Genomic DNA, 115,343 nt, shown 5'->3' with positions numbered 1-115,343 from the left:
GCCATTTTGTATCGCGGCAACCATCAATCGCGCCTGTTGGAAAAAATCCTCATGCAAAACCGCATTCCGTACAAAATTTCCGGCGGCACGTCGTTTTTCTCCCGCACGGAAATTAAAGACATGATGGCGTATTTGCGTTTGGTGGTGAATCAGGACGACGACGCGGCATTTTTGCGTATTGTAAACACGCCGAAGCGGGAAATCGGCACCGCGACGCTGGAAAAACTGGGTTCCTTGGCGCAGGAAAAACATATCAGTTTGTTTGAAGCGATTTTTGATTTTGAGCTGCTTCAACGGGTCACGCCGAAAGCGTATGACGCATTGCAAAAATTCGCCCGCTGGACTGTGGAACTGAATGACGAAATTCAGCGCTCCGAACCGGAACGGGCGGTGCGTTCCATGCTTTCCTCGTTGCACTATGAAGAATATTTGTACGAATACGCCACCAGCCCGAAAGCGGCGGAAATGCAGAGTAAAAACGTGGCGATGCTGTTCGATTGGGTCGCCGGCATGTTGAAAGGCGACGAGTTTAACGAGCCCATGAACCTCAATCAAATTGTCACCCGCTTGACCTTACGGGATATGCTGGAGCGCGGCGAAGAGGAAAATGATGGCGACCAGGTGCAATTGATGACGCTACACGCCTCCAAAGGGCTGGAATTTCCCCATGTGTTTTTAATTGGCATGGAAGAAGGTATTTTGCCGCACCAAACCAGCATTGACGAAGACAATGTGGAAGAAGAGCGTCGTTTGACGTATGTGGGGATTACCCGTGCGCAACAGAATCTGTGGTTTTCCTTGTGTAAGGAACGACGTCAATTCGGCGAGTTAATCCGTCCCGAACCGAGTCGCTTTTTGTTGGAACTGCCGGAAAACGATTTGCAATGGGAGCGGGATAAACCGCCGTTAAGCGCCGAACAGCAACAGGCAAAAACACAAAGCCATATCGCCAATTTACGGGCAATTTTACGCGGAAAATAAAGGACAAAAACCCCGTTCGGATTTGTTGAGAAATCGCTCAACCAAGTTGATTTCAGGCACTTTTCGGAAAAAATAATTTGACTTATTGTCATAAACCCGTATCATACCGCCCACAAATCGATTGTGGTGAGATGGCCGAGCAGGCTGAAGGCGCTCCCCTGCTAAGGGAGTATGGGGTCAAAAACTCCATCGAGGGTTCGAATCCCTCTCTCACCGCCATTTGTTTAATTTGTCTCGCACCCGTAGCTCAGCTGGATAGAGTACTCGGCTACGAACCGAGCGGTCAGAGGTTCGAATCCTCTCGGGTGCGCCATTTTAAGTCGACTCTATGGTTTAAAATGGTTTGAGCGAGTTAAACATTCACTACGCACCCGTAGCTCAGCTGGATAGAGTACTCGGCTACGAACCGAGCGGTCAAAGGTTCGAATCCTTTCGGGTGCGCCATTTCACATTCCAACAATTTCTCATTTATCTTACTCAAACGCCAAGAAGTGCGGTGGTTTTTCCATGCGTTTTTAACTTACCCGCGCCAGCACATGCGGCTGATCCAATACCAAACCATATACGTTCGCCAGGAAATATGTCTGTTCCTCTTCCGGAATATCTAACGGAATCAGTTCCAACACATTTTGGTGAATCTGCAAAACTTGCGGAAAAACCACCGCACTTTTCATTTCCAACAGCAATTCCGCATACAACGGCGAAACGCAATGTCCGCGTTTAATGCGCCCCAACGCGCTGGCAATATGCACCAACATCATTTTCACCTGTTCCGTTTCCACGTCCACCTGCCATTGGCGTTGCAAATGCCGGCGCACATTGAGTACGGTCTCGACGATATGATCGTCAATGAGCTCCCGCGTTTGAAAAATCCACAGCCGTTGTTGAATATCCATTTACCTGCTCTCACCTAAAGCTGACTAAGTATAACCGCATACCGCCGAAATTAAACGATGCACGGATCATAAATTTATTGCACAATAGCTATCTTATTTGTTGTAACTAAGACAATCCGGAAGGCAATATGTTAGATAATGATGTAATAAACCAATATGACGGTTTAATTTTTGACATGGATGGCACGGTTATCGACACCATGCCAAGTCACGCCAAGGCGTGGGAAATGGTGGGTCAACATTTTGGCTATCCGTTTGACGGCAATTTATTATATGAACTAGGCGGTGCGCCGGTAAAAACCATCGCGCAGGAAATGATGAAACGCCATGCCATGCCGTTAGAAAGATTGGATGATGTCATCCATTTGAAACGCAAATACGGCAAACAGCTGATTATGCAACACGCCACGCTATTGCCCGCCGCCAGTGTCGTGCGTTCTTTTTACAGCAAAAAACCGTTGGCGTTAGGCACGGGTTCCCATCGTGCCATGACAGAAATTCTATTGGATAAATTTGATTTTGAAAAATACTTTTCCGCCATTGTCACCGCCGAAGATATTCAACATCATAAACCTGCGCCGGACACGTTTTTACGTTGTGCCGAACTGATTAAGGTGAAACCACAACGCTGTTTAGTCTTTGAAGACGGTGATTTGGGCATTCAGGCGGGATTAAGTGCCGGGATGGATGTATTTGATGTGCGCGTAAATAAATTATTGAGAGAAAACTGATGCTGAGCGAAAAAGAGAAAATGCTGCGTGGTCTCGCCCATCAGCCTTACACCGATGAGCTGGTAGCAATGCGTCTGCGTGCCAAAGAGTTACTGTACCAATTCAATATTCTGACCCGTCCGAGCAATAAAGCGGAAAAAGTGCGGTTGATTTTAGCCTTGTTTGGCAAAGCCGACGCGACAACGCATGTCAATGCGCCCTTTTATTGTGACTACGGCAGCAATATTAAGGTGGGAAAAAACTTTTTCGCCAATTATCACTGCACCATTTTAGATAACGCACCGGTGACCATCGGCAACGATGTGATGTTTGCGCCCAATGTGAGTTTATATACGGTGGGACACCCGCTCGATCCCGAATTGCGCCTTGCCGGCTGGGAGCAGGCGCTTCCGATTACCATCGGCAATAATGTGTGGCTTGGCGGCAATGTTGTGGTTCTGGGCGGTGTGACAATTGGTGATAATGTGGTAATTGCTGCGGGTTCCGTAGTCACTAAAGATATTCCCGCAAACACCGTCGCCGTGGGGTCTCCTTGTCGGGTAGTGCGACAAGTGAATGTGGCAGATCGTGAAAATTATCTGCGTACCTACCGGCCGCAAATCTAACGATGTTAGACCTCTTCAGCTGGGATTGGTGGCAATCCTTATTCGGCGAACATCGGCTTTGGATTATGTTCGCCAGCGCCTTTCTCAGTTCCACCGTGCTGCCCGGCAATTCGGAAATTATTTTTCTTACCATCGCCGCACCGCTTTTATGGTCGGGTTACCATCATTTTTCCATCGAAGTTCAAAGTTTGTTATGGGTTGCGGTTATCGGTAATACACTTGGAAGTCTGACCACTTATGTTTTAGGGCGTTGGTTGCCTGCTTTCAATAAACCGCCGCAGAATGCCGAACTGGCTTGGACATTGGAAAAAACACAACGTTACGGCAGTTTGGTGTTATTTTTCAGCTGGTTGCCAATCATCGGGGATGTATTTTGTGCGGTGGCGGGTTGGTTGCGGTTGAACTGGTTGGCGTGCCTGGTTTTTATCGCGCTGGGCAAAATAGTGCGGTATGTTTTTTTGTTGTTTTTAGGTGTGGCTTTTCTGTAAAGCCTGCGATTTTCCTGTAAAATACATAAAAAAAATGCCTCTCACGAAGAGAGGCAAATAACCTAAGGAACCAATTTTATTAAAACAACTGCAAGTTGCTCGTAATTTATGACAATAGTATAACGGAAAAAGTTCGCAAGAATTTACAAAAACTTATAAATAATTTACGAACGCTTAATTTTTAATCAAAAAAGCTAAAATTGAGGAAAAAATATGCCATTACTTGATAGTTTTAAAGTGGATCACACCCGAATGAAGGCGCCTGCCGTACGTATTGCGAAGATCATGCGCACTCCAAAAGGAGACAATATCACCGTTTTTGATCTTCGTTTCACGATACCTAACAAAGAAAACTTGCCACCGAAAGGTATTCACACCCTTGAACATTTATTTGCCGGTTTTATGCGAGATCACTTAAATGGCAAGGATGTGGAAATTATCGATATTTCCCCGATGGGCTGTCGCACCGGTTTTTATATGTCCTTAATCGGCACTCCAAATGAAACCCAAATCGCACAGGCGTGGGCAGCTTCGATGCAGGATATTCTGAATGTAAAGAAACAAAGCGAAATTCCTGAACTAAATGAGTACCAATGCGGCACTTACACCGAGCATTCTTTGGAAGAAGCACATCAAATCGCACAAAATGTGTTGGATCGCGGTATCGGCGTAAATAAAAATGAAGATTTAACCTTAGACGAAAGCTTATTAAAACAATAAGGAGACGTTTATGACCACCATCGGTACATAACCTGAAAGCATTCGTCATTTTTTAGTGGCAGAAGGATTCGGATTGCCGGTTCTAATCGCCAACTTCATCAGCCTGTCCCCTTCCGGCCCGCCATCATGAAAGGCAAATCTCAAAAGATCGGAATGATAAGGACAATAATTGAAAAAGAAAAATATTTGGCAATACAATAAAGACAACCAAAGCAATGAACCCGTTTCATTGCTTTTTATCGCCTCGGAAAAGAAAAGTGCGGTCGGAATTTTAGGTGTTTCACATCGAAAAAACACAGGAAAAATCCACCGCACTTTTTAAAACCCGACCAGTGTGGTGAATTCCATGGTTTCGCCGGTGATCGGGTGCCGGATTTGCAGGCTTTCGGCGTGCAGGCATAAGCGGGGCGAGAGGGCTTTGGCTTGTGGGTGGGCGTAGAATTTATCGCCTAAAATCGGGTGTCCGAGCGCCAGCATGTGCAGGCGTAATTGATGGGAGCGACCGGTAATCGGCGTGAGTTTTATGCGGGTGGTGTTATTTGGATAACGCTGCAAAACGTCGTAAAAAGTGACCGCTCTTTTTCCCCGTTCGAAGCAAATTTTCTGGCGTGGGCGGTTTTCCCAATCGCAAATGAGCGGTAATTCCACCATACCTTGCTCTTGTTCCAAATGCCCCCAAACCAGCGCCTGATAATATTTTTTCGGTTCGCGTTCGCGAAATTGACGTTTTAATTCGCGATCCGCCGATTTGCTTAAGGCAAACAGCAGAATGCCACTGGTTGCCATGTCCAGCCGGTGTGCCGGTTCGCAAAAACCGTATTTTTCTTTCACCCGCGACATGGCGCTGTCATAATATTGCGGCTGATTGCCCGGCACCGAAAGCAAGCCGCTCGGTTTATTCACCACGGCGATGTAATCATCTCGATACACCAAATCCAGCCAAGGTTCCTGCGGTGGGTTATATTCAATCAGAGCCATATTTATTCCTTATTGGTGACGATCACGCACAGGCAATCGAATTGCCTAGCCTATTGTAACAGCGATAAGGCCTACTCACGTTACGCTTGCAGGGTGCTGATTTCTTCGGCGCGAATGTTGTTTTATGCCGCCGGAAAATCAGTTGTCGATTTTCAATCAGGATAATCCTAGGCGCAAAAGTCGTGATGTTCTCTCTGTTCGTCAAAAATGCGCTATTTTAGCGGTGTTATCAAGAAAAATAAACTTTTCACGGATATTTTGTGACTACACGAATTGATCTGAATTTTGTGATCCGCCCCACAAAAACGTAGCACATCCTTTACATTCTAAAAAATACTTTCTAAGATGACCGCACTTTATACGTCATAAGCGAGGTTATTATGAACCCAGAGCAACTCCTACAAAAAGCCAAACAGGAACTCTTTTCCGGCTGGAAACCCTTTGAGGTTTTCTGGTTATTACTTTTCATCGCGGCGCAAATTATTGCATTTGTGTTGGATCCGCAATCGCCTCTCGCCATGATTTCCGGCATTGCCGGCGTAATTTGCGTGGTGTTTGTCAGTAAAGGAAAAATCAGTAACTATTTGTTCGGCCTTATCTTTGCTTACACTTATTTCTATGTCGCGTGGAAGGCGAATTTCATCGGCGAAATGAACACCGTGCTATACGTTTACCTTCCGGCGCAATTTATCGGCTATTTCACGTGGAAAGCCCATATGCAACAAGAAAAAAGCGGTAGCGAAAGTGTGATTGCTAAATCGCTGACTTTGCAGGGCTGGATTGTGCTCGCTGCTACTGTTAGTGTCGGCACGCTATTATTCGTGCAGGCACTAAAAGCCGCAGGCGGGAGTTCTACCGGCTTAGACGGCTTAACCACCATCATCACCGTCGCTGCACAGTTATTGATGATTTTGCGTTACCGCGAACAATGGCTGTTGTGGATTTTGCTGAACATTATCTCCATTTTGTTATGGGCAGAAACACCGGCAATATACCTCATGTACAGCGCCTATTTGCTTAACTCTTTGTATGGTTATTATAACTGGACGAAGTTGGCAAAACAGGGCTGATAAGATAAATTCATCGAAAAAAATGACCGCACTTTGGCTACTCCATAAAAGTGCGGTCGTCTTTTTCAGCGTTTTCAAAACTTCAAATAAAATTCCCGCGTCAACGCCACAAAATCATCATGGTAGCGATGATGCGCATCATAAATAATCAGTCGGCTATGTTGCAGAGGTTGTGGTTGCATGGCGAAGGTTAATAACATCCGCTGCGGCATTTTTCCCTGTTTGGTCGTCACATCACAACGCTCAACGCAATAAAGTGCGGTGGTTTTTAACAGCGTTTCGCCCGCCTCCAAAGGCAATACAAAACTGATCTTACCTTTCGACGCCAAGCAAGACGCGGCGGTTTCCAACCAATGCAAATGGCTTTGGGAAGCCAAATAACGGGCGGTATTGCGCGCCTCATTACGGCAATCCACGCCTGTTTGAAAATAGGGTGGGTTGGCGACAATCAAGTCAAAAGCGTGCTTACTTTGCGCACAGAAAGTTTCTATATTCTGTTGATACACCTGAATTTTATCTTTCCAAGGCGATGCCGATACGTTTTCCTGCGCCTGTTGTGCGGCGGCAGGATCGATTTCCACGGCGCAAATTCGACTTTCCGCCGAACTCCGCTGCGCCAACATCAAGGCGATCAGCCCACTACCGCAGCCCAAATCCAAAATCTGTTTTGCCTGCGTCACATTCGCCCAAGCGCCTAATAAAATGCCGTCCGTGCCCACTTTCATGGCGCAACGATCATGATTTACGCGAAATTGCTTAAATTGAAATCCCATATTGTTCATCAAAAAACATCACTAAAAACAACCGCACTTTAATAGCAAAGTGCGGTATAATTCGGCGCAATTTTAATGCTAATGAACGAAAAATACCAATGACAAACCTCATCCAATTTGCAGATTTTGATCTCGCGCCCGAATTACTCAACGCCCTTCAGAAAAAAGGTTATCAGCGCCCCACCGCGATCCAGCAGGAAACCATTCCGGCGGCGATGGAAGGCGGTGACGTATTGGGTTCCGCGCCCACCGGCACCGGTAAAACGGCGGCGTTTCTGTTGCCGGCGATTCAGCATTTGCTGGATTACCCACGTCGTAAACCGGGTGCGCCGCGCGTGTTGGTGTTAACGCCGACCCGTGAACTTGCCATGCAGGTAGCGGAACAGGCGAAGGAGCTTGCCTGCTTCACCAAACTCAGTATCGCGACTATTACGGGCGGTGTGGCGTATCAAAATCACGGGGAAATTTTCAATAAAAATCAAGATATTGTAGTTGCCACGCCGGGACGGTTGTTGCAATACATTAAAGAAGAAAATTTTGATTGCCGCACGGTGGAGATTCTTATTTTCGATGAAGCGGACAGAATGTTGCAAATGGGGTTCGGGCAGGATGCGGAAAAAATTGCGGCGGAAACCCGCTGGCGCAAGCAAACCTTGTTGTTCTCCGCAACTCTTGAAGGCGATTTGCTGGAGGATTTTGCCGCACGTACTTTAAACGAACCGGTGAAAATTGAGGCGGAACCGAGCCGCCGTGAACGCAAGAAAATTCAGCAATGGTATTACCACGCCGACAGCCATGAGCATAAATTCAAATTGCTGGCACGCTTCATTGAACAGGAGCAGGTGAGCAAAGGCATTGTGTTCGTGCGTCGCCGCGAAGAAGTGCGCGAACTGGCGGAAAATTTGCGTAAGCGTGGTATTCGCAGCGCCTATCTGGAAGGCGAAATGGCACAAACCCAGCGCAATAATGCCATCGACAAGCTGAAAAACGGCGTGGTAAAAGTGCTGGTTTCCACGGATGTCTCCGCACGTGGCATTGATATTGATGATGTCAGCCACATTATGAATTTCGATTTACCATACAGCGCCGACACGTATTTGCACCGCATCGGGCGCACCGCACGCGCCGGCAAAAAAGGCACCGCGGTGTCTTTTGTGGAAGCTCACGATTACCGCCTGCTCGGCAAAATCAAACGTTATACCGGCGAAATCTTAAAAGCACGCGTCATTGAGGGCTTGGAACCACGCACCAAAGCACCGAAAGACGGCGAAATCAAAACCGTCAGCAAGAAACAAAAAGCGAAGAAACTCGAAAAACGTGAAGCGCGGAAAAAAGCGGATAAGAAAGTCAAACAGCGCCATCAAGATCGTAAAAACATTGGTAAGCGCCGCAAACCGAGCGCTTCAACCACGGCAGCAGCCGTTAAATAATCATGTCAGCCGAGTGGCATTAAGTTGCAGGAACGCTCGTCCTATTATCAAGATGCGCAACACTACAACCTCGCAGGCAACTTCGCCGCTGGTCTGGCAGAGGTCACCGATACGTGGTAGAACGCTAATTGGCACATTTTGAGCAAGTCAACATAGAATTGGCAAACGCCATTCGCGCAAAACTCGCCTAATTCAAATTTAACTCAAGGACCGGCCGCACTTTTGTCTCAAAAGTGCGGTCACAAAAAATTCCGTTTTTTGAACGTTGGCTATGCCAACGGCCCCGAAGGGGTGAATAAATCACTTCAGTGATTTATGAATATTTTTTTAGATGAATTTCACTTTCCTTAGAAAAAATGTGTAAAATTACATTTTTTCGTTGGAAAAAGTGTATCTAATTGACATTTTTTCCTTAGAAAAAATGTAAAGTCTGCGTTAGAATAGCGAGAAATCCAATAAGAGGATCAACGATGAAACGCTATATTTTAGACTTATTACAAAAGTGGAAAACCAAGCCCAATCGTAAGCCATTAATTATTCAAGGTGCTCGACAAGTGGGCAAAACCTGGGCAATGAAACATTTTGGCGAACAGGCTTTTGAACAAGTCGCCTACATTAACTTCGATAATAATCCGCGCATGAAAACCCTCTTCGCAGGCGATTACAATATCGATCGTTTAATCCTCGGGTTAAAAATCGAAAGTGGCGTGGATATTCAAGCGGACAACTCGCTAATCATTTTTGATGAAATCCAAGAAGTGCCACAAGCCCTCTCCTCCCTCAAATATTTTTATGAAAACGCACCGCACTTTTACATTGTCACCGCCGGCTCGTTGCTTGGCGTTTCGCTCCACCATCAAGCCTCTTTTCCTGTGGGGAAAGTGGACTTTCAGCCTATTTACCCCATGGATTTTCGTGAATTTCTACTTGCCATGAGCAAGCCGGATCTCGTGCAATTACTGGAAATGCAGGATTGGGCATTAATTAGCGCAATGAAATCCACATACATTGACTTACTGCGCCAATATTATTTTGTGGGCGGTATGCCGGAAGCGGTCAAAACCTTTGTGGAAACGCAGAATTTGAATGAGGTTCGGCAAATCCAACGCAATTTGTTGATGGCATACGAACAGGATTTTTCCAAACACATTAGCGACGGGCAAACGGTGCAGCGGGTACGTGCATTATGGAACAGCATTCCGGAACAGCTGGCAAAAGAAAACAAAAAATTCGTCTATTCCCAACTGCAAAAAGGAGCGCGCAGTAAAGATTATGAAATCGCCCTGCAATGGTTAAAAGACAGCGGCTTAGTCCATGTCGTGCCACGTATTAAAAAGCCGCATTTACCGCTGAGCGCCTATCAAGACAACGCCTTTAAATTATTCAGCCTTGATGTGGGCTTGCTCGGCGCACAAAGCTATTTAGACTCGACAGTGCTTTTGGAAGGCAACCGCCTATTCACCGAATTCAAAGGCGCACTGACGGAACAATATGTCCTGCAACAACTTTTGGTGCTGCAAGACAATCCCGTTTTCTACTGGGCAACGGAAAAAGGCACGGCAGAAGTGGATTTTGTGCTACAACAAGGACAAAACATCACCCCAATTGAAGTGAAAGCGGAAGAAAATTTAAAGGCAAAGAGTTTAAAAGTCTACGTAGATCAATTCCAACCCAAACGCGCTTTACGGTTTTCAATGGCAGATTATAAGGAACAGGATTGGGTGGTGAATGTGCCGTTGTATGGGGTGACGAGTTTATTTAAAAGCACTTGAAATAATCTCTATTTCACTATACTTTTAGAATTCTAAAAAATAACTTTTGAGTAAAAACATGAATAAAAAACAATTGATAAAAGAATTAGTTAACGAGTTATCTGCAAATAACCTAGCCATCTTCGCTGGTGCAGGGTTATCTGTTTCAGCTGGTTTTGTAGATTGGAAGATATTGCTTCGTGATTTAGCAGATGAGATGAATTTAGATATAGACAAAGAAGAAAGCAATCTAGTCTCTTTGGCTCAGTATTATGTCAATAGTAAATGTGGTAAACGTTCAAAAATCAACCAACTCATTTTAGATGAGTTTTCCCAGAGTGCTACATTGACAGAAAATCATAAAATATTAGCTAGACTTCCCATAGATACTTTCTGGACAACCAATTATGACTCTATGATAGAAACAGCATTAAAAGAAGCTGGGAAAGTTGTGGATGTAAAGCACTGCGTAGAACAACTTCCAATATCAATTCATAAAAGAGATGTTGTTGTATATAAAATGCATGGCGATGCTTCTCTGCCAAATCAAACTGTTCTTATCAAGGACGATTATGAGAAATTTCATTTAACAAGAAATGACTTTTTTAATGCTTTGCGTGGAGATCTATTAACAAAAAGATTTTTATTTTTAGGGTTTAGCTTTTCTGATCCTAATATTGATTATATTCTGAGTCGGATTAGAGCGTCATATAGTGAAAATCAAAAAGAGCATTTTTGTATTTTAAGAAAAGTCCAAAAGAATGAGAATGAACCACAAGATGAATTTGAATACAGACAACGGAAGCAACAATTTTTTATTTCAGATTTAGAGCGAGTAGGAATTAGTGCGTTATTAATTGATGATTATTCAGAAATTACAGAAATATTGATGGAAATAGAACAAGCTCAAAAACGTAAAACTATTTTTATCTCAGGGGCAGCAGAAAATTATTCTCCTTATTCTCAGCAAGAAGTTGAACAATTTGTTTCTTCTCTTTCTCAAGAGATTTTAAAACTAGGGTATCGTATTGTTACAGGTTTTGGATTAGGAATAGGTAGCTCAGTTATTTCAGGCGCAATAAAACATCTTACGGAACAAAATTTAAAAATAGATGAGGACTATTTGATAATTCGCCCATTCCCTCAGAATAAAGAAGGGAAAGAATTGTGGTCTGCTTGGCGTGAAGATATGATTTCTTATGCTGGTATCTCTATATTTCTATTCGGAAATAAATTACAGAATGGAAATTTGATTTTATCAAATGGTATGCAGGAGGAATTTGATATTTCCAAAAGGAATGGAAATGTTTTAATCCCTGTTGCTGCTACTGGATATATGGCAAAACAACTCTGGGATAATGAGATGAATAAAGAGTCTGCTAAGGAGGTTGAAAATGAAATGCAAGCACTATCTAAAGAAAATATTTCGCTAGATGAATTAAGATCTAATATTTTGTCAATTTTAAAAAAGGTTAAATAATTATGAAGAGAAATGTATTTTATAGTTTTCATTATGAAAAAGATGTTTTCCGTGTTCAACAAGTAAGAAACATTGGAAAGCTAGAAGGCAATCCACCAGCGACACCTAATACCTGGGAAGAAATAAAAAGGAAAGGAGATAAAGAAATACAAAAATGGATTGATGAAAATTTATCTGGTAAAAGCTGTCTGGTTGTTCTGATTGGAGAAGATACATCTAAACGAAAATGGGTTAAGTATGAAATTCAAAAAGCTTGGAATGATGGAAAAGGCGTATTGGGTATCTATATTCATAACCTGAAAGATCCAAAAAGTGGTGAATGTAGAAAAGGCGACAATCCATTTGAACAATTTACGTTCGAAAATGGTTCTAAATTATCTAGCATAGTCAAATGTTATAATCCTAAATCTTCGGATGCCTATAATGATATTGCAGATAATATAGAAAAATGGATTGAAGAGGCTATTTCCATTCGTAAAAAATAATAATCAAATACTCTAAGGAAACCTATCATGGGAAATAAAATTTTTATTTCGTATAAATATTCTGACAATGCTGTTAAACAACTTAAAGAACCCAATAATTTGTTTTCATTCTATAGTCAATATAAAACAACTGCTCGTGATTATGTTGATATTATTCAAAATAAATTTGAGCGTGATGATATTCATATCAATAAAGGGGAAAATGATAATGAAAGTCTTGCCGGCTTTAAAACGGAGACTATTCGTTCAAAATTAGCAGAAAAGATTTTTGATAGTTCCGTTACCATTGTTCTTATCTCCCCCAATATAAAAAATTCTTGGAAATCAGAGAAAGATCAATGGATACCTTGGGAAATTGCTTATTCACTAAGAAGTGAGCGACGTCCAGATAACCGAAGCAAGCGTAATGCAATTTTATTGGTCGTTCTACCTGATAGATATGGTTATTATGATTACGTAAATTCATATGGCTTTTATTTTGATATTATTCAAAGAAACTTGAATAACCTGCATACACCATATACTACATATAAACTAAGGAATAGTTGTTCTAATTCATATATGCTTCAATGTAACTGGGATAAGTTTATCTCTAATCCGAATGCTTGGATTGAAGCTGCAATAGAAATTAGAGATAAAGGAAATAATTATAATATTGTAATAAGACCATAAACTTCCCTCTCTAGTCGACACTATCAAAAAACAATTTAAAATCCCACCGCACTTTCCCCAAAAGTGCGGTGTTTTTTTCCAACGTTTTTACGGCGATAATCTCACATTTTTCCATTCCCCGTTTTCCAGCAAATAACAAATGCGGTCGTGCAGGCGGCTGGGTCTGCCTTGCCAGAATTCGATGCGGTCGGGGGTGACGAGGTAGCCGCCCCAGGATTCCGGGCGAGGGACGTTGAGGGGGTGTTGGGCGGCGATGAGGGCGGCTTTGGCGAGTAAAGATTTGTAGCCGGAAATGACCGCACTTTGTTCGCTTGCCCAGGCGCCGATGCGGCTGGTGTATGGGCGGCTGGCGAAATAAGCGTCCGATTGCTCGGCAGAGATTTTTTCCGCTTTGCCTTCGATGCGTACGGAGCGTTCCAGTTCCGGCCAGAAGAAGGTTAAGGCGACGTAGGGCTGTTGTTCAATGGCGCGTCCTTTGCGGCTGTGGTAGTTGGTGAAAAACACAAACCCCTGCACATTTACTTCTTTTAATAGCACCATGCGGCTGCTCGGTCGTCCGTTTTCATTGACGGTGGCGAGGTTCATGGCAGTGGGTTCATTCACTTGTGCGTTGATGGCGTCGTCCAGCCAGTGTTCAAATTGCGTGATGGGATTGGCGTGGCATTCCAGTTGCGACAGCACTTTTTTGCGGTATTCTGCGCGAATGTTGTGTAAATCCATTGTCTCTCCTTTTTATTTGCTGTTAGCGTGTTCTCACTATAACAAAATCCGTCGCTTCGGGAGTAAAGGATTTTGCTATCTGTGACAAATGTCACTTTTTGAACATTTGTTTTGTACTATACTGGTCAATATGGGTTTTGTTACTTAAATCACAAAATAAGGAGAAAGCAATGGGTATTTTTAGTGTCCAGCCGGATTTGCCGGTGACCAAAAGCAAGGAAGAAATTGACAAAACGTACCGTTATTGGCGTATGCACCTGATGATTACCAGCTACATCGGCTATGCTGTATTTTATTTTACGCGGAAAAGTTTTAATTTTGTGATGCCGGCGATGTTAACAGATTTGGGCTTACAAAAAACGGATATTGGGATCATGGGCACTGCGTTTTACTTGACCTACGGCGTATCAAAATTTTTGTCTGGTGTGTTAGGTGACCGTTCAAACCCGCGCTATTTTATGGGCATCGGGTTGATGATGACCGGGGTGGTTAACATTTTCTTCGGCTTGAGCTCTTCAGTGTTTATGTTTATTACCCTTTGGATGATTAATGCGTTTTTCCAAGGCTGGGGCTGGCCGCCTTGTTCTAAGATTTTGAACACTTGGTATTCGCGCAATGAACGCGGTTTGTGGTGGGCAATTTGGAATACCTCGCACAACCTCGGCGGTGCGCTGATTCCGTTGCTCGCCGGTGCGGTAACGCTCTATTGGGGCTGGCGTTACGGCATGATTGTACCGGGGATTATTGCCTGTGTCGTCGGTTTTGCCATATGCTTCTTGTTGCGTGATCGCCCGACCTCCATGGGTTTGCCGACCGTGGGGGAATGGCGCAATGATGTGGCGGAAAAAGAACATGAAAGCGAAGGTGTGGGTTTATCCGACTGGGAAATTTTAAAAACCTATGTGTTCAAAAACACGATTATTTGGGCGCTCGCATTCTCTTGGTGTTTCATTTATATGGTTCGCACCGGGATTAACGACTGGGGCAATTTGTATTTAACGGAAACCCATGGCTACGACTTGTTAAAAGCCAATTCGGCGGTGTCCTTCTTTGAAATCGGCGGTTTCTTGGGTGCGTTATTTGCCGGTTGGGGATCTGATAAATTCTTCCACGGCAACCGCACTCAAATGAATATTATTTATGTGTTGGGCATTATTGCTGTGTCCCTCGCGCTATGGTTTATTCCGAGCGATAATTATTTCGTAATGAGCACCTTGTTCTTCTTAATGGGCTTCTTTATTTTCGGGCCACAATTCCTTATCGCCATGGCGGCAGCGGAAAACTCCCACAAATACGCCTCCGGTTCCGCCACCGGCTTTGTGAGCTTATTCGCATATATCGGTGCCGCTGCTGCCGGTGTACCGTTGGCGTGGATTATTAAATCCTTACACTGGAATGGCTTCTTCGGCAGCCTGTTTATTGTATCCTTGGGCTGTGCGTTATTACTGGTGTTGGTGTATTTCTTACAACGCCGTAAAAATGAAATGAAAGCATAGGCAAAAAAAGTGCGGTGGAAAATCCAAATGTTTTTTCAACCGCACTTTTTTATGTTGCTTTACAAGTTAAATGTGTTGATAGCGTTAAACCATTTCATCAAAATGAGAAATCTTTTCTTATTTTCTCTTTTTTCTCCTTCTTCCTGCTGAAATAATCGACCAAAAGAATGTAATGATAACAAGGATAATCGCCGCACTAAACATGATTACAATCACGTCGTGAAAGAAAAATTGTTCCAGCACGGGCTGAGTAAAGATCCCTTTGGCGTATTTGATGATAAACGCAATACTGTAAATCCATAATCCCCAAGTGAGGAGATCCAAAATAAAGTTTTTCACTAACATTTTGAAAGATAAACGATCACTTTTATCAATCACCATGAGTTTTTGCAGTTCATCTGACGACGACATCGTTATACTCCTCTATCCGGGCTGGTCCATACGGCAAATTTTGATTTGTTTCGGAAAATCGCCTTAGGAATACCAACCAATAACGTCACGGTATTTAATAGCCAATAGACATAAGGATACCAAATACAAGATAAACCATAACGTAGTAAGTTGCGTTCATATCGTGAATCAATATACAAACTTAACAGACATTGTAAAAAGAAAGCGAAGAACATAATGGAAATGTTAGTTTCAAACAGCCCCATATTTTCAATACTGATGTCAAATATATATTTTTGAATTAAGGCAATAACAGCAAGTAACACCCAAAGAAATGCCCAAATAACGGTAGCAAAATACTCAATATACATTGGCCACAAGCGACGATTCCGCCAATGCCATATTTTCGAAAAATACTTCATGATAGTTTCCGCACCGCCTTGTGCCCAACGCAAACGCTGTTTATAAAGCCCTTTTATGCTTTCCGGCATAAGCACCCAGCAGAGTGCGCGTGGTTCGTACATGATGTTGTAACCGGCAATTTGAATTTTCCAGCTAATATCAATGTCTTCGGTGATCATGTTAGTACTCCATCCACCGATTTCTTCCATGACATCTTTACGGAATAAACAACACACGCCGGAAACGGTAAAGATTGTGCCCATTAGACCTTGTGCCCGCTTAATTAGACCGATGATGGAGCTGAACTCGGATACCTGTAAACGCCCCAAAATAGTACTACGGTTACGTACACGCGGATTACCTGTGGTAGCAGCATATTTCGGATCTTGCTCTAAGGCTTGAACCATGTAGTCCAGCGCGTAGTAATCCAATACCGCATCACCGTCGATACAGGCAACGTATTTTCCCTTGGCAACCGTTAAACCATGATTCAATGCACTGGCTTTGCCTTGATTTTCTTGGTGCAATGCAGTGATTCGAGGTTCTTTCGCCGCCCAGCGATCAATGACTTCAGCAGTGTTATCCTTACTGCCGTCATTAATAAAAATGAGTTCGTAATTCGGGTATCTCAGCTGAAGCAAGTGCGGTATGGATTCATCAAGATTATTGCCCTCGTTATAACAAGGCACCATGAGGCTAATCATAGGCACCTGCTCACCCGGTAAATAACGGGAAATCGGCTCGTTTAGCTTGCCTTCCTTAAATAAATAGTAACAGGCACCTGCCATGAACCAGTAAATCGCCATACCGGCAGGATAGACAAAGACGAAAATACTTAATATTTCGAATACACTCATACCAATCCCTATGGTTTACCTGCTTGAGTATTCAGAGACATATAACGTCTCATTTTTTGCATATTCGGCTGATCGGCAACAAAATTATCCGGATAGTAGCCGTAACTATAGATACCGTTGCGTTGCAACAATTCAATCCAGCTAATCAATTCTGTTTCAGGAATTGGCTGTTTGGTTTTCAAATTCACCGACTGGAATTCAAATAACACTTTATTTAACGGTGCCTGTGCTTTGACCCGCTGAATCAGGGCAGCAAACCATTTTTCCGCTTGTTTGGCGGAAATTGTCTGATGATGTTCCATGTAAGGCATCGCCATAATTGCCGTAGTATCATAGTGTTTAGTTAAGGTAGTCAGATTTTGTGCAAACCATTCTTCCGCTTTCGGATTGGTAATCACCGACGCATGCAAGCTACGCACGGTTTTTAGGGCGGGCGTACTACTTAGGAAATAAGGTTTCAGCGCGTTCGTCAGCTCATCAGTCACACCAATTAAATCTAACGTTTTTTGTTTTGCAGCGGCAGTCACGCCATCACCTTCACTATGGCTTTCTACGCCTTCAAAATCCGTTAAAAACGCATCATCATGGAATAAAATTCCGTCAAATTTTGCATAGAATGATAAATCATTATAAATAGACTTAATCATCTCCACATTCTTTCGGTCATACGGCGAAAGGCGTAAGTATTTATCTTTTGCCGGTTGGTTTGTGCGGTGATCTACCACATAGGTTGCCTCTTTAACATGATTGCGCAAGTCAAACGCCAAAACCGGCATCCACGCATATACCTTCACGTTGGCACGGGTTCTGAGCTGCCAGGCAATTTGACTGAAAATATCGTCCCGCACCGGTAAATAACGATTCGGGAAATACAACGCATCGGCAACGCCATCGCCGTCCGGATCGGAAAACGCTTTCAGATAAACCGTAGTAATACCATAACGATACATACGCTCAATTAATTTATCAAAATTCTTTGCCTGTTGTTTTTTATCGGCGTCATAAAGAGAGTCGAGATCAATATGGACTATGCGCATCAATTTACTTTCATCATCCACACCATCAAGGAAATTTTTAATGGTGGAGAAACCGGTTTCCGTGTCAATTAATAAACGACCGACGTATCTATCACCAATTTTATTAATAATTTTCTGCCCTAAAGCAAAGTGATGCGTCATTCCCGATTGCTTTGCCGCGTCTATGGCAACGTCATTAAATTGCCCGTAAGGCCATACCATAATACGCGGTTTCTTACCGATTTGACGTTGAATGCTTTTTGATGAGCGGGAAAAATCCTGAACTAAACGATTTTTATACTCCGTTTTGCTCTCGTATCGATTATTTTTATATTCCGGTGCTACCACCGCCGGAAGTTGGCTGCCCGCCGGATTGGCACGCACACCATGGTGTAAATTATCCGTGTGGGAGGCGATTTCCACCAAGCCACTTTGTTCCATTTCACGCACCTGCTCCCAAGTAACAAAAACGTTACGTGGAAGTTTGATGTTGGCATAAGGAATTAATTGGTTTACCGGCGTATCCAACCAACTGCTTACCGGGGCAAACACAGCGGGATAATTATAGGCCTTTAGAATCGGATAAATCACGTTATACATGGTGGCATAGCCATCATCAAAAGAAAGCACCACCGCTTTTTCCGGCAAAGTACTTTTGCCGTTTTCCGCATCAATAATCTGCTGCCAGCTCACCACGTTATAACCGTTATCTTTTAACCAGTTAAAATGGCTAATTAACAAATTGGCGGAAATGGTTTGCGGGAAATACTGTTTTTCTTCTTTTGCGGCCGTATCATCCACTACTGAGTGATACGCCAGCACGCCGTATCTATCCTGAGCAGATGCTACACCGGTGATAAACACAAATGAAACGACAATAATTTGTAATAATTTTTGTAAAATTTTCATAATAGCTACCGAGTACTAATAATAAAGTGAGAAAGAGAGGTTACCAAAGTTATTAAATTCGGGATTACCGTCATAAATATTCTTTTTACGTCCGATTTCATATAAAAAGCCATATTGTTTACCAATACGCCATTCATGCCCGTAACTCACTGACCAGGTTTTACTACGCTGTTGTGCCTGCTGTTTATAAGCACCAAAGTTGCCTTTCAAGTGATGGGTCAGAATCAGCGCATAATCAAACGGCTGGTAATAACTCAAATCACCGCCCACTTCGTAACTGACTGCTTTTATCGGGTTGTAATAATCCGCGGATTGAACGGTTTTATTTCGCGTATAATCCACACGGAAATTGTTGGTTAGCGCCCAGCGATCATGCTTAAAGGTTTTTGTATTCAGCCATAAATTAGCATCATGTCTTAAATTACTGTCACTAAAGCGGGAAAAATAAACACCACCGCCTAATTGGAACAGATCAGAATAAGTGTAAACTACAGACGCGCCGCCACCTTTGGTATAAACATTTTGCGCAGCTGCTCTTGACGGAACATCGGTGCCGTTAATATGTCCGCGCAAATTAAATGCCCAACGCTGATTTAACTCATAACTTAAATCGGATGTCACATAACCGCGTTTGCTGAGTTTAATGCCTTTACCGGCTTCTATACGCACATTAAGCGGATAGAAATTCAGTTCGGTACCCGCACCAATAAATTGTGCATTGAGTGAATTGCCATCCACCGGTACGCGGCTTTCCGTATAACTCACATAAAGATCGTGCCCCTCTGCGGTTTTTGGTGTGTAAATCGCGTAATCTTGAGTGGATTCATTATGTTGTTTTGTCGGTGCAGAAGTGCGGTGCTGTAGATTAACACTTCCTACAATACGCCCTTTATGCGCCAATTCATAACGCTCCATCAAGGGTTTGACTGAATCCATTTCTTCAGGGCTCATTTCCTGAATCAAACGTTTCGCCGTCGGTAAATCATTTTGACGTAATGCGATTTCAATTAAAGCATGACGAACATATTTTTGGTCGGATTCAATAAAGAAAACGCCCGCTTTATGCGCCCATTCTTTAGCCTCATCAAAATTATAACGATTACGTTCCAACTCGGCTTTTTGCAATAGTACCCAACCATCCCCAGGGGTTTTATCCAATGCACGTTCATCAATCATTTTCTGCGCTAAACCTGCATTGCCACGCCATAATGCCAAGCGTGCCAAACCGAAATAACGCTCATCATATGACGGATTCGGAACGCGTGATGTATGAGTGTAATCATTTACATAAGGTGAGCTGTTAATCTGTTCTAAATAGTGCTGTGCCAAAGCGAATTCACCTGCGTCACTGGCGGCAGAAAACATTTTTAACAAAAGCTCATCACTTACCGGTGCTTTCTTATCTAAAGCGGACTGTGCAAGAGATTGATATGTTGCCAAGGCTTTATGTGGTGACGCATGTGCCAGTTCATAATCAGCAAAAGCTTCACGTAAATAAGCCGACGGGGTCGGTAACGCTTTTAAAGTGGCATAATCATCACGAACGGCATCAAATTCATGTAATTGCACACCTAATATAAATCGATCCATTAATGTTTGTTGATAAAGCGGATGTGCCGGATCAATTTTCCGTAAAAGTGCGGTCAATCCTGCGAATGAATTTTTTAAATGCTTTCGATTATTTTTGGCATTTTTTGCTGATGCGATGATTTTATCATGCTCGTACCAAAGCAAATCTTTTTCACTAAACAAATCCGGATATTCCGATTGTAATTTTTTCTGCAACGGATGAATGTTGTATTTTGAGGCAAGCCGATAAAGATTACCGGCAAGATGAGTATTTTTCGGATTTCTTGACAATTCACGTTGCCAACGACCCAATTTTGCCATATCGGATTGGGTAAAATCCAATAAATAACTGTTGGCATCCCAATAAGCTGTATTTTCACCAAAACGTTTTTTGTAGTTAATGAGAGCGTCTTTTGCCACCGTATAATTTTTTAATTCGGTTGCCACTAAGACTTTGCCTAATAACCCATTGGGATTTTGCGGATATTTTTTTGCTAACTGTGAATACAGTTCAAAAGAACGTTGGAATTGTTTTTCATTACGGGCAGCTTTTCCCAGATTTTCCAACTCACTTTCGGAAAATTGCGTTGGTGTGCAGGATTCGCATACCTTTAAGGCGTGTATAGATTGATTATTACGCAAATAAAGGGCGATTAAGTCATCACGGACTTTGAGATCTTTAGTGCGTTCAAAGAGTTTTTCTAATTGGGGAATAGCTTGTTTTAATTCGCTATCTCCCTGTCTGGAAAAGATAATAATTTTTTCCCGTTCAAGATCAATTGGAGATTGATTGGCGTGTGCAAATGGTATTGTTGAGAGCGAAATTCCACTCATAAATACCATCTTAAATAGATAAGACGGTCGCTTCATTTTTTAGTTTATTCCATGGATTTATTATAAATTGTAGAATATTGTTTAAAAATTCTACTGATTAGTCAGGAAGACAATAACTTTATAAATTAGTTCAGTCACAATTTATATAAATGATAAAAAAATGGTAGAAAATATAACATTTTTATTACCAATAATTAACATTTTCATAAATAAAATCGTAGCAAATACAAAAATTAAGTCTTTGCTACGAAACATCGAAATTTTTGACCGCACTTTCACGTTCAAAAAATAATTAAATAAAATTATGCTTCTTTGTCGTCAATTAATATGGCTTCTAATGCGATTTTAATCATTTCATTAAAGGTTAATTGACGTTCTTCCGCACTGGTTTGTTCGTGTGTACGAATATGGTCGGAAACGGTGCAGATAGTTAATGCACGGGCGCCGTATTCTGCCGCTACGCCATAAATACCCGCCGCTTCCATTTCCACGCCGAGAATACCGTATTTTTCCATCACGTCGAACATTGCCACATCCGGGGTATAGAATAAATCGGCGGAGAATAAATTGCCGACACGTGCTTTTACGCCCAACGTTTTTACCGCTTGCACAGCCGCCTGAGTTAAACCGAAATCGGCGATAGCAGCGAAGTCATTGTCTTTAAAACGGATACGATTCACTTTGGAATCGGTACAGGCGCCGACGCCGATAACCACGTCACGCACTTTAACATCCATACGTACGGCACCACAGGAACCCACACGGATGAGTTTTTTTACGCCGTACTCAGTGATCAGCTCTTTCGCATAAATGGAGCAAGACGGAATTCCCATACCGTGCGCCATGACGGAAATGCGACGGCCTTTATAAGTGCCTGTGAATCCCAACATATTGCGTACATTAGTCACTTCTTTCACATCGTCTAAAAAGGTTTCAGCGATATATTTTGCACGGAGCGGGTCGCCCGGCATTAATACGGCATCGGCAAATGCACCGGCAGGTGCGTTAATATGTGGAGTCATAGTGTTTTCCTTTTATTACATTACGTTGAACAAAATTCTAAGCAAACGTTTTCGCTACCTATAAACGACAACACCACGAACGCGTCGTGGTGTCGTCAAAAAACGTCGTTAAATCATACTGCACTTTATAGCACGGCACCACTTAAACCAATAAATAAACCGGCAATGGTTGCGCTCATTAAGTTGGATAATGAACCGGCAACCACTGCTTTTAAACCTAAGCGGGCAACATCACTACGGCGATTTGGTGCCATTCCGCCCAAGCCACCGATTAAAATCGCGATGGAGCTGAAGTTGGCGAAACCACAAAGGGCGAAGGTGATAATCGCTTTGGTTTTATCGCTTAATACTATTGCCGCATCAGGTTGCAAATATTTAGTGAATTCCAGGTAGCCGACGAATTCATTGACCGCTAATTTCAGACCGATCATTTGACCTGCTACAGCTGATTCATTCCAAGGAATCCCGATTAAATAGGCCAGAGGTTTAAAGATCCATCCTAAAATCACTTGTAAGGTTAAATCCGGTTCGCCAAAGAATCCACCAAAACTGCTTAAAATCCAGTTAATTAAGGCGATAACAGAAACGAAAGCAATCAGCATTGCGCCCACATTCATTGCTAAATGCATGCCATCACGTGCACCGTTTGCCAAGGCCTCAATGGCGTTGGACGGTTTTTCCACATTTGCATCTTCTTTTAATGCGTCGTCGCTTTTTTCCGTTTGTGGAAACATGATTTTGGCAAACAATAAACCACCCGGTGCTGCCATGAAGGATGCTGCGATCAAGTAAGTCAGCGGCACGCCCATACCTGCATAGCCTGCCATAACGGAACCTGCAATAGACGCCACACCGCCGACCATAACTGTGAATAATTCGGATTGCGTCATGCGACCAATGAATGGCTTGACGATTAATGGTGCTTCTGTTTGACCGACGAAAATATTTGCTGCGGCAGACATGGACTCAGCTTTTGAGGTACCTAATAATTTTTGTAATCCACCACCGATAAGCTTAATAATCCATTGCATGATGCCGATATAGTAAAGGAGTGAAATTAATGCGGAGAAGAAGATAATGACAGGTAGCACTTTCACGGCGAAGATAAAGCCAAAACTTTGGCTCGGATCGGTCAGACCACCGAACACAAAACTAATCCCCTCATTCCCGAATCCAATGATTTTCCCGATAAAATCGGAAGCAGCTTTTAACGCTTCACGTCCTTTATCCACATAAAGCACGAAAGCACCAATAGCAATTTGGATTGCCAGTGCACCGAAAACAGTACGCAAATTTATCGCCTTACGGTTATTAGAGAATAAAACAGCAATCCCTAACAGCACAAAAATACCGATAATGCTAATTAAAATTTCCATAAGAACCTCAAAGTAGATTAAAATTCTGCCTATTCTATTGTTTCCCATAAAAAAATGGGAACGAATTTTATTGGTAGGTTAAAGCATCTAACTTCATCGTGGTTAAAATATCCCAGAACCGGCGTGATGTGAAAATTCTCACACTGAATGAAGTAAATGGGTGAATCATTTTACGAAATGAAACAGGCAAACGCAATTTACGCATGTCTAAGATACGTGATCTCCGTCACAGTTTTTGCTTCAAGTTTTATCATCGGAACGAAAAGTGCGGTCATTTCTCACGTTAAATTTTTACTTACCAAACACCCGATTGAGTACCAAAGCAATGCCGCCTTCGTTATTATTGGCGGTGACTTCTTTTGCTGCTTGTTTGACGGCGTCGGGGGCGTTGCCCATGGCGACGCTTAAACCGGCGTATTGCAACATATCCAAATCGTTGAAATTATCGCCGAACGCTATGACCTGATCCGCCGTGATGCCGAGATACTGTTCCATAAATTGAATTGCTTTGGCTTTGGTAGCGGCGGCGTTCATGATTTCCAAATATTCGTTTTTGGAACGGTGAATACTTAAATTTGGCAGTGCCTGTTTCAGCACGGGTTCCACCGCTTGGATTTCGTCGGCGTCGCCCATGATTAAGAGTTTATGCACTTCCGTAAGGTTGTCCGGCATCGCTGCCGCGGTTAAGCCGGTGATGGCGCTTTCCTGTTTAATCCAATCATTGTTGACATCATTACAGAACCAATCCAACCCGGCGTAGTAACTGATGGAAAGGTGGGCGAAATCCGCCAGCAGTTCGTTCAGTTTTTGCAGATCCTGCGGTTCGAGAATCACGCTATAAAGTGCGGTCAGATTTTTATCTAAAATTAACGCGCCGCTGTAACAAATCATGCCGTGTTGTGCGCCAAGCTGTTCCGTATAAGGCGTAATGGCGTAAGGCGAGCGTGCGGAAACGGGAATAAACGGAATGCCCCGTTTGAGCATGTTTTTGATAGCATCTTCCGTTTTCAGGGTGATTTGGTGTTGGTTGTTGAGTAGCGTACCGTCGATGTCGCTGAATACGGCTTTGTATTGCGGTGTGGTCTGTTCGGCATTTTCCGCCAAGGTAGTGTCAGCAAACTTGAGCAGACGATGGAGTTCCTTTTTGCCTTTTTCCGATAACACTTTGTTATCTTTTAAAATTTGTGTGGCGCGGGCGTGAATGAAACGCACATAATCCAAATTCTTCGTTTGCGGAAATTGTTTTTCGGCAAATTGCATTTCGGCGAAATCTTTATTGGCTTGCCCGATAAGCATTTTCTGGCCGATGAGGACGATAAGCGCCACCGCAAGGGCAATCACCGCGCCGTAGCCGTTGGTGGGGTAGTAAAGCACGCCCGCCAGAATAAAAAGTGCGGTCACTAAATTCGATGAATTTTTGATGTAGCCCTCGGCGGGCGGCGCTTTGATGAGGTCTTTGAGTTTCATTCGGAATCCATTGATTGGTAGGGTTGTTTATAGATAGTGCGCGTCTTTCGAACACTTGTGGTCGGGAGACGCGCGCCATCATTATTGCCATTGTAATGCTTATGTTGAATTACGCTAACACACCGAAATGGTAGCCGATGATACCCACGCCAAACAGCGCGAAGATGATATACATGGCGTTGATTTTTTTGCGTAGCAAATACATACACAAGAAAGTGAGCAACAATGCCGCCAAGCCCGGGAGCAAGTCGTTTAATACGCTTTGTACGGTAGTGACCACTTCATCGCCCATTTGGTTTCTATAGCGTGACAGTTCCAGCGGAATGTTAATGCTGGTCCATTTCGACACCAACGAGCCCATGACAAAGAGACCTAGGATCGACGCCCCCTGCGTCAGTTTTTGTAAGCGACCGCCGCCCATATCGTTCACGATTTCCGTTCCTTTTTCGTAACCGTATTTGAAGCCGTACCAACGGGTTAACGCACGACACAGATTAATGCCGATGAAGAACAATAGCGGTCCTAACCGGCTGCCGGTAATCGCCAACCCTGCGCCGAGGGCGGCAAGCACAGGACGTAATGTCCCCCAGAAAATCGGATCGCCCACACCAGCGAGCGGACCCATAAGACCTACTTTCACCCCGCTGATTGCCGCATCGTCAATGTCTTTTGCCCCATTGGCGCGTTCTTGTTCCATGGCGGCGGTAACCCCGATGATGGAAGAGGCAACCCAAGGTTGGGTGTTGAAGAATTCTAAGTGGCGTTTTAACGCCGCCGCTTGATCTTCTTTTTTGCTGTACAGGCGTTTGATCGCAGGAATCATGGAAACACAGAAGCCCATCGCCTGCATCCGTTCAAAGTTAAAGGAACCCAATAAGAAGGTTGAGCGCCAGTAAGTGCTACGAATATCTTTTTTCGTTAAAGCGAGTTTATTTTGTTCAGTCATGATCTGTTCCTTCTTAAAGTCCTTCAAGTTCATCATCGGCTAATTCGCGTTTTGCGCTGCTTGGTAGCAATGCCACCTGATTGAAACGCGGATTTAATTGAATGTAGAGAATTGCCAAACAGGTACCTAAAATACCCAAGCCCACCAGGTTGTAACCGGAGAAGGAGGCAATGACGAAGCCAAGGAAGAAGAACGGCATTAACGCACCGGCGCGCATCATGTTGATCACCATGGCGTAACCGACCACCACAATGAAGCCCCCGGCGATTTGTAACCCGCGGGTGACCACTTCCGGAATGGAGTTCAACGCGTGAGTAACGGTGTCGGTGCCGGCAACTAAGGCAACGAAGAAGGTCGGAATGGCAACGCGCAAGGCTTGTAAGGAAAGCCCGGCGAAGTGACAGAATTCAATGCCGCGGAAGTTAGCTTGTGTCGCGTAATCGTCCGCTTTGTGTTGCAGGAATATGGTGAGCGTACGCACGAAAATGGTTAACACCTGACCGGCTGCCGCCACAGGAATGGCGATAGCTAATGCGCTGCCTTTGTCCTGACCGCCTTTGATCACCAAAATCGCTGCGATCACACTGGCAAGCGCCGCATCAGGCGCCATTGCCGCGCCCACGTTCATCCAGCCGAGGGCGACCAATTCTAACGTACCACCCACGATAATACCGGTTTGTAAATCACCGAGCACCAGTCCGATCAGGGTACAGGCGACTAACGGACGGTGGGTTTGACGTTCGTCCAACACACTTCCCATACCGCAAATGGCGGCGACCAGTGTGACTAAAATAATTTCCATTGTTGTCATGGTAAATAATCCTCTAATTAGAATTTAACGGCATCAAGTTCTTTATGGGTCAACATCACTTTCGGATTGGCGGCCACTTGTTGCAGGCTCAGTTCAACGCCTTTATCCAACAATTGTTTGAAGGCTTCCACGTCGGTCGGGTTAACGGCAACCGCTTGGGAAAGCAATTTGTTGCCCTCGCGGTACGTCATACCGCCCACGTTGACTTTCTCCACTTTCACACCGCCGTCAATTAAACGCACGATGTCGGAAGGATTGGTCACCAACCAAAGAATATTTTTGCCCGCGTATTTCGGGTTGTGATACACCTTAATGGCTTTTTCCACCGGAATTACATAGGCTTTCAAGTGTGGCGGTGCAACCTGTAGCAGTAAATCACGACGCAGCGGATCGTTCGCCACATCATCATTTACCGCAAAAATCGCTTCGCATTTCACCGCTTTTGCCCAAGAGGTTGCCACTTGACCGTGAATCAAACGGCTGTCGATACGCAGTAAAGAAATGTTCATATTGCCGGAAAGTGCGGTCGGTTTTTCCGCTTCGGCAGGTTTGGCGGCTTGCGCCGGTGGGGTGGCAGGGTTTGCGTCTTCTTTCGGCTGACGGAAGGATTTCACCGCCGCCACGCCCACTTCCTTGGCGGTTTCCACCAATTCCGGCAGGCTTGCGCCGTTTTTCGCATCCAACACTTCCAGTAACATCGGCAAGCTAATACCGGTCACAATATCCGTATTTTCCCGTCCGGTCGCTACCCGCGCCGCCGCGTTATACGGGCTGCCGCCGAATAAATCCACCAAAAACAGCACCGGCTCGTTTTCCGGCAAGGTGGCGATAATGGCATTATATTTTTCAACCAAATGCTCACCGCCTTCACCCGGCAGGAAAGTAACAACATGGCAGTTTTCATCTTCGCCAAACACCATCGCGGCGGAATTGACGATTTCTTCCGAAAACTTACCGTGCGTTGCAACGATAATGTGGGTCATTCAAAACCTCCTTTAAGTTATTAAAAATTAGACGTTTGAATCGTTTCAGCGAAAAATTCAAAACGGTCGCAAACGTTTGCATGATGGCTAAGTGTATTCATTTGATGAAAGTCGTCAAATAGAGAGTTCAAAAATCGTGATCACGATCAACAAGTACGATGAGTTGATAGCATTAAAAACAACATCTTGGCGCTGAAATGTTATTTTATGTGGGGGAAATTTAAGAATTTGTTATGAAAATCTTGGTGAAAGAGGTTGCGTTTACAGCGTCGCCTATTAAACCCGTTTATGCCGCCTGATACAACCGATAGCTCACCCGCCCGCTGTCTTTTTCTTTCAATAACGCCCAAGTTGCGGGTACTTGAAGATCTTTGCCTTTTTCCGTTTCCACATAAACCAAGGCTTGCGGACGCAGCCAATGATGTTGCGCCAACAGCGCAATGGCTTGTTCCGCCAAATCAAAATGGAAGGGCGGATCGAGAAAAACCACATCAAAGTGCGGTTGATTTTGCGGGTGATTTAAAAACTGCAAACTGTTTTGATTTACCACTTGCGCGCGGTCGGCACATTTCAGGGTTTGAATATTTTTCGTTAACTGGTGCGCCACCGCTTTTTCCAATTCGAGAAAGGTCACTTTCGACGCTTGGCGGGAAAGGGCTTCAAAGCCGAGGGAACCGCTGCCCGCGAAACAATCCAAACATTCACTGCCGGCAATGTAAGGCATCAGCCAGTTAAACAAGGTTTCTTTCACGCGATCGCCAGTGGGGCGTAGCCCTTGGTAAGACAGCACCGGCAATTTTCGCCCGCGCCATAACCCGGCGATAATGCGCACCTCGCCTTTCGTGCCTTGTGGAATTGTTGGTTTTTTCATATAAATCGGAATTTATGCTTAGTTTATCGGGGCTTGTTTGTTAGAATAGCCGGCATTTTATCAAGTTTAAGCGAGAGTGGGCAATTTATGCCGGATGAAAAGAAAAAAGGCGGTTTTTGGTCTTGGTTCGGATTAGGTAAAAATAAACAGGAAGAATCCGAAGAACCGAAGGAACAAGCATCACAAGAAAAAACGAGTCATTACGTTCAAGAATCACAACCTGAAGCGCAAGAAACAGCGGAAAAAAACACCGCACTTCCGGAGGAAGCAGAGACCGAAAATACATTAACGGAAGATACATCGATGGTGCACGCTTCACAGCCTGTGCCATCAGATGAAACGCCAGTTGACGTTGGTGTTGAATCTAATCCGGTCATTGAAGAAACGATTGCAAATTCGACCGCACTTTTAGACGACGAAACGGAAGCACAAGCCGAAAGTGCGGTGGAAATTTCCAATGAATCTCACGAAGAAGACAGCGCCGTTGCCGACATGGTGGAAACGCAGGAAAAACCAAGTGAAGGCGGCTTTTTCAGTCGCTTATTAAAAGGCTTGGTGAAAACCAAACAAAATATCGGTGCGGGCTTCCGTAGCTTTTTCTTAGGCAAAAAAATCGACGACGACTTGTTCGAGGAATTGGAAGAACAGTTACTTATCGCCGACATCGGCGTGCCGACCACCACCAAAATTATCAATAATCTGACCCAACACGCTACCCGCCAACAGTTGCAAAATGCGGATTCACTGTATCAACAGCTAAAATTGGAAATGGGCGAAATCCTGAAACCGGTGGCGCAACCGTTGCACATCGACGGCAGCAAAAAGTCTTATGTGATTTTGATGGTGGGCGTAAACGGCGTGGGCAAAACCACCACCATCGGCAAGTTGGCGCGCAAATTCCAAATGGAAGGCAAATCCGTCATGTTGGCGGCGGGCGATACCTTCCGCGCGGCGGCAGTGGAGCAGTTGCAGGTGTGGGGCGAACGCAATCACATTCCGGTGGTGGCGCAAAGCACCGGCTCCGATTCCGCCTCGGTGATTTTTGATGCCATGCAATCGGCGGCGGCGCGTAATATCGACATTCTGATCGCCGACACCGCAGGGCGTCTGCAAAATAAAAATAACCTGATGGACGAGTTGAAAAAAATTGTCCGCGTCATGAAAAAATACGACGAAAGCGCCCCGCACGAAATTATGCTCACATTGGATGCAGGCACCGGTCAAAACGCCATCAGCCAAGCCAAATTGTTCAATGAAGCGGTGGGCTTAACCGGCATCAGCCTGACCAAACTGGACGGTACCGCCAAAGGCGGCGTGATTTTCGCCATCGCCGACCAATTCAACCTGCCGATCCGCTACATTGGCGTCGGCGAAAAAATTGAAGATTTACGCGAATTCAACGCAGAAGAATTTATTGAGGCTTTATTTGCTCATGAGGAGGAAGATTAGGCTTGTCACTTTTTTTATCTGCCTAATCAACCACTTTCTTTCCCCTGTGAATGGAAAAAAGCAAAATATTTTTGAAATATCAATGTATTAAAATGTTTCGAACAACTGAGGTTGAGAAACGCGCGCCATCGCGAGTTATCAATAACAAGATTTAAAAAAATTAAGGATGTAAAAATGAGCAAACCTATCGTGTTCAGCGGTGTACAGCCATCGGGTGAATTGACTATCGGTAACTACCTCGGTGCGTTACGTCAGTGGGTAAAAATGCAGGATGATTACGAATGCCTGTTTTGTATCGTGGATCAGCACGCCATCACCGTGCGCCAGGATCCGGCGGCATTACGCAAAGCGACCTTAGACGTGTTGGCGCTCTATTTAGCCTGCGGCATCGACCCGGCGAAATCCACCATTTTCATTCAATCCCATGTGCCGGAACACGCGCAACTGGCTTGGGTGTTAAATTGCTACACCTATTTCGGCGAAATGAGCCGCATGACCCAATTTAAAGATAAATCCACCCGTTATGCGGAAAATGTCAACGTGGGTTTGTTCACTTATCCGGTGTTAATGGCGGCGGATATTTTGCTTTACCAAGCCAATCAAGTGCCGGTGGGCGAAGACCAAAAACAACATTTGGAAATCACCCGCGACATCGCCCAACGTTTTAACGCCTTATACGGACCGCACTTTGCCGTGCCGGAAGTGTTTATCCCGAAAGCGGGCGCGCGCGTGATGTCATTGTTGGAACCGGAAAAGAAAATGTCCAAATCCGACGAAAACCGCAACAACGTCATCGGCTTATTGGAAGACCCGAAAGCGGTCGCCAAGAAAATCAAACGCGCAGTGACCGACTCCGACGAGCCGCCGGTGATTCGTTATGATGTGAAAAACAAAGCAGGCGTGTCAAATTTGCTGGATATTCTGTCCGGTGTCAGCGGCAAAACTATCGCAGAACTTGAACAGGAATTTGAAGGCAAAATGTATGGTCACTTAAAAGGCGCGGTGGCAGAAGAAGTCTCCGCCATGTTGACCACCCTGCAGGAACGCTACCACCATTTCCGCAACAATGAGGTATTACTGCACCAAATCGCCAAAGAAGGCGCAAAAAAAGCTCAAGCCCGCGCGCGAGCAACACTGGCGAAAGTGTATGAAACCGTCGGGTTTATTGCGGCGAAGTGATTAATCTTAAACAGAAGTAAAAAAGTGCGGTTAAAATCCATCGTGAATTTTAACCGCACTTTAGTTTAGATTTTTAGCAAAGCCGTTTAGCAGTGATATTTCTGACGGTATGTAATCAAGTCTTCAATAGTCACAATCGCATAACCCTGTTGTTTCACGAATTCCACCAGTTCCGGCGCTCTTGCCATGGTGCCGTCGTCGTTGGTGATTTCGCAGATCACGCCCGCTTCTTTATAGCCTGCTAAACGTGCCAAATCCACCGCCGCTTCTGTGTGACCGTTGCGTTGTAGTACACCGTTCGGGGCGGCACGTAATGGGAAAACGTGTCCCGGGCGGTGTAAATCGCTCGGTTTGGCGCCGTCGGCAATGGCGGCTTTAATGGTGGTCACGCGGTCGGCGGCGGACACCCCGGTGGAAACCCCTTCGGCAGCTTCAATGGTGACGGTAAAGGCAGTTTTATTCACGCTGGTGTTGTGGTTTACCATCGGAGGTAAATCCAGTTGTTTGCACAATTCGTCGGTGATACATAAACACACGATGCCGCTGCCGTAGCGGATAAGTTTTGCCATTTGGGCGGCGGTAATGGTTTCGGCGGGGAAGATTAAATCGCCTTCGTTTTCGCGATTCTCATCGTCTAACACAAGGACGCCGTCGCCTTGTTTGAAGGCGTCGATGGCGGCTTTGACACGTTCTTCAGCGGTGCCGAACGGGGATAATAATGACTGATTCATAGTAAATGCCTTTTTAATAAGATGAATTTATACCAGAATCAGGGCGGACGATAAAAAGGACGAACACAGGTTTGAACAAACCTGTGCTGCTTTTTTATTCTCTTTCATCCAGACTGTCACTGTCGGCTTTGGATTCGCACCAAATCTGCTGACTTTATCGAAAAAACGCCGTCAAAAACGACCGCACTTTTGTCGATAAACGCTCGTGGGCTTGCATTGAAACATTCCTTCATGCTTACCACCGGTAGGGACTTTCACCCTGCCCTGAGAATGCGCGCCTAGTATAGCGCAAAGGGACTGGTGTTAAAATCGGTTTTGGGCACACAAGGACAATTTAACGCGTCTAATACGAGTTAATCGGCATAACTCTACTCAGCCCTAAAAAAATTTCCAAAAGCTATTTCAAATAGCCCAATGAGAGAATGAAGTACGAACAAGAGTTGTTGGTAGCCTAACGTTAATTCGCAAAAGTTAATTCAAATTTTCAATCATGGAAAATTTTAGGGAAAATCCACCAAAATGAACCAAAAGAAATACCTTTAACCCTATATTACCAGGCTAGGCATGTTATTTTACTGCAAGTTAAAATTCAGTTTCAGGTTTTGTGCAACTGCTACAGAATATTGGGTGAATTTAAAAAACGCCGAAGAAAGTGACCGCACTTTTTTGCTAATTAGGATTAGCGTTTTCTGCTTTGTTTGTATAAGGCAACCGCTTCAGGCATTAAGCGTACTAAGTTCTCTTGGCGATCTTTGTCGCTTGGGTGAGTTGAACTTAATTTGTCTAAGATACCTTGAGAGCCGGTTGAGGCTTTTTGCATTTTGTCCCACAATTTCGGTGCCGCTTCAGGGTTGTAACCGGATTTTGCCATTAATATTAAACCGACTTCATCGGCTTCGGTTTCCGCGCTACGGGAATACGGTTTATCCAAGCCCCAGTCTTTGGCTAAGCCCACTACCATTGAACTGCTGTCAGCGCCGATTTTCGTGGCTAACGCTTCTTGTGCAACACTGGCGACAACATCGGTGAATTGACCGATATTGGCTTTTTTCTTACCATGTTCTTTTAAGGCATGTGCCATTTCATGTCCCATTACGGTGGCGATTTCATCATCGGTTAAACGTAAGTTATCTACTAAACCGGTGTAAAACGCCATTTTCCCGCCGGGCATCGCCCAAGCGTTAAGTTCTTTGGACTTGATGACAGAAATTTGCCAGTCAAAGGCTTGTCCTGTTTTGTTTTCGGCATTGGCATACGGCACCATCTTGTTAAAGATTTTGCGTACACGCTGTGCAGTTTTTGATTTGTTATCCACTTGCCCGTGTGCTTGCGCCTGGCTGATCATTTGTGCGTAGCCCGTAGCCGCTTCTTGGTTAATGGAAGCAGAATCCGCACAAGCGGTTAAGATGCCGATAGTTGAAACTAATACGAGCATTTTGCCTAATCTAGACATAGATTTTCCTCAATAAGGTTGATTGTGTGTAAAAAACCGCCCTTCTGAAAAAGGGCGGTGGTAAAAAGATTTCAATTATTTTTTTGCACGTTCAAATGAATCAAGGATTTCATGACGGGCGGCTTCAACGCCTTCCCAGCCTTCCACTTTCACCCATTTACCTGTTTCTAAAGCTTTATAGCTTTCGAAGAAGTGCTGGATTTGTGCTTTTAACAATGCAGGTAAATCGCCTACATCTTGAATGTGATCATATTCTTTGCTCAATTTGGTGTGCGGTACGGCAACCACTTTCGCATCGCCGCCGGCTTCATCGGTCATCTTTAACACACCTACAGGACGGCAACGAATGACCGAACCCGGTTGTAACGGATACGGAGTCGGCACTAAAACGTCAACCGGGTCGCCGTCGGAAGAAAGGGTGTTGTTCACATAACCATAGTTGGCAGGATAGAACATTGCCGTTGCCATGAAACGGTCCACAAATAATGTGCCGGTTTCTTTGTCAACTTCGTATTTAATCGGATCTGAGTTTGCAGGGATTTCGATGACAACATAAATATCATCAGGTAATGCTTTACCTGCCGGTACTCTTTCTAAGCCCATTTGCTATTCCTTCTGTTGAGTGTCAATAAAGCTGACCAATTATAGCGGGAATCGGCTTCCTTTGTCGAGTTACACGACATGAATCGACAAATTAAAATCTATTGTCTTTTCTATTTGCACTATTATAATAGTTCAAATTTTCTTATAAAAGGAACAGCATTATGACGACTGCAAAACGCCCTTCGTTACTTGGCGGCGCGATGATTATCACCGGTACGGCGATCGGTGCGGGAATGCTCGCCAATCCCACCTCCACCGCCGGCATTTGGTTTGCCGGTTCCATCGTCATCTTAATTTACACCTGGTTCTGCATGACCACATCAGGCTTGATGATTTTAGAAGCTAACTTACATTATCCCACCGGCGCCAGTTTCGACACTATCGTCACCGATTTGTTGGGTAGAGGCTGGAATGTCATTAACGGTTTGTCCGTGGCATTCGTACTGTATATTTTAACGTATGCCTATATCACCTCAGGTGGCAGCATTACAGAAAGTTTCCTCAATCAATTGGGTGAAAACGTAGAAGTCGGGCGCAGCGCAGGTTCGCTGATTTTCTGCATTGTTTTGGCAGCGTTTGTATGGTTCTCCACAAAAGCCGTTGATCGCTTCAGTACCGTGCTTATCGCCGGCATGGTGATTTCCTTTTTTCTGTCCACCGCCGGATTATTAAGCTCTGTGAAAATCGACGTTTTATTTAACACCGTCGCACAAGGCGAACAGCAATATTTACCTTATATTTTGACCGCACTTCCCGTGTGTTTGGTGTCTTTCGGCTTCCACGGCAACGTGCCGAGCCTGGTGAAATATTACGATCGTGACGGCAACCGCGTGATGAAATCCATTTTCCTCGGCACCGGTTTGGGGCTTGTCGTTTACATTTTGTGGCAACTTGCCATTCAAGGTAACTTACCGCGCGCCGAGTTCGCCCCGGTCATCGCCAAGGGCGGTGACGTCGCGGCGTTACTGGAAGCGTTGAGCAAATACATTCAAACGGATTACATCGGTATTATTCTGAATTTCTTCGCCTATATGGCAATCGCCAGTTCCTTCCTCGGCGTCACCTTAGGCTTGTTCGATTACATCGCCGATCTATGTAAATTCGATGACAGCCGTTTAGGACGCACCAAAACCACATTGGTTACCTTCCTGCCACCTCTATTGCTGAGCTTGCAATTTCCTTTCGGTTTCGTGCTTGCCATCGGTTACGCTGGTTTGGCAGCCACCATTTGGGCGGCAATTGTGCCCGCGTTATTGGCAAAAGCCAGCCGCAAAAAATTCCCGAACGCGACATATCGCGTGCATGGCGGCAACTTCATGATTTATTTCGTGATCCTGTTCGGGTTATTGAATATCTTCGTGCAAGTGGCATTGCAATTCGGCTGGCTCTCGGATTTCAAAGGATAATATGCCGGAAAAGCAAAACGTGTATGATAAAGTGGTTTTTTTGTGCTTTATCAAAAACTGTGCGGTAACTCCTGCAGTCTGAATGAAACCGTAGTTACAGGGCAAGTCTTAGATTTAGGCTGTGGTTGTGGTGAGCGTCTTAAACTGTATTTGGAACCGAGGGAACTAAACAATTTGAGTCTGTGCAGTACAGAGCCCAATATTTTCTCTGTCCAAGTTGTAGGAGGGCACTTTTGAGATGAAAGTGCGGTTATTTTTGCAGGCGTTTTGGAGGTTAAATGTTATCGAAAGCACGTTTAGAGCAAATCACCGAAATGGAAGCCATTTTGAGCGAATCCAATGATTTTCTTGCTGAAGCGGAAACGTTTTTTGAAAAATGGCAGGCGTTTTTACCAAAAATGGAAGCCTTAGAACGTTATTATTTTGACGGCGATTGGCGCGAGGATTATGAAGCCTATGGGCGTGGCGATATTCCGAAAGAGTTGCCTTGCGGCGTATTGGGTGAAGATCCGATTTTTAATGCGAGTGTGACACAACGGGATTTAGCGGTACGGTGGCTGAAATTAATCAGCCGGATTTTAGACAACAATAAGTAATTTGTTAAAAAACACTGTGTTCATTTTCAATTTACCATAAATGAGTACATTTGTTTTGTCCCCAAAATTTATGTTTTTTTAGAGAAATTAACCTTTTATGCAATAGGTAATACGTCTGGACAGCGCTATGGTACATTATTGTTCGTGTGGTTGACCTTATGAGCGTTGTTTTAGCAGTTGACATTTGGAATTCTCCGTTTTGCTGAAAACAACATTGATAGAGACGGATTAGGCGTTGAACGCTTCTACGTCCCGGGTCGCAACTCTGCCGCTTCTATCGAAATCTGCTTCTAACCGAGGCTGAAATTCATCGTAAAAAAACGACCGCACTTTGAGGGGGCTCCTTCAAAGTGCGGCTATCTTTTTATGTGTTTTTAAAAACTAGTAGCTTGAGTTAATTAACACTTCTTCGCCGTAGCCACCGAGGGTTGGCATCGGTTGATATGTGGAGTTGGCGGCGCGCATGAGGCGGATGCCACGAACGCCGGCTTCTTTGGCGGCAAGAATGTCATCGTCGCTGTCGCCGTAGTGAATGGTGACTTTGTGTTCGATAATGCCCGGGGTTTTGTTGTATTTGGTGGTGCGATCACGTCCGCCCATGAATTCAACCGGATGCATGTTTTTGATACTAAAGGCTTTTTGTAACACCGGGGTCACGCCGTCTTTGTCCCCGGCGGTACGACCGGTGATGAAATAAATTTGGTCGCCGCGCTCTTGGTGCATATTGATTAAATCCACCGCAATTTGTTTCGGAATGGAATATTGGTCACAACCGGCGTTTACTTCGTTCCAGAAATCCTGATTTTTCAAATAATCCTGTTTACCCGGTGAGTATTTTTGTTGTCCGTGATAAAAACACGGGCTGCTGAATAATACGGTGTCGTCAATATCAAAGCTCACATTCATCGGTGCTTTGCCTTCCAATTCTTTTTTCAATTGGTCAACGGAAATCCAGTGAATCGGTTGTTCTACCAACATTTCTCGGGCGTTGGTGCCTTGGTGGGTATAGGGTTCACTTTTTGCCGCCATTGCCGGAAGGGTTGCGGCTGTTAGCATGGCGATGAGGGATAATTTAACGAGGTTTTTCATGGTAACTCCTGAGTGCGTTGTTAATTGACGGTAGTTATCGTACCTGTTCTATTCCATTGTGCAATTTAAGCAATCGTTTGCTATGTAAAATTCTGATCATGGTCACACTTTGTCGGGATAATTGGCGGAGAAATAATCAGTGATCTTTTCTCTTGAATTCTGTGAATTCACCACAATATAGCCCACATCTTTTCTTAGTAAAAAAGGACAAATGATGACAACGATTGTAAGTGTACGTCGCAACGGTAAAGTGGTTGTCGGCGGGGATGGACAGGTTTCTCTGGGCAATACGGTGATGAAGGGTAACGCGCGCAAGGTGCGTCGTTTGTATAACGGTAAAGTGTTGGCGGGATTTGCCGGCGGCACGGCGGATGCCTTTACGCTATTTGAATTATTTGAACGTAAACTGGAAATGCACCAAGGGCACTTGCTGAAAAGTGCGGTGGAATTGGCGAAAGATTGGCGCACCGACCGCGCATTGCGGAAGTTGGAAGCCATGCTGATTGTGGCAGATGAAAAAGAAAGTCTGATTATCACCGGTATCGGCGATGTGGTGCAACCGGAAGAAGATCAGATTCTTGCCATCGGTTCCGGCGGTAACTACGCTTTATCCGCCGCTCGTGCGTTGGTGGAAAACACCGATTTATCCGCTCGCGAAATTGTGGAAAAATCACTGAAAATTGCCGGTGAGATTTGCGTGTTCACCAACACTAATTTCACCATTGAAGAATTACCGAATTAAGAAATCATAAGGAATAAACTATGTCTGAAATGACTCCGCGTGAAATAGTCTCTGAATTAGATCAACATATTATCGGGCAGAGCGAAGCGAAAAGAGCGGTGGCGATCGCCTTGAGAAATCGCTGGCGCAGAATGCAGTTGCAGGAGCCGATGCGTTATGAAGTGACACCGAAAAATATTTTAATGATTGGTCCGACCGGGGTGGGAAAAACCGAAATCGCCCGTCGCTTGGCAAAGTTAGCCAATGCTCCGTTCATTAAAGTGGAAGCCACCAAATTTACCGAAGTAGGCTATGTGGGGAAAGAAGTGGATTCCATTATCCGCGACTTAACCGACAGCGCTATGAAACTGGTGCGTCAGACGGAAATTGAAAAAAATCGCGTGAAAGCGGAAGAAGCGGCGGAAGAACGTATTTTAGACGCCTTATTGCCGGCGGCGAAAAACCAATGGGGCGAAATGGAAAACCGCGATGCGCAAAATAATACGCGCCAGATTTTCCGTAAGAAATTACGTGAAGGTGAGCTTGATGATAAAGAAGTGGAGATTGATGTCGCCGGTGTGCCGATGGGCGTGGAAATTATGGCGCCTCCGGGCATGGAAGACATGACCAGCCAGCTGCAGTCCATGTTCCAGAATCTGTCCAGCGGGCAAACCAAAAAGCGCAAAATGAAAATTAAGGATGCGTTAAAAACCTTAGTTGATGACGAGGCGGCGAAATTGGTGAATCCGAAAGAGCTGAAACAAAAAGCTATTGATGCGGTGGAACAAAACGGTATCGTGTTTATTGATGAAATTGATAAAATCTGTAAAAAAGGCGAATATAGCGGGGCGGATGTGTCCCGTGAAGGTGTGCAGCGCGACTTGCTACCACTGGTGGAAGGTTCTACCGTTAACACCAAGCACGGCATGGTGAAAACCGATCATATTCTGTTTATTGCCTCCGGCGCATTCCAAGTGGCGCGCCCGTCCGATTTGATCCCGGAATTACAGGGGCGTTTGCCGATTCGCGTGGAATTGTCGGCACTCACCGCCGGTGATTTTGAGCGCATTCTGACCGAACCGAATGCCTCTTTAACGGAGCAATACAAAGCATTAATGGCGACGGAAGGCGTGAACATTGAATTCACCCAAGATGCCATTAAGAAAATCGCCGAGGCGGCATTCCGCGTGAATGAGAAAACCGAGAACATCGGCGCCCGCCGGTTGCATACGGTGATGGAACGTTTGATGGATAAAATTTCCTTCAACGCCAGCGATATGGACGGACAAACTGTCAGCATTGACGCGGCGTATGTTAGCGAAGCGCTCGGCGATGTCATCGAAAACGAAGATTTAAGCCGCTTTATTCTTTAATCTTTCTCTTTTGATTTTAGGCATGATAGTTGTATCATGCCTTTTGTTTATAGATGGAGAGATTCATGAAAAAAATAACTTTAATTCTGACCGCACTTTTCACCGCCTTGCCAAGCTGGGCGAATATGCAAAACAACGAATTGGATTACGCCAGCACGAAAGATATTCGTGATATTAATCCGCATTTGTATAGCGGTGAAATGACAGCGCAGAATATGGTGTTTGAGCCCTTGGTGCTGAATACGGAATTCGGTCCACAGCCGTATTTGGCGGAAAGTTGGAGTATCTCGCCGGATGGCAAAACCTATATTTTCAAATTACGCAAAGATGTCAAATTCAGCGACGGCGAACCATTCAATGCTCAGGCGGTGAAGCTGAACATCGATGCCGTACTGGATAATTATACCCGTCATGCATGGTTGGAGCTGGTGCAACAAATCGACAGCGTGCGCGTTATTGACGATTACACCATTGAACTGAAACTCAAAAACGCCTATTACCCGACCCTCACCGAACTGAGCTTAACCCGCCCGTTTCGTTTTATTTCACCGAAATCGTTCATTGACGGCAAAACCAAAGACGGCGTGAAAGAATACGCCGGCACCGGTCCTTGGATGTTGGCGGCGCATGAAGAAAATCAATACGCCCGTTTTACCGTAAACCCGCATTATTGGGGCAAAAAGCCACAATTAAATGCTGTAGTGTGGAATGTCATATCTGATCGCCAAGCCATGTTGGCGGCATTGGAAAACGGCGATATTCAGTTAATTTTCGGTTCCGACGGCGACATGGTTAACATGGATGCCTTTGATAAGCTGAAATCCTCTAAAACGCTTTCCACTCTGTTAAGCGAACCCACCGCCACCCGTTTCATCATACTAAACAGCGGACGGGAAATTACCGGTGAATTGCCGGTGCGTGAAGCGTTGGAACACGCCGTCAACAAGCAAGGTATTGCGCAAACGGTGTTTGCCAATTCGGAAAGTGTGGCGCAGACGCTGATGTCAAAAAATGTCCCTTACAGTGATGTGGAAGTGAAAACCTTCGATTACGATATAGCTAAAGCTCGCCAACTATTGGATTTTGCAGGCTGGAAATTGCCGGCAGGGAAATCCGTGCGAGAAAAGCAAGATAAAGTCTTGTCATTGTTGTTTTCTTATAACGCCGATAATGCGGCGGAAAAAGAAATTGCCGAACTTATCCAGACGGATTTAAAAAACATCGGTGTGGATTTACGCATTGTTGGCGAAGAAAAAACGGCATATCTGGAACGGCAAAAAACCGGCGACTTTGATGTGCAATATTCCCTTTCCTGGGGCAAGCCTTATGAACCCGCGTCTTACATTTCTTCTTTCCGCAGCCCCGCCCATGCCGATTATCAGGCACAAAAAGGGCTGAAAAACAAACCGGAAATAAACCTAATTATCGGCGAATTATTGATCACGCCCGATGAAACGCTACGCAAGAAACTTTATGTGAATTTATGGAGGACACTGGCGGATCAGGCGGTTTATCTGCCGTTGACCTATGCCCGCACCAAAGCGGTATTCGCTAATGAATTAAAAGGTGTAGGGTTTAATCAGTCGCAATATGAAATCCCTTTTGAGCGAATGTATTTTTCGTCCGCACAAGCCCCCGCGACCAAATAATCGGGCGGCATAAAGTGCGGTCTGTTTTCCAAAAATTTTTGTAGTTAACAGGCAAGTTGTTTACAATGAAGCCATTTTTAATTAAACAGAGTGTCATTATGAAAACACAGAAACTTTTAGCCGCCTTATTGCTCGGTTCCGTCGTGCTGGCCGGCTGTTCATCCACCATCGATCCGGAAACCGGTGAACGCAAAGATGCGTTAGAAGGGTTTAACCGTAAAATGTGGGATTTCAACTATAATGTTGCCGATCCCTATGTGTTAAAGCCACTTGCCAAAGGCTGGAAAGAATATGTGCCAAGCCCGGTGCGCACCGGTGTGATTAATGTAGCGGATAATCTGGATGAACCGGCAAGTTTCGCCAACCGTTTGGTGCAGGGTGAATTCAAGCAAGCGCTGATTCACTTCAACCGTTTCTGGATTAATACGATTTTCGGTTTGGGCGGTTTAATTGACGTGGCAAGTTATAGCGATCCGCTGAAAAAACAAGGCGATAACCGTTTCGGCGATACCTTGGGCAGCTACGGCGTCGGCACCGGACCTTATGTGATGTTACCGTTATACGGACCGGCAACGCCACGCCAAGACATAGGCAACCTGGCGGATACCACTTACCCGATGCTTTCCCTGCTTGGTCCTTGGGGCTTTTTAAAAGCGGGTCTGCAAAGTATTGATACACGTGCTAAACTGATAGACAAAGAAGCCTTATTGGATCAGGCACAAGATCCGTATGTCGCTTTTCGTGAGGCTTATTTCCAAAATTTAGACCAGCGTATTAATGAGAGCAAAGGAAAACAAGCAGATTCAGAGTTATCACAAGATATACTCAATCAAATCAATTAATAAATGGGAGAATGATTATGGAAATGTCAACTACTCAACGTTTGATTTTAGCTAATCAATATAAGTTAATGAGCCTACTCGATTGTGATAATGCCGCTAAATATCAACGTTTGGAAACCATTGTAAAAGGCGGCTTTGCTTTAGAGTTAAACACTTTGGAAAATGATTTCACCAACATTTCGGAACGCGAATGTCAAATAGTGTTAGATACTTTGGAAATGTATAAAGCACTTCAAATTTCTTACAACAATTTAGAGAACAAATCCGAATTAAGCGAACATCGTTTACAGTTCGTCGGTTATTGCGCCATTCGTGAGAAGAAATACCTAAGCTACCTGCGTTTCATCACCGGCGTAGAAGGGAAATATCAGGAATTTATGCGTTGCGAACACGGCTGCGATTCCCAAACCCCTATGTGGGACAAATATTCCCGTATGCTCGAAGTCTGGCGCGCTTGTCCGCATGAATATCATTTAAGCATGGTGGAAATTCAAAATATTCTGAATGCTTAAATCGGGTTTAAAAAACACCGAAAAAAACAACCGCACTTTACCCTCATAAAGTGCGGTTGTTTTCTATGGCGAATTTATATCTGATTACAAATAGAATTTCTCAACCACTTTCAGATTATCATCTAATTTGTAAACCAACGGCTGACCGGTCGGGATTTCTAAATCCATAATGTCTGCGTCGGAAATGCCTTCAATGTGTTTTGCCAATGCACGTAAAGAGTTACCGTGAGCAACCACTAAAACGCGCTTACCGCTTAAGAGGGCAAGGGCGATTTGGTCATCCCAGAACGGAAGCACGCGCGCTAACGTGACTTTCAGGTTCTCGCCGTCCGGAATCACATCATCCGGTAAATGGGCGTAGCGACGGTCGTTGTGAGCGGAATTTGGATCTTTCGGATCAAGTAATGGTGGTAATGTGTCGTAGGAACGGCGCCAGATGTGAACTTGTTCGTCACCATATTTTTCGGCGGTGGCTTTTTTGTCTAAGCCTTGTAATTCGCCGTAGTGACGTTCGTTTAAGCGCCAGTTTTTCACTTGCGGGATCCATAATTGGTGGGATTCTTCCAAGACGATGTTACAGGTTTTAATGGCACGGGTCAGGACGGAAGTGAAGGCGATGTCGAATTCAAAACCGGCGTCTAATAACTTTTTTCCTGCCGCTTTGGCTTCTTCCACACCACGTTCGGTTAAATTCACATCACGCCAACCGGTAAATAAGTTTTTTGCATTCCATTCACTGAAGCCGTGACGAATAAAAACTAATTCCATAATAAGTCTCCTAAGATTAATTGAAAAAACTGCGTCAGTTATAGCAAAAAAACGCTTTTTTTGAAAGGAAAAACGCCGAAAATTTTTACCGCACTTTAGGCGTCAAAAGAGTGATTAATTTGATTTTTTTATCGGATTTTGACGTAATAAAATTTGTATGAAAACCATGTAATCGATTGCCTTACGTCGAATCTGTGAAATAGATCAAAGTGTCGCAAATTAATCGGAAATAATCATTTTACTTTTCGTGGTTTTTCGATAGGCTAGGGGAAGATTTGTACATTGACTTTAGGGAAGGAGAGAGTATGTCAGTACTTTTTGATACCGCACAAAATTGGTTAAACCAAGATCCGGATGTGGAAACACACGCAGAATTGACCGCACTTTTAAGTGCTGCGAAAGGCGGTGATGCTAAGGCACAAGCCGAACTCGCCGAACGCTTTAGCGGGCGCTTACAATTCGGCACCGCAGGTTTACGTGGTCGCCTGCAAGCAGGTTCCATGGGCATGAACCGCGTGTTGGTGGCGCAAGCCGCCGGAGGTTTGGCATTATTCTTAAAAGAATACGACAAGCAACCTTCGATCGTGATTGGTTATGACGGACGTAAAAATTCCGATGTATTTGCGCGTGATACCGCCGAAATCATGGCAGGCGCGGGCATTAAAGCCTATTTATTACCGCGCAAATTGCCAACGCCGGTGTTGGCCTATGCCATTCAATATTTCGACACCACCGCCGGCGTGATGGTCACCGCCAGCCATAACCCGCCGGAAGATAACGGTTATAAAGTGTATTTAGGCAAAGCCAACGGCGGTGGACAAATCGTTTCCCCGGCAGATAAACAAATCGCCGCACTTATTGATAAAGTCGCTGCCGGCAGTATTAAGGATTTACCGCGCAGTCAGGATTATGCGGTGTTAGACGACACCGTGGTGGATGCCTATATCGCCAAAACCGCTTCACTTGCCAAAGAACCGCAAACGGATATTAACTATGTTTATACCGCGATGCACGGTGTGGGTTATGAAGTGTTGAGCAAAACCTTGACAAAAGCGGGTTTGCCTCAACCGCATATTGTCGCCGAACAAGTGTGGCCGGACGGCACATTTCCGACTGTTAATTTCCCGAATCCGGAAGAAAAAGGTGCATTGGATTTGGCAATTAAGGTGGCGAAAGAAAACAACGCCGAATTTATTATCGCCAATGACCCCGACGCCGACCGTTTAGCCGTGGCAATCCCTGACGCCGAAGGCAACTGGAAACCGCTGCACGGCAACGTAGTAGGTTGTTTCCTTGGCTGGTATTTGGCGAAACAATATCAAGCTCAAGGCAAAAAAGGCGTATTGGCGTGTTCTCTCGTGTCTTCGCCGGCGTTGGCGGAAATCGCTAAGCGCTATGGTTTCGGATCGGAAGAAACCCTCACCGGCTTCAAATATATCGGCAAAGTACAGGGCTTATTATTTGGCTTTGAAGAAGCCCTTGGCTACTTGGTTGACCCGGATAAAGTGCGCGACAAAGACGGTATCTCCGCCGCCATTGTGTTCTTGGATTTAGTGCGCCATCTGAAAAAACAAGGCAAGACTTTGGCGGATTATGCGGCAGAATTCATCAGTGAATTCGGTGCGTATGTGAGCGGGCAAATTTCCATTCGCGTCAGTGATCTTTCCGAAATCGGCAAATTAATGACCGCACTTCGCAACAATCCGCCAAGCCAAATCGGTGGTTTCAATGTGGCGCAATTTATCGACCACACCAAAACCGACCGCCAAAGTGACATTCTGGTCTTTGTACTTGAAAACGGCAGCCGTTTAATTGCCCGTCCGTCCGGTACCGAACCGAAAATCAAGTTCTACCTCGACGCCCGCGGCACTGACCCGAAAAATGCCGACCAAGTCCTAGCCGACTTCGACGCCGCCGTCCGCGCTATTTTGCGCCAAGAGGCTTATGGGAAACAGGATTGTTGATTTTCCCCATTAACTAAAAATGAAAAACGGTATTCTTTGAGGAATACCGTTTTCTTTTAAATAAGCAGGCGCGTATTTCGGAGTGCACGGGCAGCTCAGTCAACGGGAATTTGAGGCAAAGTGCGGTCGGTTTTTCAAACGTTTTTGTGGGATAATCTGCCTTATTAATGGTATATTTAGCGCGGTTTATGAAAAGGGAAGGCAGGTTATGTGGCAATTATATGAGATAAAACGTAGGAGGAAATTCCTTGTGGGCAGAGTACGTATAAAAACACTTGGAATTTTCACCGCACTTTTATGTGCCGCGCCTTCCGTTTTTGCCGCGCAGCAGGATTTGTCGAAAATCCACCAGCAGATTAAGCAACAGGAACAAAAAATTGCTTCGCAGAAAGCCGAGCAACAAAAGTTGCAATCCACTCTGAAAACACAAGAAAACCAAATCAATAACGTGATCGGGCAGTTGCGTCAAACGGAATCGGATTTGAAAGCAATCCGTAAAAATATTAGCGATACCGATAAGCAAATCAGGCAATTACAAAAGCAGGAAAAAGAACAAAAAGCGAAACTGGCGAAGCAGTTGGATGCTGCTTATCGTTCCGGCGTCAATCCTTCCGTGGCGGAGCGGATATTGTCCGATAAGGGGCAAAATGCGGAGCGTATGAAAGCGTATTACGCCCATTTGAATCGGGCGCGCATGAAGCTCATTGCAGAGTTACAGGATACCCGGGCGCAGTTGGCGAAACAAAAAGAAGCTATCGCCGAGCAACAGAAAACCCAACAATCGCAGCTTGCGGATCAGAAAAAGCAACAGCAGGCATTGCAGAAAGTTCAGCAGGAGCGCCAATCGACTTTGAGTCAGCTCAATCATAATCTGACCCGTGACGAAAGCAAGCTGGAAGCACTGAAAGCCAATGAAAACGCTTTGCGTCAGGAAATTCAACGGGCGGAACAGGCGGTGAAACAACAAGAGCAACGTGAGCGCGAAGCGTTGGCGCAAAAACAACGGGCGGAGGAGACCAAAACCCATAAACCGTACAAGCCGACGGAGCAGGAAAAACGTTTGTTAAGCAGCACGTCGGGCTTAGGCGCACCGCAGAAACAATATGGTTTTCCGGTGGCGGGCAAAGTTGTCAACCGCTTTGGTTCGACCCAAATGGGCGAACTCCGCTGGAAAGGCATCGTCATTGCCGCCGGCAGCGGCACGCCGGTAAAAGCCATTGCCGACGGGCGGGTGATTTTAGCCAACTGGTTGCAGGGCTATGGCTTGATGGTGATTGTGAAACATGGCGACAGCGATTTAAGTTTGTATGGGTATAATCAATCCCTGGCGGTGAAAGAAGGGCAGTTGGTGAAAGCCGGACAAAAAATCGGCGAAGTGGGGAGCAGTGGCGGGCAGTCAAAAACTGCACTGTATTTTGAAATTCGTCGCAAGGGCGTTGCGGTCAATCCGGTAGGTTGGTTACGATGAAATTGATGAGCGTAAAAACGCTGATTTTTCTTACCGCACTTCTATGGTTGCCGGTTGCTTATTCTGCCAAACTTGCCATTGTGATTGATGATTTGGGCTATCACCCGAAAGAAGATGCACAAATTCTTGCTTTGCCGAAAGCGGTTTCCGTAGCAATTATTCCCGCTGCGCCTTATGCCAAACAGCGCAACCAACAGGCACACCAGCAGGGGCGCGACATTTTGATTCACATGCCTATGGAAACTGTCAGCAAAATGAAAATTGAAGACGGCGGTTTGCATTTAGGCATGAACCAGGAGGAAGTGAATCATCGTGTACAAACGGCAAAAAAGATTGTATCTCACGCCATTGGTATGAATAACCACATGGGTAGCGCCGCCACGGCGGATGTGCCGTTAATGACCAAATTAATGACCGCACTTCGAGAGCGTCATTTATTTTTTCTGGACAGCCGTACCATCGGGCGCAGTGTGGCGGGTAAAATTGCCAAAGCGCAGGGCGTGCTGGCGTTGGATAGACATATTTTTTTAGATGACAGCAATGATCTCGCCGACGTGCAACGTCAGTTTCGCGCCGCCGTACAATACGCGCAAAAGCACGGCACTGCCATTGCTATCGGGCATCCGCGTAAGAATACCATTGCCGTCTTGCAAGCCGGCATTATAAACCTGCCGTCGGATGTGCAGTTGGTCTCTATGGGCAGTTTATGGCGTAATGAAAAGGTTATTCCGCCGAAACCGTTTATTTTCTTATTTAGTGAAGCCGCTGCACCGACTTCCGTCCCACCTTATGAAAATGTGCCCTTACTGCGTGGTGTGCCTTAAAATTTTGCGCATTACGCCGAGTTTTTCGCCAATTTTTGCAACAACCTGTCCATTGCCCGATAACCCAGAGCTTCGGCCAGATGGCACTGGTTGATGTGTTGTTCTCCATCTAAATCGGCAATGGTGCGGGACACTTTCAGTATGCGGTGGTACGCTCGTACGGAAAGCCCCAGTTTAGTCAGGGCATTTTCCAGGAACTGTGCGTCTTTGTCGGTTAGTTTGCAGTCCCGTTCGATTTCTTTGCTATTTAAATGGGCATTAATTTTGCCGGCGCGCTGAAGTTGAATGGCACGGGTTTTCAGGACTTTTTCTCGCACCGTTGCGCTGGATTCGCCACGATCGCCGCTATTTTGTAAGCTGCCTTGTGGTAATAAGGGCACTTCAATGGATAAATCGAAGCGATCTAAAAAAGGGCCGGATAACCGATTCAGATAACGCATAACTTGTTGTGGTGAGGTGCGATTATGCGTGCCTTGATAATGCCCTGTCGGGCTGGGATTCATCGCGGCAATCAGTTGAAATTTTGCCGGAAATTGAATCTTGGCGTTGGCGCGGGAAATAATAATTTCGCCACTTTCCAATGGTTGACGCAGCGCGTCCAGCACTTTGCGTTCAAATTCGGGCAACTCATCTAAGAAAAGCACGCCATTGTGAGCGAGGGAAATTTCGCCCGGTTTGGGGATCGTGCCGCTGTCAAAGTTACAAATAAGTGGCATAATCGGCAAAACTTAGAACGATAGAATAAGGCTTTAGCCTATTTTTTTACCCTTAGAAGATACTATTTAATGGCACAAAAGCTACAAATAGCTGTCAAAATATATTAAAAGATACCAATAAAGGTCAAATTATTCATGAAAACAGAACCCATTTTCCAACAGGTTCGTAAGATCAAACCAACACGCCTTAGCGTATCAGGTTTACTCCCTTTTAAAGATGGAGTAAGCATTCCTTACGAATCTACGCTTGAGCGAGATCTCTTGCTTTATTTTACTTATATGCCTGCGGTAGAGGAAATCATTTCTCAACCTGTTCGCATTCTGTTTGTGAAAAATAGAATGACTTATCCTTACACGCCTGATTTCTTTATTCGCTTCAATGATGGACGACCATCGCTTTTGATTGAAGTAAAACCGAAATCAAAATGGCAGGAACATTGGCGTGATTGGAAAGAAAAATGGAAAGCGGCAATGGCATTCAGCAAAAAGAACAAGTGCATCTTCCATATTTATGATGAAGATAGAATTCGTCACCTTGCGTTATTCAACATTAACGCGGTTCAACGTTACAAACGATTACAGTGCGATCCTGAAGATATTGGAGCGATACTTACTCAAGTTAAGTTACACGGTGGTACCACGATAGATTTTCTGCTCTCTCGCCTTTTTACAGGTTCACTTTATCGAACCAAAGGGTTACAGATTATATATCACTTATTAGCAACCAAGCAGCTTACTTGCAACTGGTTTGAACCATTATCTGAATTTACCGAAGTTTGGGGGTATTCAAATGACTAAAGGATTTATTCATCCTCGCTATCACGGTCGATTAGAGCGTGGTCGTCTCATTTTGCAAAAAGGCAACGTTTATGTAAATCGTGAAGATGGCGAACAATATGAACTGATTGAGTATTTAGATGAAGATGCACAAGTGATGATCCGAAATCTTCATACTCGCCAAAGTAAAATTTCCAGTATTCATCAGCTTGAGAATTTAAAAGTGAATGAACGCGAAGATGTTTCTGTTGATTTAAGCGCAATCAGCGATGAATACTGGGAAAAAGCGTTAGAAAAATACGAAATGATTAAGCCGTTGCTTAATTATGAACAACATTGCCCTGCTTCTGTAAAAGAACGAGCAAAAGAAGTTGGAGTGAGTGATCGAAGTTTATATCGTTGGATTCAAGCTTACAACTCTCTCGGCTCTATCGCTGGTTTAGTCAGTCGTAAGCGTGGCTGGGCGGAAGGTAATTCGCGTTTAAGCAAAGAACAAGATGAGTTGGTGACAGCGGTTATCAATGAGTTTTATCTACATAAACAACGCCCAACGATTGAGCAGACGATCCGTGAAGTGCAGCGTGTCGCCAGTCAAAAAGGGCTTGATAGCCCAAGCCGTCGCACAATCCGACAACGTATTTTGCGTATTTCAGAAGAAGAAAGATTGCGTAAACGCGGGCAGAAAGAGAAAGCGAAAAATAAATTTACGCCGAAGCCAAACAGTTTCCCTAACGTAGATTTTCCTTTAAGTGTTATTCAAATCGACCATACGCCTGTTGATTTAATTATTGTAGATAACCAGTATCGTAAGCCGATTGGCAGACCTTACCTAACGTTGGCAATGGATGTATATAGCCGAATGATTACTGGGTACTATCTATCACTTGATGCACCGTCGGTAACATCGGTTGCAATGTGTAACGATTGATGGTTTACGTTACTACGATGTGGCACTCAATATGTACATCAATGATTCCGATGAAAACGGTAAGAGCAAGGAATTTTTATTCCGTCGAGATCCTCGTAATATCGGCAAGATTTGGTTCTATGATCCGAAGTTGAAACATTATTTCCCGATTCCGTTTGCCGACCAGTCTTTACCTGATATGAGCATTTGGGAATACAAACAAGTTCGTCATTTCTTGAAAGATAAAGATGAAAAACTCATTCACTCGCAGCAGATCCACGATGCATTAACTGAAATGCGTGAATTGGTTGAACAGTCTGCACAGCGGACGAAGAAAGCTCGGAGACAGGCTCAACGGCAGAAAGTCCACGCGAAAAGTAAGGTAGTGATCCCAACAAGTTTACCCGAAAGCAAACCAACAGAAACAGTCAAAACACCTGCTTCTAACTTGCTTTTAGATAATGATTTCACGTTTGGAGATATTGAATAATGGAAAAACAATATGAGTATGTTCACGAAAAATTCCGTCATTTAGTGATTGCAAGCAATCAGGAACGGATTGAGTTTTTAGATGAACCACGTTGGGTAGGTTATGCCGTTGCAAATAAGATCATTGATAATTTGGTTTCCTTAATGAATAAGCCGAAACGCCCTCGCATGTTCAATTTGTTGGTAGTCGGTGATTCTAACAATGGTAAAACGACGCTTAAACTATATAACACAACGGAAACTAGCTCCATTTGTTCTTTTTCAGTTAAATAAGCTTGTTTATAGAGTTCAATTAATCGCTGAGAACAATGTTTTTTAAGCTGTTTAGCTCTAATTTGCTGAATCAGTTTACGGTCGATTTCAAGCTCTCGGTGGTACTCCGATTTTAAATGATTGATAAAGCCTGTTATAGCTGCCGTTTGACCTGATTTTTCCACAAGATACTGGTTTAGTTGGTCTTGTGTTGGGTAGTCCGTAATCTCGTTAGTACTGATTAAGTCTATCGCAGGCTGCAAGGCTAATCGTACTGATTTAAGTGAGGTTTTACCCTCATCACATCGCCGTTGTAATTTCTGATAATAGCTTGCGATACAAGGTATAGATTCTTTAAGTTTGTTAAAAAGAGCCTGTATGCGTTCTAATTCCGCTAAATCATCTTTTAGCGTTTTATCAACGGCAACTTGATTCGTATCAAGCAACCAGCGTAATACAGTTAAATTGGCACGTAACCCATTTGGTTTAAAGTGTGTTACCAATTCCGCATAATCAGGAATTTTCTGCCAAATATCATCACAATCAATGAAGAAGCGCATAAAATCTGAGCCTTTACGCAAAGCAACGCCGATACCACACTTTCGCATATACCAGAAAATGAATTTCTTATAGGCGGTTTTTATTGCTTTATTGCGAAAGATATGAATATTCAACCGAATCATTTTGAATAACAGGGTTCGTCTTGCACAATCGGGGCAAACATTGCCATAGCCTGATGGCATTTCACCTTTGCATTTCGGGCAAGTTGAAAGTAACTGTTCGTCACATTTCTTGCACAACTGTTTCTCTTGGTTATGAACCTTACGATAACGACGACAATTCTTACAAGTTGCAAAAGTATATCGACGATAGCACTGCAAACAGACCGATTCATTCGTCACGGGTGAACGGTATCTATCGCGTGTCATTTTACCACATTCTGAGCATTCTATTTCCTCTCGAAAATAACGAGTGCAAGAACAACATACCGCACCGTAACGACTTATCATACCGATTTCAAATGTACCAGCTTCTTTACCACAGCGTACACAATCCGTTAATTTTTCGCATTCAAGACAAAGTTTGCCATCACGGTGAATACGTTTGAGTTGTCCGCATCGCTTACAAGTTTTTTGTTTAAACCATTGTGCGTAGCAATTCGCGCAATAATATTCTTTTTGGAACTTGCGTGTTACTTGAGCTTTGCCACAAATAGAGCAACTATTTCTCTTTTGAGAACGGATCTTGGTGATTTTCATGCTGTGATTTTTAGCCGTCGTTTTAAGCGCTCCCATTGACGGTTTAGACTTAAAACAGAATCGGTCTTAGGTTTATTGGTTACTGTTTTACGGCTTACAGTTTTGCCTTCAGGTGCATATTTAAAGAGTATATCAAGCTCCATAGGATACTTTTCAAAGTCGAACGCCTTTTGTGTTATACCGCTTTGTTGAATAGCTTGAATAAAATCCTTACTTGGTAATTTTAGAATTTTAATCGCGTTTACCAATAGATTCTTGCGCTCTTCAACAGGAAGCTGCTCAAATGCAAGGGCGGTTTTGGTTTGGCATATTTCCGCTTGAGAAATACCACATTCTTCCACAAATTTTGCAAAAGCGTGAGTAGATTTTACGACCGTAGCACGCCGAATAAGATTGATGAAGTAACGCAATATAGCAAAGTACACTTGTGCATTCACACGTTTCCTGAAACATTCACCTGAGTTAGTCATAAATACGTTATTAAGTGTTTCCATTGTTGCAATTTCTACTTCATTAAGCGGTGTTGTAACAACCTGTAATTTCTCACCACATTGATGACAGTAATTTAAGTGTCGTTTTTCTGCGGAAAGCAAATGAGGTTGATACAGTTCGCCACAACAAGGGCATTTAGATTCAAGTAAAACTTGATGTTTCGAACAACCAAAATGCCACGCAAAACGCCATTCATTACGCAAATAAGGTGTTTCCCCTAAACAACAAGGACAATAAGATTGACCGACACGAAAAGTGCGATTACGCGAACCTCTTGAAATCACCCACTTCGCTTGACCTTTAATAAGGGTGCTTTCGCCATTAATCGGTCTCAATACGGAATAAAGCGAATGGTTGACTAAGTTTACCTGTTGATTAAACGATAACGCCCTAATATCTTCATAAATCTGCGGTGCAATCGGTTCAAACCCTCTATCTAAATCATATATCCATAGTCGCCACTTATCCCAATAAAATCCAGTAAATGTAATCGGCTCTGTACCACAATCTAAGGCGGCACGAATGAGCCACGAACTGATGCTTTCATTGAGGTAAAGCGGTGTTCGAATAATCCTTGATTTTATCCGATAATTTTTCGTAAGCCCTGCGTTGGTTGTACCCATGAATTATGCTCGATAATATCTAATGTAATTTGCTCTGTTCCTGTTGTAATCGCTTCAATGGCGCACGCGGTTAATAAACGATGTACATTCCCTAAATTACCCCCTGAAATCGTATGAATTTTTGTCGCTAACTCTGGCGATTGTAGATTAGAGCATTTTTTCAATGGCAAAATACCTTGAAATTGGAAGAGTAATTTTTGAAAATCCTTATCTAATTTCCATGTTGGCAACTCTGCTACATCAAAACGACTGGCGTGTTGCGGATCGGTGTGTAAAACACGAATTGCATCTTTTGTGCCTACGCCTACAATCGGAATCTGCAACTCATTACATAGCATCTTAATCGCATTCATCACTTGGCGTTGCAAACGCGGTGTCCCCACAAGCAACGAATGGAATTCGTCAATAATCAGCATTTTCACCTTGTACTCACGGAATAAGTGAATCGTCTGATAACGCAATTTAGCTACGCTATCCGTTGGTCGATATGGAACATAAAAACGCTCCAGTAACGAGATATAAAGCTCTTTTTCATTTGCACTCGGCGGTGCTTCTGCCAAAATAATGGGGCGTATACCGTCCGACTGGCTGTCCACGAAAGGTATGCCGTACAAATCATAAAAGTGTCGAATACACAACATTACAATTAAAACGCCAAAACGAAAGAACATCATCAAAATTGATCAAGTTGCCTATTATCGTTACGAAAATAGGGATTATTTTTTACCACAGGACATTTATAAGCATATAACCTAGAGTTTTTGACTTGAAAAATATCATTTTTGCGATCTGAATCACAAAATTACTTCCTAAACCTATATAGAGAGAAAATTACCGATAAGCTAATCTCTATTATTAGCACATAAATAGAGGTTTATTATGCAAAAATTACAGTTATCGCTTAAAGAACAGTTCAGATTATGGCTTGAAACAGAGCAGGAAATAGATGAAATACTAGCTATAGTAAAGATACCTTGTATTTTATCTAAGTTAGATAGTAACTTGGCTGTTGTGTGTGGGAATAGGCTAGAAAAACGTTACTTATATAAATGGATTAAGTATTTTCGTATAGACCGTGTAATTGGAAACGTTTTTTAAGATCTGCTAAATTATTATATTATTATTTTTAATTTCTAATTGAAAAGGCTTTTTCAAGGTTGTTTAAATTTTTAGTTTCTGTTTTAGAATGAAATAAGTGACTTTATTTTGATAGGGAACTCTCGTTCCCTACTTCTATAGCTTATTTAATAAATTCGAAATAATTAGTTTCATCATATCTATATCAATATATTGCTTTCCTGAACCAGATATTTGCCAAACATATTTTCGAATATGTGCAGAGAGATACATTAATTTTATAAGGTAAATACCGTTGGGGAACCTTTCATTTCTTAACCACGCTTTTACTGTTCTTTCGCATACACCTAATTTCTTCGATAACTCAAGTGTTGACCAGAACTTTTCATGCATTTCTTGCCGAAGTTCGATGATAAAATCTTCTCTGAAATTTTTGGGTAAAATCTTACCCGTTGTGTGCAACATAAGGTTCTCCTTTTCCGTTATAGTGACTGTGGAGGTGAAATATGGAATATAAAAATCTTGCTGTTGCTTATATCCGTATGTCTACGGAGCATCAGGAATTTTCACCGGATATACAACGTCGCTTCATTCAAAAATATGCTAAGGAACAAGGGCTTATACTCACTAGGGAATACCTAGATGAGGGAAGGAGTGGATTAAGCGCAGAAAAACGTCCTCAGTTTTTATCACTCATTAATTTTGTACAATCCGGTAATGCTGATTTTTCACATATTCTTGTTTATGACATTAGCCGATGGGGGCGCTTTCTAAATATTGATGAATCTGCACATTATGAACAAATTTGTTCAAAAATGGGGATTAAAGTGCATTACTGTGCAGAACCTTTTAAGGGAAACGACATTGGTTCTCAAATTTTTAAAGCGGTAAAACGTTGGTCTGCCGGAGAATACTGTCGTGAGCTAGGTGAAAAAGTTTTTAATGGGCAGAAGAATTTGATTGAGCGCGGATTTCGTCAAGGTGGACCAGCTGGATTTGGGTTAAGACGCCTATTATTAAGTGCTGATGGTTCGCCAAAATTTGAACTAAAAACGGGTGACAGGAAGAGTTTGCAGTCGGATCGTGTCATTCTTATTGCGGGTCCTGAATTTGAACAGAAAATTATTTTACAAATCTATCACGATTTTATTTACAGACATAAAACGGAACGACAAATTGCAGATAGTTTAAATGCCCAAGGTATTTTAACAGATAGAAATACACGGTGGACTAAAGGTGTAGTCCATCAGATTCTAATTAATGAAAAATATGTAGGGCACAATGTTTGGAATAAATCTTGTACATCAAAGACGGGGAAGTTACGTGGTAAAAATCCAGAGTCTCAATGGGTAAGAGTTGAAAATGCTTTTGAAGCAATTATCCCACAACCCTTATTTAATGCAGCACAAGCCATTATTCACCAACGCTCAATAAAACTGACTGATGAGGAGATGTTGGACAAACTTCGAACATTGCTGAAAGTAAAGGGAAAGTTATCTGGTTTAATTATTGATGAAGCAGAAGATTGTCCATCAAGTAGCGCATATAGTAGTCGATTCGGTAGTCTGATCCGAACTTACGCAATGATTCACTATGAACCGGAGCGTGATTACCACTATGTTGAAATTAATCGATTAATGCGTCAACAATATAAGAAAATAGTTCAACAGGTACTTAATGAAATTATTGCATTAGGTGGACGTGTATCTATCGCTCCTAATGATCTTCTAAAAATCAATGAAGAATTTACCGCCTCTCTGGTTGTAAGCCCTTGCCGACCAACTACAAGGGGTAATAAACGCTGGATGATTCGTTTTGATACCGGGCTTGAACCTGATTTAACTATTGCAGTTCGTCTTGACGAAGATGCAGAAAACATTATTGATTATTATTTATTTCCAATGAAGGGGAGAGAAAGTAATAAATTGAGATTGGCGGAAAGCAACCCGGCTGAACTTGATATTTATCGATTTTCTAACTTGGATCGTTTCTTCATTATGGTAGAACGTATCTTATTAGGAGTTCATTATGGATATTCAAACTATTCCGATAGAAGATATTCGGATTATCAATCCAAGAACGCGTAATCGAAAAATCTTCGCAGATCTTGTAGAAAATATTGCGTCTGTTGGTTTAAAACGACCAATTACAGTCTCAAAGACGTCTGATGGTTATAACTTACTATGTGGTCAGGGGCGTTTAGAAGCCTGCAAACATCTGGGCGAAAAAGTTATTCCCTGTCGAGTTATTGAAGTGAGTCAAGAAGAAAGTTATCTCATTAGTCTGGCAGAAAATATTGCAAGGCGCAAACATACTAATATGGAATTACTTTCTGGAATTCGTATTTTAAGTGAACGTGGGTATCGAACATCTGACATAGCAAGGAAAGTTGGCTTTGATACGACTTATATAAGCGGAATTATTCATCTTCTTAAGGTAGGTGAAGAAAGATTGATTAATGGCGTAGAAAAAAGGTTACTTGCCTATTACTGTGGCTATCTCTATTGCACGAGCGGATGATAAGGAGACTCAGAAACAACTTACGGAATTATATGAAAACGGTACATTAAAGCAGTCAGATATTACGAAAATTCGTAATATTATGCATCGTCGGAAATTAATAGGTAAAAGAGCAAATACTGCTATAAAAAACTCAGTTTATAGCCAGAAAAGTATCATAAATATTTATAAAGAGGAGACTGACCGACAACAGAGAATGATTAAGCAAGCTGAGTTCGATGAAAGCCAATTATTTGTCTTAATTTCCTGTCTTAAAAAGTTATTTAATGATAAGGTTTTTCTGCTTCTCCTGAAATCTGAAAAACTTAATGATATACCAAAAGATTTGAGTGAGCGTTTAAGGGGGAACTATGCCTAAAAATATTACTTACGCTTTTCATAATGAATTAGTGATGTTACCACTCGATGTTATTATTTCTTCTCACCCTATAGATAATAAACTTGAGAAAAGTGTTAAGTTTCAGAGTATTTTTTCTTCTATTCAGGAAATTGGTATTATTGAGCCACTTGTTGTTTATCCTGACAACGGACAGTACCTATTACTTGATGGACATTCTCGACTTCATGCATTAAAAATGTTAGGTATGACGGAAACATTATGTATGCTTGCTACTGATGATGAAGGTTTCACCTATAACAAGCAAATTAATCGACTTACCGCGATTCAAGAACATAATATGATAATGAAAGCTATTGAGCGTGGTGTATCTGATGAAGCAATTTCAAGAACACTTAATATAGATATAAAAATTCTTCGTCAGAAAATGGCAATGTTGAAAGGGATTACTCAAGAAGTCTCCGAGAAGCTTGCTAATAAACCCGTTGGTAAAGAAATTTTCCGAATTTTACGAAAAATGAAACCAGAACGGCAAATTGAGGTAGCTGATATGATGTTAGCTAGTAATAAATTTACTGTAACGTATGCTAATATGATGTTACTCAGCTCTCGTAAAGAAGAATTGGTTGAATCACACAAGCCTAAAGCTACATCAGAACTTGCTGACATAGCCATTATGCAGAAGGAAATGGAGCGCCTAAAGGAAAACTATAAAATTTCTGAGGAAAAATTAGCTGATCTAAAACTTAGTCTAATTGTAGCCAAAGGCTATGTAAACAGACTTCTTAACAATGTCGTTATCTCAGAATTTCTTGAGAATGATAAGAATGATATTTATCTTGCTCTGAAAGAAGTTTGTGAGAAATAAGGCAGCCATGGTAAAAGAGTCTGTTTTTTACTAGGCCTTTTACTATGGCTGGGATGTACTTTAAAATAGTGATTTATCAACTAGTTGGTGTCTATTGACGTTAACTTATGTTTCTTTTCTAAGAAAAAATACTCTTCAAAAAATTATTAATCTCTGAAGTCGTTAAGTGAGAAATAAATTCAATATCTATATTTTTATCATCCCCCATGATTTGAACAAGTCCTGTAGAATCAAACAACATCATTATCCCACCTCCTGAGTCTTTTAAGCAAGAAAAGTCGTATCCATCTAAAAATACGCCTTCATCGATCAAACAAACCACGATACCTTTATCTAAAGGAGACGAGTTTTTCCAATAAACAAGATCACTAAGAATTATATTTTTATGGGTAGCATGTTTCATGAGAATACCTTTTTAGTTTACAAATGGCTCAACGGGCACCATTGCAGGAGTTCATTGATGTGGTTTTTAATACATACTTTTGTTTAATCCAAAAACATTTACAATTTGGATAAAGCGCTTGATTTGACTCAATTTAAATATATTATGGTGAGAACCATATACTCCATGCTTTGTTTTATCATCAGGAATAACATCAAGAGGACGATATCCTATTGTTTTAGGAGGAACTATTTGTACACTCCATATATTGTAGAAATCTACCATCTATGATCCCTACACAGAATTTGCAGTAATCTGCAAATCAACTTCTTAGCTTAACGGTTTTGAAGATTTTGTTTATCCTGAAGATAAGTGAGTTGATTAACTTAGTAGGAACCTTCGACAACCTAGTTATTAACTTAATTAATAGGAAATAATATTATTCTTTATTTAATAAAAATACTCTAAAGAATTCACCACCAAAACCATCATCAGATTTAGAATAAACAATCTTAAATGTATCGATATATCCAAGTTGTTCTAAGGAATTTTTTAGCCATAACATCTGATCTAAATTTACTTGCGGTTTTTCCTCAAATTTTTCTTTATATTTTGTTTTTGAAATACATATATTTGGTATGTTAAAACCATATAAGTCAGATAATTCTAAATCAGGATATGTTATACAGAAAAAAAGATCTTTCCTTTCTTCCTCACTTAACACCTTTCTCGCCATCAGCTTGATATTATTAAGATAAAACAAAGCCACATTTAAAAAGAAAACATCAAAATCCTTTTTAGAGAAAGTCTCTAGAAAAATATCTTCTCTTCCCTTTTGGGTAATAATTGGTATTTCCTCAAATTCAACAGGATATTTTAAAAAATCTATAATATTCTTTTCTTGATAAGATTTTTCAAGTTTTGCTAATTTATTTAATAATGTTAAGCTCTGCATCTTTTATACTCCTTTCCAGCCGTAACAAAATAGAAAATCTTTATCATCTTTAGAGAATGGTGGCATTCCACGATGTTTATCATGTACCGTTCCATCTACATTAAGTGCTGCATCATTGTAAGCATGGGCATGATATTGGGAGCCAGGAACTGATTCTTCAGGTCTATCAATTCTTTTTATCCCCTTAGGTCCTCTACGATTAATATTAACTATATTTCTAGCCTGAGCTGGTGTTCCAGTCCCCCACTTCTTACAACGTCTTTTGCGTTCTTTTTCACATTTAGACGCTTCAATTTCTGCGGCAGATTGAGCCTGAGCCTTATCATACTCTTCCTTAGCATCCATTATACCTACGCCAATAAGAATGCCCGCCATAGCTGTACCGGCATAGGCTAATCCTTCCAAAATCCAAGGTGCCGCAAGTACTGGTGCAAATAATCCCAGTGGATCGGTTTGATTCTGTACCGCGCCCTCAAACCTATATAGGTTATTCCCTCCGGCAAGCCCAATCGGATCCTGCTGTGTAAAACGCCCAATATACGGGTCATAGTAGCGGAAGAAGTTGTAATGTAAGCCGGTTTCTTCATCAGCATACTGGTTTTGTAGGCGGAACGGTTGGACGTTTCTCGCTTTCCCGCTCAATCAGGTTATGCGCCGGGTCAAAGGCGAAGACTTCATTGCCGGTCATGGTCAGTTGACCGAGTTTGTCGTAATAGTAATCCTGATTGCCCATGCGTAAATCACGGCTTTGTATTAGGTTGCCCACCTCGTTATAACGATAAGTTCGATTGACAAGGGCTTGTTGGGTTGTTTGCTGCTCCAGCGTCGCTAACTGTTCTTCTAATCTGCCGATAGCGTCCAATTTGACCAGTTTGCCTTGTGTACGCGAGACTTCACGGTGCAGTTTATCTCGGGTGATGTCGCTGATTAAGCGGTCGTTGAATTTGATTGTGGATAAGTGCCCGCTACCATAGTAGTGATAATCAATCTGTTCACCATTCGGCAATTTGGTTTTCAATCGGTTGCCGTTAGCGTCATAGGTATAACGCATCACTTGGCTGTGGTCGTTTTTATCTGATAAATGATGTTCAATGACTCTGCCTACATTGTCGTAAGTAAAGTGTATTGTCGTTTGCTCATCCTCTAACTGACTTAGTCTGCCGAGTTGGTCATAGTGATAGCTCGTTTGTTGGGTTTGACCGTCAAACTGTTGAATCTGTTCGGCAATGACTCGACCCAGTTTATCTCGTTTAAATTCGGTGGTACGCAACACCTGTTTATGGTTATCCGTACCGAATTCCTGTTGGGTGGCCAGTTCACCTTTTTCGTTGTAATGATAAACGGTTTTGCGGTTGTCAAAGCCGATTTCGGCGGTTAAACGGTTCATCGGGTCATAATCGAAGCGATAGGTGACAAGGTTTTCATTGGTGAGTTGAACTAAGCGTCTGGCGTTGTCGTAGGTGTAAGCAAACGTGTGACCCAAGGCATTTTTACGGCTAACCGGTAAATCATCGACGCTATACTCATATTCGGTTTGGTTACCTTTGCCGTCGGTATAGGTGATTAAACGTCCTGCGGTATCATAAGTAAACTGTTCTTGGCTACCGTCTGCATAGGTTGTTTGAATGAGCTGATGATTATTGTTATAGATGTAGTGTGTTTTTTGACCCAATGCGTCAATGACGGTGGTGAGTAAACCATCATCGTTGTATTCCAATTGAGTTATATTGCCGGAGCAGTCAACACGGCTTGCTAACTGATTGTCGGCGTTATAGTTAAAGGTGGTACGGTTGCCTAATGGGTCAATCATGGCTGTGCGTAAGCCCTTATTGCTATATTCGAACTTGACGCTCTCACCTAACGCATTGGTTGCTATAGTGAGGTTCCCGATACTATCATAGACATAATGACTTTGATTGCCCATGACATCTGTTTGGGCAACTAAGCGACCGTTATTATCGTATTGATATTGCTGTGCCAATTGGTCTGGGCGTGTGATTTTTATCACTTGTCCCTGTTCATTGTAGACATAGCTTGTTGTTTTGCCAGCACTATCGGTTTGACTTAATAAGCGTCCGAGATTATCTCTTTCCATGATAGCTTGGGAGCCGTCAGCAAACACTCGTTTCACGATTTCTTGGTTATTGTCAAAATGATACTGTTCAATCCGCCCCAGGCTGTCAGTGATTTGTGTATAAGTCGGATGATATTCAAACTGCCAGCTTTCATCCAAGTTGGTTGTATTGCGTAAAACTTTGCCTTTAGGGCCGTATACATCATATTTATAGTAAGATTCTAAACCTGACGCATTACGGTGTGACACCATGATATGGTTATGATAACCGAATGTACGGACAATGGTCTTTTGTGAGTCTAATACTTCAACCAAATCGCCTTCTGTATTATAGCGATAATGTACCAATGGGATTCGTTGCTGGTCTTTTTGATGCTCAATAGAGACTAAACGCCATAGTGGACTCGTGTCAGTTTTGTCTTGAGTGAGATTTTCAAATGCAAAATAAAATTCTCGTCCGTTACCGTCAGTAACCTTTTGGAGTAGTCCCGTTTGAGTATCATAATCAAAGCGCTGTTGATTACCGAAGGCATCTTGAATTGCGGATAATACATAAGCTTGATATGTTTCGGATAATGAACGGAATACAAGAGATAGACGTTTATCTAAAGAGGCGATAATAATTTCGCCTGATTCATTGTATTGAATCCAAATTTGTTCAGCCTGATGATAAATTTCTTGGCTTCCTGCGGTTAGTGCAGGAAGTAACAGTTCGCGACCTTGTTCATCAATATAAACCAAGCCGCGTGTTTGTCGTTCAATACGCTGACAGCCCGGTACTGACCAACCTTGTCCTAGCCAACCTGTGCCCATTTGGTCGGAATAATAACTACGAGACCAAACTAATGGCATTAATCCCGCAAAGGCGAAATCCACTTCATTAGTAAGTAATTTTAATCCAAGAATAGGGTTGACCGGTCGACCCACTGCGGTAGCTGCTTTACAAGGAATGGATTCGTTTGTATTGGCCGAACCATTTGCTCCGGCTCCAGCAAAAGCTCCAACTCCTCCGTTAAAGCCACTATCATCTGTGTTATTGTCAGAATTCTCAGTCTCAGCACCACTAGAATCGTTACCACCAGAAGCGCCACCACCGCCACCTCCAGAACCGCCACCAGCACCACCGCCACGAGCACCTCCGTCGCCACCGTCATCCGAAGCCGGCGCAGAATCAGCTTCAGCACTCGATGTCGCCGCCCCACCCGGATTCAAGTCAATGAGCTTACCATTAATACACACCGACTTCCCTTCCAGTTGAATATTCCCGTTCTTAAATAGGGTAAGACGTGCACCGGCGGTCTCAAATATCACATTATCCGCCTTGGATGTCATTGACACCGGACCGTTATTGGCGATTAACTGATAATCCTTGCCTACAGTAATGATTTGCGCCTCGTCAATGGTTTGGGTTTCCTCTCCCGCCACTTCTTTATAACGGGCTTTGCCGACACTAACTTTCTGTTCGCCTTTGACGGTTTCTTTGTGATTCCCGCCCACATTAGTGGCACGGTCATTGAGCACTAAGGTATTCATATCCCGCTGAGCCTGGAAGTCCAAGCGTTGTTTACCCTGCTCATCTTCCATCATCATCCCATTATAACCACCGCCCTTATAGGTCTGTGACATCAGATGCATCTGGGTTTTGTTTTGTGGTAATTTGGCCGGCAACGGCATATTCGCATGGTAGGTTCGCCCGGTGACTATCGGCTGGTCGGGGTCGCCTTCTAAAAAGTCTACCATCACCTCATGACCGACCCGAGGAATCGCCACCATCCCCCAGCCTTTACCCGCCCAAGGTTGGGTTACCCGCACCCAACAAGAACTGTGGTCATCATACTTGCCTTCCCTGTCCCATAAGAATTGTAACCGCACCCGTCCAAAGTTATCGGTATAAATCTCCTCCCCCTTCGGACCGGTCACAATAGCCGGCTGCGGTCCTTCTACCAACGGCTTGGTGCGTTGTAAGGGACGCCAGGTCTGGTGGCGTGGTAAGCATTCAAAGGCGGCGGTTAAATGGGTGCCGCGTTCACCGGCTTCCCCCTGAGCCCCCTGCGCCTGTTCGGCATGATAGTGCACCTGGCTTAATTGCCATAAGGTATTAAAGGCGGCATTAGGATGACTCTGTAAGTTAATTAAACCACCCGCCATTAACAACGGACTGTTACTCTCCCCGCGTCCGCTATGGGCATCACGACGTAAGCTCTCCAACCGATAACGGCTATATTGTTTACCCCGTCCGTCTTTAAAGCGCCCCGGAAAGTCATAATGCTCATACATGGCACGTTGCGCCTCAAGGTCTTTGGCTTCTTCCGTGAAAGTGGCTTCCCACAGAGGCTTTTTAAAGGTGTAGTCTTTTAACACCGCCTGAGACACCCGCACCCGTTCACTGTGGGCAAAGCGACTAAGCGTGTTTTCTTGTAGTTGGGCGTTTTTATTGGGGTTGTAGTTTAAGGTGATGGCTTTTTCGTTGTTTAATGTGGAGGCATCATCACTGATAACCAACCGGCTTTGTTCATCAAAGTAATAGAACAGCCCTTCTTCCGCCGCCAAGCGTTCAAAGAAGGCTAAGTCGGTTTCACGGTATTGCACACAGAACTCGCGCTCGGGGTGGGAGTCACGTAGCATAAAGCGATAGTCGGTGACTTTATTTTCATCAAGCAGGGTAGCGAGAATGGTTTGCAGGTCTTTTTGTTGGAAGATGCGGGAATTTGAACGCAGTCCCAAACGCCAAAGGGTAGGGCGCAGTTGCAAACGATAGAAGGTGTTATGAAAACCGCTGTCACCTTGTTCAAATTGGTTGACAATACCGGTGAGGCGTCTTACCTGTTCGCCATCTTGCCAGAACGTGAGATAAGCCTCATTGTCCAACACGGCGACAAAGGGAATGGCATCATTCTTACTGCTGAGTTCAAGATGTAGCGTAAAAGGCTCGCTGTAACCATCCCATAAATCAAAACCTAATACTTCAAAGCTGTCAGACGATACGCCCGCCGAGTGAAAAGTGAATTGCAGACCGCTTGGAGAACGCCCAAGTAAAGCTGATAAGGCATCCTGAACGGACGGTGTACCACCGACTTCACCGCCGATACCGACGAGTGGCGGCTTTTTGCCCCATTGTTGAACCCGTTGAATCACCTCTTTGCCAATCGCCACACCCTGTTGTACCTGAGCCACCCGTTCCTGAACCCGTGCCGCTCGTTTTGTCAGTTTCTTATCACCGGTAATTGCCGCCACCGGCTTGATTTTACCGGCAAGGGAGGCAACATCATTAAGCGTAGGAATGGAAATGCCGGAAGAGGATTTAGCTGTTTTTTCAACCGCACTTTTGGTGCTTCCTGATGAGGCAACAAGTGTTTTGGAATCCGAGCGTAATGTCATGGGGTTATCCTTATGAGGCCATTAAATTTTTGTTGGCTAGTATGATTTATATGTGAATATGAAACAAGTTTTATACTCTAAAATCTAGATTTATTTGAAGGTGGTGGTTCAAAATCCTACAACGCCGTAAAAACACATTTAATGTGATAAGCATATTTTTTCGCTTCAAACATCATTAGTGACAAATTCCCTAGCACCGAATGAGCCCCTAAATATTTGACATCATCTTCAATTATGGAGATAATTATTTTAATTGGTAGACGGAGGGAATATGACATATCCAGGTGGAAAAGGTAAATGTTTCCAAAAAATCATTAATTTAATGCCTCCGCATGACGTATATATTGAAACTCATCTTGGTAGTGGTGCAGTACTACGAAATAAAAAACCAGCACTAAAAAATATTGGAATAGATCTAGATTTTGATGTTATTCAATCATGGATTGGTTATTCTCCTGAAAATCATAAGTTTTTTAATAATGATGCATTGGCGTTTCTAACTAAGTACCTGTTTACTGGGAAAGAGTTAGTATATTGTGATCCTCCATATGTTCTTTCAACTAGAAGAAGACAAAAAATATATAAATATGAATACACTGATGAGCAGCATGGGGAGTTATTGGATTTATTATGCAAAATTCCTTGCATGGTTATGATTTCTGGATATGAAAATGAGTTATATGATGAGAAATTATCGCTTTGGAGAAAAGAAAAATTTTTTTCTAAAACTCACAATGGAGTGAGAGAGGAATGTGTGTGGCTTAATTTCCCCCCTGCTGACAAACTACATGATGCTTCTTTTTTAGGAGCTAATTTTCGAGAAAGATATACTATCAAAAAACGCCTTAATCGTTTGATTCAAAAATTTGAGTTAATGGATCCGATTGAGCGAGATTATATTTTGGAAATACTTAATAAAAAATATATCTAAAGTAGGTTTATAAAAATGAAACAAATAGCAGCTGTTTTTTCAGATAGTTCTTGTATGCAGTTATTATCCCTCCCCGCCCCAGAGAATGAGGTTCTTCCAGGTGTAGTTTGGGGGAAAATTGAACAATTTCCTTCTCCAGCCTATTGGTATTACCGAGTATTATCTAACCGAGAATTAAATAACACTCCCAAATACCGGCTGGGAGAATCATTTATTGAAGAAGTATGCGCTTGTCTTTTAGGTGGGTATGGTATACCTGCATATGTTGGTTTGGCTGCGTTTCACTACCTCAAATCTCAGAATGTATTTTCTGATATGCCAACAGATAAAGAAGTTATTTTTAACTTGCTGTCTAAACCATTACAAATTAATGGAAAAAAAGTTAAATATCGTTTTGCAAAACAAAAATCATATTATCTCGCTGAAGCTCTAAAATTTCTGAAAGAAACCAACCCACCATTTGGTAATGGTAAACAATTAAGAAATTGGTTATTACAAATACAAGGAATTGGTTATAAAACGGCGTCTTGGATAGCAAGAAATTGGCTTGATGCTGATGATGTTGCTATCTTAGATGTCCATATATTAAGAGCGGGAAGGGTAGCGAAGTTTTTTGATACTAATTTAACAGTTGAAAAAAATTATTTAAAGTTAGAGGAGCAGTTTTTAGAATTTGCCCAAGCACTTGGGGTGCGTACTTCAGAATTGGATGCTACTATTTGGTATGATATGATGCTGACAACAAATATATTTAGAAAAAGAAAGAGTACTCAGGCACTATCATGGGACAGTATTTCTACCGAAAATAGCAACTCCCACTCCAAACAAATTAGATTGTTCTGATAGTTTGCTTACCCATGGCTCGCCAGTAATTCCTAAGGGGCAGAATGACATGTTTAGGTATGTAGCAGCCATATGTAATCCACATAGTAGGATGCCTGAATCTCTCCAGATTAGACTATCTGGGTTGTCATATTTCGCAGCTGTTTTCCCGTATTCAGCTCCCAGTAATACTATTGTTCCATCTTGAACATCCACTATGGTATTTACCTCGTTTCTTATCGTATTTATATTAATTTCTGATTGAACAGCATTCAGGGTAAAGCTAAAAGGGTCAAATCTTAACAAATTTTTGTGAAGATGCGATATTAAGAAGATATGAATAGGATGTATCGCTCCTGCTGATGGAATAGGCCTTTTGGATAATAAAAAACCATATTCACTGTTAGATAAAGATTTCACGATATTGGTTAGGTATAAAATATTAGCAATATCTCTAAGTTGTATCTCTGAAAAAGTATAATTAGAACATCTACTAAGAATTACTTGTTGAAAGTCAATTTTTTCTTCAATTTGCACATATTGATAGAGTGAATATGCAGTTTCCTCATCCCAAGTAATTGGCATATACGGGATAATGCTTTTTTTGGGAGTGGGTATGCCTAAATCAGTCCATTTTTTCATAAATATGACTCCATACCTCAAAATATTTATTACATCCTCTACACTTACCGCAAGCTATATTAGACTTATGACAGCTATGTGCCCATGAGAGAAATGATTTCGGGACCCCCGATGTTATTATTAATTCCTCCGTTGTCAAATGAATGGCTGGAGCTTTTATTCTTATGTATCCTTCTTGCATACTTACAAGATGATCCATTGCATCTATAAATTTGGGACTACCATCAATGTGGTAACTATCAGATTTCACACTGCCTATCCATAACTCATCTATATTTAATGAGATGGCCTTCATCGCTGCTAATGTTATTAACATCTGATTCCTATATGGCCACCAATCGGTAGACGGAGCATTTACATTTTGCTGTATCCCTAATAAATCTCCTGAACCTAGAGCAGAGAGATCAACATTAATAATATGGTGCTCAATTTTTAATTCTTCACATATTTTCTTTGATACGGCTATTTCTGTTTTTGCTGCACGTTGCCCATAATCTATTGTGAACGCTACATTTGGCCTTTTCCACCAAGCTAGACTAAGGGAGTCCATTCCTCCGGATAATAAGATCGCGGACTTCATTTTATTTTTCCTTAGAAATTAGTTAATCTTTTTTACTATAATTTTTGGCTTTCCCATAGGGTGCGGTAAATAGCACTTACATAGTCTTTAATAACTATACAATCTGTCCCTTCCATCATCTTTAAGTCTTCTGATTTTTCATTTTCATTATAGACAATAACAGGTTTATTCTTTGCTGTAGCGTATCCTATTTCAAAAATAGTCCCAGAATCTTTTCCATCAAAGATGGCAAATATAATATCTGAATTATTTATTCCATCTATATCTTTAGGTACGACCATTATAGCATCTCCAGTTCCAATTTCATGATATGGTGAAAATACTATCAGTCCCATCTCACTCAATAACCTTCTAGTTTCATTAATAAGCCATATCTGTGAAAGAGTAAAAAAAGGACCAGCTAAATATACAGTTACTTTTTTCTCAGAATGTCTATGTGTTATGGGTTGTACTCGATTTTTCCAGTTAGTAAATTCCTCAAAGCTTGGATATCCTCTTGTTTCACAGTAATAGGCTGTAGCTTTAGAAGCTAACTCTGCAGCTTCAGTAGGTGTTTTCCCTTCATATATCCATTGATATGCAAAATGGGCAGAGAAACAATCACCAGAACCGATTTTCCATACGTTTTTTGTAAAATAACAAGGAACACTATCCTTCTTAATATATCTATCATTTAGTTTTTGATAAATATTAACTCCTCTAACTCCTTGCTTGATTATGACTACTTTAGCCTTGTTTTTAATTAATTCATAAGCAATTTCATCTAGGGATAAATTTCTATTTTTTATTAATTTATATGCCTCATTTGTATTTAAAACAATAGCAAGTTCGTTTGCAGTTGAACCATTTTCAGAGAAGTCCTTGGGAGAAATCGGATTTTGAGGGTCATAAACAACTTTGTTCCCAGAAATAGTAGGATTACCTTCAAGCATTCCAAATACAAGAATATTGTCTTCTATAATTTCATTTTGTTGAGCAAATTCAGTTGTTATTGCGCTAATTTGAGGAGTGGATAGCCCGTGTAAATAGTGAAATTTTATCGGGCGATAACTTTCTTTTAAAGAAGAGCATATTTCGAAGGAAGTTTTATAGATTCCAGCTCTCGCTTGTAAAATGTTAGCACTATCTTTATTTAAACAAGAATATAGCTTTGTAGCACAGCCTAGGGACTGTAAGACTGATAGAGCCCTTCCTCCAGAACCGTATAATTCATCCCAATGTGGCCAAGCGCACCGCTCAATATATACACCACCAATAACAGTAATACATTTATTATTTGACATAATTAAGACTCAGATATGTTTGATAGATACTTGAACTTGTCCTTCAATAATACTTTCTACAATAGCTATATATTTATGACCGTTCTCCATGCAAGTGAGGAGTTGTGGAAGTACAATCCCTCCCGCTCTATCATCATTTTTGTATGCTTCAATAGATGTAAATCCTTCTTGTTTGTTTATCTGTAAAGTTAAACGATCTCCAATAAGTAAGCTTTCTATAGTTTTGGGTTGTGGTGATATTAATTGAGTGCTTTTTTGTAGTAATTCACATGATGACGCACTATTACCTCCTTCAAAGCCTCCTATACCATTATTAAAGATCGGGTTATTTGAAAAATCACTATTACCGCTGCCAGACATATGTATTCTCCCTGTAAGATAATTATTTAAAATATTTGTACTACTAGACTTTATTTATTTTTATTGATAGTAAATATCAACCTTAAAATATTGTGATGTGAATCACATTTTAAATTGATTTTCACTTCTCCAACATTATGGAATAATCCTATTTTCTTTCTTTTTTAGCCAAAATATAAAATGGTTAAAAAGATAACGTAAGATTTTTTATTCATTACTCTCTTGTATTAGAGCAATTTAATGATACCGTTCCAAACCCAATTATTATTTGTCTTTTTAGCCTCCTTATGTCTAAATAACGACATTTTCCCGTCTTTAGAATCAACGTAATCGCTATTTACGCCCCCGCTTGATACGATTTCAATAAATAACTTAAATAGATTATCATTTCGGCTATAAACGTCACCTTCGCTTGACAAGAATTGTTGAATATTTTGAGTTTCGTAAACAACACTACTAAAACCTGAGTTCTCTTTTTCATTTCGAGCAGGGAAACTTAGTACAAAAAATGTTCTTTGTTGCACATCTACTCGCAATATTAACGCTGCGGCTGGATAGTATTGTTCCAGAGAATCAAGGATTTCGTCTAATGAAACTAACGTAAACTTATCGCTTTCGTTAAACCCTAGTTTAGGTGTGTACCAATAGACCTTCGCACCTTGTTCGTTGCGTAGGCGTTTAGCGTGTTCCCAAACGGTATTGAGGCGTGATTTACCTTCAATTTCTTGATTACTAGGAATATCATAGAAGCAGTTAGCCATACCTGTATTACCTGTTTTCCCTTGTTTCTCACCTACACCGTAATTTTCTGGTTCATCATAATTTAAGAATTTAACTTTGCCACCTTTTTCAGCTTCTTGAACAAGCTGAATACGGTTAATTGTTCGCTCTTCACCAAGTAATTTCAGATGTTCAATAACATCAGCCGTTACAAGGTTATTCACGTTATCTAATGCAATATCGAGCTTTTCAAGTTCATGTTCTCGCTCTTGTTTTCGCGTTCTGTATTGAGGTTCTCCGTCTTTTTGTCCTTTACCACCTTTATTTGTTTTTATTGCAGAATGGTAATAAAGGTTAATTGGCTCGCCTTGTGGTTGGCTAATCCCTGTAATTTGGCAGCAAAGCACTGAATTTCCTAACTCAATACCATAGAATGAAAGCATAATTGGTTTGTCGTGCCAGCAAGGAATGAGGTAATTCGGTTTTTCTTTACCTTTGGAAAGAATAACGTCAGCCATTACACTTTTCACCACCTTTTTCGTATAAGCATCATATTTCAAGTGATAAAGAAATACCGCATCTTTCGTGGAAAGGTTATTTGGTACGAATACACCCTTTTCTTTGAAAAACTCATTCAGACGTAACTTCTTCTCAACCTTGCTCCAGTTATCCGTAATCAATATACGTTTTAACTCGCTAGAATAGCCGTAGTGAGCCATAAAGAAATGTAGTGGATGAACGATATAAGACTTACTATCACCTTCAGGCTTAATAACAAGTAACCGATTTCCGTCCCCTTTAAATGTTCTCAAATAAGACGAATGAACATATTTATCCGCTTCAAATGGATGTGGTGATTCCTTATCCGTCCAAAGCGCCTTATAAGCCAATCCTTTGCTCTTTGAAAAGGTAACTTTAAACTCTTTAAGTTTGAACTTACATTCTGATTCACCGTTTTTCCAGATGCTGCCGAATGGAACTTTATGCAGGTAATTGATAGGCAAAGCAATCCGAAAGAAACTTTGACATTCTTCACCTGTTTTCTTGTTTATATAGGTAGGATTGGTTAAATTGATAAAAGTGACTTCAACGAGTGTTTTAGATTTATCTAGAGAAAGACGATTTTCATACCAAGTGGCAACATACTCATGCTCTTTATTGTAAAAACCGCGAAGAGGTTTTTCAAAATACTTTTCTAAATTAAGCGAACAACGCCAGCGAACTTTCTCTAATTTATTTTCGTTGAAATATGACATAATCCACTTCCTTTTCAGCCACTTAAATAGGTAAGTAGATTATAAATGATTTGGGTTATAAGGCGACAATTATTTGTATCGTTTGACAGTTATTTGTAATTTTAACAGCCGCCGCCGACCAATGCCGGCGTGGAAGCACTGTGATGGGGCGCACGGAAAGGACGTTGTTTCCAGTTATGAAAATTCAGTTCGTTTTGTACCAAACTTGCTACGGACGCGGTTTCAATGGCTTCCTGGTCGGTCATTTCCGGTAATAATCCGGTTAAACGGCTGGCAAGCATGGTTTTCCCGGTGCCGGGCGGACCGAGAAATAACAGATTGTGTTGCCCGGCGGCTGCGATCATGAGAGCACGTTTGGCGTGTTGTTGACCGATAATATCGGTGAGATCTTTCGGATTTTCATGGCAAAAATCCACCGCACTTTGTTGTGGTATTTCACCGGCAAGCGGTAATTCGTCCTGATTATTGAGAAATTGCACTACTTCCAATAAAGAATAGGCGTAATAAGTTTCCTGATCGGAAACCAGTGAAGCTTCATTAGCATTCCCTTGCGCGACAATGCATTTTCGTTTCGCCTGTTTTGCCGCCAGAATGGCGGGGATGACGCCGTGCACTGCGCGTAATTGCCCGGTGAGGGCAAGCTCGCCGATAAATTCAAATTGTTTCAGTTTTTCCGTATCAATATAACCGGAAGCGGCAAGCATGCCGATGGCAATGGGCAAATCGAAGCGTCCTCCTTCTTTGGGTAAATCGGCGGGGGCGAGATTGACGGTAACGCGTTTGGCGGGGTATCTGAATTCGGCGTTGAGTAAGGCGCTACGCCCCCGATCTTGGGCTTCTTTGACGGTTTTTTCCGGCAAGCCGACGAGAGTGAAACCGGGTTTACCGTTACTTAAATGCACTTCAATGGTGACCAACGGCGCCTGAACGCCCATGGATGCGCGGCTGTAAACGATGGCTAAAGACATGTTTGGCTCCGTAATACTGAACAGGGAATGCGGAGCGACAACATAAAAAAAGTGTGAAATGAAAGAAATTCATACCGCACTTTTTTGCGATCGGGATCGCAGAAATCGTCTTTTTTAGGCAAAAACCGGTGCAAACCACCCGTCTAATGTTGCCGCCAGACGATCGATACCGGTTCGTTTTAACGCAGAAAAGGCTTCTACCTGAATGTCGCCCCGGAACGGTAAAATCGCTTCACGCACCATTTTCATCTGTTTACTGCGTTCGCTTTGGCTTAATTTGTCCGCTTTGGTTAATAGCAATAACACCGGCAATTGAGATGCCACTGCCCATTCAATCATTTGCTGATCCAAATCTTTAAGCGGATGACGAATATCCATCAAAATCACGATACCGGCAAGGCATTCGCGTTTTTGTAAGTACTCGCCCAGTGCCTGCTGCCATTGCAATTTCATTTGCTCCGGTACGGCGGCATAACCATAGCCCGGCAAATCCACCAATTTACATTGCGGTTCCACTTCAAATAAATTAATGAGCTGGGTGCGTCCCGGCGTTTTAGAGGTGCGGGCAAGGTTTTTTTGATTGGTTAAGGCGTTCAGCGCTGTGGATTTCCCCGCGTTGGAGCGACCGGCAAAGGCGATTTCAATGCCGGTGTCTTCCGGCAAACTTTTCAGATTAGGCGAACTGGTTAAAAAATGGGTTTTGTGATAATTCAGTTTAATATACGACATGGTTTTCTCGTGTTCAACAATGATAATTTGGCGGCTAGAATACTTTATCGACACGAAAAAAACGATAAAAAAATGCAAAAAAGAAGGGATTATGCGAAAATACGCCAATTTTTTATTCTGTAAAAACTAAACATGACCGAACAACGTCCTTATCAATGGCCTGATCCGTTTTTGTTATATCCGGATCAAGGTAAAAAATCTTATCGTATGAAGCGTTTTCGCTATCATTTACGTTCGCTGTTACACTGGCAAACTATTAAAAAATTTGAGCGTTTTGTAAACCAAAATCCGTTGTTGGTGATGTTGCTCAATGCGCGCCCGGGTTTTAGTTACCCCTTGGTTCATCGCTTTTTGGATAAGCGTTTTAACTCACGGCAGCGTTTTGAAGAAATGTGCGCCAACCTGACATTTTTACCGGAAAAACTAACCGCACTTCACCTCCCACCTTTATGGCAACAGCCGATTTGTTTCGGCGAAGTGATTCCCGATTTTGAATTATATTTAACGATAAACGATTATCAGGCGATGGAAGGTTATTGGGCGTTGGAGTTGCGCTATAAGCCGACGCAGGAATTGGTTTATTTGCTGACCTTCGGGCGGGTACAAAAAGCCTTACTGATCGCCGTGATTCAAGGTCCGAACTTTGAAGGTTCAAAGGAAATGGTGAAATCACTGACCAAAAAATGTCACGGTTTACGTCCGGCCTATTTGATGGTGGAAGCCATGAAAGCCTTCACTCATGTTCTGGGCTATACCGCTTTGTGGGGAATTCCGCATAAATATCAAAACAAATCCCGTATCGTGCAAAGCAAACGTTATGTGGTGGATTATGATGCGATTTTTGCCGAATCTGCAGGAACGTTAAAAGAATATTGGGAATTGCCGTTACATTTTGAAACCAAGAATATGAATGATATTCCGAGCAACAAACGCTCGATGTATCGCAAGCGTTACGCCATGTTGGCACAATTGCAGGAAAATATGGCGGAAGCACTGAAAGTGCAGTAGGCATTTGAGTTAAAAAACATCGTAAAAAAACACCGCACTTTTAAAGACATTTAAGCCCATCACAGGATGGGCTTTTTGCTATCAGTTTAAATGTGTTATCGGTTTATATTCACCGCGCCCTCATAACCCAGCTGGCGCCAGGCTTCGTACACGGTGACGGCAACGGAGTTGGAGAGATTCATGCTGCGACTGTTGGCTGTCATGGGGATGCGGATTTTTTGTTCCGGCGGCATACTGTTTAAAATGTCCATTGGAATGCCACGGGTTTCGGGGCCAAATAGTAAATAATCACCCAGTGAGAATTTCACTTCGCTGTGCGCCGGTGTGCCTTTGGTGGTGAGTGCAAACAGGCGTTTGGGTTGTTCGCTTTGTAAAAATGCTTCAAACGTTTTGTGCTTTTTGATTTCCGCGAATTCGTGATAATCCAAGCCGGAACGGCGTAGTCTCTTGTCGTCCCAGGTGAAGCCCAAGGGCTCGATTAAATGTAACCGAAATCCGGTGTTGGCGCATAAACGAATGATATTTCCTGTGTTTTGCGGAATTTCCGGTTCGTATAAAACAATATCTAACATGATGTTCTCGGTGGAATAAAAATAAACGGCTAATTATAAGCATAAACCTTGCCGGCTAAAAGCGCTCATAAAAAATCCTCAGCACAACGCGAGGATTTGATGGCTGATTTTGGGCGGATTAAACGTTATACCAGCCCACCAAATAGGCTTCAGCCAAAATATGCCCCTGCATGGCGTAATGTAAGTCATTGAAGCGAAAGCCCTGTGGTAGGTTCAGTTTGGTATCAAGTGCATACACATATAGTTCATACCGATGATTGGAATTTGGCGGCGCCATGCCGCCGTAGGCGGAGGCTTCTTTAATGTCGAATTTGCCTAGCACGCTTGCCCAGCTGTTTGCCCCTTGTACAAAATCCGTGGCGGTTTGGCTTTCATTTTCCCGCACGGAAGTGCGTGCTAAATCGGCAATTAACCAGTGGATCCAGACAAAGCCTGAAGCCGTGATGGCATCTTTGTCTTCCAGCACCACGGCGAAGGATTTCGTGTCGGCGGGCGCATCGGTGATTTCAAAAGGAATGGAGTAGGTAGGCATACCGTTTGGGCTGAATTGACTGCCCCGTTTTCCGTATTTGTCGGCGAAATGCCCGTTTTCAATGGCTAAACTGGTGACTTTCATCTTAATTTTCTCCTTAAAAAACACTCAAAAGAATAACCGCACTTTTTGCCCTGATGGGCTGAAAAGTGCGGGCATATTTTACGGTGTTTTTCGCGGGGCTTCAAATTACCAGCCTTTTACCACGCCGTCTTTAAAGTGTTTTTTCGCTTCTTGTTCCACTTCCGGGGTTTGGTAGGCTTTCACGAAAGCCTGTACGGCTTTGCTGTCTTTGTTATCGGTCCGTGCCACGATAATATTTACATACGGTGAATCTTTATCTTCCACAAATACGCCGTGATCTTGCGCATTTAAGCCTACTTGACCGGCGTAGTTGTTATTCACTACCGCCAAATCAACGTCATCTAAGGCACGTGCCGCAACGGAGGTATCCACTTCTTTGATTTGTAAATTTTTCGGATTTTCAATGATATCTATAGAAGTGGAGAACAGGTTGGTCGGATCTTTTAATTTAATTAACCCTTGTTTTTCCAATAGAATCAACGCACGGGCAAGATTACTCGGATCATTTGGTACTGCAACTACAGCGCTGTCTTGTAAATCATTTACATTTTTGATTTTTTTTGAATAGCCGGCTAACGGGTAAACGAAGGTATTACCCACGATCACTAAGTTGTTCAATCCTTTCGCTTGGGAATCTTTGTCTAAATACGGTTTATGTTGCATTGCGTTAACGTCTAAATCACCTTTAGACACTGCAGTGTTTGGCAAGGCGTAGTCATTGAATAAAACGTATTCTACGTCTAAGTTGTATTTTTCTTTTGCCACTTTCGCTGCGATTTCAGCCACTTGGTGTTCCGGTCCTGCCATCACGCCCACTTTGATTGTTGCCGGGGCTTCTGCCGCCGGTTTGTCTGCCGGTGCGGCTTCCGGTTTTTTCTCTTCATTACAAGCCGTTAAGGCGAATACGGAGGCTAATGTTGCGACGCCTAATAATTTTTTCAAGTTCATAAAAGATCCCCTTTTTATGTCAGTGTGAAGTTAACTAACGATGATCGACACGTTTTGCCAAGTCATCGCCAAGTTTTTGTGAAATCATGACGAATACCACAATAATAATGGTGGCGACCCATTTTACATAGGTCATATTGCGATATTCACCGTAGTTAATGGCAAGGCTGCCTAAGCCACCGCCGCCGACGATACCTGCCATGGCGGAATAGCCCACAAGGGTGACCAGCGTCAGGGTGATGCCGTTAATGAGTGTTGGCAAAGCTTCCGGCAAATAGAATTTACGGATAATCTGCCAATTGGTGGCGCCCATGGCTTTTGCTGCTTCCGTTAAGCCTTTTGGAATTTCAACCAAGGCGTTGGCGGTTAAACGCGCCACAAACGGCATGGCACAAATACTCAGCGGAATAATGGCGGCAGTGGTGCCGAGGGTGGTGTTCAACACAAAACGGGTAAATGGCAACAAAATAATTAACAGAATAATGAATGGAATTGAACGTCCGATATTAATCACGATGTTGAGTATCAGATTTAAGCGGGCATTTTGTAAAATTTCGCCTTTGCCGGTCAGGAATGTCAGCACACCGAAGGGTAAACCGACGATCACCGCCAGAAACGTGGAAGCAAAGCTGATATACACGGTTTCATAAGTGGAAACCCACACTGTTTGCCACATTTGGGGCGTAAGTTGCGTTAAAAAATCATTCCACATAGCCTAGCACCTCAACGCGTACGTTATTTTCCATTAAATAGATTTTTGCTTGGGTAATGGCGTCTTCATCACCTTCCACTTCCGCCACGGTAAAACCGAATTTCACCCCGCCGGCATATTCAATTTGTGATGTTAAAATGCTTAATTCCACCCCGAATTTTTTTGAGGTCTGCGATAACAAAGGCGCATCTACGGAGCGGCCGGTAAATTCAAATTTAATAATCGGGTAGGATTTTGCGTGTTTTGGCGTTTGTAACAGATTATCTAGATACTCGTCAGGTAAATTGACGTTGAAGGTAGAACGAATAAATTGTTGTGCCAGTTCGGTTTTCGGATTGGAGAAAATATCACTGACGGAACCTTGTTCCACTAATTTTCCTTGATCGATAATCGCCACCGAATCGCAAATGCGTTTGACCACATCCATTTCGTGCGTGATTAACAGGATTGTGATACCTAAAGTGCGGTTGATTTCTTTTAACAATTTTAAAATGGATTGTGTGGTTGCCGGATCCAGCGCGCTGGTAGCTTCGTCGCACAATAACACTTTCGGATTACTGGCGAGTGCGCGGGCAATGGCGACGCGTTGCTTTTGACCGCCGGATAAATTCGACGGATAAACATTTCTTTTATCACTTAAGCCGACTAAAGAAAGTAATTCGTTGACTTTGCTTTCAATATTTTCTTTTGGCGTATTTTCTAATTCTAAAGGCAGGGCGACATTGCCGAAGACGGTACGGGAGCTTAATAAATTAAAATGTTGAAAGATCATGCCGATATTACGGCGTTCTAACACGAGTTCCGCATCGCTGAGTTGGGTGAGATCGTTGCCGTCAATGATCACGGCTCCCATGGTCGGTTTTTCCAACAGGTTAACGCAACGAATTAAGGTGCTCTTGCCGGCACCGGATGCGCCGATAACACCACAGATATATCCTTTCGGAATATCTAAAGAAACGTTATCAAGTGCGGTCAGTTTTTTGCCTGAAACGTCGAAAATTTTACTTACATTCTGTAGCTTAATCATATAAGCCCTTTTTGGTGTTTAATTTTTTATCGAAAGGAGCTTTGTATTCTAGACGTCTAGAATGCTATGTCAACATTTATCAGCTATATTCTTATAATTATTTGTTTCCATTTTAGGACAAAATGGCAGAAGGTTTGCACGACATAAAAATAAAGCAGATAATCAGCAAAATAATTTATGGACAGGATGAATAAAAATGAAAAAAGCGGTTTTTTTGGATCGTGACGGTACGCTCAATATTGACTATGGTTATGTGCACGAAATTAATCATTTTCGTTTTATTGACGGCAGTATTGAAGCATTAAAAAAATTAAAAAACATGGGTTATTTATTGGTGTTGGTCACAAATCAATCGGGAATTGCCCGAGGCTATTTTACGGAGCAACAATTTTTGCAACTGACGGAATGGATGGATTGGTCGTTGGCTGATCGTGGTGTCGATTTAGATGGAATTTATTACTGCCCGCATCATCCTGAGGCAAAAATTACTGAATTTAAGCAAGATTGTGATTGTCGTAAACCAAAATCAGGCATGTTATTGCAAGGGATTAAAGAACTGAATATTGATCCGAGCAGATCTATTATGATCGGCGATAAAACAGAAGATCTTTTGGCGGGGAAAGGGGCGAAAATAGGTACGACTATCTTAGTACGTACGGGTAAAGAGGTCACGTCGGAGGGAGAAAAGGAAGCCGATTATGTGCTGGATTCTATCGCGGATCTGCCCAGGCTAATTTCTGCACAAAAGATCTAAAAAATAACCAGTTGAAAATATTTTTAAATTTTTAGTAAAAAAGTACTTGCAAGGTAAGGATAAAAGCCTATAATACGCGGGCACAACGACGCGCCGTTGTAGGGTTTTATAGACAGCGCGTCGTTTTTTGTTCTTTAACAATCAATCATACAAACTGTGTGGGCACTTATAGATTCGTTTTAAATAATTTTAAGATTGAACTTAATAGGTGCCGGAAGATTCGTTTATTTATATTATTTATAATAGATTAATTAAGTCAGCTATTGAGGGATTAAGCTTTTTGAATTGAAGAGTTTGATCATGGCTCAGATTGAACGCTGGCGGCAGGCTTAACACATGCAAGTCGGACGGTAGCAGGAGAAAGCTTGCTTTCTTGCTGACGAGTGGCGGACGGGTGAGTAATGCTTGGGAATCTGTCTTATGGAGGGGGATAACGACGGGAAACTGTCGCTAATACCGCGTAGAGTCGGGAGACGAAAGTGCGGGACTTTATGGCCGCATGCCATGAGATGAGCCCAAGTGTGATTAGGTAGTTGGTGGGGTAAAGGCCTACCAAGCCGACGATCGCTAGCTGGTCTGAGAGGATGGCCAGCCACACCGGGACTGAGACACGGCCCGGACTCCTACGGGAGGCAGCAGTGGGGAATATTGCGCAATGGGGGCAACCCTGACGCAGCCATGCCGCGTGAATGAAGAAGGCCTTCGGGTTGTAAAGTTCTTTCGGTATTGAGGAAGGTTGGTGTGTTAATAGCATGCCAAATTGACGTTAAATACAGAAGAAGCACCGGCTAACTCCGTGCCAGCAGCCGCGGTAATACGGGGGGTGCGAGCGTTAATCGGAATAACTGGGCGTAAAGGGCACGTAGGCGGACCTTTAAGTGAGGTGTGAAATCCCCGGGCTTAACCTGGGAATTGCATTTCATACTGGGGGTCTGGAGTACTTTAGGGAGGGGTAGAATTCCACGTGTAGCGGTGAAATGCGTAGAGATGTGGAGGAATACCGAAGGCGAAGGCAGCCCCTTGGGGATGTACTGACGCTGATGTGCGAAAGCGTGGGGAGCAAACAGGATTAGATACCCTGGTAGTCCACGCTGTAAACGGTGTCGATTTGGGGATTGGGGTTTAGCCCTGGTGCCCGAAGCTAACGTGATAAATCGACCGCCTGGGGAGTACGGCCGCAAGGTTAAAACTCAAATGAATTGACGGGGGCCCGCACAAGCGGTGGAGCATGTGGTTTAATTCGATGCAACGCGAAGAACCTTACCTACTCTTGACATCCGAAGAAGAACTCAGAGATGGGTTTGTGCCTTAGGGAGCTTTGAGACAGGTGCTGCATGGCTGTCGTCAGCTCGTGTTGTGAAATGTTGGGTTAAGTCCCGCAACGAGCGCAACCCTTATCCTTTGTTGCCAGCGACGTGGTCGGGAACTCAAAGGAGACTGCCGGTGATAAACCGGAGGAAGGTGGGGATGACGTCAAGTCATCATGGCCCTTACGAGTAGGGCTACACACGTGCTACAATGGCGTATACAGAGGGTAACCAACCAGCGATGGGGAGTGAATCTCAGAAAGTGCGTCTAAGTTCGGATTGGAGTCTGCAACTCGACTCCATGAAGTCGGAATCGCTAGTAATCGCGAATCAGAATGTTGCGGTGAATACGTTCCCGGGCCTTGTACACACCGCCCGTCACACCATGGGAGTGGGTTGTACCAGAAGTGGATAGCTGAACCGAGAGGGTGGCGTTTACCACGGTATGATTCATGACTGGGGTGAAGTCGTAACAAGGTAACCGTAGGGGAACCTGCGGTTGGATCACCTCCTTACGTACGAACGACTTTAAGTGTTCACACAGTTTGTTTGATGGTTGTAGGCAATGGAAGAACGACATCGAAGACAAAATCCTGTTGGGTCTGTAGCTCAGGTGGTTAGAGCGCACCCCTGATAAGGGTGAGGTCGGTGGTTCAAGTCCACTCAGACCCACCACTTATACATCAAGAGCACTGAGTATGAGTGAAAGCCAAAGGATATGATTGGGGATATAGCTCAGCTGGGAGAGCGCCTGCCTTGCACGCAGGAGGTCAGCGGTTCGATCCCGCTTATCTCCACCAACATCGTCATAGTTAAGTTTATTTAAGGTATCTTTTAATTTCGATGAATGAATTTAACTATGATGATAGTGAGTCTATAGACTTACATTATTCTTATCTGTTCTTTAAAAATCCGGAAACAAGCTGAAAACGAGACTTTCAAGGAAGTCTGAGCGAGTGATTGAGAAAAGGCGATTACTCGACTTTAATTTAAAACTGTTATTAATCGCAGCGCGGGTATGCCACTTATGGTGAATATACTAATATCCTATGAGAGGGCAAGAATACTTGAGGTTGTATGGTTAAGAGACAAAGCGTACAAGGTGGATGCCTTGGCAATCAGAGGCGAAGAAGGACGTGCTAATCTGCGAAAAGCTCGGATGAGTCGATAAGAGGCGTTTAATCCGAGATATCCGAATGGGGAAACCCAGTGGGTGAAGAACCCACTATCATTACCTGAATCCATAGGGTAATGAGGCGAACCGGGAGAACTGAAACATCTAAGTACCCCGAGGAAAAGAAATCAACCGAGATTTTGTGAGTAGCGGCGAGCGAAAGCGAAAGAGCCTGTTAGTGATAGCGACAGAGACAGAGGAATGTGCTGGGAAGCACAGCGAGACAGGGTGATAGCCCCGTACTCGAAGTCTGGGTCGTGGTACTAAGCTAACGAGAAGTAGGGCGGGACACGTGATATCCTGTTTGAAGAAGGGGGGCCCATCCTCCAAGGCTAAATACTCCTGATTGACCGATAGTGAAGCAGTACTGTGAAGGAAAGGCGAAAAGAACCGGGGTGACCGGAGTGAAATAGAACCTGAAACCTTGTACGTACAAGCAGTGGGAGCCCGAAAGGGTGACTGCGTACCTTTTGTATAATGGGTCAGCGAGTTATATTTTGTAGCGAGGTTAACCGGATAGGGGAGCCGAAGGGAAACCGAGTCTTAACTGGGCGCTTAGTTGCAAGGTATAGACCCGAAACCCGGTGATCTAGCCATGGGCAGGTTGAAGGTTGGGTAACACTAACTGGAGGACCGAACCGACTAATGTTGAAAAATTAGCGGATGACTTGTGGCTGGGGGTGAAAGGCCAATCAAACCGGGAGATAGCTGGTTCTCCCCGAAATCTATTTAGGTAGAGCCTTGAGCGGACACCTTTGGGGGTAGAGCACTGTTTCGGCTAGGGGGCCATCCCGGCTTACCAACCCGATGCAAACTACGAATACCGAAGAGTGATACTCAGGAGACACACGGCGGGTGCTAACGTCCGTCGTGGAGAGGGAAACAACCCAGACCGCCAGCTAAGGTCCCAAAGTACTAATTAAGTGGGAAACGAAGTGGGAAGGCTTAGACAGCTAGGATGTTGGCTTAGAAGCAGCCATCATTTAAAGAAAGCGTAATAGCTCACTAGTCGAGTCGGCCTGCGCGGAAGATATAACGGGGCTAAAATTAGTCACCGAAGCTGCGGCATCAGGCGTATCACTAATACGCCTTACGATTAACAACTTGCGAAACGAAGAGAAGCAAGTTGGTCAAGCGCCAAACACGTTGAGACGGAAGTCATGACGGGAAGTGCGGTTGGGAATTGAGGAATATTAGTGATACGCCTGTTGGGTAGGGGAGCGTTGTGTAAGCGGAAGAAGGTGTATTGAGAAGTATGCTGGACGTATCACAAGTGCGAATGCTGACATAAGTAACGATAAAACGGGTGAAAAACCCGTTCGCCGGAAGACCAAGGGTTCCTGTCCAACGTTAATCGGGGCAGGGTGAGTCGGCCCCTAAGGCGAGGCTGAAAAGCGTAGTCGATGGGAAACGGGTTAATATTCCCGTACTTGGTAAAGCTGCGATGTGGGGACGGAGCAGGTTAGGTTAGCGTACTGTTGGATATGTACGTTTAAGTTGGTAGGTGGGGAGCTTAGGCAAATCCGGGCTCCTGTTAACACTGAGAGATGATGACGAGACTCTACGGAGTTGAAGTAACCGATACCACACTTCCAGGAAAAGCCACTAAGCGAAAGGCTTTACTAAACCGTACTGAAAACCGACACAGGTGGTCAGGTAGAGAATACTCAGGCGCTTGAGAGAACTCGGGTGAAGGAACTAGGCAAAATAGCACCGTAACTTCGGGAGAAGGTGCGCCGGCGTAGATTGTAAGGGCTTGCCCCTGAAGGTTGAACCGGTCGAAGATACCAGCTGGCTGCAACTGTTTACTAAAAACACAGCACTCTGCAAACACGAAAGTGGAGGTATAGGGTGTGATGCCTGCCCGGTGCTGGAAGGTTAATTGATGGTGTAATCGAAAGAGAAGCTCCTGATCGAAGCCCCAGTAAACGGCGGCCGTAACTATAACGGTCCTAAGGTAGCGAAATTCCTTGTCGGGTAAGTTCCGACCTGCACGAATGGCATAATGATGGCCAGGCTGTCTCCACCCGAGACTCAGTGAAATTGAAATCGCCGTGAAGATGCGGTGTACCCGCGGCTAGACGGAAAGACCCCGTGAACCTTTACTATAGCTTGACACTGAACATTGAATTTTGATGTGTAGGATAGGTGGGAGACTATGAAGTAGTGACGCCAGTCATTATGGAGTCGACGTTGAAATACCACCCTTTAACGTTTGATGTTCTAACGAGACATCGATTACAGGTGTTCGGACAGTGTCTGGTGGGTAGTTTGACTGGGGCGGTCTCCTCCCAAAGCGTAACGGAGGAGCACGAAGGTTTGCTAATCACGGTCGGACATCGTGAGGTTAGTGCAATGGTATAAGCAAGCTTAACTGCGAGACGGACAGGTCGGGCAGGTACGAAAGTAGGTCATAGTGATCCGGTGGTTCTGCATGGAAGGGCCATCGCTCAACGGATAAAAGGTACTCCGGGGATAACAGGCTGATACCGCCCAAGAGTTCATATCGACGGCGGTGTTTGGCACCTCGATGTCGGCTCATCACATCCTGGGGCTGAAGTAGGTCCCAAGGGTATGGCTGTTCGCCATTTAAAGTGGTACGCGAGCTGGGTTTAGAACGTCGTGAGACAGTTCGGTCCCTATCTGCCGTGGGCGTAGGAGAATTGGTTGGGGCTGCTCCTAGTACGAGAGGACCGGAGTGGACGCACCGCTGGTGTTCCGGTTGTGTCGCCAGACGCATAGCCGGGTAGCTAAGTGCGGGAGAGATAAGTGCTGAAAGCATCTAAGCACGAAACTTGCCAAGAGATGAGTTCTCCCAGACTTTAGGTCTGTAAGGGTTGTTAAAGACTATGACGTAGATAGGCGTGGTGTGTAAGCGTAGTGATATGTTGAGCTAACACGTACTAATTGCCCGAGGGGCTTAGCCATACAACGCTCAAGTGTTTTTGCGGGGGGCAGGAGCGCAGGGGATGTATTGATAAGAATAACGGTATTAGATTAAATTAAAGAGAAAGATAAAGAGAAAGAGAAGAAAAAGGATTGTAGCTCAGGAGAGGGAGTTGAGGGAAGGAAGTTGGTTTGAGGCTTGTTTTTGGAGAGGACGCGTATAGCGTGCAGGAAAGGAAGTAAGAAGGGAAAGAACGAGAGAAGCGAAGAGCGGAATAAGAAAGCGAAAGCGCGGAAAGGAGAGAGGATAGTCATCAAAGAATATTGGCGGCGATAGTGCGGTGGTACCACCTGAAACCATACCGAACTCAGAAGTGAAAGGCCGTAATGCCGATGGTAGTGTGGGGCATCCCCATGTGAGAGTAGGTCACCGCCAAGCCTGATAGGGAGCCCTGATGTGAGAGCATCGGGGCTTTTTGTTTTTATAGCGTAGAAATTCCATTGAAAAGACGCTACAATGTCGCACGTATTTCAAATCTCAAGAGAAATTATGACAGCTTTAAATGTACTTATTTACCCGGAAGAGCACCTTAAAGTGGTTTGCGATCCGGTCGTGGAAGTCAATGACAACACGCGTAAGATTATTGATAATATGTTTGATACCATGTATCAGGAAGGCGGTATCGGCCTAGCGGCACCGCAGGTGGATATTTTACAGCGTATTATCACTATTGATATTGAGGGTGACAAACAAAACCAGTTAGTGTTGATTAACCCTGAAATTTTGGAATCGGAAGGTGAAACCGGAATTGAAGAGGGTTGTTTGTCGATTCCCGGATTTCGTGCGTTAGTGCCACGTAAAGAGAAAGTGACTGTAAAAGCGCTGGATCGTCATGGCAAAGAATTCACCTTAAAAGCCGATGGTCTGTTGGCAATTTGTATTCAGCATGAAATTGATCATTTAAACGGTATTCTTTTTGTGGATTATCTCTCTCCATTGAAACGTCAGCGGATTAAAGAAAAGCTGATTAAAATGAAAAAGCAGATGGAAAAGCAAAAATAATTCTGAACTTCTAAAAAGTGCGGTAATTTTTCACCGCACTTTTATTTATCTATACGCAGAACATGATGAAACCACTCAATATTATCTTTGCCGGTACGCCGGACTTCGCTGCACGGCATTTACAAGCCTTACTCAATTCTTCCCATAACGTGATTGCGGTTTATACTCAACCGGACAAACCCGCCGGTCGGGGAAAGAAATTGCAATCCAGCCCGGTGAAACAGTTAGCCGAGCAACATCAAATTCCCGTCTATCAACCGAAATCTTTACGTAAAGCGGAAACACAAGCAGAATTGACCGCACTTCAGGCGGATGTCATGGTCGTTGTGGCGTACGGTTTGATTTTGCCACAAGTGGTGCTGGATGCACCGAAGTATGGCTGTCTCAATGTGCACGGTTCTCTGTTGCCGCGTTGGCGCGGTGCGGCGCCGATTCAGCGGGCGATTTGGGCCGGTGATGCACAAACCGGAGTAACCACTATGCAAATGGATGCAGGCTTGGATACAGGCGATATGTTGCACAAAGTTTATTGTGACATTACTTTGCAGGAAACTTCCGCCGGTCTATATGCCAAGCTGGCAGAAATTGCTCCCGCTGCGCTGGTTGAGGTGTTGGATCATTTAACCGACGGCACTTTTACCGCCGAACGCCAGGATGACGCGCAAAGTAGTTATGCCGAAAAATTATCAAAAGAGGAAGCAAAACTGAATTGGCAATTATCGGCGGCACAACTGGAACGCAATATCCGCGCCTTTAACCCTTGGCCTATTGCCTATCTGGAATTAACCGACGGGGCAGGCAATCCGCAAACCCTGAAGGTTTATCAAGCCGCTGTGCTGCCGCATACCAATAAAGCCCCCGGAACGATTTTATCGGCGGATAAGCACGGCATTCAAATTGCGACGGTTGACGGCGTATTGAATTTGTTACAGTTACAACCGTCAGGCAAGAAACCTATGTCCGCACAGGATTTGTTAAACGGGCGTGCCGACTGGTTTCAGGTCGGCAAGGCATTGCCATAATGAAAACGAGCAAAGCAAAAACGTCGGCGGAAACCACCGCACTTTCCGCCCGCACGGCAGCGGTACAAATTCTTTTTCATGTGCTGGAACAGGGGAAATCACTTTCATCCCTGTTGCCTGATGCTCAGGTGGTCATCAAAGCGCAGGATCTGCCGTTGTTACAGGAAATTTGCTTTGGCGTATGCCGTGTGTTGCCCCGTTTGGAACAGATTATTGCACAATTGGTTGATAAACCATTGTGCGGTAAAAAGCGTATTGTGCATTGCTTGCTGTTGGTCGGTTTGTATCAGATTTTATACACCCGTATTCCCGTTTATGCCGCCGTGGATGAAATAGTGAACACCGCTAAAAATCTGCAATTACAAAGTTTTCAGGGCTTGGTGAACGCCGTGTTACGTCGTTTTTTGCGTGAACAAGAAAGCATGCTGGCAAAAGTTGATAAACATTGGCAAACGCTACATCCCGACTGGTTGGTAAATAAGCTGAAAAAAGTGTACCCGAATTGGCGTGAGATTATCGAAGCTAATAACCAAAAACCGCCTATGTGGTTGCGGGTCAACACACAAAAAAACAGCCTGGAAACGTACTGCACTTTATTGACGGCACAGCAAATGGACGCGCAGATCACGTCCCATCCGCAGGCACTGGGATTAACGCAGCCGACTTCCGTGCAGTATTTGCCGTTATTTGCCGAAGGCGGCGTGACGGTGCAGGATCTCCATGCCCAATGGGCGGCGTTGTTGTTACAGCCGCAAAACGGTGAACTGATTTTAGACGCCTGTGCGGCACCGGGCGGCAAAACCACCCATATTTTGGAACTGGCACCGCAGGCGGAAGTCGTGGCTTTGGATGTGGAAGAAAACCGTTTACAGCGGGTAAAAGAAAATCTGGCGCGTATGCAGCAGCAGGCGACCATCGTATGCGGTGATGCGGCAAATCCGCGGGCATGGTTGACGAAATTGGGGAAAAGTGCGGTGCGTTTTGACCGCATTTTATTAGACGCACCTTGTTCCGCCACCGGTGTGATTCGTCGTCATCCGGATATTAAATGGCTGCGTAAAGAAGCGGATATCGAACCGTTGGTTGAACTACAAGAGCAAATTTTGCAGGCATTATGGCCGTATTTGAAACCGAGCGGGGTTTTGTTATACGCCACCTGTTCCGTGCTGGCAGAGGAAAACGCCCGGCAAATTGAACGATTTTTACAACACACACCGGACGCGCAACCTACGGCATTGAATTTGCCGGAAGAGGTGTTGGCGCGCAACCAAAGTGCGGTCGGTTTTCAGTTTATTCCACAAACGGATGGCGGCGACGGTTTTTATTACGCGAAATTGGTTAAACGCGAAAGCTAACGCGTGGCCATGGAGGGAATTGAATGAAAATAATTATTTTAGGCGCCGGGCAAGTGGGTTCCACCCTGGCGGCGAATTTGGTCAGCGAAGATAATGATATTACGTTAATTGATGATGAATCTATGCGTTTGGAGCATTTGCAGGACAAGCATGATTTGCGCGTGATGCAAGGCTTGGCATCATCTCCGAAAGTGTTGCGCGAGGCAGGTGCGCCTGATGCGGATTTATTGATTGCGGTCACCGGTTCCGATGAAATTAACATGGTGGCTTGCCAAATTGCTTATACGCTATTTAATACGCCCACTAAAATCGCGCGTATTCGTAACGGCGAATATTTGAAAGAAAAAGAGAAATTATTTAATCCTGACGTACTTCCTATTGATCATATTATTTCGCCGGAGAATCTGGTCACCAAGGATATTGTGCGTTTGATAGAATATCCCGGCGCGTTGCAGGTGGCGCATTTAGCCAAAGACAAAATCAGTTTGGTCGTGGTGAAGGCGTATTACGGCGGACCTTTGGTGGGCTATCCGATTTCCACGTTGAAGGAACATATTCCTCATGTGGATTGTCGCGTAGTGTCCATTTTACGGCAGGATAAAGCCATTCGTCCGCAAGGTTCAACCATTATTGAAGCGGGCGATGAAGTGACGTTTATTTGCGCGACGGCGTACATCAAAGCAGTCATGAGCGAATTGCAACGCCTGGAAAAACCTTACAAACGCATTATGATTGTGGGCGGCGGTAATGTCGGCACCGGCGTGGCGAAGCAATTGGAAGATCACTGCACGGTGAAACTCATCGAACGCAATACCGAGCGTGCTGCGGTGTTAGCGGAGAAATTATCGAAAACCCTGGTGTTTAACGGTGACGCCTCCGACCAATCCTTGCTGTTTGAAGAACATATTGAAAATATTGATGTTTTTCTTTCCCTTTCCAGTGATGATGAAGCCAATATTATGTCCGCGCTGTTGGCAAAACGGCTCGGTGCGAAGAAAGCCATGGTGTTGATTCAGCGTATGGCATACATCAGTTTGATTCAAGGCGGCACTATTGATATTGCCATTTCGCCTCAACAAGCGACGATTTCCGCCTTGCTCGGACATGTGCGTAAAGGCGATGTGGCAAATGTAGTTTCTCTGCGTCACGGCTTGGCGGAAGCCTTGGAAATCATTGTACATGGCGATGAAACTACCTCTAATGTTATTGGTCGTCTTATCGGCGACTTAAAATTACCCACCGGTGCAATTATCGGCGCAATTCTGCGCGGGAATGAAGTCATTATCGGCAATAATCAACTTGTTATTCAGGAAGAGGATCATGTGGTCGTGTATTTAAGCGATAAGAAATATATTTCCGACCTGGAAAAATTATTCCAGCCAAGTGCATTTTTTATCTAAATACGCGGAAAAAATTGTGCTTCTTAAATAAACTATCTATAATATACAGCCTTTTTAATCGGTAGTGTGCGTATCACATTTTATTTTTAACAAGTCTTAGGAGAGCATTATGAGTTTCATTAAAGAATTTCGTGAATTTGCCATGCGTGGCAATGTTGTTGATATGGCAGTCGGTGTAATCATCGGTGGCGCTTTCGGTAAAATTGTCAGTTCATTGGTGGCTGATGTTTTTATGCCGGTATTAGGTATTTTAACCGGTGGCATGGACTTTAAAGATTTGAAATTCGTCTTGGAACCGGCAAACGGTGATATTCCTGCCGTGACGTTAAACTATGGCGTATTTATTCAAAACGTATTTGATTTTGTTATTATTGCGTTTGCCATTTTCATGATGATTAAGGCGCTAAACAAACTGAAAAAACCGGAAGTGGTGGAAGAAGCGCCGGCAGAGCCTTCAACGGAAGAAAAATTATTAACTGAGATTCGTGATCTCCTCAAAAAATGATTTTTAGCCAAGAAAAATCTTCTCAATTAGGGAAGATTTTTCTTTCTTGTTGCATATCCTATTTTCCCTTCATCTTTCTTACCAAGGATAAATTATGACAAATTTAGATGAATTACAGGCGGAAACCCGCGAGATCATTACCGATTTATTAAATGACGGTAGCGATCCAAATGCGCTTTATATTATTGAACATCATATCTCTCATCATAATTTTGATAAATTGGAAAAAATCGCTATGGACGCCTTTAAATCCGGTTATGAAGTGTCCGAGGCGGAGGAATTTGAGGAAGAGAACGGCAGGGTGATTTTCTGTTGCGATATTATCAGTGAAGTGGAATTAAAGCCCGAACTCATTGATGCGCAACAAAAAGAGTTGTTGCCGTTAATCGCCAAATACCAAGGCGGTTATGACGGTTGGGGCACTTATTTTGAAGATCCGGATGCCGATGATGACGAATATGGCGATGACGGTGAATTTTTTGACGAAGATGATGCCTTAGATGATGACGATGAGTTCGTTAAACGTTAAAAAACATTTGTAAAAACAACCGCACTTTTTAATTTTTATAGGAGAAAACCATGAAATTCAAAGATTTAGTTTTATTGCTATTGCCCTTAAGCGTCGCTTTAACTGCCAACGCCGAAGCTAAGGTTACCGACGAGCCGGAAAAAAACGTTATTTCTTTTAACACTGAAGTCACGAAAGAAGTGGATTATGACGTAATGGAAGTCACTCTTTTCGTGAAACAGGAAAATAAAAATCTAAAAGAATTGAACCAAGCGATTAACGAGAAAGTGAATGCTGCATTGGATGTGATTAAAAAACAAAGTGCGGTGCAAATTAAGAAAAATACGCGTAACACACAAGTGCGTTATGACAACAAAGGCAAACAATCCGGTTGGATTGAACGTGCCGATTTAGTGTTGGAAAGTAAGGATTTTGTAGTCTTATCCCAAGTCATTTCCGATTTAAACGAGACGTTCGCTATTGCTGATGTCATGCAAAAATTATCTAACGAAGCCGCAGTGAAATTTGAAGATGAAATTCTGAAAAGCGCGTTGGCACAGTTCCAACATAAAGCGCAGTTAATTCAGACTTCTCTTAATGCTAAAGGGTATGAAGTAATCAGTCTGGGGTTGGATAACAGAAATGAAATACCGTATTTTGGGGGGCGTATGATACCGGTGGCTAAAATGAAGTCTTTCGCTTCAGAGGTTGCTGACGAAGTGAGTCTTGACAGTAATGATAAAGCAGAATTAAAGACCTCGGTGAGTGCACAAATTAGGTTACTGAACTAATCGCTTTTGCTTGAGAATAGTTTCTATAAAATAACAAGCTTTTCTGCGCTTATGTTTTGCGCAGAAATTCTTTTTTTGAACAATGAGGTAAACCATGAAAGTTGCAAAAAATGTTGTGGTAAGCATTGCTTATCAAGTTCGTACCGAAGATGGCGTGTTGGTGGATGAAGCCCCGGCAAACCAACCGTTACAGTATTTACAAGGCCATAATAACTTAGTTATCGGCTTGGAAAATGCGTTAGAAGGCAAATCCGTCGGTGATAAATTTGAAGTCCGCGTGAAACCGGAAGAAGGTTACGGCGAGTATAATGAAAATATGGTACAACGCGTACCAAAAGATGTGTTTGTCGGCGTTGATGATTTAGAAGAGGGTATGCGTTTTATTGCTGATACCGACATGGGGCCGTTGCCGGTGGTGATTACCGAAGTGTGCGATACCGATGTGGTAGTTGACGGCAACCACATGTTAGCCGGTCAGGAATTACATTTCACCGTCGAAGTGGTTGATACTCGCGAAGCGACTTTAGAAGAAATCGCACACGGTCACTTACACCAAGAAGGTGGTTGCTGCGGTGGTCATGGTCATGACAGTGATGAAGAAGGTCACGGCTGCGGTTGCGGCGGTCATCACCATCATCATGACCACCATCATCATGGCGAAAGTGGTTGCGGCTGTGGCGGCAAACACTAAAAAAACACCTTAAGAAAAGACCGCACTTTTTACGTTGCGGTTTTTTGTTTTAGGCTAGAGACTGACACTACTTATTTAGCATCAGCTTTTTTCAGCATGTCATACATCTGATCTTTCAGACGTAATTTTTCCTTTTTCAACATTTCCACTTCATTGTGCGTACCCAATTCAATATGGGATTCAATGTTTTTAATACGTTGGTCCAGTTCGTTATGTTTATCAAATAGATTGGCAAAATAAGCATTTTCGGTTTTGAGTTTTGTAATTAACTCTCTGAATTCCGGAAACATAGGATTGATACCTCATCATAAGTTAAGTCAGTTAACGATGGTTATACCGCCATTATCTTATCGAATTCCACCGGAAAGAAACGTGCGGGAGATCACAAAATGCACGTATAAAGTTTAACATTTTTATCACAAATGATGTTCCCGTCGAATTTTTGCCAATAAAGCGTCGCAGCATTGATCCAACAATGTGTAGGTCTGATTAAAATCTTTGGTGTACCAAGGATCGGGAATATGGTCGGTGCCTAATGTCGGGCAAAGTGCGGTGATTTGAAACAGCTTTTTCGGATGAGAACCGAACAACCGCTCTAAATCGCGCAGGTTGTGGTTATCCATGGCGATAATATAATCAAAATCCGTCCAATCTGTTGACCGCACTTTACGGCTGACAAAGCCGTTGGAAGAAATTTTATGCCGATCCAATATATCGGCGGTACCACAGTGCATATCTTCGCCGTCATGCCAGCCGGACGTGCCTGCGCTGGCAGTAATGATATGCTTTTGTACATTGGCTTGTTTTACTTTCTCGCGCATTACGTACTCTGCCATGGGAGAACGACAAATATTGCCTAAACAGACAAAAAGAATTTTAACTAGTGACATGATTTTTATCCAAAAAGTCATAAAAAATTCTCGTAGCGAGGATTTTTCTAATAAATTAGCAGGTTCCCCATAAATCATATTCGTCGGCGTCGGTGATCGTCACGGAAATAACGTCGCCGATGTTGACCGCACTTTGGCTTTGATTTTCCACATACACCACGCCGTCGATTTCCGGCGCATCCGCCATGGAACGACCGATCACGCCTTTCATGTTCACTTCATCCACAATCACCGACAGGGTTTTGCCGATTTTTTGTTGTAAGCGTGCGGCAGAGATTTCTTGTTGTACTTGCATGAAACGGTGGAAGCGTTCTTCTTTCACTTCTTCCGGCACCTGATCCGGCATATCCGTCGCCGGCGCGCCTTCTACCGGGCTGAATTTGAAGCAGCCTACGCGATCCAGTTGGGCGGCTTTGAGGAAATCCAACAACATTTGGAAATCTTCTTCCGTCTCGCCCGGGAAGCCCACAATAAAGGTGGAGCGCAAGGTGAGTTCCGGGCAAATTTCACGCCATTGCTGAATGCGTTCTAAAGTGCGGTCGATTTTGCCGGGTCTTTTCATTGTTTTGAGAATTTTCGGGCTGGCGTGCTGCAACGGAATATCCAAATAAGGCAATAATTTGCCTTCTGCCATGAGCGGAATCAGATCGTCTACGTGCGGATACGGATAAACATAATGCAAACGCACCCAAACGCCGAGATTGCCCAGCTGGCGGCATAAGCTGATGAGGTTATTTTTAATCGGCATGCCGTTCCAGAACACGGTTTTGTTTTGATTTTCTTTGCTTTGATCGAGGGCATACGCCGAGGTATCCTGCGACACGATCAGCAATTCTTTCACCCCCGCGTCCACCAGGCGCTTCGCTTCGTCTAACACTTGCGTAATCGGGCGACTGTCCAAATCGCCGCGCATGGACGGAATAATGCAGAAGGTGCAGCGATGGTCGCAGCCTTCGGAAATTTTCAAATACGCATAATGCTTCGGCGTCAGTTTCACCCCTTGCGCCGGCACAAGGCTTTCATAAGGGCTATATTGCGGTTTCGGCACATATTTGTGCACCTGATTCATCACGGTTTCATAACTGTGCGGACCCGAAATTTCCAACACTTTCGGATGCACCTGGCGAATTTGGTCTTCTTTGGCACCAAGGCAGCCGGTCACAATCACTTTGCCGTTTTCTTCCAACGCCTCGCCGATGGCTTCCAACGATTCCTGCACCGCGCTGTCAATAAAACCGCAGGTGTTGACGATCACCAAATCGGCGTTTTCATAGCTCGGAATGATGTTATAACCATTGGAACGCAATTCCGTCAAAATGCGTTCCGAATCCACTAAATTTTTCGGACAACCAAGGCTGACAAAGCCGATATTGGGGGGCGTGCTCATAAATTTTCTCAAATCATCTATCGTAAAATAAAAATGGCTAATTTTACTTGTTTTAGTACAAAAAGGCGACAGAAATGTAAGCCGAATCGCGGTTCAACGCACCTAAATAGGGCGACGGCTTTCAATTTCAGTGGAATCGTATATAATGTGTGCCGTTTTTTAGCCGTTAAAAAGCAACCTAATATTAATCTTAACAAGAGGAAAAATCATGGCAAAACAAAAATATGCCTTGCAAACCCCGCCTCAAAACGTGCAAGGGACGCTGACGTATCAGCATCAACGCGGGGTGATCAAAGATAATGCCATTCAGGCGTTATTACACGACAAACTCTTTCGTCAACGCATTGAGCGTAACAAGAAAGGCAAAGGCAGTTATCAGCGTAAAGCGAAACACGCAAATCGTTATTACGAAAAGCCCGATAATAATATTTCTCTGATCAGAGATGTTATTATCGGGCTTTTTTCTTTCTATTTATTTTGTGCAATATATTGATATTGAAGAGGTTATTATGACAGCAAAAACAGAAGTTTTATTTAACAACACATGGAACGTCAGAATCAGCGACCCGGGTGAAGAGGGCGCGCAAAGTCATTTTTTTGAAACCATTTATATTACGTTAGAAGCGCATATTAACGGAAACGACACCACATACGAATTTACCCGCAAAGTGGAAGACCAAATTAAGATTAAAAAAACATTCACCGATTTGGACAAATTATTCATTTATTTAAGCGAACAAATTTCCCCGGTGGCGTTGGGGCATTTGGGCATTAAAATCGGGAATTTGAGGTTGACAAATGAATAGTTGGTCGTGCCAAAACTTAACAGTAAACCCGACATTGTGTCGGGTTTACTTTATGGCGCAAAAAGTGCGGTTATTTTTCAAGGTGTTTTTTCGTGGGTGGTGTTCACAGAATTGCCAGTACGCTTTCCGGCGGGCGTCCGATTTTGGCTTTGTCGCCGTTAATCACGATAGGGCGCTCTAATAACGCGGAATGTTGCGCAATAGCTTGTAGCAAGTCCTGTTGACCCAGTGTCGGGTTATCTAAACCGAGTTTTTTATACAGATCATCTTTGGTGCGCATCATTTGGCGGATGTCGCTAATGCCTAATTTATCGGCGATGGCTTGCAGCTCCGCAACGGAATAGGTTTTCTGCAAATAAAGCTCGATTTGTGGTTGAATTTGATGGCTTTCCAATAATGCCAGGGTTTCACAGCTTTTGGAGCAGGATGGGTTGTGATAGATAATGATGGACATAGAAATTCCTTATGTTAGTGTAATTTGCCTAGATTTTACCTTATAATCAGGCAAAATTTATAGAGGTAATTACATGATTGAAATGTTAAAAAATTGGTATCGGAGACGATTTAGCGACCCGCAAGCTATGGGGTTGTTCGCTATTTTATTCTTCGGTTTCGTCGCAATTTATTTTTTTAGTGATTTAATTGCGCCGCTGTTGGTAGCGATTGTGTTAGCGTACCTGTTGGAATGGCCTGTGCGCTTACTAAATGAAAAGTTGAAGTGCCCGCGTTTGCTTGCTACCGGCTTGGTTATTGGCAGCTTTACCGGCTTGGTGTTTTTGGTGGTTTTAGTGTTGATTCCGAATTTGTGGACACAAATGGTCAATTTATTAAGTGATTTGCCGCATATGTTTAATCGGTTTAATGAATGGCTGCTATCTTTGCCGGTACGCTATCCCGATATGATTGACGCACAAACCGTGGAATCTATTTTCGGCACGGTGAAAGAGAAAATTCTGGGCTTGGGCGAATCGGCGTTGAAACTGTCTTTGGCGTCAATTATGAACTTGGTGACGCTGGGGATTTATGCGTTTTTAGTGCCGTTAATGGTGTTTTTCCTGTTGAAAGATAAGCGTCAGTTAATGGACGGTGTGAGCCGTTTTTTACCGCGTAATCGCACTTTAGCGTCAAAAGTGTGGGTGGAAATGCAACAGCAAATTGCCAATTATATTCGCGGAAAATTGGTGGAAATTTTGGTCGTTACCATAGTGACTTATGCGATTTTCCTGATTTTCGGGTTGAATTACCCGTTATTGTTGGCGGTAGCGGTCGGGCTTTCTGTGTTGGTGCCTTACATCGGCGCTGTGTTGGTGACGATTCCGGTGGTGTTGGTGGCAATTTTCCAATTCGGTGATACGCACACGTTTTGGTACATCGTCATCGCCTTTGTGGTGTCACAGTTATTGGACGGAAATCTGCTGGTGCCGTTTTTGTTCTCCGAAGCGGTCAATCTGCACCCGTTGGTGATCATCATTGCCGTTTTGATTTTCGGTGGCTTGTGGGGATTCTGGGGCGTATTTTTTGCCATTCCGCTGGCGACTTTGGTGAAAGCGGTGGTGAACGCTTGGCCTTCCAATGAAGCGGTGGAATAAAAAAACGCCGGGAAAGACAACCGCACTTTAAGGGCTAAAAGCCAAAGTGCGGTCTAGAATCAAAACGTTTTTAGCATAAAAAATGCAGCCATTTTCGGCTGCATTTTTGCTTTCTTTTGACCTGCTATGATTGACGTTAAACCAATAATCCCGCTGCTTTCACCACTGCATGAATGACTTTTTCTTCGGTGGATTTAATGGTTTCTTCGTTCGGAATTTCCTGTTGGGTACGATTAACAATGGCACCGGCTATCATGCCTGCCCGCAGACCCAAGGCGGAACACATGGTGAACAAGGTGGCGGATTCCATTTCATAATTCATCACGTGCAATTCCTGCCATTGTTTGAGTGAGCCTTGGAAGTGGCGATAGATTTTGCCGGTAAAGGTGTCGTAACGTTCTTGCCCCGGATAGAAGGTGTCTGACGAGGCGGTGATGCCCACATGGACGTGGTTGCCCGCGTCTTCTGTCGCTACGTTATACAACGCATTGGTGCATGCAAAGTCGGCGACTGCCGGATATTCCAACGGCGCAAAGTGACGGCTGGCGCCATCTAAACGTACCGCGCCGGTGGTGATTAATAAATCGCCGACATTAATGTGCGGTTGAATGGCACCGGTGGTACCGATACGCAAGAAAGTACGTACGCCCAGTTGTGCCAATTCTTCCACGGCAATAGAAACGGAAGGTCCGCCGATACCGGTGGAGCAAACCACCACGGCGTGTTCGTCAATATAACCGAGCCAAGAAGTGAATTCGCGGGTGGCGGCAAGGAATTTCGGGCGATTTAATAAGCGGGCGATACGTTCAACCCGTTCCGGTGCACCGGGCACAATGGCTAATTTGGCGCCGTCTAACATGGCTTTGGTTAAGCCGAGGTGAAATACGTCTGACATAATTTTCTCCTTTTATGTAAGGTATTGTCCTTTTTAAGGTTTAATGTCACGCAAAATCGGATTTTGCATGGAAATTAAGGTTTCTGTGGATTGAATTTCATCAATTAACTGAATTTTTGCCGATAACACAAAATGTAATTCGGCGATGGTGTGCGTCATAACTTTAATAAAAATGGAGTAGTTGCCGGTGGTGTAATACGCTTCCACCACTTCATCGATGGTTTCCAGCTTTTTGATCACTTTGTCATAATCTTTGGCGGATTTCAGAATAATGCCGATAAAACCACACACATCATAACCCAGCTTGCGTTCGTTAATGCGCACTTTGGTGCCTTCAATTACACCGGATTGACGCATTTTTTCCACCCGCACATGAATCGTGCCGGGACTCACGCCGAAGTTTTTCGCCATTTCCGCATAAGGCGTGCGGGCATCCCGCGTTAACACGCGCAATATTTGCTGATCTAAATTATCAATATTGTGCATAGTATACTCCTTGTTTAAAAATATTTTAATAAAATAAAGAATAAATTATATTTCATCTAAATAATATCAGTTTTATATTTGTTTTTGTCGAATTATATTGCATTAAGTTTGATGAATATGCAAAATCAGCGCCGTTACTTTAAATGAAAAAATAGGGGTATAACGATGAAAAAGACATTTATTTTACAGCAACAAGAAATCAGCTTTGTGAAAAACACATTCACACAAAATCTTATTGAACAACTTGGCATTATTGAAGTTCAGGGACCTATCTTAAGCCAAGTGGGTAATGGTATGCAAGATAACTTATCCGGTATTGAAAAAGCGGTACAGGTTCACGTCAAACAAATTCCGGGCGTGGTTTTTGAAGTTGTGCATTCCTTGGCAAAATGGAAACGTCACACCCTTGCCCGCTTCCATTTTAAAGAAAACGAAGGCTTATTCGTGCACATGAAAGCTTTGCGCCCTGATGAAGATTCTCTCGACCCGACGCACTCGATTTATGTGGATCAATGGGACTGGGAAAAAGTGATTCCGGAAGGTCGTCGCAATTTTGCCTATTTGAAAGAAACCGTGAATGCCATTTATCGCGCCATTCGTTTAACCGAATTGGCGGTGGAAGCCCGCTTTGACATCCCGTCAATTTTGCCGAAACACATCACTTTTGTGCATACCGAAGATTTGGTGCAACGCTATCCAAACCTCAGCGGCAAAGAGCGTGAAAACGCCATCTGTAAGGAATACGGCGCGGTCTTTTTAATCGGTATCGGCGGCAACTTATCCGACGGCAAACCGCACGACGGTCGTGCACCGGATTACGACGACTGGACCACCGAGTCGGAAAACGGCTACAAAGGGTTAAACGGTGACATTTTGGTGTGGAACGAACAACTCGGCACCGCCTTTGAGCTTTCTTCCATGGGAATTCGCGTAGATGAAGCGGCATTACGTTTGCAAGTGGGCTTAACCGGCGACGAAGACCGTTTAACCATGGATTGGCACCAAGAGTTGCTGCAAGGTAAATTGCCATTGACCATCGGTGGCGGTATCGGTCAATCCCGCATGGCAATGTTCCTGCTGCGCAAAAAACACATCGGCGAAGTGCAATCCAGCGTCTGGCCGGAAGAAATGCTGGAACAATATCAGCATATCCTCTAATCTGAAACAAAAAAGTGCGGTGGGTTTTAAAAACGTTTTTTAAAACGACCGCACTTTATGCTTCCACAAACCCCAAAGCGGTTTCTACTACCTCAATACCGGCGCCTTCTTTATAGGCGTTTTCGCTTAAATAGCGGCGCCATTGGAGGGCGCCTTTACAGTGTTGGAAAGCGCTGAGTATATGGCGCACGATGTGGTTGAGATACACGCCCCGGCTGAGTTGTTGTTCAATGTAAGGGAGCATTTTTTCCACGGCTTCGCGTGGGGTGACAATTGGGGCGTTGGCATTGAACAATGCCTGATCGATGTAGCCAAGCAACGACGGATTTTGATAGGCTTCGCGCCCCACCATCACGCCGTCCACCCGCTGCAAATGCTGTTGCATTTCGTCAATGGTTTTAATGCCGCCGTTAATGCTGATGAGCAAGTGGGGAAAATCCCGTTTCAGTTGATACACCCGTTCGTAATCCAGCGGCGGAATTTCGCGGTTTTGTTTCGGGCTTAAGCCGGAAAGCCAGGCTTTGCGCGCGTGTACGATAAATTCTCGGCAGCCTGCTTGTTGCACTTTTTCAATGAAATCGCAAAGAAAGTCGTAGCTGTCGAAATCGTCGATGCCGATACGGGTTTTCACCGTCACCGGAATGCGCACCGCTTCTTGCATTTGTTGTACGCACTCGGCGACCAGCTCCGCCTTTGCCATTAAACAGGCGCCGAACATGCCGTTTTGCACGCGATCGGACGGGCAGCCCACGTTCAGGTTAATTTCCTGATAGCCCCGTTGTTCCGCCAATTGGGCGCAATGTTTGAGTTGGGCAGGGTCGCTGCCGCCCAGTTGTAACGCCACAGGCTGTTCCGCCGGGTCAAAATCGAGATGATCATATTTGGCGTGGATGATGGCTTGTGTCGTCACCATTTCCGTGTAAAGCAAGGCATGGCGGGAAAATTGGCGGTGGAAATAACGGCAATGGCGCGTCGTCCAGTCCAACATGGGTGCCACGGCGAAGCGTCCGCGATAAAAGTGCGGTGGGTTTTGAGGCATGTTTACGAGTTGTCCTTCATGTCTTGTTGCATTTCTTCTTGAATCCGATGGCGGAAGCGCCCCGCCGCAAAATGATAGAACGGCTTCGGATTAAATTGGCGTGAAATAATGGAGGAAATCAGGCAGCAAATCAATAGCCAAATCAGCACGGGCTGGCAGCCGGTCATTTCCATTACGATGACGCTGGCGGTGACCGGCGATTGGGTGGTGCCCGCCAGAAATGCCGCCATACACAGCAGCACCAGCAGACGTTGGTCAATTAAGCCGTCGGTGAGGGTTGCCACTTGCACGCCAAGCCCCGCGCCGATGGTCAGAGACGGCGTGAAGATGCCGCCCGCGAGGCCCGTCCAGTAAGTACCCACTGTGGCGAATAATTTCATGATGCCGATGTCGGTTTGCATGGCTTGTCCGTCGAGGGCTTGGGTCACCACATGATAGCCTGTGCCGTAGGTTTGCCCGTTGGTGTACAGCCCAAGTGCGGTCAGAATTAAGCCCAAAATGAAGGCGGTATAAATGGGATGATTGCGCACCCAGCCACGGCATAAATTCGGCAAGACGCCGCCAACGCCTTTTGCCAGCAGGCGGGCGAAAATGCCGCCGAACACCCCGCAAACCACGCCACACAACAAAACCCATAAATACAAATAAGGAATGTCGGTGACGCCGTGGTATTTAGGAAAATACGGGTTGTTGCCGTCGATCGCAACCAAAATGAAACCCGCCGCCAATACACCCAGCAGCACCCTCCGCTCCCAACGTAATAATACGCCGCGTCCAAGTTCTTCAATGGCGAAAATCACTCCGGCTAACGGCGCGTTAAATGCTGCCGCCAACCCGCCCGCCGCGCCCGTTGCCATCAGTTCATTGGCACTAAGTCCTTTGAATGCCACGCCGTATTGACGACAAAGATTGCCCCACCATAACATCACCGCCGCGCCCACTTGCACAGACGGGCCTTCCCTCCCTACGGAAGCGCCGAACAGCATAGCTAAAAAGGTGAGGGGAATTTTCCATAAGGTTTGTGCAAATGCGACTAAACGGGTTTTGTCACTGTTATGGGGCAAACTGAGAGAGGCGATGACCTGCGGAATGCCACTGCCGCCCACATAGGGCGTGTATTTCAGCACGAACCACGCCAATGCGGCTAACCCGCAGGGCATCACAACCCAAGCGGCGAAGGGATGTTGTTGTGTCCATTGGGCGTTCCACCCCAAACCCAAATCTGCCAGTTTGGCGAAACCGAGGGAAAACAGGGAAACCAAGGTGGCGCCGATCATGAGGCAGGATAATTCGACGGTTTTATGCGACAGGCGGTGGCTTTGGCGTAATTTCTTGTGTAAAACATACCGCACTTTTAGCACGAAGTGGCGGAATGAGGTGATGAAAGCGTTCATTTTTATCGTGAAATGTTAGGCTGTTGTGGTGTTTTATGATTAATTTCTGCGTAAAACCGAATTTTATACCAATAAATTCCCCTTTGTTAGACATAAGTTCAAAATCTTTACACTGACGCAAAAAATTCGCAATTATATTTTTCGTCGCTTCTTTTAGAATACCACCATTCGCAATCCGCAGTAGGTTGTATGTCGAATAATCAATTTGTTAGTCAATCAATCACATGAATAAGGAGATTATCATGGCTTTCAATCTTAAAAACAGACATTTATTAAGTTTGGTAAATCATTCAGAACGTGAAATTAACTATTTGTTGGATTTATCCCGAGACTTAAAAAGAGCGAAATATGCCGGAACCGAACAACAAAAATTGAAAGGGAAAAATATTGCGTTAATTTTTGAAAAAACCTCCACCCGCACCCGTTGCGCCTTTGAAGTCGCTGCCTATGACCAAGGCGCTCAAGTCACTTACATCGATCCGAATTCCTCCCAAATCGGTCACAAAGAAAGCATGAAAGACACCGCCCGTGTGTTGGGCAGAATGTATGACGCCATTGAATATCGCGGCTTCAAACAAGAAATCGTCGATGAATTGGCGGCGTATGCCGGCGTGCCGGTGTTTAACGGGTTAACCGATGAATTCCATCCGACCCAAATGCTGGCGGACGTGTTAACCATGATTGAAAACTGCGATAAACCGTTGAGCGAAATCAGCTATGTGTATATCGGCGATGCGCGCAACAACATGGGGAATTCCTTATTATTAATCGGTGCCAAACTGGGCATGGACGTACGCATTTGCGGGCCGAAAGCCTTATTGCCGGATGCGGAATTGGTAGAAATGTGCGAAGGCTTTGCAAAACAAAGCGGTGCGCGTATTACCGTCACCGACGACATTGATAAAGCGGTGAAAGGTGTGGATTTCGTGCATACCGACGTGTGGGTTTCCATGGGTGAACCGTTAGAAACCTGGGGCGAACGGATTAAATTATTGTTGCCGTATCAAGTGACCCCTGAATTAATGAAACGCACTGGCAATCCGCGGGTGAAATTCATGCACTGCTTGCCGGCGTTTCACAACAGCGAAACCAAAGCAGGTCGTCAAATCGCGGAAAAATACCCGGAACTGGCAAACGGTATTGAAGTCACCGAAGATGTGTTCGAATCCCCGATGAACGTGGCGTTTGAGCAAGCGGAAAACCGTATGCACACCATTAAAGCCGTACTTTATTCCAGCTTAATCTAGGAGGTGCGTATGAGAATCGTCATTGCATTGGGCGGTAATGCGCTGTTACGGCGCGGCGAACCGCTGACGGCGGAAAATCAACGCTTAAACGTGCGTATCGCTTGTGAGCAAATCGCCAAAATTTATCCGAATAATGAATTGGTGATTGCCCATGGGAATGGGCCACAAGTGGGTTTGCTGGCGCTGCAAGGGGCAGCTTATAAAGATGTTCCGACCTATCCGTTGGATGTGTTGGGCGCGGAATCCGTGGGCATGATCGGTTACATGATTCAACAGGAATTGGGTAACTTAGTGCCGTTTGAAGTGCCGTTTGCTACATTGCTTTCCCAAGTGGAAGTGGACATTAACGACCCGGCATTTAAGAACCCGACCAAACCGATTGGTCCGGTGTATTCCAAAGAAGAAGCGGAACGTCTGGCGAAAGAAAAAAATTGGTCTATCGCACAAGATGGCGATAAATATCGTCGCGTTGTGCCAAGCCCGTTACCAAAACGAATTTTTGAAATTCGTCCGGTGAAATGGTTGCTGGAAAAGGGCAGTATTGTCATTTGCGCCGGTGGTGGCGGTATTCCGACTTATTATGATGAACAACACAATCTGCAAGGGGTTGAAGCGGTTATCGACAAAGATTTATGCTCCGCATTGTTGGCGGAAAATCTGGACGCGGATTTGTTCATTATTGCCACCGATGTATCTGCTGTGTTTGTAGATTGGGGCAAACCGACACAAAAAGCGATTGCTTTGGCTCCGCCTGATGAAATTGAAAAATTAGCTTTTGCTGCCGGTTCCATGGGACCGAAGGTGCAAGCGGCGGTAAATTTTGCACGTCATACGGGAAAAGATGCAGTCATCGGATCACTTTCTGACATTGTTGATATTGTGAAAGGCAAGGCCGGTACACGCATTACCAATAAGGCGAAAGAGATCTCTTATTATTCATAATAATAAAAGCACTTTGAAAAATTCAGCGGTTCAAAGTAAAATGCGCGGCTGGCGTAACTGATAGAAAGTTACGCCAACTTGCCAAACAAAACTGTTGTATTGACGAGGAGTCTGTTATGGAAGCGTCTACTCAAAAAAAGACCTTTAATTTCCCATCGGCATTTACGATTTTATTCTTTATTCTCATCCTTGCTGTGGGACTCACCTGGGTTATTCCGTCAGGTTCATATTCTAAATTGACTTATAGTATGACTGACAAAATGTTTGTAGTGAAGACCTATGGCGAACAAGATAAAACCTATCCTGCCACCGAAGAAACATTAAATAACCTCAATATCAAAATTAAACTTTCCAATTTCACCGAAGGCATCATTAAGAAACCTATCGCCATTCCCGGCACTTATCAACGAATTGAACAGCACTACAAAGGCATCAAAGATATTCCGATCAGCATGGTGGAAGGAACCATTGAAGCGGTGGATGTGATGGTCTTTATTTTCGTGCTGGGCGGTATGATAGGGGTTATTAACAAAACGGGTTCATTTAATGCCGGCTTAATGGCATTGGCGCGACGCACCAAGGGTAACGAATTCATGATTGTGTTCAGCGTTTCCGTGCTTATGGTGTTAGGCGGTACCACTTGTGGTATCGAAGAAGAAGCTGTGGCGTTTTATCCTATTTTGGTACCGGTATTTTTAGCTTTGGGATACGATGCAATCGTTTGCGTCGGTGCGATTTTCTTAGCCGCCTCCATGGGGACGGCGTTCTCTACCATTAATCCATTCTCAGTAGTTATCGCCTCCAACGCCGCCGGGATTCAATTTACCGAGGGTATCGGATTCCGCACCATTGGCTTAATCTTAGGTTCGGCGTGTGTGATTGCTTATCTTTATTGGTACTGTAAAAAAGTGAAAGCCGATCCGAGTTTTTCATATACTTATGAGGATAGAGAAGAGTTTCGTCATCGTTATATGAAGAATTTTGATCCGAATGTGGTGGTGGAATTTACCCTCAGAAGAAAATTTATCCTGATTTTATTCTGTATCGCGTTCCCAATGATGATCTGGGGCGTGATGGCGGGCGGTTGGTGGTTCCCGCAAATGGCGGCATCTTTCTTATCCATCACCATTATCATCATGTTTATCAGTGGGTTGAAAGAAAAAGACATTGTGGAATCCTTTACCGAAGGGGCATCGGAATTGGTCGGCGTGTCGCTCATTATCGGCTTGGCGCGCGGAGTAAACCTTGTCTTAGAGCAAGGCATGATTTCCGACACGATTTTAGATTATATGTCTAACTTGGTGAGTGGAATGCCGGGCAGTATCTTTATCCTGGGTCAGTTGATCGTTTTCGTCTTCCTCGGACTGATTGTGCCGTCTTCCTCCGGTTTAGCGGTGCTTTCCATGCCGATTATGGCGCCGCTTGCCGACGCCGTTGGTATTCCACGCGACATCGTGGTTTCCGCCTACAACTGGGGGCAATATGCCATGTTGTTCCTGGCGCCGACCGGCTTGGTGTTGGTGACTTTGCAAATGTTGCATATTCCGTTCAATAAGTGGGTGAAGTTTGTTTTACCGATGATCGGTTGTTTGTTGGTTATCGGCGCGACATTGTTGGTCATCCAGGTTTCTTTATATAGTGTTTAACCGCGGGGCATGAAAAGACCGCCTGTATCGCAGATTTTTACGGGTGGTCTTGCTATAATCCGTCAGTCTTTTTTTATAAAAGGATTTTCTATGCGAAAGAAACTGTTTGATAACATTGATACGCGCATTCTTAAGGCATTGCAGCGCAACGGAAGATTGCCAAATAACGAGCTTGCCAAAGAAGTTGGCTTATCCAATTCCGCCTGTCTGCGTCGGGTGAACCAGTTGGAAGAAAGCGGTGTTATTGATGGTTATGCAGCGTTATTACATCCCAAAAAACTGAATTGCAATTTGTTGGTTTATGTACAGGGCACGTTTTTTGAAGAAGATCCGGAACTCAAAGAGCGGTTCATTTTTGAAGTGAAATTAATTCCGCAAATTACTGAATGTCATCTGATGGCGGGCAGTTACGATTTCATTTTAAAAATGTGGGTTTCCGATTTGGAAGAATTCAACAGTATAAAAAATAAATATCTCACCAAAGACATCGGAATTAAAACCTTAAAATCCGAAGTGTCGCTGAAAACGGTTAAATCCACGACGGAATTGCCGTTGTAGCGTTGGGGGAACGAAAAAGTGCGGTCGTTTTTTTAAGCGTTTTTTATATCAACAAAATGGGTCTATCGTTATAGACCCATTGTTTTATTCGACGGAATCAGATCCGTTCGACAATCACTGAAATGCCTTCCCCGCCGCCGATACACAGGGTCGCCAGACCGAGCTTTTTGTCTTTCTCAATGAGATTGTGCAGCAGCGTCACCAGAATTCTGGCGCCGCTGGCGCCGATAGGGTGACCCAGCGAGATGGCACCACCGTGGATATTGGTTTTCTCCATATTGAAATGCAGTTCTCTGCCGACGCCGAGGAATTGCGAGGCGAAGGCTTCGTTCGCTTCGATCAGGTCAATATCGTCGAGCGTCAATCCCGCTTTGCGCAGCGCTTTCTGGGTTGCCGGCACCGGCCCCAATCCCATCACGGCAGGATCGACTCCTGCACTGGCGTAACCGCGGATACGGGCGAGCGGTTTCAGTCCTAATGCGTTCGCTTTGCTTTCGCTCATTAACAATAACGCGGCGGCGCCGTCGTTAATACCGGAGGCGTTACCGGCGGTGACGGTGCCGTCTTTTTTGAATGCCGGTCTTAACTTCGCCAGCCCTTCCGCTGTGGTGTCGGGTTTCGGGTATTCGTCGCGGGAGACAACGATGTCGCCTTTGCGGGTTTTCACGGTGACAGATACGATTTCTTTGTCGAATACGCCGTTTTGCACCGCTTGAGAGGCAAGGGTTTGCGAACGCAGCGCAAGCTGATCCTGTTCCTCACGGCTGATACCGTATTGTTCGGCGATATTTTCCGCCGTAATGCCCATGTGGTAATGGTTTATGGCGCACGTCAGACCGTCTTCGATCATGCTGTCGCGCAACGGCAGATTGCCCATTCTGACGCCGGAACGGATTTTATGATCCAGAATGTACGGCGCTTGGCTCATACTTTCCATGCCGCCGGCCGCCACGATGTCGGCGTCGCCGCTGGCAATGGCTTGCACGCCCAACGCCACGCTTTTTAAGCCCGAACCGCAGACTTTATTGACAGTGTAGGACGGAATTCCCTTCGCCACGCCCGCTTTGAGTGCAGCTTGACGGGCAGGGTTTTGTCCGATACCGGCTTGCAGCACATTACCCATAATCACTTCGTTGACCAAGGCGCTGTCGATGTCTGCGCGCTTGATCACTTCTTTGATCACGGTAGCGCCCAGATCAACCGCACTGACGGCGGCAAGACTGCCGTTAAAGCTGCCGATCGGCGTTCTGACCGCGCTGACGATAACGATATTTTCCATATTTGTATCCTCTTAATTTAAAAGAAATATAATCCGATGAAAAAGATCGGGGTGGTGAAGATAAGTGCGGTCATACAGAATCCCATAATATCCCGTACCCCAAGACCTGAGATGCCCAACGCCGGTAACGCCCAGAACGGTTGCGCCATGTTCATCCATTGTTCACCGTAGGCAATTGCCATAGTGGATTTGCCCAGATCTGCGCCCAATGCCTGTGCCGCCGGAATGACGAACGGCCCTTGAATCACCCAGTGCCCGCCGCCGGACGGCACGGCGAAGTTGATTAATGCGGAGCTGAAGAAGGTCAGCACCGGGAAGGTGTCTTTATTGGCGATGTTAATAAAGAATTCGGTGATGAGTCCGCCGAGCCCCGAATGTTCCATCATTAATTGCACGCCAGCGTAGAACGGGAATTGAATGAGAATGCCGGCGGTGCTGCGGGTGGCATTCAGAATCGCGCGCATATACGCCATCAGCGAACCGTGTAATACGATGCCGGTAATCAGGAAAATGAGGTTGACGTTGTTAATGGTGAGATTGAAGCCGTTTTTATGGAAATACATGGCAAGATAGCCGTAACCCAACGCACCGATGGCGTAGGCGAGCAGCCGGCTTTCTTCCATTTTCTCCGCTACCGTCGCGTTCTGATCCAGTTTTTTGGTAAATTCGGGATCTGGCGCGAGCAATGTCGGATCGATACTTTTCACTTCGCCGCTTTTCGGCATCATCATGTAGGTGATAAACGGCAAACAGAGTATCAGACAGCCAGTGATAAAGAGGTTATAGCTTGAGAACAGCGTTTCGGTCGCCGGAATAATGCCTTGCGGATTGCTTTCCGTCACCATAATGTGCGCCACCGGATTTCCCGGGGTCGCCGCCAGTAACGGCATGGAACCCGACAAACCGCCGCCCCATGTCATAAAGGCGATATAGGCGCAGGCGATTAACAAGGCGTAGTCGCTGCCTTTCACCCGCCGCGCCACTTCTTTGGCGAACATCGCGCCGACCACTAAGCCGAAGCCCCAGTTGATAATACAGGCGATAGAACCCATGAAGGTGACGAGCACCACGCCTTGTGCCGGTGTTTTTGCCAGCGATGCCATGGTAGTCAGGAAGGACTTGATTTGCGGCGAAGTCGCCAAGGCATTTCCCGTCACCACAATCAACGCCATTTGCATACCGAAAGCGAGCAGATTCCAGAACCCGTCACCCCACATGTTGACCAGGTCAACAGGCGTGCTGTCCGTTAAACATAACGCACACACGAAGGTGATAAAGGTAAGCAACACGGCGAAGATTAGCGGATCCGGCAGATATTTGCTGACCAGTGCGGTCATAAAACGAGATACGCGGCTAATCATGACTACATTCCTTTTTGGCTGATATGCATTTCTTTGAAATCGTCGGCGACAATGAAATCCGCTTCCGTTTTGCCTCGAATCGTGTCTAAATCGACATCGGGTGCGTGTTCTTTAAGCACTAACTGATCGTCGATAAAGCGGAATACCGCCAATTCGGTAACGACCATGGTGACTTTATTGCGCGCCGTTAACGGTAAGGTGCATTGTTTCAGAATCTTGGAACTTCCCGATTTGGCACAGTGTTCCATGCCGATGATCACTTTGCGGGAACCGGTCACTAAATCCATTGCACCGCCCATGCCCGGCACCATTTTGCCCGGCACCATCCAGTTGGCGAGGTTGCCTTGTTGATCCACTTCCAGACCGCCTAACACGCAGGCATCCACGTGACCGCCGCGAATCAAGGCGAAAGAGAATGCGCTGTCGAAGGTGGCGCCGCCCGCTTTAATGCCGCAAGGTTGTCCGCCCGCGTTGACCAGATTGGGATTCGGATACTCGGGATCCAATGCGGTTAATCCCATGAAACCGTTTTCCGATTGCAATGTAATATCGACGTCGTCGGGCAAATAATTCGCCACTTGGGTCGGTAAGCCGATGCCTAAATTTACGATATCACCGTCGTTGAGTTCCATTGCGATACGGCGTGCGATTAATTCTTTTGCGTTCATGACAGTTCTCCTTATTCCGGGTAAACGATATAGTCCACCAGTGCGGCGGGGGTGACGACGGCGTCCGGTGAAATATCGCCGGTTTTTACGACTTGGTCGGCTTGGACAATGACGGTTTTGGAGGCGAGTGCAATGAGAGGATTGAAGTTTTGTGCGGATAATTCATAGACAAGGTTGCCGGCTTCATCGGCTTTTTTTTGCCCGAACAATGGCAAGGTCGGCTTTTAACGGTAATTCAATCAGGTGTTCGACGCCGTTTATCTGAATTTTCTGTTTGCCTTCCTCCACCACGGTGCCGACGCCGGTCGGTGTGAGAATGCCGCCTAATCCAGCGCCGCCCGCCCGAACCCGTTCGGCTAACGTGCCTTGCGGAACCAGTTCGACGTCAATTTCGCCGGCAATCATTTTTTTGCCGGTTTCCGGATTGGTGCCGATATGCGAGGCGATAACCCGTTTCACCCGATTGTTGGTGATTAACGGCCCGACGCCGGTATCGACGAATGCGGTATCGTTACCGATCAGGGTGAGATCTTTAACGCCCGAATCAAGAATTTCCTTAACCAGCTTTTCCGGTGTGCCGATACCCATAAAGCCACCGAACATAATGCTCATTCCATCATGTAAATGATTTTTTACATCTGATAGATCAATTCTTTTTTTAGTCATAATGACCCTCCGAATGTTTAATAAAATTTATAATGAAGTCGAGATGTAAACTGCCATGCAGAAATCGATTAAAAAGGGGAGCGTTGTAAGTAATGCTATTTTTCCCTCCTTTTTATGTGTGAATTCGTCGGACTTGGTGAGCTGAAATTAGCAAAAATTTTTTCAGAAAAGAAATATATATTTTTGAAAGGGGTATAAGCTATACTTATAGGTCGCCGGTGGGAGCACCGCTTTACATGGACGGGCGAAAGGCTCATTGTGGAGGAAGATGACATGGATATTCGACATTTACGATATTTCGTTTCAATCGTGGATAACGACTTCAATCTGAGCAGGGCTTCATTGAATCTCTACGTTTCTCAGCCCGCGCTGAGCATGATGATCAGCGATTTTGAAAATAAGGAAGGGGTGCAGTTGTTTAAACGGGCGCAGGGGAAAATTGTCGGATTAACTTATGTGGGCGAAAATTACTACCGTGATGCCAAAGAGGTTATAAAAAAATATAATGAAATGCACTCAAATCTGCATAAGTCGATCGAGCAGATAAAGGGGCATATTTCAATCGGCATACCGCCGTTGATCCTGTCCGTCGTTTTTTCCGAAGTCATGCCGAAACTGATTCTGAACAATCCGGAGATTAATTTCACGATTAAGGAATTGGGCGCTTATTTATTAAAAAGCGATCTGTTGTTGGAAAATATCGATTTCGCCGTTCTGTTAAATCCGGAGAGAATTTCTAAAAACATCATAGAATCTTACGAAATACACCGTTCGGAACTCTCCCTGTTCTTATCGCCAAAGCATCATTTATCCGCAAAAGAGAACATTACATGGCGCGATCTGCACGGCGAAAAGATAGTGATTTTTGATCAGACGTTTATGATTCATCATCAATTGGTCGAATCTTTTGAACGGCATAATGTCTATCCGAATATCGTCTTGAAATCGAGTTCGTGGGACTTTTTGTTATACTCGGTAAAAATTAACGAAAGCCTATTAACGATTTTGCCCTTGCCGATGTACGAACAATATAAATCGACGGAATTCATTTGCCGGAGAATGGAAGAAGCCATTCCTTGGAGTGTAACCTTGTGCCGCTTAAAGAAAAATTGCTATACCAATGTTGAAGAATACATTTTCGATTCGCTGTTAAAGGCGTTTAAACCGTAATTTACCGCCTTATCTTCACAAAGCGCTTGCAAAGTGCGGTGGGTTTCAGTAGAATTTGCGGGCTTTAATTATAGAAGCCGTTTAGTGTAATCATTTATTAAACGGGTATTACGATAGGTAATACTAACAATGTCTCCGATTTGGGGACTATATAACAGGTAGCTTTCACCTCCTTTTCTTGTTGTTTTGATGTAAGAATTGTGATGGTGTTAGTTTTTTATTAGCTAAATTTATTGGAGCTCTGGTCTAATGCAGAACCAAAGAATCCGTATCCGTCTTAAAGCGTTTGATCATCGTTTGATCGATCAATCCACGGCGGAGATCGTTGAAACAGCTAAACGTACCGGTGCACAAGTGCGTGGTCCGATTCCTTTACCAACTCGTAAAGAGCGTTTCACAGTATTGATTTCTCCACACGTAAACAAAGATGCACGTGACCAATATGAAATCCGTACTCACAAACGTTTAGTTGATATTGTTGAGCCAACAGAAAAAACTGTTGATGCGTTGATGCGTTTAGACTTGGCTGCCGGCGTTGACGTGCAGATCAGCCTAGGTTAATTAAGAGGTTATTACAATGATTGGTTTAGTCGGTCGTAAAGTCGGTATGACCCGTATCTTTAATGAAGACGGCGTGTCAGTACCGGTTACCGTTATCGAAATCGAAGCCAACCGCGTAACTCAAGTTAAAACTCTTGAAAACGATGGCTATACTGCAGTTCAAGTTACAACCGGTTCTAAAAAAGCGAGCCGTGTGACTAAGCCTGAAGCGGGTCATTTCGTGAAAGCCGGTGTTGAAGCCGGTCGCGGTTTATGGGAATTTCGTACTGAAGGTGAAGAATTCACTTTAGGTCAAGAAATTAATGTTGACATCTTTGCAGATGTTAAAAAAGTCGATGTTACCGGTACATCTAAAGGTAAAGGCTTCCAAGGTGGTGTTAAACGTTGGAACTTCCGCACTCAAGATGCTACCCACGGTAACTCTTTATCACATCGTGTCCTTGGTTCTATTGGTCAAAACCAAACTCCGGGCCGTGTGTTTAAAGGCAAAAAAATGGCAGGACACTTAGGTAATGAGCGTGTAACCGTTCAATCACTTGAAGTTGTTCGTGTAGATGCTGAGCGTAAATTGCTATTAGTGAAAGGCGCCGTTCCTGGTGCTACCGGTAGTGATGTTATCGTTAAGCCGGCAGTTAAAGCATAGGTCTGGGAGATAGAGATGGAATTACAAGTTGTAGGTGCTAACGCACTCACTGTTTCTGAAACTACCTTCGGCCGTGAGTTTAACGAAGCATTGATTCACCAAGTTGTTGTTGCTTATGCAGCAGGTGCCCGTCAAGGTTCTCGTGCACAAAAAACTCGTGCTGAAGTGTCCGGTTCAGGTAAAAAACCTTGGCGTCAAAAAGGTACAGGTCGCGCTCGTTCAGGTGATATTAGATCACCAATTTGGCGTTCCGGTGGTGTCACTTTCGCAGCGAAACCACAAGATCACAGCCAAAAAGTGAACAAGAAAATGTACCGTGGTGCAATTAAGAGCATTCTTTCCGAGCTTGTTCGTCAAGATCGTTTAGTTGTTGTTGATAAATTTGAAATTGATGCACCAAAAACCAAAGTATTAGTACAAAAATTAAAAGAATTAGCACTGGAAGATGTGTTAATCATCACAGCAAGTTTAGATGAAAATCTATTCTTAGCAGCGCGTAACTTATATAAAGTAGATGTTCGTGATGCTCAAGGTATTGATCCGGTAAGTTTGATCGCTTTCGATAAAGTGGTTGTTACTGTGGATGCTGTGAAGCAAATTGAGGAGATGTTAGCATGAGTCAAGAACGTTTGCTAAAAGTGCTTAAAGCACCGCATATCTCTGAGAAAGCAACAAATAACGCTGAGAAGTCAAACACTATCGTTTTCAAAGTAGCTTTAGATGCAAATAAAGTAGAAATTACTAACGCAGTAGAGCAACTTTTTGAAGTGAAAGTGGATTCCGTTCGTACCGTAGTGGTGAAAGGTAAAACTAAACGCCGTGGTGCTAAGATCGGACGTCGCAGTGACTGGAAAAAAGCTTATGTTACACTTCAAGAAGGACAATCTTTGGACTTCGTTGAAGGTGCAGCAGAGTAATTACGGAGGAGTAGAAGATAATGGCTATCGTTAAATGTAAGCCGACCTCCGCTGGTCGTCGTCATGTTGTTAAAGTTGTTAACCCTGAATTGCACAAAGGTAAACCTTTCGCTGTGCTTTTAGATACTAAATCTAAAACCGGTGGTCGTAACAACTATGGTCGTATTACTACTCGTCACATCGGTGGCGGTCATAAGCAACACTATCGTTTAATTGATTTCAAACGTAATAAATTAGACATTCCTGGTGTTGTTGAGCGTTTAGAATACGATCCGAATCGTTCTGCAAATATCGCTTTAGTGCTTTATAAAGACGGTGAACGTCGTTATATCTTAGCGCCTAAAGGCTTGGCTGCAGGTGATCAAATCCAAGCGGGTGCGCATGCACCAATTAAAGTTGGTAATGCATTACCAATGCGCAATATTCCGGTTGGTTCTACCGTACATAACGTTGAATTAAAACCTGGTAAAGGCGGTCAAATTGCCCGCTCTGCAGGTAGCTATGTACAGATCATCGCCCGTGAAGGTAACTATGTTACTTTACGTCTTCGCTCCGGTGAAATGCGTAAAGTATTAGCTGAGTGTTCTGCAACCATCGGTGAAGTAGGTAACTCAGAGCATATGCTTCGCGTATTGGGTAAAGCAGGTGCTAATCGCTGGAGAGGTGTACGCCCTACAGTTCGTGGTACTGCAATGAACCCGGTAGATCACCCACATGGTGGTGGTGAAGGTCGTAACTTTGGTAAACACCCGGTAACACCTTGGGGCGTTCAAACCAAAGGTAAGAAAACTCGCCATAACAAACGTACTGATAAATATATCGTACGTCGTCGTGGTAAATAATTTTAAATTAATAAGAGGATAAGCCATGCCACGTTCTCTCAAGAAAGGTCCTTTCCTTGACCTACACTTGTTGAAGAAGGTAGAGAAGGCGGTGGAAAGCGGGGATAAAAAACCAATTAAAACCTGGTCCCGTCGTTCAATGATCATTCCATCAATGATCGGATTGACCATCGCAGTCCATAATGGTCGTCAGCATGTTCCTGTTTATGTTTCTGATGAAATGATCGGTCATAAATTAGGCGAATTTGCACCGACTCGTACTTACCGCGGTCATGCTGCGGACAAGAAAGCTAAGAAGTAAGGGGTAAAAGATGGAAACAATTGCAAAACATCGTTACGCTCGCACTTCAGCGCAAAAAGCTCGCTTAGTTGCGGATTTAATCCGTGGTAAGAAAGTTGCTCAAGCATTAGAAATTCTTACTTACACTAATAAAAAAGCCTCAGCTTTAGTGAAGAAAGTTCTTGAGTCAGCTATTGCAAATGCCGAGCACAATGACGGTGCAGATATCGATGATCTTAAAGTTGCGAAGATTTTCGTAGATGAAGGTCCAAGCATGAAACGTGTTATGCCACGTGCTAAAGGTCGTGCAGATCGTATTTTAAAACGTACAAGCCACATTACTGTGGTTGTGTCAGATCGTTAATCGTAGAGGAATAACAATGGGTCAAAAAGTACATCCACATGGTATTCGCCTGGGTATTGTAAAACCTTGGAGCTCTACTTGGTTTGCGAATACACAAGACTTCGCCGATAATCTTGAAGGCGATTTCAAAGTACGTCAATTCTTAAATAAAGAATTAGCGAATGCTTCAGTTTCACGTATTACTATTGAACGTCCTGCAAAGAGCATTCGTGTGACTATTCACACAGCCCGCCCTGGTATCGTAATTGGTAAGAAAGGTGAAGATGTTGAGAAATTGCGTAACGCAGTGGCAAAAATTGCCGGCGTTCCTGCACAAATCAATATTGCTGAAGTGAAAAAACCTGAATTAGATGCAAAATTAGTTGCAGATAGCATCGCTTCACAATTAGAACGTCGTGTAATGTTCCGTCGTGCTATGAAAAAAGCGGTACAAAATGCAATGCGTTTAGGCGCTAAAGGTATCAAAGTTGAAGTTAGCGGTCGTTTAGGCGGTGCAGAAATTGCTCGTTCTGAATGGTATCGTGAAGGTCGTGTACCTCTACATACATTGCGTGCGGACATCGACTATAACACTGCTGAAGCTCATACAACATACGGCGTAATCGGCGTTAAAGTATGGATCTTCAAAGGTGAGATTCTTGGTGGAATGGCTGCGCTAGCGCAACCGGAACAACAACCTACCGACAAGCCTAAAAAGGTTCCGCGCGGTAAAGGTCGTAAGTAAGGAGAATCGCTAAATGTTGCAACCAAAACGTACAAAATTCCGTAAAGTTCACAAAGGCCGTAACCGTGGTATCGCGGGCGGTACAGAAGTTAGCTTCGGTACTTTCGGTTTAAAAGCAGTTGGTCGTGGTCGTTTAACTGCGCGTCAAATTGAAGCCGCTCGTCGTGCTATGACTCGTGCAGTAAAACGTCAAGGTAAAATCTGGATTCGTGTATTCCCGGATAAACCAATTACTGAAAAACCATTAGAAGTCCGTATGGGTAAAGGTAAAGGTAACGTTGAGTACTGGGTAGCCTTAATCCAACCGGGTAAAGTTCTCTATGAAATGGATGGTGTGTCTGAAGAAATCGCAAGAGAAGCATTTGCACTAGCAGCTGCCAAATTGCCGGTTAAGACCACTTTCGTAACTAAGACGGTGATGTAATGAAAGCTCAAGAACTACGTACAAAAAGTGTTGAAGAGCTGAATGCTGAATTGGTTAACTTGTTAGGTGAGCAATTCAAGTTGCGTATGCAAGCAGCCACCGGTCAGCTTCAACAAACCCATCAGTTAAAACAAGTGCGTCGTAGTATTGCACAAATTAAAACTGTTCTAACCGAAAAGGCGGGTGAGTAATGACTGATAAAATTCGTAGCGTGCAAGGTCGTGTTGTAAGTGACAAGATGGAGAAATCTTTCGTTGTTGCTATTGAACGCAAGGTTAAACACCCACTTTATGGCAAGTTTATCCGTCGCACAAC

At 44.0% G+C, this 115,343-nt stretch carries 111 protein-coding genes, 5 tRNA genes, 3 rRNA genes, 6 pseudogenes and 1 riboswitch (2 of these 126 running past the window's edge); of the genes and pseudogenes, 73 read left to right on the top strand and 52 right to left on the bottom strand.

What is annotated here, in order from left to right; genetic code table 11:
* The 4 genes from rep to LIN98_RS01745 form a co-directional block, all read left to right on the top strand.
* On the top strand, nt 1-981 hold the end of the coding sequence (rep, locus tag LIN98_RS01760; protein ID WP_005570045.1) for a DNA helicase Rep. The gene continues 1,035 nt to the left of window position 1, outside the view; 981 of the gene's 2,016 nt are visible here — the last part of the coding sequence; its start codon lies beyond the left edge, outside the window; its stop codon occupies nt 979-981.
* A gap of 125 nt (nt 982-1,106) precedes the next feature.
* Nucleotides 1,107-1,200, top strand: a tRNA-Ser gene (locus LIN98_RS01755).
* Nucleotides 1,201-1,217: 17 nt separating this feature from the next.
* Nucleotides 1,218-1,294 (top strand) — tRNA-Arg (locus tag LIN98_RS01750).
* A 54-nt stretch (nt 1,295-1,348) separates the two neighbouring features.
* Nucleotides 1,349-1,425 (top strand) — tRNA-Arg (locus LIN98_RS01745).
* A 71-nt stretch (nt 1,426-1,496) separates the two neighbouring features.
* Here LIN98_RS01745 and LIN98_RS01740 read toward each other — a convergent pair.
* A complete protein-coding gene (locus tag LIN98_RS01740; RefSeq protein WP_005567066.1) occupies nt 1,497-1,877 on the bottom strand; it encodes a PRD domain-containing protein in 381 nt (126 codons plus the stop codon).
* Between the two features lie 128 nt (nt 1,878-2,005).
* Between LIN98_RS01740 and LIN98_RS01735 the strand changes: the two genes are divergently transcribed.
* From LIN98_RS01735 to LIN98_RS01715, 5 genes are all read left to right on the top strand, one after another.
* Nucleotides 2,006-2,608 carry a beta-phosphoglucomutase family hydrolase gene (locus LIN98_RS01735; RefSeq protein WP_005567064.1) on the top strand — a complete coding sequence of 201 codons (603 nt, stop codon included), beginning with the start codon at nt 2,006-2,008 and terminating at the stop codon, nt 2,606-2,608.
* Nucleotides 2,608-3,213, top strand: a complete 606-nt coding sequence (locus LIN98_RS01730; protein WP_005567063.1) for a sugar O-acetyltransferase — start codon at nt 2,608-2,610, stop codon at nt 3,211-3,213. Before LIN98_RS01735 ends, LIN98_RS01730 begins: the two co-directional genes overlap by 1 nt.
* 2 nt (nt 3,214-3,215) lie before the next feature.
* Nucleotides 3,216-3,701, top strand: coding sequence for a YqaA family protein (locus LIN98_RS01725; protein ID WP_005548119.1), 486 nt, complete (start codon nt 3,216-3,218; stop codon nt 3,699-3,701).
* 213 nt (nt 3,702-3,914) lie between these two features.
* Complete coding sequence (gene luxS / locus LIN98_RS01720) at nt 3,915-4,421, top strand: S-ribosylhomocysteine lyase (RefSeq protein WP_005548120.1); 507 nt, start codon at nt 3,915-3,917, stop codon at nt 4,419-4,421.
* 169 nt (nt 4,422-4,590) lie between these two features.
* Nucleotides 4,591-4,743, top strand: a complete 153-nt coding sequence (locus tag LIN98_RS01715) for a hypothetical protein (RefSeq protein ID WP_005548122.1) — start codon at nt 4,591-4,593, stop codon at nt 4,741-4,743.
* On the opposite strand, the gene rluA is transcribed toward LIN98_RS01715, so the two are convergent.
* Entirely contained in the window at nt 4,740-5,399 is a 660-nt protein-coding gene (gene rluA, locus LIN98_RS01710; RefSeq protein WP_005567062.1) for a bifunctional tRNA pseudouridine(32) synthase/23S rRNA pseudouridine(746) synthase RluA, read from the bottom strand. The two genes, LIN98_RS01715 and rluA, sit on opposite strands and share 4 nt — an antisense overlap.
* Before the next feature lie 380 nt (nt 5,400-5,779).
* Between rluA and pnuC the strand changes: the two genes are divergently transcribed.
* Nucleotides 5,780-6,469, top strand: coding sequence for a nicotinamide riboside transporter PnuC (pnuC, locus tag LIN98_RS01705; RefSeq protein WP_005548127.1), 690 nt, complete (start codon nt 5,780-5,782; stop codon nt 6,467-6,469).
* A 74-nt stretch (nt 6,470-6,543) separates the two neighbouring features.
* On the opposite strand, the gene LIN98_RS01700 is transcribed toward pnuC, so the two are convergent.
* A complete protein-coding gene (locus tag LIN98_RS01700) occupies nt 6,544-7,251 on the bottom strand; it encodes a tRNA1(Val) (adenine(37)-N6)-methyltransferase (protein ID WP_005572000.1) in 708 nt (235 codons plus the stop codon).
* 89 nt (nt 7,252-7,340) lie between these two features.
* Here LIN98_RS01700 and srmB point away from each other — a divergent pair, with 89 nt between their 5' ends.
* The 5 genes from srmB (at nt 7,341) to LIN98_RS01675 (ending at nt 13,060) form a co-directional block, all read left to right on the top strand.
* Nucleotides 7,341-8,672: an ATP-dependent RNA helicase SrmB gene (srmB, locus tag LIN98_RS01695; RefSeq protein ID WP_005572001.1), complete on the top strand. Its 1,332-nt coding sequence runs from the start codon at nt 7,341-7,343 to the stop codon at nt 8,670-8,672.
* A 470-nt stretch (nt 8,673-9,142) separates the two neighbouring features.
* Nucleotides 9,143-10,444: an ATP-binding protein gene (locus tag LIN98_RS01690; RefSeq protein ID WP_005548134.1), complete on the top strand. Its 1,302-nt coding sequence runs from the start codon at nt 9,143-9,145 to the stop codon at nt 10,442-10,444.
* Nucleotides 10,445-10,502: 58 nt separating this feature from the next.
* A complete protein-coding gene (locus LIN98_RS01685) occupies nt 10,503-11,903 on the top strand; it encodes an SIR2 family protein (protein ID WP_014167492.1) in 1,401 nt (466 codons plus the stop codon).
* A gap of 2 nt (nt 11,904-11,905) precedes the next feature.
* Nucleotides 11,906-12,388, top strand: coding sequence for a TIR domain-containing protein (locus LIN98_RS01680; protein WP_005548138.1), 483 nt, complete (start codon nt 11,906-11,908; stop codon nt 12,386-12,388).
* Nucleotides 12,389-12,415: 27 nt separating this feature from the next.
* Entirely contained in the window at nt 12,416-13,060 is a 645-nt protein-coding gene (locus tag LIN98_RS01675; protein WP_148326216.1) for a TIR domain-containing protein, read from the top strand.
* 87 nt (nt 13,061-13,147) lie between these two features.
* Here LIN98_RS01675 and pdxH read toward each other — a convergent pair whose 3' ends face one another.
* Nucleotides 13,148-13,780 carry a pyridoxamine 5'-phosphate oxidase gene (pdxH, locus tag LIN98_RS01670; protein ID WP_005548142.1) on the bottom strand — a complete coding sequence of 211 codons (633 nt, stop codon included), beginning with the start codon at nt 13,778-13,780 and terminating at the stop codon, nt 13,148-13,150.
* A gap of 170 nt (nt 13,781-13,950) precedes the next feature.
* Here pdxH and uhpC point away from each other — a divergent pair, with 170 nt between their 5' ends.
* The gene (gene uhpC / locus LIN98_RS01665) at nt 13,951-15,276 is read left to right on the top strand and encodes an MFS transporter family glucose-6-phosphate receptor UhpC (RefSeq protein WP_005541809.1); all 1,326 of its coding nucleotides are present in this window, start codon (nt 13,951-13,953) and stop codon (nt 15,274-15,276) included.
* A 117-nt stretch (nt 15,277-15,393) separates the two neighbouring features.
* Here uhpC and LIN98_RS01660 read toward each other — a convergent pair whose 3' ends face one another.
* From LIN98_RS01660 to rsmD, 11 genes are all read right to left on the bottom strand, one after another.
* Nucleotides 15,394-15,687 carry a hypothetical protein gene (locus LIN98_RS01660; RefSeq protein WP_005541810.1) on the bottom strand — a complete coding sequence of 98 codons (294 nt, stop codon included), beginning with the start codon at nt 15,685-15,687 and terminating at the stop codon, nt 15,394-15,396.
* A 2-nt stretch (nt 15,688-15,689) separates the two neighbouring features.
* Nucleotides 15,690-16,925 carry a poly-beta-1,6-N-acetyl-D-glucosamine synthase gene (gene pgaC, locus LIN98_RS01655; protein ID WP_005548147.1) on the bottom strand — a complete coding sequence of 412 codons (1,236 nt, stop codon included), beginning with the start codon at nt 16,923-16,925 and terminating at the stop codon, nt 15,690-15,692.
* Between the two features lie 8 nt (nt 16,926-16,933).
* Nucleotides 16,934-18,850, bottom strand: coding sequence for a poly-beta-1,6-N-acetyl-D-glucosamine N-deacetylase PgaB (gene pgaB / locus LIN98_RS01650; protein WP_005548149.1), 1,917 nt, complete (start codon nt 18,848-18,850; stop codon nt 16,934-16,936).
* Between the two features lie 15 nt (nt 18,851-18,865).
* Nucleotides 18,866-21,253 carry a poly-beta-1,6 N-acetyl-D-glucosamine export porin PgaA gene (pgaA, locus tag LIN98_RS01645; RefSeq protein WP_249856139.1) on the bottom strand — a complete coding sequence of 796 codons (2,388 nt, stop codon included), beginning with the start codon at nt 21,251-21,253 and terminating at the stop codon, nt 18,866-18,868.
* 302 nt (nt 21,254-21,555) lie between these two features.
* Nucleotides 21,556-22,275: a purine-nucleoside phosphorylase gene (deoD, locus tag LIN98_RS01640; protein WP_005548156.1), complete on the bottom strand. Its 720-nt coding sequence runs from the start codon at nt 22,273-22,275 to the stop codon at nt 21,556-21,558.
* Between the two features lie 125 nt (nt 22,276-22,400).
* Nucleotides 22,401-23,651: a NupC/NupG family nucleoside CNT transporter gene (locus LIN98_RS01635; RefSeq protein ID WP_014167488.1), complete on the bottom strand. Its 1,251-nt coding sequence runs from the start codon at nt 23,649-23,651 to the stop codon at nt 22,401-22,403.
* Between the two features lie 291 nt (nt 23,652-23,942).
* The gene (locus tag LIN98_RS01630; protein ID WP_014167487.1) at nt 23,943-25,118 is read right to left on the bottom strand and encodes a Cof-type HAD-IIB family hydrolase; all 1,176 of its coding nucleotides are present in this window, start codon (nt 25,116-25,118) and stop codon (nt 23,943-23,945) included.
* Nucleotides 25,119-25,227: 109 nt separating this feature from the next.
* Nucleotides 25,228-26,064 (bottom strand): PTS mannose transporter subunit IID, encoded by an 837-nt coding sequence (gene manZ / locus LIN98_RS01625; protein ID WP_005548161.1) that lies wholly within the window; start codon nt 26,062-26,064, stop codon nt 25,228-25,230.
* Nucleotides 26,065-26,077: 13 nt separating this feature from the next.
* Nucleotides 26,078-26,875 (bottom strand): PTS mannose/fructose/sorbose transporter subunit IIC, encoded by a 798-nt coding sequence (locus LIN98_RS01620; protein ID WP_005567049.1) that lies wholly within the window; start codon nt 26,873-26,875, stop codon nt 26,078-26,080.
* Nucleotides 26,876-26,892: 17 nt separating this feature from the next.
* Entirely contained in the window at nt 26,893-27,858 is a 966-nt protein-coding gene (locus LIN98_RS01615; RefSeq protein ID WP_005548165.1) for a mannose/fructose/sorbose PTS transporter subunit IIB, read from the bottom strand.
* Between the two features lie 286 nt (nt 27,859-28,144).
* The gene (gene rsmD / locus LIN98_RS01610) at nt 28,145-28,729 is read right to left on the bottom strand and encodes a 16S rRNA (guanine(966)-N(2))-methyltransferase RsmD (RefSeq protein WP_005548167.1); all 585 of its coding nucleotides are present in this window, start codon (nt 28,727-28,729) and stop codon (nt 28,145-28,147) included.
* An 87-nt stretch (nt 28,730-28,816) separates the two neighbouring features.
* Between rsmD and ftsY the strand changes: the two genes are divergently transcribed.
* A complete protein-coding gene (ftsY, locus tag LIN98_RS01605) occupies nt 28,817-30,178 on the top strand; it encodes a signal recognition particle-docking protein FtsY (RefSeq protein WP_014167486.1) in 1,362 nt (453 codons plus the stop codon).
* 174 nt (nt 30,179-30,352) lie between these two features.
* A complete protein-coding gene (trpS, locus tag LIN98_RS01600) occupies nt 30,353-31,357 on the top strand; it encodes a tryptophan--tRNA ligase (protein ID WP_005567048.1) in 1,005 nt (334 codons plus the stop codon).
* A gap of 86 nt (nt 31,358-31,443) precedes the next feature.
* On the opposite strand, the gene ribB is transcribed toward trpS, so the two are convergent.
* The 3 genes from ribB to ppa all read right to left on the bottom strand — a co-directional run bounded on the left by ribB (nt 31,444) and on the right by ppa (nt 34,144).
* Nucleotides 31,444-32,088 (bottom strand): 3,4-dihydroxy-2-butanone-4-phosphate synthase, encoded by a 645-nt coding sequence (gene ribB / locus LIN98_RS01595; protein WP_005548174.1) that lies wholly within the window; start codon nt 32,086-32,088, stop codon nt 31,444-31,446.
* 92 nt (nt 32,089-32,180) lie between these two features.
* Nucleotides 32,181-32,364, bottom strand: a riboswitch (FMN riboswitch).
* A 403-nt stretch (nt 32,365-32,767) separates the two neighbouring features.
* Nucleotides 32,768-33,541: a M48 family metallopeptidase gene (locus tag LIN98_RS01590; RefSeq protein WP_005548176.1), complete on the bottom strand. Its 774-nt coding sequence runs from the start codon at nt 33,539-33,541 to the stop codon at nt 32,768-32,770.
* Nucleotides 33,542-33,616: 75 nt separating this feature from the next.
* Entirely contained in the window at nt 33,617-34,144 is a 528-nt protein-coding gene (gene ppa, locus LIN98_RS01585) for an inorganic diphosphatase (protein WP_005548178.1), read from the bottom strand.
* 161 nt (nt 34,145-34,305) lie between these two features.
* Here ppa and mtr point away from each other — a divergent pair, with 161 nt between their 5' ends.
* Both mtr and LIN98_RS01575 read left to right on the top strand, forming a co-directional pair.
* Entirely contained in the window at nt 34,306-35,550 is a 1,245-nt protein-coding gene (mtr, locus tag LIN98_RS01580) for a tryptophan permease (RefSeq protein WP_005567043.1), read from the top strand.
* 278 nt (nt 35,551-35,828) lie between these two features.
* Entirely contained in the window at nt 35,829-36,146 is a 318-nt protein-coding gene (locus tag LIN98_RS01575; protein WP_005567042.1) for a DUF4298 domain-containing protein, read from the top strand.
* A 381-nt stretch (nt 36,147-36,527) separates the two neighbouring features.
* Here the strand turns inward: LIN98_RS01575 and aphA are convergent, their stop codons facing one another.
* A complete protein-coding gene (gene aphA, locus LIN98_RS01570) occupies nt 36,528-37,235 on the bottom strand; it encodes an acid phosphatase AphA (RefSeq protein ID WP_005567041.1) in 708 nt (235 codons plus the stop codon).
* 214 nt (nt 37,236-37,449) lie between these two features.
* Between aphA and hslV the strand changes: the two genes are divergently transcribed.
* The 5 genes from hslV to LIN98_RS01545 all read left to right on the top strand — a co-directional run bounded on the left by hslV (nt 37,450) and on the right by LIN98_RS01545 (nt 42,332).
* A complete protein-coding gene (gene hslV / locus LIN98_RS01565) occupies nt 37,450-37,977 on the top strand; it encodes an ATP-dependent protease subunit HslV (RefSeq protein ID WP_005554522.1) in 528 nt (175 codons plus the stop codon).
* Between the two features lie 20 nt (nt 37,978-37,997).
* Entirely contained in the window at nt 37,998-39,329 is a 1,332-nt protein-coding gene (hslU, locus tag LIN98_RS01560) for an ATP-dependent protease ATPase subunit HslU (RefSeq protein WP_005589872.1), read from the top strand.
* Between the two features lie 65 nt (nt 39,330-39,394).
* Nucleotides 39,395-40,978, top strand: coding sequence for a nickel ABC transporter substrate-binding protein (nikA, locus tag LIN98_RS01555; protein WP_148326213.1), 1,584 nt, complete (start codon nt 39,395-39,397; stop codon nt 40,976-40,978).
* A 98-nt stretch (nt 40,979-41,076) separates the two neighbouring features.
* On the top strand, nt 41,077-41,820 hold the full coding sequence (locus LIN98_RS01550; protein ID WP_032996149.1) for an MlaA family lipoprotein: 744 nt from the start codon (nt 41,077-41,079) through the stop codon (nt 41,818-41,820).
* 17 nt (nt 41,821-41,837) lie between these two features.
* On the top strand, nt 41,838-42,332 hold the full coding sequence (locus LIN98_RS01545) for a YfbU family protein (protein WP_005548195.1): 495 nt from the start codon (nt 41,838-41,840) through the stop codon (nt 42,330-42,332).
* An 84-nt stretch (nt 42,333-42,416) separates the two neighbouring features.
* Here LIN98_RS01545 and LIN98_RS01540 read toward each other — a convergent pair whose 3' ends face one another.
* Complete coding sequence (locus tag LIN98_RS01540; RefSeq protein ID WP_005567036.1) at nt 42,417-43,100, bottom strand: 2,3-diphosphoglycerate-dependent phosphoglycerate mutase; 684 nt, start codon at nt 43,098-43,100, stop codon at nt 42,417-42,419.
* A gap of 305 nt (nt 43,101-43,405) precedes the next feature.
* On the opposite strand from LIN98_RS01540, the gene LIN98_RS01535 reads away from it, so the two are divergent.
* The 3 genes from LIN98_RS01535 to LIN98_RS01525 all read left to right on the top strand — a co-directional run bounded on the left by LIN98_RS01535 (nt 43,406) and on the right by LIN98_RS01525 (nt 47,356).
* Nucleotides 43,406-45,064 carry a phospho-sugar mutase gene (locus LIN98_RS01535; protein ID WP_005571009.1) on the top strand — a complete coding sequence of 553 codons (1,659 nt, stop codon included), beginning with the start codon at nt 43,406-43,408 and terminating at the stop codon, nt 45,062-45,064.
* A gap of 208 nt (nt 45,065-45,272) precedes the next feature.
* Complete coding sequence (gene envC / locus LIN98_RS01530) at nt 45,273-46,532, top strand: murein hydrolase activator EnvC (protein WP_005571010.1); 1,260 nt, start codon at nt 45,273-45,275, stop codon at nt 46,530-46,532.
* A 5-nt stretch (nt 46,533-46,537) separates the two neighbouring features.
* Nucleotides 46,538-47,356 carry a divergent polysaccharide deacetylase family protein gene (locus tag LIN98_RS01525; RefSeq protein ID WP_390883557.1) on the top strand — a complete coding sequence of 273 codons (819 nt, stop codon included), beginning with the start codon at nt 46,538-46,540 and terminating at the stop codon, nt 47,354-47,356.
* An 11-nt stretch (nt 47,357-47,367) separates the two neighbouring features.
* On the opposite strand, the gene LIN98_RS01520 is transcribed toward LIN98_RS01525, so the two are convergent.
* Nucleotides 47,368-48,072: an ATP-binding protein gene (locus LIN98_RS01520; RefSeq protein ID WP_014167482.1), complete on the bottom strand. Its 705-nt coding sequence runs from the start codon at nt 48,070-48,072 to the stop codon at nt 47,368-47,370.
* 135 nt (nt 48,073-48,207) lie between these two features.
* Between LIN98_RS01520 and LIN98_RS01515 the strand changes: the two genes are divergently transcribed.
* The 3 genes and pseudogenes from LIN98_RS01515 to LIN98_RS01505 form a co-directional block, all read left to right on the top strand.
* Entirely contained in the window at nt 48,208-48,870 is a 663-nt protein-coding gene (locus LIN98_RS01515) for a heteromeric transposase endonuclease subunit TnsA (protein WP_005559213.1), read from the top strand.
* Nucleotides 48,863-50,246, top strand: a pseudogene (locus LIN98_RS01510) (helix-turn-helix domain-containing protein). Before LIN98_RS01515 ends, LIN98_RS01510 begins: the two are co-directional and overlap by 8 nt.
* A pseudogene (locus tag LIN98_RS01505) lies at nt 50,246-50,404 on the top strand (TniB family NTP-binding protein); the annotation flags it as partial. The pseudogenes LIN98_RS01510 and LIN98_RS01505, both read left to right, overlap by 1 nt.
* On the opposite strand, the gene LIN98_RS01500 reads toward LIN98_RS01505, so the two are convergent.
* The 3 genes and pseudogenes from LIN98_RS01500 to LIN98_RS01490 form a co-directional block, all read right to left on the bottom strand.
* Complete coding sequence (locus LIN98_RS01500) at nt 50,347-51,792, bottom strand: hypothetical protein (RefSeq protein WP_233443966.1); 1,446 nt, start codon at nt 51,790-51,792, stop codon at nt 50,347-50,349. The pseudogene LIN98_RS01505 and the gene LIN98_RS01500 sit on opposite strands and share 58 nt — an antisense overlap.
* Complete coding sequence (locus tag LIN98_RS01495) at nt 51,753-52,871, bottom strand: TniQ family protein (protein WP_005548211.1); 1,119 nt, start codon at nt 52,869-52,871, stop codon at nt 51,753-51,755. Before LIN98_RS01495 ends, LIN98_RS01500 begins: the two co-directional genes overlap by 40 nt.
* A pseudogene (locus tag LIN98_RS01490) lies at nt 52,829-53,503 on the bottom strand (TniB family NTP-binding protein); the annotation flags it as partial. The gene LIN98_RS01495 and the pseudogene LIN98_RS01490, both read right to left, overlap by 43 nt.
* Before the next feature lie 247 nt (nt 53,504-53,750).
* Between LIN98_RS01490 and LIN98_RS01485 the strand changes: the two are divergent.
* A complete protein-coding gene (locus tag LIN98_RS01485; RefSeq protein ID WP_019518360.1) occupies nt 53,751-53,969 on the top strand; it encodes a hypothetical protein in 219 nt (72 codons plus the stop codon).
* Between the two features lie 135 nt (nt 53,970-54,104).
* Here LIN98_RS01485 and LIN98_RS01480 read toward each other — a convergent pair whose 3' ends face one another.
* Entirely contained in the window at nt 54,105-54,413 is a 309-nt protein-coding gene (locus LIN98_RS01480; protein ID WP_005591951.1) for a helix-turn-helix domain-containing protein, read from the bottom strand.
* 41 nt (nt 54,414-54,454) lie between these two features.
* Here LIN98_RS01480 and LIN98_RS01475 point away from each other — a divergent pair, with 41 nt between their 5' ends.
* The 4 genes from LIN98_RS01475 to LIN98_RS01460 are packed head-to-tail and all read left to right on the top strand — an operon-like array spanning nt 54,455 to nt 57,673.
* Nucleotides 54,455-56,035: a recombinase family protein gene (locus LIN98_RS01475; RefSeq protein WP_005559219.1), complete on the top strand. Its 1,581-nt coding sequence runs from the start codon at nt 54,455-54,457 to the stop codon at nt 56,033-56,035.
* Nucleotides 55,977-56,468, top strand: a complete 492-nt coding sequence (locus tag LIN98_RS01470; protein WP_233443964.1) for a ParB N-terminal domain-containing protein — start codon at nt 55,977-55,979, stop codon at nt 56,466-56,468. Before LIN98_RS01475 ends, LIN98_RS01470 begins: the two co-directional genes overlap by 59 nt.
* The gene (locus LIN98_RS01465) at nt 56,440-56,826 is read left to right on the top strand and encodes a hypothetical protein (RefSeq protein ID WP_233443963.1); all 387 of its coding nucleotides are present in this window, start codon (nt 56,440-56,442) and stop codon (nt 56,824-56,826) included. Before LIN98_RS01470 ends, LIN98_RS01465 begins: the two co-directional genes overlap by 29 nt.
* Nucleotides 56,819-57,673 carry a ParB/RepB/Spo0J family partition protein gene (locus LIN98_RS01460; protein ID WP_005559223.1) on the top strand — a complete coding sequence of 285 codons (855 nt, stop codon included), beginning with the start codon at nt 56,819-56,821 and terminating at the stop codon, nt 57,671-57,673. The genes LIN98_RS01465 and LIN98_RS01460 overlap by 8 nt, the downstream gene beginning before the upstream one ends.
* A gap of 118 nt (nt 57,674-57,791) precedes the next feature.
* On the opposite strand, the gene LIN98_RS01455 is transcribed toward LIN98_RS01460, so the two are convergent.
* From LIN98_RS01455 to tssI, 3 genes and pseudogenes are all read right to left on the bottom strand, one after another.
* Entirely contained in the window at nt 57,792-58,076 is a 285-nt protein-coding gene (locus tag LIN98_RS01455) for a hypothetical protein (RefSeq protein WP_019518356.1), read from the bottom strand.
* A gap of 418 nt (nt 58,077-58,494) precedes the next feature.
* Entirely contained in the window at nt 58,495-59,010 is a 516-nt protein-coding gene (locus LIN98_RS01450; protein ID WP_005559226.1) for an Imm15 family immunity protein, read from the bottom strand.
* 3 nt (nt 59,011-59,013) lie between these two features.
* A pseudogene (gene tssI / locus LIN98_RS01440) lies at nt 59,014-64,462 on the bottom strand (type VI secretion system tip protein TssI/VgrG).
* A 271-nt stretch (nt 64,463-64,733) separates the two neighbouring features.
* Here tssI and LIN98_RS01435 point away from each other — a divergent pair.
* Nucleotides 64,734-65,393, top strand: a complete 660-nt coding sequence (locus tag LIN98_RS01435) for a DNA adenine methylase (protein ID WP_005559230.1) — start codon at nt 64,734-64,736, stop codon at nt 65,391-65,393.
* Between the two features lie 15 nt (nt 65,394-65,408).
* Nucleotides 65,409-66,236, top strand: a complete 828-nt coding sequence (locus LIN98_RS01430; protein ID WP_005559233.1) for an 8-oxoguanine DNA glycosylase — start codon at nt 65,409-65,411, stop codon at nt 66,234-66,236.
* On the opposite strand, the gene LIN98_RS01425 is transcribed toward LIN98_RS01430, so the two are convergent.
* From LIN98_RS01425 to yihA, 7 genes and pseudogenes are all read right to left on the bottom strand, one after another.
* Nucleotides 66,174-66,857: a nitroreductase family protein gene (locus tag LIN98_RS01425; protein WP_005593449.1), complete on the bottom strand. Its 684-nt coding sequence runs from the start codon at nt 66,855-66,857 to the stop codon at nt 66,174-66,176. The genes LIN98_RS01430 and LIN98_RS01425 overlap by 63 nt on opposite strands.
* Nucleotides 66,841-67,437: a 7-cyano-7-deazaguanine synthase gene (locus tag LIN98_RS01420; protein WP_005559235.1), complete on the bottom strand. Its 597-nt coding sequence runs from the start codon at nt 67,435-67,437 to the stop codon at nt 66,841-66,843. The genes LIN98_RS01425 and LIN98_RS01420 overlap by 17 nt, the downstream gene beginning before the upstream one ends.
* A 35-nt stretch (nt 67,438-67,472) precedes the next feature.
* The gene (locus LIN98_RS01415) at nt 67,473-68,720 is read right to left on the bottom strand and encodes a PfkB family carbohydrate kinase (protein WP_005567021.1); all 1,248 of its coding nucleotides are present in this window, start codon (nt 68,718-68,720) and stop codon (nt 67,473-67,475) included.
* 9 nt (nt 68,721-68,729) lie between these two features.
* On the bottom strand, nt 68,730-69,080 hold the full coding sequence (locus LIN98_RS01410; RefSeq protein ID WP_005585358.1) for a hypothetical protein: 351 nt from the start codon (nt 69,078-69,080) through the stop codon (nt 68,730-68,732).
* 227 nt (nt 69,081-69,307) lie between these two features.
* Nucleotides 69,308-71,056, bottom strand: a complete 1,749-nt coding sequence (locus LIN98_RS01405) for a hypothetical protein (RefSeq protein WP_005559237.1) — start codon at nt 71,054-71,056, stop codon at nt 69,308-69,310.
* A gap of 107 nt (nt 71,057-71,163) precedes the next feature.
* Nucleotides 71,164-72,024: pseudogene (locus LIN98_RS01400) on the bottom strand (YifB family Mg chelatase-like AAA ATPase); the annotation flags it as partial.
* Between the two features lie 114 nt (nt 72,025-72,138).
* Nucleotides 72,139-72,753: a ribosome biogenesis GTP-binding protein YihA/YsxC gene (yihA, locus tag LIN98_RS01395; RefSeq protein ID WP_005548244.1), complete on the bottom strand. Its 615-nt coding sequence runs from the start codon at nt 72,751-72,753 to the stop codon at nt 72,139-72,141.
* 132 nt (nt 72,754-72,885) lie between these two features.
* On the opposite strand from yihA, the gene LIN98_RS01390 reads away from it, so the two are divergent.
* Nucleotides 72,886-73,761 (top strand): VirK/YbjX family protein, encoded by an 876-nt coding sequence (locus LIN98_RS01390; RefSeq protein WP_005567014.1) that lies wholly within the window; start codon nt 72,886-72,888, stop codon nt 73,759-73,761.
* 95 nt (nt 73,762-73,856) lie between these two features.
* Here LIN98_RS01390 and trmL read toward each other — a convergent pair whose 3' ends face one another.
* From trmL to metN, 5 genes are all read right to left on the bottom strand, one after another.
* Nucleotides 73,857-74,333, bottom strand: coding sequence for a tRNA (uridine(34)/cytosine(34)/5-carboxymethylaminomethyluridine(34)-2'-O)-methyltransferase TrmL (trmL, locus tag LIN98_RS01385; protein ID WP_005548246.1), 477 nt, complete (start codon nt 74,331-74,333; stop codon nt 73,857-73,859).
* Between the two features lie 118 nt (nt 74,334-74,451).
* On the bottom strand, nt 74,452-74,949 hold the full coding sequence (locus tag LIN98_RS01380; protein ID WP_005548247.1) for a YbhB/YbcL family Raf kinase inhibitor-like protein: 498 nt from the start codon (nt 74,947-74,949) through the stop codon (nt 74,452-74,454).
* Between the two features lie 105 nt (nt 74,950-75,054).
* Complete coding sequence (locus LIN98_RS01375) at nt 75,055-75,897, bottom strand: MetQ/NlpA family lipoprotein (protein WP_005548248.1); 843 nt, start codon at nt 75,895-75,897, stop codon at nt 75,055-75,057.
* Nucleotides 75,898-75,931: 34 nt separating this feature from the next.
* Nucleotides 75,932-76,609, bottom strand: coding sequence for a methionine ABC transporter permease (locus tag LIN98_RS01370; RefSeq protein WP_005548249.1), 678 nt, complete (start codon nt 76,607-76,609; stop codon nt 75,932-75,934).
* A complete protein-coding gene (metN, locus tag LIN98_RS01365) occupies nt 76,599-77,636 on the bottom strand; it encodes a methionine ABC transporter ATP-binding protein MetN (RefSeq protein WP_005567008.1) in 1,038 nt (345 codons plus the stop codon). Before metN ends, LIN98_RS01370 begins: the two co-directional genes overlap by 11 nt.
* Nucleotides 77,637-77,832: 196 nt before the next feature.
* On the opposite strand from metN, the gene gmhB reads away from it, so the two are divergent.
* From gmhB to slyD, 14 genes are all read left to right on the top strand, one after another.
* Nucleotides 77,833-78,390: a D-glycero-beta-D-manno-heptose 1,7-bisphosphate 7-phosphatase gene (gmhB, locus tag LIN98_RS01360; RefSeq protein ID WP_025298113.1), complete on the top strand. Its 558-nt coding sequence runs from the start codon at nt 77,833-77,835 to the stop codon at nt 78,388-78,390.
* A gap of 282 nt (nt 78,391-78,672) precedes the next feature.
* A 16S ribosomal RNA gene (locus tag LIN98_RS01355) occupies nt 78,673-80,212 on the top strand.
* A gap of 83 nt (nt 80,213-80,295) precedes the next feature.
* Nucleotides 80,296-80,372 (top strand) — tRNA-Ile (locus LIN98_RS01350).
* A 49-nt stretch (nt 80,373-80,421) separates the two neighbouring features.
* Nucleotides 80,422-80,497 (top strand) — tRNA-Ala (locus tag LIN98_RS01345).
* A 279-nt stretch (nt 80,498-80,776) separates the two neighbouring features.
* Nucleotides 80,777-83,799, top strand: a 23S ribosomal RNA gene (locus LIN98_RS01340).
* Nucleotides 83,800-84,080: 281 nt separating this feature from the next.
* A 5S ribosomal RNA gene (rrf, locus tag LIN98_RS01335) occupies nt 84,081-84,196 on the top strand.
* Together the 16S, 23S and 5S rRNA genes with 2 tRNA genes alongside form the textbook arrangement of a ribosomal RNA operon.
* A gap of 111 nt (nt 84,197-84,307) precedes the next feature.
* Complete coding sequence (gene def, locus LIN98_RS01330; RefSeq protein ID WP_005539504.1) at nt 84,308-84,820, top strand: peptide deformylase; 513 nt, start codon at nt 84,308-84,310, stop codon at nt 84,818-84,820.
* Between the two features lie 65 nt (nt 84,821-84,885).
* Complete coding sequence (gene fmt / locus LIN98_RS01325) at nt 84,886-85,842, top strand: methionyl-tRNA formyltransferase (RefSeq protein ID WP_005548324.1); 957 nt, start codon at nt 84,886-84,888, stop codon at nt 85,840-85,842.
* The gene (gene rsmB, locus LIN98_RS01320) at nt 85,842-87,197 is read left to right on the top strand and encodes a 16S rRNA (cytosine(967)-C(5))-methyltransferase RsmB (protein ID WP_249856138.1); all 1,356 of its coding nucleotides are present in this window, start codon (nt 85,842-85,844) and stop codon (nt 87,195-87,197) included. The genes fmt and rsmB overlap by 1 nt, the downstream gene beginning before the upstream one ends.
* Nucleotides 87,198-87,220: 23 nt before the next feature.
* Nucleotides 87,221-88,597 carry a Trk system potassium transporter TrkA gene (trkA, locus tag LIN98_RS01315; RefSeq protein WP_005548326.1) on the top strand — a complete coding sequence of 459 codons (1,377 nt, stop codon included), beginning with the start codon at nt 87,221-87,223 and terminating at the stop codon, nt 88,595-88,597.
* A 109-nt stretch (nt 88,598-88,706) separates the two neighbouring features.
* Nucleotides 88,707-89,102 carry a large-conductance mechanosensitive channel protein MscL gene (gene mscL / locus LIN98_RS01310; protein ID WP_005539483.1) on the top strand — a complete coding sequence of 132 codons (396 nt, stop codon included), beginning with the start codon at nt 88,707-88,709 and terminating at the stop codon, nt 89,100-89,102.
* A gap of 94 nt (nt 89,103-89,196) precedes the next feature.
* On the top strand, nt 89,197-89,631 hold the full coding sequence (rraB, locus tag LIN98_RS01305) for a ribonuclease E inhibitor RraB (protein ID WP_005539482.1): 435 nt from the start codon (nt 89,197-89,199) through the stop codon (nt 89,629-89,631).
* Between the two features lie 50 nt (nt 89,632-89,681).
* A complete protein-coding gene (locus LIN98_RS01300; protein ID WP_249856137.1) occupies nt 89,682-90,401 on the top strand; it encodes an SIMPL domain-containing protein in 720 nt (239 codons plus the stop codon).
* Nucleotides 90,402-90,495: 94 nt separating this feature from the next.
* Nucleotides 90,496-91,092, top strand: a complete 597-nt coding sequence (gene slyD, locus LIN98_RS01295) for a peptidylprolyl isomerase (protein ID WP_005572783.1) — start codon at nt 90,496-90,498, stop codon at nt 91,090-91,092.
* 71 nt (nt 91,093-91,163) lie between these two features.
* Here slyD and LIN98_RS01290 read toward each other — a convergent pair whose 3' ends face one another.
* The 3 genes from LIN98_RS01290 to rimO all read right to left on the bottom strand — a co-directional run bounded on the left by LIN98_RS01290 (nt 91,164) and on the right by rimO (nt 93,369).
* Nucleotides 91,164-91,382, bottom strand: a complete 219-nt coding sequence (locus tag LIN98_RS01290; RefSeq protein WP_005548330.1) for an HP1242/YdcH family protein — start codon at nt 91,380-91,382, stop codon at nt 91,164-91,166.
* 126 nt (nt 91,383-91,508) lie between these two features.
* Nucleotides 91,509-91,913 carry a low molecular weight protein-tyrosine-phosphatase gene (locus LIN98_RS01285; protein ID WP_005548331.1) on the bottom strand — a complete coding sequence of 135 codons (405 nt, stop codon included), beginning with the start codon at nt 91,911-91,913 and terminating at the stop codon, nt 91,509-91,511.
* Nucleotides 91,914-92,037: 124 nt separating this feature from the next.
* A complete protein-coding gene (rimO, locus tag LIN98_RS01280) occupies nt 92,038-93,369 on the bottom strand; it encodes a 30S ribosomal protein S12 methylthiotransferase RimO (RefSeq protein WP_005548332.1) in 1,332 nt (443 codons plus the stop codon).
* Between the two features lie 208 nt (nt 93,370-93,577).
* Here rimO and LIN98_RS01275 point away from each other — a divergent pair, with 208 nt between their 5' ends.
* Nucleotides 93,578-93,862 carry an alternative ribosome-rescue factor A gene (locus LIN98_RS01275; protein WP_005539471.1) on the top strand — a complete coding sequence of 95 codons (285 nt, stop codon included), beginning with the start codon at nt 93,578-93,580 and terminating at the stop codon, nt 93,860-93,862.
* Nucleotides 93,813-94,175: a DUF5377 family protein gene (locus LIN98_RS01270; RefSeq protein WP_005548333.1), complete on the top strand. Its 363-nt coding sequence runs from the start codon at nt 93,813-93,815 to the stop codon at nt 94,173-94,175. The genes LIN98_RS01275 and LIN98_RS01270 overlap by 50 nt, the downstream gene beginning before the upstream one ends.
* A 103-nt stretch (nt 94,176-94,278) precedes the next feature.
* Here the strand turns inward: LIN98_RS01270 and arsC are convergent, their stop codons facing one another.
* Entirely contained in the window at nt 94,279-94,629 is a 351-nt protein-coding gene (arsC, locus tag LIN98_RS01265) for an arsenate reductase (glutaredoxin) (RefSeq protein ID WP_005548334.1), read from the bottom strand.
* Nucleotides 94,630-94,702: 73 nt separating this feature from the next.
* On the opposite strand from arsC, the gene LIN98_RS01260 reads away from it, so the two are divergent.
* Complete coding sequence (locus LIN98_RS01260) at nt 94,703-95,764, top strand: AI-2E family transporter (protein ID WP_005548335.1); 1,062 nt, start codon at nt 94,703-94,705, stop codon at nt 95,762-95,764.
* 136 nt (nt 95,765-95,900) lie between these two features.
* Here LIN98_RS01260 and udp read toward each other — a convergent pair whose 3' ends face one another.
* Together udp and asnC are read right to left on the bottom strand one after the other, a co-directional pair.
* Entirely contained in the window at nt 95,901-96,659 is a 759-nt protein-coding gene (udp, locus tag LIN98_RS01255) for a uridine phosphorylase (protein WP_005571655.1), read from the bottom strand.
* A 33-nt stretch (nt 96,660-96,692) separates the two neighbouring features.
* A complete protein-coding gene (asnC, locus tag LIN98_RS01250) occupies nt 96,693-97,145 on the bottom strand; it encodes a transcriptional regulator AsnC (protein WP_005548336.1) in 453 nt (150 codons plus the stop codon).
* Nucleotides 97,146-97,310: 165 nt separating this feature from the next.
* Here asnC and asnA point away from each other — a divergent pair, with 165 nt between their 5' ends.
* Nucleotides 97,311-98,303: an aspartate--ammonia ligase gene (gene asnA, locus LIN98_RS01245; protein WP_005539460.1), complete on the top strand. Its 993-nt coding sequence runs from the start codon at nt 97,311-97,313 to the stop codon at nt 98,301-98,303.
* A 55-nt stretch (nt 98,304-98,358) separates the two neighbouring features.
* Here the strand turns inward: asnA and dusA are convergent, their stop codons facing one another.
* Together dusA and LIN98_RS01235 are read right to left on the bottom strand one after the other, a co-directional pair.
* Nucleotides 98,359-99,342, bottom strand: a complete 984-nt coding sequence (dusA, locus tag LIN98_RS01240) for a tRNA dihydrouridine(20/20a) synthase DusA (RefSeq protein WP_005571661.1) — start codon at nt 99,340-99,342, stop codon at nt 98,359-98,361.
* A 2-nt stretch (nt 99,343-99,344) separates the two neighbouring features.
* The gene (locus tag LIN98_RS01235; protein ID WP_148322232.1) at nt 99,345-100,736 is read right to left on the bottom strand and encodes a chloride channel protein; all 1,392 of its coding nucleotides are present in this window, start codon (nt 100,734-100,736) and stop codon (nt 99,345-99,347) included.
* 242 nt (nt 100,737-100,978) lie between these two features.
* On the opposite strand from LIN98_RS01235, the gene LIN98_RS01230 reads away from it, so the two are divergent.
* The 4 genes from LIN98_RS01230 to LIN98_RS01215 all read left to right on the top strand — a co-directional run bounded on the left by LIN98_RS01230 (nt 100,979) and on the right by LIN98_RS01215 (nt 105,129).
* The gene (locus LIN98_RS01230) at nt 100,979-101,983 is read left to right on the top strand and encodes an ornithine carbamoyltransferase (protein ID WP_005567572.1); all 1,005 of its coding nucleotides are present in this window, start codon (nt 100,979-100,981) and stop codon (nt 101,981-101,983) included.
* Nucleotides 101,984-101,992: 9 nt separating this feature from the next.
* The gene (arcC, locus tag LIN98_RS01225; protein WP_005545479.1) at nt 101,993-102,925 is read left to right on the top strand and encodes a carbamate kinase; all 933 of its coding nucleotides are present in this window, start codon (nt 101,993-101,995) and stop codon (nt 102,923-102,925) included.
* Between the two features lie 116 nt (nt 102,926-103,041).
* Nucleotides 103,042-104,571, top strand: coding sequence for a YfcC family protein (locus LIN98_RS01220; protein WP_005567573.1), 1,530 nt, complete (start codon nt 103,042-103,044; stop codon nt 104,569-104,571).
* A 90-nt stretch (nt 104,572-104,661) separates the two neighbouring features.
* On the top strand, nt 104,662-105,129 hold the full coding sequence (locus LIN98_RS01215) for an Lrp/AsnC family transcriptional regulator (RefSeq protein ID WP_005539439.1): 468 nt from the start codon (nt 104,662-104,664) through the stop codon (nt 105,127-105,129).
* Nucleotides 105,130-105,226: 97 nt separating this feature from the next.
* Here the strand turns inward: LIN98_RS01215 and LIN98_RS01210 are convergent, their stop codons facing one another.
* From LIN98_RS01210 to atoD, 4 genes and pseudogenes are all read right to left on the bottom strand, one after another.
* Nucleotides 105,227-106,408 (bottom strand): acetyl-CoA C-acetyltransferase, encoded by a 1,182-nt coding sequence (locus LIN98_RS01210; protein WP_005568693.1) that lies wholly within the window; start codon nt 106,406-106,408, stop codon nt 105,227-105,229.
* Nucleotides 106,409-106,425: 17 nt separating this feature from the next.
* Nucleotides 106,426-107,769 carry a TIGR00366 family protein gene (locus LIN98_RS01205; protein ID WP_014167471.1) on the bottom strand — a complete coding sequence of 448 codons (1,344 nt, stop codon included), beginning with the start codon at nt 107,767-107,769 and terminating at the stop codon, nt 106,426-106,428.
* Nucleotides 107,770-107,771: 2 nt separating this feature from the next.
* On the bottom strand, nt 107,772-108,437 hold the full coding sequence (locus LIN98_RS01200) for a 3-oxoacid CoA-transferase subunit B (protein WP_005568697.1): 666 nt from the start codon (nt 108,435-108,437) through the stop codon (nt 107,772-107,774).
* 11 nt (nt 108,438-108,448) lie between these two features.
* Nucleotides 108,449-109,103, bottom strand: a pseudogene (gene atoD, locus LIN98_RS01195) (acetate CoA-transferase subunit alpha).
* A 273-nt stretch (nt 109,104-109,376) separates the two neighbouring features.
* Between atoD and LIN98_RS01190 the strand changes: the two are divergent.
* From LIN98_RS01190 to rpsQ, 12 genes are all read left to right on the top strand, one after another.
* The gene (locus LIN98_RS01190; RefSeq protein ID WP_005585594.1) at nt 109,377-110,273 is read left to right on the top strand and encodes a LysR family transcriptional regulator; all 897 of its coding nucleotides are present in this window, start codon (nt 109,377-109,379) and stop codon (nt 110,271-110,273) included.
* A 249-nt stretch (nt 110,274-110,522) separates the two neighbouring features.
* The gene (gene rpsJ, locus LIN98_RS01185) at nt 110,523-110,834 is read left to right on the top strand and encodes a 30S ribosomal protein S10 (protein WP_001181005.1); all 312 of its coding nucleotides are present in this window, start codon (nt 110,523-110,525) and stop codon (nt 110,832-110,834) included.
* A gap of 16 nt (nt 110,835-110,850) precedes the next feature.
* Complete coding sequence (rplC, locus tag LIN98_RS01180) at nt 110,851-111,477, top strand: 50S ribosomal protein L3 (protein ID WP_005545484.1); 627 nt, start codon at nt 110,851-110,853, stop codon at nt 111,475-111,477.
* Nucleotides 111,478-111,492: 15 nt separating this feature from the next.
* The gene (gene rplD / locus LIN98_RS01175; protein ID WP_005545485.1) at nt 111,493-112,095 is read left to right on the top strand and encodes a 50S ribosomal protein L4; all 603 of its coding nucleotides are present in this window, start codon (nt 111,493-111,495) and stop codon (nt 112,093-112,095) included.
* Nucleotides 112,092-112,394: a 50S ribosomal protein L23 gene (gene rplW / locus LIN98_RS01170; RefSeq protein WP_005545486.1), complete on the top strand. Its 303-nt coding sequence runs from the start codon at nt 112,092-112,094 to the stop codon at nt 112,392-112,394. Before rplD ends, rplW begins: the two co-directional genes overlap by 4 nt.
* Nucleotides 112,395-112,414: 20 nt before the next feature.
* Nucleotides 112,415-113,236 (top strand): 50S ribosomal protein L2, encoded by an 822-nt coding sequence (rplB, locus tag LIN98_RS01165; protein WP_249856136.1) that lies wholly within the window; start codon nt 112,415-112,417, stop codon nt 113,234-113,236.
* A 25-nt stretch (nt 113,237-113,261) separates the two neighbouring features.
* Nucleotides 113,262-113,537: a 30S ribosomal protein S19 gene (rpsS, locus tag LIN98_RS01160; protein WP_005539416.1), complete on the top strand. Its 276-nt coding sequence runs from the start codon at nt 113,262-113,264 to the stop codon at nt 113,535-113,537.
* A 10-nt stretch (nt 113,538-113,547) separates the two neighbouring features.
* Nucleotides 113,548-113,880 (top strand): 50S ribosomal protein L22, encoded by a 333-nt coding sequence (rplV, locus tag LIN98_RS01155; RefSeq protein WP_005539363.1) that lies wholly within the window; start codon nt 113,548-113,550, stop codon nt 113,878-113,880.
* A gap of 16 nt (nt 113,881-113,896) precedes the next feature.
* Nucleotides 113,897-114,604: a 30S ribosomal protein S3 gene (rpsC, locus tag LIN98_RS01150; protein ID WP_005545489.1), complete on the top strand. Its 708-nt coding sequence runs from the start codon at nt 113,897-113,899 to the stop codon at nt 114,602-114,604.
* A gap of 13 nt (nt 114,605-114,617) precedes the next feature.
* Nucleotides 114,618-115,028, top strand: coding sequence for a 50S ribosomal protein L16 (rplP, locus tag LIN98_RS01145; protein WP_005539359.1), 411 nt, complete (start codon nt 114,618-114,620; stop codon nt 115,026-115,028).
* Nucleotides 115,028-115,219 carry a 50S ribosomal protein L29 gene (gene rpmC / locus LIN98_RS01140; RefSeq protein ID WP_005539356.1) on the top strand — a complete coding sequence of 64 codons (192 nt, stop codon included), beginning with the start codon at nt 115,028-115,030 and terminating at the stop codon, nt 115,217-115,219. The genes rplP and rpmC overlap by 1 nt, the downstream gene beginning before the upstream one ends.
* Nucleotides 115,219-115,343, top strand: partial view of a 30S ribosomal protein S17 gene (gene rpsQ / locus LIN98_RS01135; RefSeq protein WP_005539352.1) — the 5' end (the start) only. It continues 133 nt past the right edge of the window; only the first 125 of its 258 coding nucleotides appear in the window; its start codon is at nt 115,219-115,221; the stop codon falls past the right edge of the window. Before rpmC ends, rpsQ begins: the two co-directional genes overlap by 1 nt.

Source organism: Aggregatibacter actinomycetemcomitans (genome assembly GCF_023518055.1).
Taxonomy (GTDB): domain Bacteria; phylum Pseudomonadota; class Gammaproteobacteria; order Enterobacterales; family Pasteurellaceae; genus Aggregatibacter; species Aggregatibacter actinomycetemcomitans.
This window is presented reverse-complemented; position numbering and strand designations above follow the sequence as displayed.

Coding starts and splice junctions, on each gene's coding strand:
- rsmB (WP_249856138.1), top strand. CDS start 85,842: ATGAAAACGAGCAAAGCAAAAACGTCGGCGGAAACCACCGCACTTTCC.
- asnA (WP_005539460.1), top strand. CDS start 97,311: ATGAAAAAGACATTTATTTTACAGCAACAAGAAATCAGCTTTGTGAAA.
- LIN98_RS01410 (WP_005585358.1), bottom strand. CDS start 69,080: ATGTCTGGCAGCGGTAATAGTGATTTTTCAAATAACCCGATCTTTAAT.
- LIN98_RS01420 (WP_005559235.1), bottom strand. CDS start 67,437: ATGAAGTCCGCGATCTTATTATCCGGAGGAATGGACTCCCTTAGTCTA.
- def (WP_005539504.1), top strand. CDS start 84,308: ATGACAGCTTTAAATGTACTTATTTACCCGGAAGAGCACCTTAAAGTG.
- hslU (WP_005589872.1), top strand. CDS start 37,998: ATGTCTGAAATGACTCCGCGTGAAATAGTCTCTGAATTAGATCAACAT.
- LIN98_RS01615 (WP_005548165.1), bottom strand. CDS start 27,858: ATGACCCACATTATCGTTGCAACGCACGGTAAGTTTTCGGAAGAAATC.
- LIN98_RS01235 (WP_148322232.1), bottom strand. CDS start 100,736: ATGAACGCTTTCATCACCTCATTCCGCCACTTCGTGCTAAAAGTGCGG.
- rplB (WP_249856136.1), top strand. CDS start 112,415: ATGGCTATCGTTAAATGTAAGCCGACCTCCGCTGGTCGTCGTCATGTT.
- LIN98_RS01415 (WP_005567021.1), bottom strand. CDS start 68,720: ATGTCAAATAATAAATGTATTACTGTTATTGGTGGTGTATATATTGAG.
- LIN98_RS01680 (WP_005548138.1), top strand. CDS start 11,906: ATGAAGAGAAATGTATTTTATAGTTTTCATTATGAAAAAGATGTTTTC.
- rplV (WP_005539363.1), top strand. CDS start 113,548: ATGGAAACAATTGCAAAACATCGTTACGCTCGCACTTCAGCGCAAAAA.
- nikA (WP_148326213.1), top strand. CDS start 39,395: ATGAAAAAAATAACTTTAATTCTGACCGCACTTTTCACCGCCTTGCCA.
- LIN98_RS01740 (WP_005567066.1), bottom strand. CDS start 1,877: ATGGATATTCAACAACGGCTGTGGATTTTTCAAACGCGGGAGCTCATT.
- LIN98_RS01380 (WP_005548247.1), bottom strand. CDS start 74,949: ATGAAAGTCACCAGTTTAGCCATTGAAAACGGGCATTTCGCCGACAAA.
- LIN98_RS01290 (WP_005548330.1), bottom strand. CDS start 91,382: ATGTTTCCGGAATTCAGAGAGTTAATTACAAAACTCAAAACCGAAAAT.
- pgaB (WP_005548149.1), bottom strand. CDS start 18,850: ATGAAAATTTTACAAAAATTATTACAAATTATTGTCGTTTCATTTGTG.
- aphA (WP_005567041.1), bottom strand. CDS start 37,235: ATGAAAAACCTCGTTAAATTATCCCTCATCGCCATGCTAACAGCCGCA.
- pgaC (WP_005548147.1), bottom strand. CDS start 16,925: ATGAGTGTATTCGAAATATTAAGTATTTTCGTCTTTGTCTATCCTGCC.
- LIN98_RS01435 (WP_005559230.1), top strand. CDS start 64,734: ATGACATATCCAGGTGGAAAAGGTAAATGTTTCCAAAAAATCATTAAT.
- LIN98_RS01220 (WP_005567573.1), top strand. CDS start 103,042: ATGGAAGCGTCTACTCAAAAAAAGACCTTTAATTTCCCATCGGCATTT.
- LIN98_RS01540 (WP_005567036.1), bottom strand. CDS start 43,100: ATGGAATTAGTTTTTATTCGTCACGGCTTCAGTGAATGGAATGCAAAA.
- gmhB (WP_025298113.1), top strand. CDS start 77,833: ATGAAAAAAGCGGTTTTTTTGGATCGTGACGGTACGCTCAATATTGAC.
- LIN98_RS01370 (WP_005548249.1), bottom strand. CDS start 76,609: ATGTGGAATGATTTTTTAACGCAACTTACGCCCCAAATGTGGCAAACA.
- yihA (WP_005548244.1), bottom strand. CDS start 72,753: ATGTCGTATATTAAACTGAATTATCACAAAACCCATTTTTTAACCAGT.
- LIN98_RS01690 (WP_005548134.1), top strand. CDS start 9,143: ATGAAACGCTATATTTTAGACTTATTACAAAAGTGGAAAACCAAGCCC.
- LIN98_RS01405 (WP_005559237.1), bottom strand. CDS start 71,056: ATGTCATATTTCAACGAAAATAAATTAGAGAAAGTTCGCTGGCGTTGT.
- luxS (WP_005548120.1), top strand. CDS start 3,915: ATGCCATTACTTGATAGTTTTAAAGTGGATCACACCCGAATGAAGGCG.
- LIN98_RS01685 (WP_014167492.1), top strand. CDS start 10,503: ATGAATAAAAAACAATTGATAAAAGAATTAGTTAACGAGTTATCTGCA.
- rplW (WP_005545486.1), top strand. CDS start 112,092: ATGAGTCAAGAACGTTTGCTAAAAGTGCTTAAAGCACCGCATATCTCT.
- LIN98_RS01545 (WP_005548195.1), top strand. CDS start 41,838: ATGGAAATGTCAACTACTCAACGTTTGATTTTAGCTAATCAATATAAG.
- LIN98_RS01230 (WP_005567572.1), top strand. CDS start 100,979: ATGGCTTTCAATCTTAAAAACAGACATTTATTAAGTTTGGTAAATCAT.
- LIN98_RS01635 (WP_014167488.1), bottom strand. CDS start 23,651: ATGGAAATTTTAATTAGCATTATCGGTATTTTTGTGCTGTTAGGGATT.
- LIN98_RS01285 (WP_005548331.1), bottom strand. CDS start 91,913: ATGCGCGAGAAAGTAAAACAAGCCAATGTACAAAAGCATATCATTACT.
- LIN98_RS01630 (WP_014167487.1), bottom strand. CDS start 25,118: ATGAAACTCAAAGACCTCATCAAAGCGCCGCCCGCCGAGGGCTACATC.
- LIN98_RS01620 (WP_005567049.1), bottom strand. CDS start 26,875: ATGACAACAATGGAAATTATTTTAGTCACACTGGTCGCCGCCATTTGC.
- LIN98_RS01190 (WP_005585594.1), top strand. CDS start 109,377: ATGGATATTCGACATTTACGATATTTCGTTTCAATCGTGGATAACGAC.
- LIN98_RS01460 (WP_005559223.1), top strand. CDS start 56,819: ATGCCTAAAAATATTACTTACGCTTTTCATAATGAATTAGTGATGTTA.
- mtr (WP_005567043.1), top strand. CDS start 34,306: ATGACGACTGCAAAACGCCCTTCGTTACTTGGCGGCGCGATGATTATC.
- LIN98_RS01390 (WP_005567014.1), top strand. CDS start 72,886: ATGACCGAACAACGTCCTTATCAATGGCCTGATCCGTTTTTGTTATAT.
- LIN98_RS01515 (WP_005559213.1), top strand. CDS start 48,208: ATGAAAACAGAACCCATTTTCCAACAGGTTCGTAAGATCAAACCAACA.
- rpsS (WP_005539416.1), top strand. CDS start 113,262: ATGCCACGTTCTCTCAAGAAAGGTCCTTTCCTTGACCTACACTTGTTG.
- LIN98_RS01375 (WP_005548248.1), bottom strand. CDS start 75,897: ATGAACTTGAAAAAATTATTAGGCGTCGCAACATTAGCCTCCGTATTC.
- ppa (WP_005548178.1), bottom strand. CDS start 34,144: ATGGGCTTAGAAAGAGTACCGGCAGGTAAAGCATTACCTGATGATATT.
- hslV (WP_005554522.1), top strand. CDS start 37,450: ATGACAACGATTGTAAGTGTACGTCGCAACGGTAAAGTGGTTGTCGGC.
- LIN98_RS01500 (WP_233443966.1), bottom strand. CDS start 51,792: ATGGGAGCGCTTAAAACGACGGCTAAAAATCACAGCATGAAAATCACC.
- fmt (WP_005548324.1), top strand. CDS start 84,886: ATGAAACCACTCAATATTATCTTTGCCGGTACGCCGGACTTCGCTGCA.
- rraB (WP_005539482.1), top strand. CDS start 89,197: ATGACAAATTTAGATGAATTACAGGCGGAAACCCGCGAGATCATTACC.
- LIN98_RS01495 (WP_005548211.1), bottom strand. CDS start 52,871: ATGGGTACAACCAACGCAGGGCTTACGAAAAATTATCGGATAAAATCA.
- LIN98_RS01550 (WP_032996149.1), top strand. CDS start 41,077: ATGAAAACACAGAAACTTTTAGCCGCCTTATTGCTCGGTTCCGTCGTG.
- LIN98_RS01535 (WP_005571009.1), top strand. CDS start 43,406: ATGTCAGTACTTTTTGATACCGCACAAAATTGGTTAAACCAAGATCCG.
- LIN98_RS01475 (WP_005559219.1), top strand. CDS start 54,455: ATGGAATATAAAAATCTTGCTGTTGCTTATATCCGTATGTCTACGGAG.
- LIN98_RS01660 (WP_005541810.1), bottom strand. CDS start 15,687: ATGTCGTCGTCAGATGAACTGCAAAAACTCATGGTGATTGATAAAAGT.
- rplC (WP_005545484.1), top strand. CDS start 110,851: ATGATTGGTTTAGTCGGTCGTAAAGTCGGTATGACCCGTATCTTTAAT.
- LIN98_RS01675 (WP_148326216.1), top strand. CDS start 12,416: ATGGGAAATAAAATTTTTATTTCGTATAAATATTCTGACAATGCTGTT.
- LIN98_RS01480 (WP_005591951.1), bottom strand. CDS start 54,413: ATGTTGCACACAACGGGTAAGATTTTACCCAAAAATTTCAGAGAAGAT.
- udp (WP_005571655.1), bottom strand. CDS start 96,659: ATGTCAGACGTATTTCACCTCGGCTTAACCAAAGCCATGTTAGACGGC.
- dusA (WP_005571661.1), bottom strand. CDS start 99,342: ATGCCTCAAAACCCACCGCACTTTTATCGCGGACGCTTCGCCGTGGCA.
- LIN98_RS01205 (WP_014167471.1), bottom strand. CDS start 107,769: ATGATTAGCCGCGTATCTCGTTTTATGACCGCACTGGTCAGCAAATAT.
- manZ (WP_005548161.1), bottom strand. CDS start 26,064: ATGACTGAACAAAATAAACTCGCTTTAACGAAAAAAGATATTCGTAGC.
- LIN98_RS01700 (WP_005572000.1), bottom strand. CDS start 7,251: ATGAACAATATGGGATTTCAATTTAAGCAATTTCGCGTAAATCATGAT.
- LIN98_RS01215 (WP_005539439.1), top strand. CDS start 104,662: ATGCGAAAGAAACTGTTTGATAACATTGATACGCGCATTCTTAAGGCA.
- metN (WP_005567008.1), bottom strand. CDS start 77,636: ATGATTAAGCTACAGAATGTAAGTAAAATTTTCGACGTTTCAGGCAAA.
- srmB (WP_005572001.1), top strand. CDS start 7,341: ATGACAAACCTCATCCAATTTGCAGATTTTGATCTCGCGCCCGAATTA.
- trkA (WP_005548326.1), top strand. CDS start 87,221: ATGAAAATAATTATTTTAGGCGCCGGGCAAGTGGGTTCCACCCTGGCG.
- LIN98_RS01200 (WP_005568697.1), bottom strand. CDS start 108,437: ATGAACGCAAAAGAATTAATCGCACGCCGTATCGCAATGGAACTCAAC.
- rsmD (WP_005548167.1), bottom strand. CDS start 28,729: ATGAAAAAACCAACAATTCCACAAGGCACGAAAGGCGAGGTGCGCATT.
- envC (WP_005571010.1), top strand. CDS start 45,273: ATGTGGCAATTATATGAGATAAAACGTAGGAGGAAATTCCTTGTGGGC.
- rluA (WP_005567062.1), bottom strand. CDS start 5,399: ATGGCTCTGATTGAATATAACCCACCGCAGGAACCTTGGCTGGATTTG.
- rplP (WP_005539359.1), top strand. CDS start 114,618: ATGTTGCAACCAAAACGTACAAAATTCCGTAAAGTTCACAAAGGCCGT.
- LIN98_RS01590 (WP_005548176.1), bottom strand. CDS start 33,541: ATGTCTAGATTAGGCAAAATGCTCGTATTAGTTTCAACTATCGGCATC.
- LIN98_RS01485 (WP_019518360.1), top strand. CDS start 53,751: ATGCAAAAATTACAGTTATCGCTTAAAGAACAGTTCAGATTATGGCTT.
- pnuC (WP_005548127.1), top strand. CDS start 5,780: ATGAACCCAGAGCAACTCCTACAAAAAGCCAAACAGGAACTCTTTTCC.
- LIN98_RS01730 (WP_005567063.1), top strand. CDS start 2,608: ATGCTGAGCGAAAAAGAGAAAATGCTGCGTGGTCTCGCCCATCAGCCT.
- uhpC (WP_005541809.1), top strand. CDS start 13,951: ATGGGTATTTTTAGTGTCCAGCCGGATTTGCCGGTGACCAAAAGCAAG.
- LIN98_RS01470 (WP_233443964.1), top strand. CDS start 55,977: ATGGATATTCAAACTATTCCGATAGAAGATATTCGGATTATCAATCCA.
- ribB (WP_005548174.1), bottom strand. CDS start 32,088: ATGAATCAGTCATTATTATCCCCGTTCGGCACCGCTGAAGAACGTGTC.
- LIN98_RS01260 (WP_005548335.1), top strand. CDS start 94,703: ATGATTGAAATGTTAAAAAATTGGTATCGGAGACGATTTAGCGACCCG.
- LIN98_RS01430 (WP_005559233.1), top strand. CDS start 65,409: ATGAAACAAATAGCAGCTGTTTTTTCAGATAGTTCTTGTATGCAGTTA.
- LIN98_RS01300 (WP_249856137.1), top strand. CDS start 89,682: ATGAAATTCAAAGATTTAGTTTTATTGCTATTGCCCTTAAGCGTCGCT.
- arsC (WP_005548334.1), bottom strand. CDS start 94,629: ATGTCCATCATTATCTATCACAACCCATCCTGCTCCAAAAGCTGTGAA.
- mscL (WP_005539483.1), top strand. CDS start 88,707: ATGAGTTTCATTAAAGAATTTCGTGAATTTGCCATGCGTGGCAATGTT.
- rplD (WP_005545485.1), top strand. CDS start 111,493: ATGGAATTACAAGTTGTAGGTGCTAACGCACTCACTGTTTCTGAAACT.
- LIN98_RS01210 (WP_005568693.1), bottom strand. CDS start 106,408: ATGGAAAATATCGTTATCGTCAGCGCGGTCAGAACGCCGATCGGCAGC.
- LIN98_RS01735 (WP_005567064.1), top strand. CDS start 2,006: ATGTTAGATAATGATGTAATAAACCAATATGACGGTTTAATTTTTGAC.
- trmL (WP_005548246.1), bottom strand. CDS start 74,333: ATGTTAGATATTGTTTTATACGAACCGGAAATTCCGCAAAACACAGGA.
- rpsJ (WP_001181005.1), top strand. CDS start 110,523: ATGCAGAACCAAAGAATCCGTATCCGTCTTAAAGCGTTTGATCATCGT.
- pgaA (WP_249856139.1), bottom strand. CDS start 21,253: ATGAGTGGAATTTCGCTCTCAACAATACCATTTGCACACGCCAATCAA.
- asnC (WP_005548336.1), bottom strand. CDS start 97,145: ATGCACAATATTGATAATTTAGATCAGCAAATATTGCGCGTGTTAACG.
- LIN98_RS01575 (WP_005567042.1), top strand. CDS start 35,829: ATGTTATCGAAAGCACGTTTAGAGCAAATCACCGAAATGGAAGCCATT.
- LIN98_RS01450 (WP_005559226.1), bottom strand. CDS start 59,010: ATGCAGAGCTTAACATTATTAAATAAATTAGCAAAACTTGAAAAATCT.
- LIN98_RS01525 (WP_390883557.1), top strand. CDS start 46,538: ATGAGCGTAAAAACGCTGATTTTTCTTACCGCACTTCTATGGTTGCCG.
- pdxH (WP_005548142.1), bottom strand. CDS start 13,780: ATGGATTTACACAACATTCGCGCAGAATACCGCAAAAAAGTGCTGTCG.
- LIN98_RS01520 (WP_014167482.1), bottom strand. CDS start 48,072: ATGCCACTTATTTGTAACTTTGACAGCGGCACGATCCCCAAACCGGGC.
- arcC (WP_005545479.1), top strand. CDS start 101,993: ATGAGAATCGTCATTGCATTGGGCGGTAATGCGCTGTTACGGCGCGGC.
- LIN98_RS01275 (WP_005539471.1), top strand. CDS start 93,578: ATGGCAAAACAAAAATATGCCTTGCAAACCCCGCCTCAAAACGTGCAA.
- rpmC (WP_005539356.1), top strand. CDS start 115,028: ATGAAAGCTCAAGAACTACGTACAAAAAGTGTTGAAGAGCTGAATGCT.
- trpS (WP_005567048.1), top strand. CDS start 30,353: ATGAGCAAACCTATCGTGTTCAGCGGTGTACAGCCATCGGGTGAATTG.
- LIN98_RS01425 (WP_005593449.1), bottom strand. CDS start 66,857: ATGAAAAAATGGACTGATTTAGGCATACCCACTCCCAAAAAAAGCATT.
- LIN98_RS01270 (WP_005548333.1), top strand. CDS start 93,813: ATGTTATTATCGGGCTTTTTTCTTTCTATTTATTTTGTGCAATATATT.
- ftsY (WP_014167486.1), top strand. CDS start 28,817: ATGCCGGATGAAAAGAAAAAAGGCGGTTTTTGGTCTTGGTTCGGATTA.
- rimO (WP_005548332.1), bottom strand. CDS start 93,369: ATGAGCACGCCCCCCAATATCGGCTTTGTCAGCCTTGGTTGTCCGAAA.
- slyD (WP_005572783.1), top strand. CDS start 90,496: ATGAAAGTTGCAAAAAATGTTGTGGTAAGCATTGCTTATCAAGTTCGT.
- rpsC (WP_005545489.1), top strand. CDS start 113,897: ATGGGTCAAAAAGTACATCCACATGGTATTCGCCTGGGTATTGTAAAA.
- LIN98_RS01725 (WP_005548119.1), top strand. CDS start 3,216: ATGTTAGACCTCTTCAGCTGGGATTGGTGGCAATCCTTATTCGGCGAA.
- LIN98_RS01455 (WP_019518356.1), bottom strand. CDS start 58,076: ATGAAACATGCTACCCATAAAAATATAATTCTTAGTGATCTTGTTTAT.
- deoD (WP_005548156.1), bottom strand. CDS start 22,275: ATGACTCCACATATTAACGCACCTGCCGGTGCATTTGCCGATGCCGTA.